At 68.0% G+C, this 110,727-nt stretch carries 109 protein-coding genes, 1 tRNA gene and 2 pseudogenes (1 of these 112 only partly in view); 61 read left to right on the top strand and 51 right to left on the bottom strand.

Annotated features, from left to right (window positions below; genetic code table 11):
• A protein-coding gene (cgtA, locus tag QTI17_RS24445) for an Obg family GTPase CgtA (RefSeq protein WP_286536255.1) crosses the window boundary here: on the top strand, positions 1-627 show its 3' portion. It extends 441 nt beyond the left edge of the window; the window shows 627 of its 1,068 coding nt (coding positions 442-1,068); its start codon lies beyond the left edge, outside the window; it ends in the stop codon at positions 625-627.
• The gene (proB, locus tag QTI17_RS24440) at positions 624-1,763 is read left to right on the top strand and encodes a glutamate 5-kinase (RefSeq protein WP_286536254.1); all 1,140 of its coding nucleotides are present in this window, start codon (positions 624-626) and stop codon (positions 1,761-1,763) included. Before cgtA ends, proB begins: the two co-directional genes overlap by 4 nt.
• Before the next feature lie 22 nt (positions 1,764-1,785).
• On the opposite strand, the gene QTI17_RS24435 is transcribed toward proB, so the two are convergent.
• Both QTI17_RS24435 and QTI17_RS24430 read right to left on the bottom strand, forming a co-directional pair.
• Positions 1,786-2,337 carry a CNP1-like family protein gene (locus tag QTI17_RS24435; protein ID WP_286536253.1) on the bottom strand — a complete coding sequence of 184 codons (552 nt, stop codon included), beginning with the start codon at positions 2,335-2,337 and terminating at the stop codon, positions 1,786-1,788.
• Entirely contained in the window at positions 2,279-2,935 is a 657-nt protein-coding gene (locus QTI17_RS24430; RefSeq protein ID WP_286523959.1) for an RNA pyrophosphohydrolase, read from the bottom strand. The genes QTI17_RS24435 and QTI17_RS24430 overlap by 59 nt, the downstream gene beginning before the upstream one ends.
• A gap of 125 nt (positions 2,936-3,060) precedes the next feature.
• Here QTI17_RS24430 and QTI17_RS24425 point away from each other — a divergent pair, with 125 nt between their 5' ends.
• On the top strand, positions 3,061-4,809 hold the full coding sequence (locus QTI17_RS24425) for a proline--tRNA ligase (protein WP_286536251.1): 1,749 nt from the start codon (positions 3,061-3,063) through the stop codon (positions 4,807-4,809).
• Positions 4,810-4,819: 10 nt separating this feature from the next.
• On the top strand, positions 4,820-5,461 hold the full coding sequence (locus QTI17_RS24420) for a lytic transglycosylase domain-containing protein (protein WP_286536249.1): 642 nt from the start codon (positions 4,820-4,822) through the stop codon (positions 5,459-5,461).
• On the opposite strand, the gene paeA is transcribed toward QTI17_RS24420, so the two are convergent.
• The 7 genes from paeA to hemA form a co-directional block, all read right to left on the bottom strand.
• Entirely contained in the window at positions 5,439-6,764 is a 1,326-nt protein-coding gene (paeA, locus tag QTI17_RS24415; protein WP_286536248.1) for a polyamine export protein PaeA, read from the bottom strand. The two genes, QTI17_RS24420 and paeA, sit on opposite strands and share 23 nt — an antisense overlap.
• A 49-nt stretch (positions 6,765-6,813) precedes the next feature.
• Positions 6,814-7,809, bottom strand: a complete 996-nt coding sequence (locus QTI17_RS24410) for an AAA family ATPase (RefSeq protein WP_286536246.1) — start codon at positions 7,807-7,809, stop codon at positions 6,814-6,816.
• Positions 7,810-7,918: 109 nt separating this feature from the next.
• On the bottom strand, positions 7,919-8,413 hold the full coding sequence (locus QTI17_RS24405) for a cupin domain-containing protein (RefSeq protein WP_286523412.1): 495 nt from the start codon (positions 8,411-8,413) through the stop codon (positions 7,919-7,921).
• A gap of 14 nt (positions 8,414-8,427) precedes the next feature.
• Positions 8,428-8,754, bottom strand: a complete 327-nt coding sequence (grxD, locus tag QTI17_RS24400) for a Grx4 family monothiol glutaredoxin (protein WP_286504878.1) — start codon at positions 8,752-8,754, stop codon at positions 8,428-8,430.
• A 30-nt stretch (positions 8,755-8,784) separates the two neighbouring features.
• Positions 8,785-9,597 carry a peptide chain release factor N(5)-glutamine methyltransferase gene (gene prmC, locus QTI17_RS24395; protein WP_286536380.1) on the bottom strand — a complete coding sequence of 271 codons (813 nt, stop codon included), beginning with the start codon at positions 9,595-9,597 and terminating at the stop codon, positions 8,785-8,787.
• A gap of 38 nt (positions 9,598-9,635) precedes the next feature.
• The gene (gene prfA, locus QTI17_RS24390; protein WP_286536245.1) at positions 9,636-10,724 is read right to left on the bottom strand and encodes a peptide chain release factor 1; all 1,089 of its coding nucleotides are present in this window, start codon (positions 10,722-10,724) and stop codon (positions 9,636-9,638) included.
• Positions 10,725-10,815: 91 nt separating this feature from the next.
• A complete protein-coding gene (gene hemA, locus QTI17_RS24385) occupies positions 10,816-12,099 on the bottom strand; it encodes a glutamyl-tRNA reductase (protein ID WP_286536244.1) in 1,284 nt (427 codons plus the stop codon).
• A gap of 81 nt (positions 12,100-12,180) precedes the next feature.
• On the opposite strand from hemA, the gene QTI17_RS24380 reads away from it, so the two are divergent.
• Complete coding sequence (locus QTI17_RS24380; protein ID WP_286536241.1) at positions 12,181-12,462, top strand: hypothetical protein; 282 nt, start codon at positions 12,181-12,183, stop codon at positions 12,460-12,462.
• Here QTI17_RS24380 and QTI17_RS24375 read toward each other — a convergent pair.
• The 6 genes from QTI17_RS24375 to ugpB all read right to left on the bottom strand — a co-directional run bounded on the left by QTI17_RS24375 (position 12,459) and on the right by ugpB (position 19,997).
• Positions 12,459-14,933, bottom strand: coding sequence for a DUF3772 domain-containing protein (locus tag QTI17_RS24375; protein WP_286536240.1), 2,475 nt, complete (start codon positions 14,931-14,933; stop codon positions 12,459-12,461). The two genes, QTI17_RS24380 and QTI17_RS24375, sit on opposite strands and share 4 nt — an antisense overlap.
• Positions 14,934-15,008: 75 nt before the next feature.
• Entirely contained in the window at positions 15,009-15,746 is a 738-nt protein-coding gene (gene ugpQ / locus QTI17_RS24370; protein ID WP_286536239.1) for a glycerophosphodiester phosphodiesterase, read from the bottom strand.
• Positions 15,743-16,750: a sn-glycerol-3-phosphate ABC transporter ATP-binding protein UgpC gene (gene ugpC, locus QTI17_RS24365; protein WP_286536238.1), complete on the bottom strand. Its 1,008-nt coding sequence runs from the start codon at positions 16,748-16,750 to the stop codon at positions 15,743-15,745. Before ugpC ends, ugpQ begins: the two co-directional genes overlap by 4 nt.
• Positions 16,751-16,796: 46 nt before the next feature.
• Positions 16,797-17,648: a sn-glycerol-3-phosphate ABC transporter permease UgpE gene (gene ugpE / locus QTI17_RS24360; RefSeq protein WP_286536237.1), complete on the bottom strand. Its 852-nt coding sequence runs from the start codon at positions 17,646-17,648 to the stop codon at positions 16,797-16,799.
• Positions 17,648-18,529: a sn-glycerol-3-phosphate ABC transporter permease UgpA gene (ugpA, locus tag QTI17_RS24355; protein WP_286523401.1), complete on the bottom strand. Its 882-nt coding sequence runs from the start codon at positions 18,527-18,529 to the stop codon at positions 17,648-17,650. Before ugpA ends, ugpE begins: the two co-directional genes overlap by 1 nt.
• Before the next feature lie 157 nt (positions 18,530-18,686).
• On the bottom strand, positions 18,687-19,997 hold the full coding sequence (ugpB, locus tag QTI17_RS24350) for a sn-glycerol-3-phosphate ABC transporter substrate-binding protein UgpB (RefSeq protein WP_286536236.1): 1,311 nt from the start codon (positions 19,995-19,997) through the stop codon (positions 18,687-18,689).
• A gap of 183 nt (positions 19,998-20,180) precedes the next feature.
• On the opposite strand from ugpB, the gene serA reads away from it, so the two are divergent.
• From serA to QTI17_RS24285, 13 genes and pseudogenes are all read left to right on the top strand, one after another.
• A complete protein-coding gene (serA, locus tag QTI17_RS24345; RefSeq protein WP_286536234.1) occupies positions 20,181-21,410 on the top strand; it encodes a phosphoglycerate dehydrogenase in 1,230 nt (409 codons plus the stop codon).
• A gap of 96 nt (positions 21,411-21,506) precedes the next feature.
• Entirely contained in the window at positions 21,507-25,394 is a 3,888-nt protein-coding gene (locus QTI17_RS24340; RefSeq protein ID WP_286536233.1) for a DUF3683 domain-containing protein, read from the top strand.
• Complete coding sequence (locus tag QTI17_RS24335; RefSeq protein WP_286536232.1) at positions 25,394-25,837, top strand: HIT family protein; 444 nt, start codon at positions 25,394-25,396, stop codon at positions 25,835-25,837. The genes QTI17_RS24340 and QTI17_RS24335 overlap by 1 nt, the downstream gene beginning before the upstream one ends.
• Complete coding sequence (locus QTI17_RS24330) at positions 25,837-26,268, top strand: gamma-butyrobetaine hydroxylase family protein (protein ID WP_286536230.1); 432 nt, start codon at positions 25,837-25,839, stop codon at positions 26,266-26,268. The genes QTI17_RS24335 and QTI17_RS24330 overlap by 1 nt, the downstream gene beginning before the upstream one ends.
• 70 nt (positions 26,269-26,338) lie before the next feature.
• On the top strand, positions 26,339-27,070 hold the full coding sequence (gene ubiE, locus QTI17_RS24325) for a bifunctional demethylmenaquinone methyltransferase/2-methoxy-6-polyprenyl-1,4-benzoquinol methylase UbiE (RefSeq protein WP_286523393.1): 732 nt from the start codon (positions 26,339-26,341) through the stop codon (positions 27,068-27,070).
• Between the two features lie 28 nt (positions 27,071-27,098).
• Positions 27,099-28,148 carry a Tim44 domain-containing protein gene (locus QTI17_RS24320; protein WP_286536229.1) on the top strand — a complete coding sequence of 350 codons (1,050 nt, stop codon included), beginning with the start codon at positions 27,099-27,101 and terminating at the stop codon, positions 28,146-28,148.
• Between the two features lie 59 nt (positions 28,149-28,207).
• Positions 28,208-28,759 (top strand): ubiquinone biosynthesis accessory factor UbiJ, encoded by a 552-nt coding sequence (locus QTI17_RS24315; protein ID WP_286536227.1) that lies wholly within the window; start codon positions 28,208-28,210, stop codon positions 28,757-28,759.
• Entirely contained in the window at positions 28,756-30,321 is a 1,566-nt protein-coding gene (gene ubiB / locus QTI17_RS24310) for a ubiquinone biosynthesis regulatory protein kinase UbiB (protein ID WP_286523389.1), read from the top strand. Before QTI17_RS24315 ends, ubiB begins: the two co-directional genes overlap by 4 nt.
• Positions 30,322-30,337: 16 nt before the next feature.
• Entirely contained in the window at positions 30,338-31,786 is a 1,449-nt protein-coding gene (locus tag QTI17_RS24305) for a high affinity choline transporter 1 (protein WP_286523388.1), read from the top strand.
• Positions 31,787-31,873: 87 nt separating this feature from the next.
• Positions 31,874-32,215 carry an FmdB family zinc ribbon protein gene (locus tag QTI17_RS24300; RefSeq protein ID WP_286536226.1) on the top strand — a complete coding sequence of 114 codons (342 nt, stop codon included), beginning with the start codon at positions 31,874-31,876 and terminating at the stop codon, positions 32,213-32,215.
• An 8-nt stretch (positions 32,216-32,223) separates the two neighbouring features.
• Positions 32,224-32,844, top strand: coding sequence for a DUF502 domain-containing protein (locus QTI17_RS24295; RefSeq protein ID WP_286536225.1), 621 nt, complete (start codon positions 32,224-32,226; stop codon positions 32,842-32,844).
• A gap of 33 nt (positions 32,845-32,877) precedes the next feature.
• Positions 32,878-34,683: an aspartate--tRNA ligase gene (aspS, locus tag QTI17_RS24290; protein ID WP_286536224.1), complete on the top strand. Its 1,806-nt coding sequence runs from the start codon at positions 32,878-32,880 to the stop codon at positions 34,681-34,683.
• Positions 34,684-34,798: 115 nt separating this feature from the next.
• A pseudogene (locus QTI17_RS24285) lies at positions 34,799-35,071 on the top strand (IS5/IS1182 family transposase); the annotation flags it as partial.
• Positions 35,072-35,149: 78 nt separating this feature from the next.
• On the opposite strand, the gene QTI17_RS24280 reads toward QTI17_RS24285, so the two are convergent.
• The 3 genes from QTI17_RS24280 to QTI17_RS35085 all read right to left on the bottom strand — a co-directional run bounded on the left by QTI17_RS24280 (position 35,150) and on the right by QTI17_RS35085 (position 37,555).
• On the bottom strand, positions 35,150-36,031 hold the full coding sequence (locus QTI17_RS24280; RefSeq protein ID WP_286536223.1) for a class I SAM-dependent methyltransferase: 882 nt from the start codon (positions 36,029-36,031) through the stop codon (positions 35,150-35,152).
• A gap of 79 nt (positions 36,032-36,110) precedes the next feature.
• Positions 36,111-37,226 carry a GDSL-type esterase/lipase family protein gene (locus tag QTI17_RS24275; RefSeq protein WP_286536221.1) on the bottom strand — a complete coding sequence of 372 codons (1,116 nt, stop codon included), beginning with the start codon at positions 37,224-37,226 and terminating at the stop codon, positions 36,111-36,113.
• A complete protein-coding gene (locus tag QTI17_RS35085) occupies positions 37,157-37,555 on the bottom strand; it encodes a discoidin domain-containing protein (RefSeq protein WP_353506726.1) in 399 nt (132 codons plus the stop codon). The genes QTI17_RS24275 and QTI17_RS35085 overlap by 70 nt, the downstream gene beginning before the upstream one ends.
• Before the next feature lie 443 nt (positions 37,556-37,998).
• On the opposite strand from QTI17_RS35085, the gene QTI17_RS24270 reads away from it, so the two are divergent.
• The 9 genes from QTI17_RS24270 (at position 37,999) to QTI17_RS24230 (ending at position 42,646) form a co-directional block, all read left to right on the top strand.
• Complete coding sequence (locus QTI17_RS24270) at positions 37,999-38,268, top strand: type II toxin-antitoxin system prevent-host-death family antitoxin (RefSeq protein WP_286523382.1); 270 nt, start codon at positions 37,999-38,001, stop codon at positions 38,266-38,268.
• A gap of 7 nt (positions 38,269-38,275) precedes the next feature.
• Complete coding sequence (locus QTI17_RS24265) at positions 38,276-38,593, top strand: CcdB family protein (protein ID WP_286536219.1); 318 nt, start codon at positions 38,276-38,278, stop codon at positions 38,591-38,593.
• The gene (gene nudB, locus QTI17_RS24260; protein ID WP_286536218.1) at positions 38,590-39,060 is read left to right on the top strand and encodes a dihydroneopterin triphosphate diphosphatase; all 471 of its coding nucleotides are present in this window, start codon (positions 38,590-38,592) and stop codon (positions 39,058-39,060) included. Before QTI17_RS24265 ends, nudB begins: the two co-directional genes overlap by 4 nt.
• Entirely contained in the window at positions 39,057-39,815 is a 759-nt protein-coding gene (locus tag QTI17_RS24255; protein ID WP_286536216.1) for an endonuclease/exonuclease/phosphatase family protein, read from the top strand. Before nudB ends, QTI17_RS24255 begins: the two co-directional genes overlap by 4 nt.
• A gap of 68 nt (positions 39,816-39,883) precedes the next feature.
• Entirely contained in the window at positions 39,884-40,615 is a 732-nt protein-coding gene (folE, locus tag QTI17_RS24250) for a GTP cyclohydrolase I (protein ID WP_286504902.1), read from the top strand.
• A gap of 19 nt (positions 40,616-40,634) precedes the next feature.
• Positions 40,635-41,057: a BLUF domain-containing protein gene (locus tag QTI17_RS24245; RefSeq protein WP_286504903.1), complete on the top strand. Its 423-nt coding sequence runs from the start codon at positions 40,635-40,637 to the stop codon at positions 41,055-41,057.
• 56 nt (positions 41,058-41,113) lie between these two features.
• On the top strand, positions 41,114-41,893 hold the full coding sequence (locus tag QTI17_RS24240; RefSeq protein ID WP_286536215.1) for a DUF429 domain-containing protein: 780 nt from the start codon (positions 41,114-41,116) through the stop codon (positions 41,891-41,893).
• Between the two features lie 121 nt (positions 41,894-42,014).
• A complete protein-coding gene (locus tag QTI17_RS24235) occupies positions 42,015-42,212 on the top strand; it encodes a CsbD family protein (RefSeq protein ID WP_286536212.1) in 198 nt (65 codons plus the stop codon).
• 20 nt (positions 42,213-42,232) lie between these two features.
• Positions 42,233-42,646 (top strand): BON domain-containing protein, encoded by a 414-nt coding sequence (locus QTI17_RS24230; RefSeq protein ID WP_286536211.1) that lies wholly within the window; start codon positions 42,233-42,235, stop codon positions 42,644-42,646.
• Positions 42,647-42,711: 65 nt separating this feature from the next.
• Here QTI17_RS24230 and QTI17_RS24225 read toward each other — a convergent pair whose 3' ends face one another.
• The 6 genes from QTI17_RS24225 to QTI17_RS24200 form a co-directional block, all read right to left on the bottom strand.
• Complete coding sequence (locus QTI17_RS24225; RefSeq protein ID WP_286536209.1) at positions 42,712-43,257, bottom strand: ferritin-like domain-containing protein; 546 nt, start codon at positions 43,255-43,257, stop codon at positions 42,712-42,714.
• Positions 43,254-43,700 (bottom strand): hypothetical protein, encoded by a 447-nt coding sequence (locus tag QTI17_RS24220; protein ID WP_286536207.1) that lies wholly within the window; start codon positions 43,698-43,700, stop codon positions 43,254-43,256. The genes QTI17_RS24225 and QTI17_RS24220 overlap by 4 nt, the downstream gene beginning before the upstream one ends.
• Positions 43,690-44,070, bottom strand: coding sequence for a hypothetical protein (locus QTI17_RS24215; RefSeq protein ID WP_286536205.1), 381 nt, complete (start codon positions 44,068-44,070; stop codon positions 43,690-43,692). The genes QTI17_RS24220 and QTI17_RS24215 overlap by 11 nt, the downstream gene beginning before the upstream one ends.
• 25 nt (positions 44,071-44,095) lie before the next feature.
• Positions 44,096-44,470, bottom strand: coding sequence for a hypothetical protein (locus QTI17_RS24210; protein ID WP_286523367.1), 375 nt, complete (start codon positions 44,468-44,470; stop codon positions 44,096-44,098).
• A 51-nt stretch (positions 44,471-44,521) separates the two neighbouring features.
• Positions 44,522-44,686, bottom strand: a complete 165-nt coding sequence (locus QTI17_RS24205; RefSeq protein ID WP_286369177.1) for a DUF1328 domain-containing protein — start codon at positions 44,684-44,686, stop codon at positions 44,522-44,524.
• 172 nt (positions 44,687-44,858) lie between these two features.
• Positions 44,859-46,199, bottom strand: coding sequence for a sensor histidine kinase (locus QTI17_RS24200; protein ID WP_286536204.1), 1,341 nt, complete (start codon positions 46,197-46,199; stop codon positions 44,859-44,861).
• A 107-nt stretch (positions 46,200-46,306) separates the two neighbouring features.
• On the opposite strand from QTI17_RS24200, the gene QTI17_RS24195 reads away from it, so the two are divergent.
• Positions 46,307-46,939 carry a response regulator gene (locus QTI17_RS24195; protein WP_028249172.1) on the top strand — a complete coding sequence of 211 codons (633 nt, stop codon included), beginning with the start codon at positions 46,307-46,309 and terminating at the stop codon, positions 46,937-46,939.
• Between the two features lie 20 nt (positions 46,940-46,959).
• Here the strand turns inward: QTI17_RS24195 and QTI17_RS24190 are convergent, their stop codons facing one another.
• Positions 46,960-47,364: a response regulator gene (locus QTI17_RS24190; protein WP_286536203.1), complete on the bottom strand. Its 405-nt coding sequence runs from the start codon at positions 47,362-47,364 to the stop codon at positions 46,960-46,962.
• A gap of 278 nt (positions 47,365-47,642) precedes the next feature.
• Between QTI17_RS24190 and QTI17_RS24185 the strand changes: the two genes are divergently transcribed.
• Both QTI17_RS24185 and QTI17_RS24180 read left to right on the top strand, forming a co-directional pair.
• Positions 47,643-47,846, top strand: a complete 204-nt coding sequence (locus QTI17_RS24185; protein WP_286536202.1) for a hypothetical protein — start codon at positions 47,643-47,645, stop codon at positions 47,844-47,846.
• Positions 47,847-47,851: 5 nt separating this feature from the next.
• Positions 47,852-49,897 (top strand): AsmA family protein, encoded by a 2,046-nt coding sequence (locus tag QTI17_RS24180; protein ID WP_286536201.1) that lies wholly within the window; start codon positions 47,852-47,854, stop codon positions 49,895-49,897.
• Between the two features lie 12 nt (positions 49,898-49,909).
• On the opposite strand, the gene QTI17_RS24175 is transcribed toward QTI17_RS24180, so the two are convergent.
• From QTI17_RS24175 to gpmA, 3 genes are all read right to left on the bottom strand, one after another.
• Complete coding sequence (locus tag QTI17_RS24175) at positions 49,910-50,671, bottom strand: HesA/MoeB/ThiF family protein (protein ID WP_286536199.1); 762 nt, start codon at positions 50,669-50,671, stop codon at positions 49,910-49,912.
• Positions 50,672-50,723: 52 nt separating this feature from the next.
• Positions 50,724-52,166: a S41 family peptidase gene (locus QTI17_RS24170; RefSeq protein ID WP_286536198.1), complete on the bottom strand. Its 1,443-nt coding sequence runs from the start codon at positions 52,164-52,166 to the stop codon at positions 50,724-50,726.
• A 99-nt stretch (positions 52,167-52,265) separates the two neighbouring features.
• Positions 52,266-53,009: a 2,3-diphosphoglycerate-dependent phosphoglycerate mutase gene (gene gpmA / locus QTI17_RS24165; RefSeq protein WP_286504917.1), complete on the bottom strand. Its 744-nt coding sequence runs from the start codon at positions 53,007-53,009 to the stop codon at positions 52,266-52,268.
• A gap of 72 nt (positions 53,010-53,081) precedes the next feature.
• On the opposite strand from gpmA, the gene QTI17_RS24160 reads away from it, so the two are divergent.
• The 4 genes from QTI17_RS24160 (at position 53,082) to QTI17_RS24145 (ending at position 55,375) form a co-directional block, all read left to right on the top strand.
• A complete protein-coding gene (locus QTI17_RS24160) occupies positions 53,082-53,489 on the top strand; it encodes a rhodanese-like domain-containing protein (RefSeq protein WP_286536197.1) in 408 nt (135 codons plus the stop codon).
• A gap of 21 nt (positions 53,490-53,510) precedes the next feature.
• A complete protein-coding gene (gene grxC, locus QTI17_RS24155; protein WP_286536195.1) occupies positions 53,511-53,771 on the top strand; it encodes a glutaredoxin 3 in 261 nt (86 codons plus the stop codon).
• Positions 53,772-53,886: 115 nt separating this feature from the next.
• A complete protein-coding gene (gene secB, locus QTI17_RS24150; RefSeq protein WP_286536194.1) occupies positions 53,887-54,351 on the top strand; it encodes a protein-export chaperone SecB in 465 nt (154 codons plus the stop codon).
• A 22-nt stretch (positions 54,352-54,373) separates the two neighbouring features.
• A complete protein-coding gene (locus QTI17_RS24145; protein WP_286536193.1) occupies positions 54,374-55,375 on the top strand; it encodes an NAD(P)H-dependent glycerol-3-phosphate dehydrogenase in 1,002 nt (333 codons plus the stop codon).
• A 31-nt stretch (positions 55,376-55,406) separates the two neighbouring features.
• On the opposite strand, the gene QTI17_RS24140 is transcribed toward QTI17_RS24145, so the two are convergent.
• The 4 genes from QTI17_RS24140 to QTI17_RS24125 form a co-directional block, all read right to left on the bottom strand.
• Positions 55,407-55,805, bottom strand: coding sequence for a 6-pyruvoyl trahydropterin synthase family protein (locus QTI17_RS24140; protein WP_286536192.1), 399 nt, complete (start codon positions 55,803-55,805; stop codon positions 55,407-55,409).
• 10 nt (positions 55,806-55,815) lie between these two features.
• On the bottom strand, positions 55,816-56,454 hold the full coding sequence (gene queE / locus QTI17_RS24135; RefSeq protein ID WP_286536191.1) for a 7-carboxy-7-deazaguanine synthase: 639 nt from the start codon (positions 56,452-56,454) through the stop codon (positions 55,816-55,818).
• A 107-nt stretch (positions 56,455-56,561) separates the two neighbouring features.
• Positions 56,562-57,359: a segregation and condensation protein A gene (locus tag QTI17_RS24130; protein ID WP_286505140.1), complete on the bottom strand. Its 798-nt coding sequence runs from the start codon at positions 57,357-57,359 to the stop codon at positions 56,562-56,564.
• A 123-nt stretch (positions 57,360-57,482) separates the two neighbouring features.
• Positions 57,483-57,689, bottom strand: a complete 207-nt coding sequence (locus QTI17_RS24125; protein ID WP_286504922.1) for a DUF3460 family protein — start codon at positions 57,687-57,689, stop codon at positions 57,483-57,485.
• A gap of 103 nt (positions 57,690-57,792) precedes the next feature.
• On the opposite strand from QTI17_RS24125, the gene QTI17_RS24120 reads away from it, so the two are divergent.
• Complete coding sequence (locus QTI17_RS24120; RefSeq protein ID WP_503011099.1) at positions 57,793-58,467, top strand: hypothetical protein; 675 nt, start codon at positions 57,793-57,795, stop codon at positions 58,465-58,467.
• Between the two features lie 99 nt (positions 58,468-58,566).
• Positions 58,567-59,016, top strand: a complete 450-nt coding sequence (locus QTI17_RS24115) for an outer membrane protein assembly factor BamE (RefSeq protein ID WP_503011102.1) — start codon at positions 58,567-58,569, stop codon at positions 59,014-59,016.
• On the opposite strand, the pseudogene prpR reads toward QTI17_RS24115, so the two are convergent.
• Positions 59,013-60,925 (bottom strand): annotated as a pseudogene (prpR, locus tag QTI17_RS24105) (propionate catabolism operon regulatory protein PrpR). The gene QTI17_RS24115 and the pseudogene prpR sit on opposite strands and share 4 nt — an antisense overlap.
• 163 nt (positions 60,926-61,088) lie before the next feature.
• On the opposite strand from prpR, the gene QTI17_RS24100 reads away from it, so the two are divergent.
• The 4 genes from QTI17_RS24100 to QTI17_RS24085 are packed head-to-tail and all read left to right on the top strand — an operon-like array spanning position 61,089 to position 65,284.
• A complete protein-coding gene (locus tag QTI17_RS24100) occupies positions 61,089-62,285 on the top strand; it encodes a CaiB/BaiF CoA transferase family protein (RefSeq protein ID WP_286536188.1) in 1,197 nt (398 codons plus the stop codon).
• Positions 62,286-62,293: 8 nt separating this feature from the next.
• Complete coding sequence (locus QTI17_RS24095; protein WP_286536186.1) at positions 62,294-63,217, top strand: hydroxymethylglutaryl-CoA lyase; 924 nt, start codon at positions 62,294-62,296, stop codon at positions 63,215-63,217.
• A gap of 52 nt (positions 63,218-63,269) precedes the next feature.
• Complete coding sequence (locus QTI17_RS24090; RefSeq protein WP_286536183.1) at positions 63,270-64,235, top strand: tripartite tricarboxylate transporter substrate binding protein; 966 nt, start codon at positions 63,270-63,272, stop codon at positions 64,233-64,235.
• A 50-nt stretch (positions 64,236-64,285) separates the two neighbouring features.
• Positions 64,286-65,284: a Bug family tripartite tricarboxylate transporter substrate binding protein gene (locus QTI17_RS24085; RefSeq protein ID WP_286536181.1), complete on the top strand. Its 999-nt coding sequence runs from the start codon at positions 64,286-64,288 to the stop codon at positions 65,282-65,284.
• Here QTI17_RS24085 and QTI17_RS24080 read toward each other — a convergent pair whose 3' ends face one another.
• From QTI17_RS24080 to metG, 3 genes are read right to left on the bottom strand one after another with little or no spacing between them, the layout of a single operon-like run.
• Positions 65,285-66,967 carry a SulP family inorganic anion transporter gene (locus QTI17_RS24080; RefSeq protein ID WP_286536178.1) on the bottom strand — a complete coding sequence of 561 codons (1,683 nt, stop codon included), beginning with the start codon at positions 66,965-66,967 and terminating at the stop codon, positions 65,285-65,287.
• Positions 66,968-66,996: 29 nt separating this feature from the next.
• Positions 66,997-67,203: a hypothetical protein gene (locus QTI17_RS24075; protein WP_286536177.1), complete on the bottom strand. Its 207-nt coding sequence runs from the start codon at positions 67,201-67,203 to the stop codon at positions 66,997-66,999.
• A gap of 10 nt (positions 67,204-67,213) precedes the next feature.
• A complete protein-coding gene (gene metG / locus QTI17_RS24070; protein ID WP_286536174.1) occupies positions 67,214-69,298 on the bottom strand; it encodes a methionine--tRNA ligase in 2,085 nt (694 codons plus the stop codon).
• Positions 69,299-69,353: 55 nt separating this feature from the next.
• Here metG and QTI17_RS24065 point away from each other — a divergent pair, with 55 nt between their 5' ends.
• Positions 69,354-69,821 (top strand): GNAT family N-acetyltransferase, encoded by a 468-nt coding sequence (locus tag QTI17_RS24065; RefSeq protein ID WP_286523342.1) that lies wholly within the window; start codon positions 69,354-69,356, stop codon positions 69,819-69,821.
• On the opposite strand, the gene QTI17_RS24060 is transcribed toward QTI17_RS24065, so the two are convergent.
• Positions 69,796-71,028: a patatin-like phospholipase family protein gene (locus QTI17_RS24060; protein WP_286536172.1), complete on the bottom strand. Its 1,233-nt coding sequence runs from the start codon at positions 71,026-71,028 to the stop codon at positions 69,796-69,798. The two genes, QTI17_RS24065 and QTI17_RS24060, sit on opposite strands and share 26 nt — an antisense overlap.
• Before the next feature lie 47 nt (positions 71,029-71,075).
• On the opposite strand from QTI17_RS24060, the gene apbC reads away from it, so the two are divergent.
• The 10 genes from apbC (at position 71,076) to QTI17_RS24010 (ending at position 85,882) form a co-directional block, all read left to right on the top strand.
• The gene (gene apbC, locus QTI17_RS24055; protein ID WP_286536171.1) at positions 71,076-72,167 is read left to right on the top strand and encodes an iron-sulfur cluster carrier protein ApbC; all 1,092 of its coding nucleotides are present in this window, start codon (positions 71,076-71,078) and stop codon (positions 72,165-72,167) included.
• Positions 72,168-72,297: 130 nt separating this feature from the next.
• On the top strand, positions 72,298-73,242 hold the full coding sequence (locus tag QTI17_RS24050) for a LysR substrate-binding domain-containing protein (RefSeq protein ID WP_286536170.1): 945 nt from the start codon (positions 72,298-72,300) through the stop codon (positions 73,240-73,242).
• A 108-nt stretch (positions 73,243-73,350) separates the two neighbouring features.
• A complete protein-coding gene (locus QTI17_RS24045; RefSeq protein WP_286536167.1) occupies positions 73,351-75,045 on the top strand; it encodes an OFA family MFS transporter in 1,695 nt (564 codons plus the stop codon).
• Positions 75,046-75,096: 51 nt separating this feature from the next.
• Entirely contained in the window at positions 75,097-76,932 is a 1,836-nt protein-coding gene (locus QTI17_RS24040; protein WP_286536165.1) for an NAD(P)H-dependent oxidoreductase subunit E, read from the top strand.
• Positions 76,929-79,820, top strand: a complete 2,892-nt coding sequence (fdhF, locus tag QTI17_RS24035) for a formate dehydrogenase subunit alpha (protein ID WP_286536163.1) — start codon at positions 76,929-76,931, stop codon at positions 79,818-79,820. Before QTI17_RS24040 ends, fdhF begins: the two co-directional genes overlap by 4 nt.
• Positions 79,802-80,704, top strand: coding sequence for a LysR family transcriptional regulator (locus tag QTI17_RS24030; protein ID WP_286536161.1), 903 nt, complete (start codon positions 79,802-79,804; stop codon positions 80,702-80,704). The genes fdhF and QTI17_RS24030 overlap by 19 nt, the downstream gene beginning before the upstream one ends.
• A 190-nt stretch (positions 80,705-80,894) precedes the next feature.
• Positions 80,895-82,088, top strand: a complete 1,194-nt coding sequence (locus tag QTI17_RS24025) for a YncE family protein (RefSeq protein WP_286536160.1) — start codon at positions 80,895-80,897, stop codon at positions 82,086-82,088.
• Positions 82,089-82,174: 86 nt separating this feature from the next.
• A complete protein-coding gene (locus QTI17_RS24020; protein ID WP_286536158.1) occupies positions 82,175-84,469 on the top strand; it encodes an FdhF/YdeP family oxidoreductase in 2,295 nt (764 codons plus the stop codon).
• Complete coding sequence (gene fdhD / locus QTI17_RS24015) at positions 84,466-85,365, top strand: formate dehydrogenase accessory sulfurtransferase FdhD (RefSeq protein WP_503011097.1); 900 nt, start codon at positions 84,466-84,468, stop codon at positions 85,363-85,365. Before QTI17_RS24020 ends, fdhD begins: the two co-directional genes overlap by 4 nt.
• 106 nt (positions 85,366-85,471) lie before the next feature.
• Positions 85,472-85,882 (top strand): FHA domain-containing protein, encoded by a 411-nt coding sequence (locus QTI17_RS24010; RefSeq protein WP_286536156.1) that lies wholly within the window; start codon positions 85,472-85,474, stop codon positions 85,880-85,882.
• 2 nt (positions 85,883-85,884) lie between these two features.
• Here QTI17_RS24010 and QTI17_RS24005 read toward each other — a convergent pair whose 3' ends face one another.
• Positions 85,885-86,406, bottom strand: a complete 522-nt coding sequence (locus QTI17_RS24005; RefSeq protein ID WP_286536154.1) for a hypothetical protein — start codon at positions 86,404-86,406, stop codon at positions 85,885-85,887.
• Positions 86,407-86,575: 169 nt separating this feature from the next.
• Between QTI17_RS24005 and QTI17_RS24000 the strand changes: the two genes are divergently transcribed.
• Positions 86,576-87,451 carry a formate dehydrogenase accessory sulfurtransferase FdhD gene (locus QTI17_RS24000; protein ID WP_286536152.1) on the top strand — a complete coding sequence of 292 codons (876 nt, stop codon included), beginning with the start codon at positions 86,576-86,578 and terminating at the stop codon, positions 87,449-87,451.
• A gap of 46 nt (positions 87,452-87,497) precedes the next feature.
• On the top strand, positions 87,498-90,014 hold the full coding sequence (locus QTI17_RS23995) for an ABC transporter permease (RefSeq protein WP_286536150.1): 2,517 nt from the start codon (positions 87,498-87,500) through the stop codon (positions 90,012-90,014).
• Positions 90,015-90,157: 143 nt separating this feature from the next.
• Here the strand turns inward: QTI17_RS23995 and QTI17_RS23990 are convergent, their stop codons facing one another.
• Complete coding sequence (locus QTI17_RS23990; RefSeq protein ID WP_286536148.1) at positions 90,158-91,177, bottom strand: isopenicillin N synthase family dioxygenase; 1,020 nt, start codon at positions 91,175-91,177, stop codon at positions 90,158-90,160.
• A 39-nt stretch (positions 91,178-91,216) separates the two neighbouring features.
• Between QTI17_RS23990 and QTI17_RS23985 the strand changes: the two genes are divergently transcribed.
• The gene (locus tag QTI17_RS23985) at positions 91,217-91,636 is read left to right on the top strand and encodes a group II truncated hemoglobin (protein ID WP_286536147.1); all 420 of its coding nucleotides are present in this window, start codon (positions 91,217-91,219) and stop codon (positions 91,634-91,636) included.
• A gap of 5 nt (positions 91,637-91,641) precedes the next feature.
• Here QTI17_RS23985 and QTI17_RS23980 read toward each other — a convergent pair whose 3' ends face one another.
• From QTI17_RS23980 to radC, 4 genes are all read right to left on the bottom strand, one after another.
• A complete protein-coding gene (locus QTI17_RS23980; RefSeq protein WP_286536146.1) occupies positions 91,642-92,298 on the bottom strand; it encodes a Smr/MutS family protein in 657 nt (218 codons plus the stop codon).
• A 12-nt stretch (positions 92,299-92,310) separates the two neighbouring features.
• Positions 92,311-94,152 (bottom strand): sensor histidine kinase, encoded by a 1,842-nt coding sequence (locus QTI17_RS23975; protein ID WP_286536144.1) that lies wholly within the window; start codon positions 94,150-94,152, stop codon positions 92,311-92,313.
• Between the two features lie 17 nt (positions 94,153-94,169).
• Positions 94,170-94,847: a response regulator transcription factor gene (locus tag QTI17_RS23970; protein ID WP_286536142.1), complete on the bottom strand. Its 678-nt coding sequence runs from the start codon at positions 94,845-94,847 to the stop codon at positions 94,170-94,172.
• A gap of 85 nt (positions 94,848-94,932) precedes the next feature.
• The gene (radC, locus tag QTI17_RS23965) at positions 94,933-95,610 is read right to left on the bottom strand and encodes a RadC family protein (RefSeq protein WP_286536141.1); all 678 of its coding nucleotides are present in this window, start codon (positions 95,608-95,610) and stop codon (positions 94,933-94,935) included.
• Positions 95,611-95,674: 64 nt separating this feature from the next.
• Here radC and QTI17_RS23960 point away from each other — a divergent pair, with 64 nt between their 5' ends.
• Genes QTI17_RS23960 through QTI17_RS23950 form a run of 3 tightly spaced genes read left to right on the top strand, consistent with a single transcriptional unit; the run spans position 95,675 to position 98,057 of the window.
• Positions 95,675-96,133, top strand: a complete 459-nt coding sequence (locus QTI17_RS23960) for an FKBP-type peptidyl-prolyl cis-trans isomerase (protein WP_286523309.1) — start codon at positions 95,675-95,677, stop codon at positions 96,131-96,133.
• Entirely contained in the window at positions 96,130-97,095 is a 966-nt protein-coding gene (gene ispH / locus QTI17_RS23955) for a 4-hydroxy-3-methylbut-2-enyl diphosphate reductase (RefSeq protein ID WP_286536140.1), read from the top strand. Before QTI17_RS23960 ends, ispH begins: the two co-directional genes overlap by 4 nt.
• On the top strand, positions 97,092-98,057 hold the full coding sequence (locus tag QTI17_RS23950; RefSeq protein ID WP_286536137.1) for a threonine/serine dehydratase: 966 nt from the start codon (positions 97,092-97,094) through the stop codon (positions 98,055-98,057). Before ispH ends, QTI17_RS23950 begins: the two co-directional genes overlap by 4 nt.
• A gap of 161 nt (positions 98,058-98,218) precedes the next feature.
• Here the strand turns inward: QTI17_RS23950 and QTI17_RS23945 are convergent, their stop codons facing one another.
• Positions 98,219-98,635, bottom strand: a complete 417-nt coding sequence (locus QTI17_RS23945) for a VOC family protein (protein ID WP_286536136.1) — start codon at positions 98,633-98,635, stop codon at positions 98,219-98,221.
• Between the two features lie 52 nt (positions 98,636-98,687).
• On the opposite strand from QTI17_RS23945, the gene serS reads away from it, so the two are divergent.
• Together serS and QTI17_RS23935 are read left to right on the top strand one after the other, a co-directional pair.
• Positions 98,688-100,019 (top strand): serine--tRNA ligase, encoded by a 1,332-nt coding sequence (serS, locus tag QTI17_RS23940; protein ID WP_286536134.1) that lies wholly within the window; start codon positions 98,688-98,690, stop codon positions 100,017-100,019.
• Between the two features lie 47 nt (positions 100,020-100,066).
• Positions 100,067-100,156 (top strand) — tRNA-Ser (locus tag QTI17_RS23935).
• Positions 100,157-100,266: 110 nt separating this feature from the next.
• On the opposite strand, the gene QTI17_RS23930 is transcribed toward QTI17_RS23935, so the two are convergent.
• The 7 genes from QTI17_RS23930 to QTI17_RS23900 form a co-directional block, all read right to left on the bottom strand.
• Positions 100,267-100,614, bottom strand: coding sequence for a BrnA antitoxin family protein (locus QTI17_RS23930; protein WP_286536133.1), 348 nt, complete (start codon positions 100,612-100,614; stop codon positions 100,267-100,269).
• Entirely contained in the window at positions 100,598-100,885 is a 288-nt protein-coding gene (locus QTI17_RS23925; protein WP_286536131.1) for a BrnT family toxin, read from the bottom strand. Before QTI17_RS23925 ends, QTI17_RS23930 begins: the two co-directional genes overlap by 17 nt.
• 142 nt (positions 100,886-101,027) lie before the next feature.
• A complete protein-coding gene (gene pip, locus QTI17_RS23920; RefSeq protein WP_286536130.1) occupies positions 101,028-101,981 on the bottom strand; it encodes a prolyl aminopeptidase in 954 nt (317 codons plus the stop codon).
• Between the two features lie 14 nt (positions 101,982-101,995).
• Positions 101,996-102,415: a hypothetical protein gene (locus tag QTI17_RS23915; protein WP_286536129.1), complete on the bottom strand. Its 420-nt coding sequence runs from the start codon at positions 102,413-102,415 to the stop codon at positions 101,996-101,998.
• 2 nt (positions 102,416-102,417) lie between these two features.
• Positions 102,418-103,788, bottom strand: coding sequence for a metal-dependent hydrolase family protein (locus tag QTI17_RS23910; RefSeq protein ID WP_286536128.1), 1,371 nt, complete (start codon positions 103,786-103,788; stop codon positions 102,418-102,420).
• A 109-nt stretch (positions 103,789-103,897) separates the two neighbouring features.
• Positions 103,898-104,575 (bottom strand): redoxin domain-containing protein, encoded by a 678-nt coding sequence (locus QTI17_RS23905; protein WP_286536126.1) that lies wholly within the window; start codon positions 104,573-104,575, stop codon positions 103,898-103,900.
• Between the two features lie 79 nt (positions 104,576-104,654).
• Positions 104,655-105,173, bottom strand: coding sequence for an Lrp/AsnC family transcriptional regulator (locus QTI17_RS23900; protein WP_286536125.1), 519 nt, complete (start codon positions 105,171-105,173; stop codon positions 104,655-104,657).
• A 94-nt stretch (positions 105,174-105,267) separates the two neighbouring features.
• Between QTI17_RS23900 and QTI17_RS23895 the strand changes: the two genes are divergently transcribed.
• Both QTI17_RS23895 and shkS read left to right on the top strand, forming a co-directional pair.
• A complete protein-coding gene (locus tag QTI17_RS23895; protein WP_286536124.1) occupies positions 105,268-108,858 on the top strand; it encodes an indolepyruvate ferredoxin oxidoreductase family protein in 3,591 nt (1,196 codons plus the stop codon).
• 208 nt (positions 108,859-109,066) lie between these two features.
• Positions 109,067-110,503: a surface-behavior sensor histidine kinase ShkS gene (shkS, locus tag QTI17_RS23890; RefSeq protein ID WP_286536122.1), complete on the top strand. Its 1,437-nt coding sequence runs from the start codon at positions 109,067-109,069 to the stop codon at positions 110,501-110,503.
• Positions 110,504-110,727: the final 224 nt, after the last annotated feature.

Below are 110,727 nucleotides of genomic sequence, written 5' to 3'. Positions count from 1 at the left end.
GAAAAGAAGAACCTCAAGCTCGAACTCAAGGTGCTGGCCGACGTCGGCCTGCTGGGCATGCCGAACGCCGGCAAGTCGACCTTGATCAGCGCCATCTCCAACGCGCGTCCGCGGATCGCCGACTACCCGTTCACGACCCTGCACCCGAACCTGGGCGTGGTGCGCGTCGGGCCGGAGCAGAGCTTCGTGGTCGCCGACCTGCCGGGCCTGATCGAAGGCGCCTCCGAAGGTGCGGGCCTGGGCCATCTGTTCCTGCGCCACCTGCAGCGCACCCGCCTGCTGCTGCACGTGATCGACCTGGCCCCCTTCGACGAGGGCGTGGACCCGGTCGCCCAGGCCAAGGCGATCGTGGGCGAGCTCAAGAAATACGACAAGGCCCTGTACGAGAAGCCGCGCTGGCTGGTGCTGAACAAGCTCGACATGGTGGCCGACGACGAGCGGGCCGCGAAGGTCAAGGATTTCGTCAAACGGCTGCGCTTCAAGGGGCCGGTGTTCGAGATCTCCGCGCTCACGCGCGAAGGCTGCGAACCGCTGGTGCAGGCGATCTACCAGCACGTCAAGGCGCAGCAGGTGGCCGAGCAGCCGCCGGTCGAAGTCGATCCACGCTTCCCCGATCTCCAGCCATGAGTTCGACTTCCGGCTCCACCGTCTTGCGCGACGCGCGCCGCATCGTCGTCAAGGTGGGCTCCAGCCTCGTGACCAACGAGGGGCGCGGGCTCGACGAAGCTGCCATCGGCGAATGGTGCCGGCAACTGGCGGCGCTGGTGCGTGACGGCCGAGAGGTCGTGATGGTGTCGAGCGGCGCGATCGCCGAAGGCATGAAGCGCCTCGGCTGGCGCACCCGCCCGCACGAGATCCACGAACTGCAGGCCGCCGCCGCCGTCGGCCAGATGGGCCTGGCGCAGGTCTACGAGACCAAGCTGCGCGAGAACGGCATGGGCAGCGCCCAGGTGCTGCTGACCCACGCCGACCTGGCCGATCGCGAGCGCTACCTCAATGCGCGCTCGACCCTGGTGACCCTGCTGGCGCTGGGCGTGGTGCCGGTCATCAACGAGAACGACACGGTGGTCACGGACGAGATCAAGTTCGGCGACAACGACACGCTGGGCGCGCTGGTCGCCAACCTGGTCGAGGCCGATGCGCTGGTGATCCTGACCGACCAGAAGGGCCTGTTCACGGCCGACCCGCGCAAGGATCCGGCTGCCCGTTTTGTCGACGAGGCGGCCGCCGGCGACCCTGAGCTCGAAGCCATGGCCGGCGGCGCCGGCAGCAGCATCGGGCGCGGCGGCATGATCACCAAGATCCTGGCGGCCAAGCGCGCGGCGGGTTCCGGCGCCTCGACCGTGATCGCCTGGGGCCGCGAGCCCGACGCTCTGCTGCGCCTGGCGCGCGGCGAGGCGATCGGCACCCTGCTGGTCGCCCAGACTGCCAAGCACCAGGCGCGCAAGCGCTGGATGGCCGACCATCTGCAGCTGCGCGGCGCGGTCCTGGTCGATGCCGGCGCGGCGGCCAAGGTCCGCGGCGAGGGCAAGAGCCTGTTGCCGATCGGCATGACGGGGGTGGAAGGCGAGTTCTCGCGCGGCGACGTGATCGCCATCCGTGATGCCCAGGGCGTCGAACTCGGGCGCGGACTGGCGAATTATTCGAGCGCCGAGGCGCGGATGCTGTGCCGCAAGCCCTCGTCGGAGTTCGAGCGCCTGCTGGGCTATGCGGCCGAGCCGGAGATGGTGCACCGCGACAACATGGTGCTGCTGCAGGGCTGAGCGCCCGCGGGGCGCTGGCCAGTCACTCGACTTCGCGCACCGGCGCCTTCAGGACCCGGATCATCTCGCCGACCGAGCCCCGCGGGGCATCGCCGCGGCACAGGGCCTGCGCCGCCAGTGCCTTGGTGTAGATCGAGTTGCGTTCGCTCAGGCGCTTCCATTCGGGCGCCGGCGTCGGGTCCCAGGCGCCGTTGGTGAAGCGCGCGTAGCTCTTGTATTCGGCCGTGGCGCAGCGCAGCCCCTCGTAGTAGGCGTTGAGCGCGCCGCCCTCCTTGTGGGTGGCCACCACCACGTAGCGGACCACGCCGTCGCCGGTGATCTTGATGGTGGCCGGATCGACGCCGAACTTCAGCGTCATGTAGGGCGGCATGGTGATCGGGACCAGCTTGTTCAGGTCGAAGGCCGGCGGCGGCGGCGCCTCGGTTTCCTTCCAGTCGACATCGCCGAACACCTGGGCCTGGGCCAGGCCGGCGGCGCCCAGCGCGCAGGCCAGCAGCAGCGCGCGGCCGGCGCGGCTAGCGGGGGAAGTGGGACGGGTCGTTCGTCGAGGCAGGATCGTTGGCAAGATTGGCATTCGGGTTGGGATCGAAGCTGGCGCCGGGCGGCAGCTCGAAGGTCGGTTCGTGGCCCGCGCCGGGCGGATGGCGCTCGAATTCACGGGCCCGCACATTGCTGCGCAGGAAGCGGTTGCGGAAATCCTGCCGAGGCAGGTAGCGGGCGAGTTCGGTCAGCGCCATCTCGTAGACGCCGCGCTTGAACTCGACCACGACGTCGAGCGGCACCCAGTAGTCGTGCCAGCGCCAGGCGTCGAACTCCGGGTGATCGGTGGCGCGCAGGTTCAGATCCCAATCGTGACCGGTCAACTGCAGCAAATACCAGATCTGCTTCTGGCCCTTGTAATGGCCTCGTGCGTCTCGGCGGATGAACCGATCCGGCACCTCGTAGCGCAACCAGTCGCGGGTACGGGCGACGATCCGCACATGCTCCGGATGGAGACCTACTTCCTCGTGCAGTTCCCGGAACATGGCCTGCTCGGGACTTTCGCCGCGATCGATGCCGCCTTGCGGAAACTGCCAGGAATGGGTGCGGATGCGTTTGCCCCAGAAAACCTGGTTTCTCTGGTTGAGCAGGATGATGCCGACGTTGGGCCTGAAGCCGTCCCGGTCGAGCATAATCAAACCCCAATTTTTTGAACTGAGTCGATTATGCATGCCGGGTTGCGCACGGCAAGCGACCGGTTCCAGGACCCCCCAGGACCTGCCCTCCCGACCACCCGTTCCAGCCCCCTGCGAGACCGATGAAAGCTTCCCGATTCTTTATCTCCACCCTCAAGGAAGCGCCCGCCGATGCCGAGGTCGCCAGCCACCGCCTCATGATGCGCGCCGGCATGATCAAGAAGCTGGGCACCGGCATCTACACCTACATGCCCATGGGCCTGCGCGTGATCAGCAAGGTCGAGGCCATCGTGCGCGAGGAAATGAACCGGGCCGGCGCTGTCGAGCTGGCGATGCCGGTGGTGCAGCCGGCCGAGATCTGGCAGGAAGCCGGGCGCTTCCAGGGTTACGGCCCTGAGCTGCTGCGCATCAAGGACCGGCATGACCGCGATTTCGTGATCCAGCCGACCAGCGAGGAGGTCGTGACCGACATCGCGCGCCAGGAGATCCGCAGCTACAAGCAGCTGCCGAAGAACTTCTACCAGATCCAGACCAAGTTCCGGGACGAGCGCCGGCCCCGTTTCGGCCTGATGCGCGGACGCGAGTTCATCATGAAGGACGCCTACAGCTTCGACCGCGACCTCGACGGCGCCAAGGCCAGCTACAAGATCATGTCGGACGCCTACCGCCGGGCCTTCGACCGCTTCGGCCTGCGCTACCGGGCGGTGGCGGCGGACAGCGGCGCCATCGGCGGCGACGTCAGCCAGGAGTTCCAGGTGATCGCCGCGACCGGCGAGGATGCGATCGTCTACTGCCCCGACAGCGACTACGCCGCCAACATGGAAAAGGCCGAGGCGCTGGCGCCCGCCGGCCCGCGTCCTGCGGCCGTAGGTGCGCTCACCAAGACGCCGACGCCCGGCAAGGCGACCTGCGAGGACGTAGCCCTGCTGCTCGGCGTGCCGCTGGCGACCACCGTGAAATCGCTGGTGCTGGCCACCGAAGAGCTGGACGACGCCGGCAATGTCAAGAAGGTCCAGGTCTGGCTGCTGCTGCTGCGCGGCGACCACGACATGAACGAGATCAAGGTGAGCAAGGTGCCGGGGCTCGACCAAGGCTTCCGCTTCGCCACCGTGACCGAGATCGAAGACCATTTCGGCTGCAAGCCGGGCTACCTGGGCCCGCTGAACCTCAAGCAGCCGGTCAAGATCGTCGCCGACCGCGAAGTCGCGGTGTTGGCCGACTGGATCTGCGGGGCCAATGAAGTCGACTTCCACCTGACCGGCGTCAACTGGGGGCGCGACCTGCCCGAGCCCGATGCGGTGGCCGACCTGCGCAACGTGGTGGCGGGCGATGCCTCGCCCGACGGCCGCGGCCTGCTCGCGATCGAGCGCGGCATCGAGGTCGGCCATGTGTTCGTGCTCGGCACCAAGTACAGCAAGCCGATGAACGCCACCTTCCTCGACGAGGCCGGCAAGCCGCAGTTCCTCGAGATGGGCTGCTACGGCATCGGCATCACGCGGCTGCCGGCGGCGGCGATCGAGCAGAACAACGACGAGCGCGGGATCATCTGGCCGGACGCGATCGCACCGTTCACGGTGGTGGTCTGCCCGATCGGCATGGACCGCAGCGCCGAGGTCAAGACGGCGGCCGAGGCCCTCTACGAGCAGCTGCTGGCGGCCGGCGTCGACGTGCTGCTCGACGACCGCGGCGAGCGTCCGGGCGCGATGTTCGCCGACTGGGAGCTGATCGGCGTGCCGCACCGGGTCGTGATCTCCGACCGCGGCCTCAAGGAAGGCCAGCTGGAATACCAGCATCGCCGCGACACGGCGGCGACCAAGGTGCCGGCGGCCGGCATCGCCGACTTCATCGCGGGCCGCTTGGCGGCGGCCTGAGCCGACGGCCTTGAAAGCGCCCGGCCTTTCCCGGCGTCTGTGCCTCGGCGGCGCGGCCGCGGGTGCGCTCTCGCTGGCGCTGCCGCAGCGTGCCCTGGCCGGGGCGCAGATCGAGGAGCCGCTGATCGACTCGGTGCGCACCGCGCTGAGCTCGGCGATCCAGAACAAGGCGCCGCCGATCCCGGAATTCGGCGACACCGAAGCCCGCATGGCCTACCTGCGCTGGCTCGGCGCCATGAGCGAGCGGCTCAAGAAGAAACTGACCGACTGGCCGACGCGCAAGGAATTCCTGCAGACCGTCTGGTACGAGGCGCGGCGCTCCGGCCTCGATGTCAGCCTGGTCATGGGGCTGATCCAGGTCGAGAGCAACTTCCGCAAGTTCGCGGTGTCCAGCGCCGGTGCCCGCGGCTACATGCAGGTGATGCCTTTCTGGACCCGCGTGATCGGCGACAGCGACCCGTCCAAGCTGTTCCACATGCAGACCAACCTGCGCTTCGGCTGCGTGATCCTGCGCCACTACCTGGACCGCGAGCAGGGCGACCTGTTCATGACATTGGGCCGCTACAACGGCAGCCGCGGGCGTTCGCCGTATCCGGACGCCGTCTTTGCGAATCAGCGCCTTTGGGTCTTCAAGGACCGGCCGCTGGATTGACGGCCGGGCTCGGGCGCGTGCCCCGGGTGACCATCACCTGGTCGATCCGGTAGCTGTCGACGTCCATCACCTCGAAGGTGTAGCCGGCCCAGCTGACGCTGTCGGTGCGCTTGGGCACCCGGCGCAGCATGACCATCAGGAAGCCGGCCAGGGTCTCGTACTCGTCGTCGTGCGGCAGGCTCTCGATGTCGAGTGCGCGCTGCACGTCCTGGATCGGCGTCACGCCGTCGATCAGCCAGGAGTTCTCGTCGCGCCTGACGATCTGCTGCTCCTCGTCCTGGGCGCCGACCAGGTCGCCCATGACGGTGCTCATGACATCGTTGAGCGTGATGACGCCGACCACCAGGCTGTATTCGTTGACGATGATCGCGAAGTCCTCGTGGGCCTGCTGGAACTGCTCGAGCACTTCGGTCAGCGAGAGCCGGTCGGGAATCACCAGCGCCTTGTGCAGCGGCAGGCCATGGTCGAAGGACAGCGGCTGGCCGCTCAGCACGCGCTGGAACATGTCCTTGGCGTCGACGTAGCCGAGCACGTGGTCGATGTCGCCCTCGCACACCGGGTAGGCGGAGAAGGGCTCGGCCACGATGCGCGCGCGCAGCACCGACTCGGGGTCGTCGCGCAGGAACCAGGCGATGCGGTCGCGCGACGTCATCACGCTGCTGACCAGCCGGGTGTCGAGCTCGAACACGTTGGCGATCACCTGCTGCTCGCGCACCGCGAGCACGCCGGCCCGGGCGCCGGCCTCGGTCATCGCGAGGATGTCGGCCGAGGTGATCTTCTCGTCGCGCGCAAGCGGCATGCCCAGCAACTTGAAGAGCAGGTCGGTCGTGACCGTGAACAGCCAGACCAGCGGCTTGAAAGCGGTGATCAGCACCTGCATCGGCCCGACCATGCGCACCGCCAGCAGTTCCGGGCTGCTCATGCCCAGGCGCTTCGGGAACAGGTCGGCGAACACCAGAAAGACCGAGATGATGGTGATGAAGGAAGCCAGGAAGGCGGCCGTCTGGGCCGCGTCGGCGCCGAGCCAGAGTCCGAACAGGCGGGCGAAATAGGGGCTCAGCGCGCCCTCGCCGACGACGCCGCCGAGGATCGCGACCGCATTCAGGCCGATCTGCACCACGGTGAAGTAGTGGCCCGGGTGTTCCTGGACGCGCATCACCCGTTCGGCGCGCGCATCGCCTTCATCGGCCATCTGGCGCAGCCGCAGTCGGCGCGAGGCCGCCAGCGAGATCTCGGCCAGCGAGAAGAAGGCGCTGGTCGCGATCAGCGCGACGATGGTCAGGAGGCTCTGAGTCAGGGTCATGGTGCGGTCGATGAAGACCGCCATGGTGCCATGACCGGCAGCGGCCCCGTTATTGGACGAAGCCGATCCGGCTTCTCGCCGCGTTGATCCGGGGCAGGTCGTCGACCCGGACCTCGTCGCGCCCGGCCAGGCGGGCATTGCCGAAGCCGGTCATGAGGGCGCGCCGCATCTCGCGCGGCGCCAGCGTGGCGAGCTGGTCGAGCACGTCCGGTGCGGGCTCCACGGCCAGCAGCCGGCCCCAGTCGTGGTCGCCGCGGATCGCGTCGTAGAGCTGGCGCGCGATCTGGCGAGCCGCCTCGGGCGAGGGCGATTCGATCTCGAACACGTTCATGCGATTGAGGATGGGTTCCGGGATGCCGCGCGCGTCGTTCGCGGTCGTGATCCAGATCACCTGGCTGGCGTCGATGGCCACCTCGGCGAATTCGTCGACGAAAGCGTGGGCGGTGTCGTGTTCGAGCAGGTTGTAGAGCGCGCCCAGGGGGTCGTACTGGCTGTCGCTGCCGGCCTTGTCGATCTCGTCGACCACCATCACCGGATTGGCGTACTGGCCCTCGACCAGCGCCTCGAACACCTTTCCGGGCTTGGAACCCTTCCACTGCGAGGAGGCGCCCGAGAGCAGCCAGCCCGCGGTCATGGAGTTCATCGGCACCAGTGACATCCCGGTGCCCAGCAGATCGGCCAGCTTCTTCGCGAAATGGGTCTTGCCGATGCCGGGCGCGCCGAGCAGCAGCATCGGCGTGACCTCGAGGCCGTCGCGGCTGTCCTGCGCCAGGGCGACATGGCGCCGCACGTCGTCGAGGACTTCGGTGAAATTGGGCAATTGGGCGTAGAGCGATGCCATCTCGGGTACGCCGCTCGGCTTGACCTGGAACCGGGCGGGACCGCGCTCGAGCATGCGCTCGTAAGTGGTGCGAAGGTGTTCGTGCTCGCGCTCGGGGAGCTTGGCGAGCTTGCGTTCGACATCGTGCGTCTGGAACACGCTGCGCAGGTTGGCGACCGGCAGCTGGAACGACGGCGATGCGGGGACGAGACTGCGGGAATCCATGGACACCTCCGGTTTCGAACACTCTTTGGACAGCATAAGCCGTGCCCGGGTTCGCCGGATGTCTACGTTTTCTCGCTTTGCCCTGTTTTGGGGATCTGTCGCGCGGCGGTCACACGCCGCCGTGCGGATGGGTCGGGTCGACCCACAACACCGATTCGGGCTTTTCGGCCGGCTCGATGTCGAGGTTGACCGCCACCGCCTGGCCGTCGCTGCGGCACAGCACGCATTCGAGCGCCTCGGTCTCGCTGGCGTTGATTTCCTGGTGCGGCACATAGGGCGGCACGTAGATGAAGTCGCCCGGGCCGGCCTCGGCCGTGAATTCGAGCTGCTCGCCCCAGCGCATGCGGGCCCGGCCGCGCACCACGTAGATCACGGATTCGAGATGGCCGTGATGGTGGGCGCCGGTCTTGGCGTTGGCGTGGATGGTGACGGTGCCGGCCCAGAGCTTCTGGGCCCCGACGCGCGCGAAGTTGATCGCTGCGGCCCGGTTCATGCCCGGCGTCTGGGCGGTGTTGGTGTCGAGCTGGTTGCCGGGAATCACGCGCACGCCGTCGTGCTTCCACGCCGGCTCGGCGTGTCCGTGATCGGCGTGGTCGTGGCTCATCGCCCGGGGCAGGCTCAGGCCGGGCTGCCGTTGAGCATCTGCTGCAGCTCGCCCGACTCGTACATTTCCATCAGGATGTCCGAACCGCCGACGAATTCGCCCTTGACGTAGAGCTGGGGGATGGTCGGCCAGTTGCTGTATTCCTTGATGCCCTGGCGCACTTCGGCGTCGTCCAGCACGTTGACGGTCTTGAGCGTGCGGGTGTCGACACCCACGGCCTTGAGGATCTGGATCGCGCGGCCCGAGAAACCGCACATCGGAAAACTGGCATTGCCCTTCATGAAGAGCACGAGGTCGTTGCTCTTGACGAGATCGTCGATGCGTTGCTGGGTGTCGGACATGGGGGACTCCTGAAAATTGGATTGGGCGGATTATTTCACTGTGCGCCGGATTCCGCCCGAGCAGCGCGCGATGCCGGCGAGGTCGTCGCGGCTTTGGACATCGGCGAAGCCGCCTGCGGCCAGCAGCTGCCGCACCGCGTCGGCCTGGTCCCAGCCGTGTTCGAGCAGCAGCCAGCCGCCCTCGGCCAGGTGCTCCGGCGCCGCCCGGACGATGCGGCGGATGTCGTCCAGCCCGTCGGCCCCGGAGACCAGCGCCCGCAGCGGCTCGTGGCGCAGGGCGGCCAGGTGCGGGTCGCCGGCCACGATGTAGGGGGGGTTCGAGACGATCAGGTCCAGCCCGCGGTCGGCGCCGTCCAGCCAGTCGGCCTGGGCGAAGCGCACCGGCAAGCCGAGCCTTGCCGCGTTGGCGCGGGCCACGGCCAGGGCGTCGGCGCTGGCATCGACCGCCGCCACCCGGGCGTCGGGCCGGGCATGCTGGATCGCCAGGGCGATCGCGCCGCTGCCGGTGCCGAGGTCGAGCACGGCCGGGGCCGGCCGGCCGTCCAGGCATTGCAGCGCCCATTCGACCAGGGTCTCGGTGTCGGGACGCGGCACCAGCACGCGGGCGTCGACCCGCAGGCCCAGGCCGTGGAACTCTCTCTCGCCGACCAGGTAGGCCACCGGCTCGTCGGCGAGGCGGCGCTCGCACAGCCGCTCGAAGGCCCGCCGGGCGGCGTCCGGCAGCGGGTCGGTGTCGTGCGCCAGCAGCCAGGCGCGCTCGCCGGCGGCGCGGCCCAGCGCATGCAGCAGCAGCAACTGGGCGTCGAGCCGCTCGATGCCCAGCGCGGCCGCCGCGGCCAGCATCTGCGCCGGGGTCGAGGGCGGGTGTTCGGGCGGAGGGGTCACGCGGGGAGGCTGGCTTCGAGCTCTGCCAACTGCTCGGCCTCGCGCGCCGCCTGCAGCGCCGCCAGCACGTCGCCGAGGTCGCCTTCCATGATCGCCAGCAGCTTGTAGAGCGTGAGGTTGATGCGGTGGTCGGTGAGCCGGCCTTGCGGGAAGTTGTAGGTGCGGATGCGGTCGGAGCGGTCGCCGGTGCCGATCAGGCCCTTGCGCATGGCGGCGTCCTTGGCCGCGCGCTCGCTGCGGTCTTTTTCCTGGATCCGCGCCGACAGCACCTGCAGCGCCTTGGCCTTGTTGCGGTGCTGGCTGCGGTCGTCCTGGCATTCGGCCACGATGCCGGTCGGGATGTGGGTGATGCGCACCGCCGAGTCGGTCTTGTTGATGTGCTGGCCGCCGGCGCCGCTGGCGCGGTAGGTGTCGATGCGAAGGTCGGCCGGGTTGATCTGCACCGCCTGGGCCTCGTCGGGCTCGGCCAGCACGGCCACCGTGCAGGCGCTGGTGTGGATGCGGCCCTGCGTTTCCGTCGCCGGCACGCGCTGCACCCGGTGGCCGCCGGATTCGAAGCGCAGCTTGCCGAACACTTCGTCGCCGACGATCCGGATCACGACTTCCTTGTAGCCGCCGAGTTCGCTCTCGCTCTCGCTGACGATCTCGCAGCGCCAGCCGGCGCGCTCGGCGTAGCGCGTGTACATGCGCAGCAGGTCGCCGGCGAACAGCGCCGATTCGTCGCCGCCGGTGCCGGCACGGATCTCCAGGAAGGCGTTGCGGGCGTCGTCCGGGTCCTTGGGCAGCAGCAGGCGCTGCAGTTCGTCGTCGAGCTGCAGCAGCTCGGCCTCGGCGGCGGCGATCTCCTCCTGCGCCATCTCGGCCATCTCGGGCTCGTCGAGCATCTCGCGGGCGCTGGCCAGGTCCGCCTCGCGCTGCAGGTAGCGGCTGTAGCGGCCGGCCACCTGCGTCACCTCGGCATGCTCGCGCGAGATGGTGCGGTACTGCGCCATGTCGGACATGATGTCCTCGCGCGAAAGCAGGAAGTCGAGTTCGCCGAGGCGTTGCGCGTAGCGCTCGAGTTGGTGACGCAGGAAGGGTTTCACGGAGAAGAGGGCGTTGCGAATGAGAGGGGGCGCAGCCGGTGCGCGGCGGCGGGCGTGGCGGCAGGCGGCGCCGCCGGGACGGCCAGCGTCGCTAACGCTCTTTGCGCGGTTCGTTGCGCAGGAACAGGCGCGAGATCATCTGCGCCGTCTGCTCGCGGGCCGCGGCATCGCCGGCGTGCAGCTCGGCCATCGCCCCGTGCAGCATCTTTTGCGTCAGGCCGCGCGACAGGGCTTCGAGCACCGCGTCGACGTCTTCGCCCCGGGCCAGCAGCTTGCGGGCGCGGGCCAGTTCGGTGGCGCGCCATTCGTCGGTCTGGGCGTTGAGCTGGCGGATCAGCGGCACCGTGCCGCGCTGGTCGAGCCAGTGCATGAAGCTCTGCACGCCGGCATCGATGATGACCTCGGCCTGCGCCACGGCGGCCTGCCGGTTGGCGTGGCCCTGCTGCACCACCTGCGCCAGGTCGTCCACCGTGTAGAGATAGACGTCCTCGAGTGCCTTCACTTCGGGTTCGATGTCGCGCGGCACCGCCAGGTCGACCATGAACATCGGGCGGTGCCGGCGCACCTTGAGCGCGCGCTCGACCGCGCCCAGGCCGATCAGCGGCAGCGTGCTGGCGGTGCAGCTCACGACGATGTCGAACTCGGCCAGCCGGGCCGGCAGGTCGGCCAGCCGCATCGCCTCGCCGCCGAAGCGCGAGGCCAGCTTTTCGCCGCGTTCCAGAGTGCGGTTGGCGATGACGATGGCTTTGGGCTGGCGGGCCGCGAAGTGGGTCGCCGCCAGGTCGATCATCTCGCCGGCGCCGATGAACAGCACGCGCGTGTGCCGCAGGTCTTCGAACAGCTGGCCGGCCAGGCGCACGGCGGCGGCGGCCATGCTGATCGAATGGGCGCCGATCTCGGTTGCGGTGCGCACCTCCTTGGCGACCGCGAAGGAGCGCTGGAACAGCTGGTTCAGGGTGCTGCCGAGGGCGCCGGCGGTCTCGGCGGCACGCACGGCGTCTTTCATCTGGCCGAGGATCTGGGGCTCGCCGAGCACCATCGAATCGAGCCCGCTCGCGACCCGGAAGGCGTGGCGCGCGGCGTGGTCGTCGTGCAGGGTGTAGGCGTGCGAGCGAAGCAGGGCCGGGGAGACGCCGCCGCTGTGGGCCAGCCAGTCGACCGTGTGCTCCAGCGCGACCTGGTCGGCGGCGCAGTAGATCTCGGTGCGGTTGCAGGTCGAGATGATCGCCGCCTCGACGTCGGGATGGCGGTTCGAGCCGAAAGAGTGGCGCAGGCTGTGCAGTGTCGGGGCGATCTGGTCGATGGCGAACGCGAAACGACCGCGCAGGTCGAGCGGCGCGGTCGTGTGGTTCAAGCCGAGGGCCCAGACTGACATAGCCGCTGATTATAAAATGAGCAAGGCCCAGACCACCCGCGGCCGGAAAAAAGGCCGCAATCCGATCGGCGACCCCCTGACATGGCACCGCTGGACCTTTTCAATCACCTGATCAATTTCGTCGCGCCGGCCTTCGCGGTCGGTTTCTTCTCGGCGCTGCTGGGCCGGTTGACGATGAGAAAAGCCGCCGGAACGCCGTCCTGGTGGCTCCAGGGCGCTATCAATTTCATAGTTGGCGTGGCTGTGCTGGCCGGCGGTCTGGTCTACTTCGGCCGCGACGGAAAGATGGCGACCTATGCGGCCCTGGTGCTGGCCTGCGCCACCAGCCAGTGGCTGGTGGCCGGCGGCTGGCGCCGTTCCTAGGTCGCCAAACCGGGCAGAACGGGCGGCGGCGGTGGTGGCGCCACAGTCGCCGGCGCGGGCGGTCCTCCCGGATAAGGGGGCGCCCCCGGATAGGCCGCCATCGGAAGTTCGGCCGCGCGCAAGCCGTCGAGCATGGCGAACAGCACGTCGCTGCGCACGCCGCCGGCCAGCCGGGGGCTTTGCACGTAGGCGACCGCCTGGAAGATCAGAAAACCGACCTCCACGCCTTCGAGCGTGACCGAGGGGGCCGGGCTGGCCAGCACGCCAGGGTGGTCGGCGAACGCCGCGAGAATGACTTCCCGGGCCCGTGTGGCGTGGGTCGTGAGCGGCATCGGCAGGCGAATCAGCACCCGTCCCTCGGCATTGGCGAGGGTCATGTTGCGCACGGTCTTGGTGATGAACTCGGAGTTCGGCACGATCATGGTGGAGCGATCGCCGAGCTGGATTTCGGTGGCGCGCACGTTGATGCGGCGGACGTCGCCTTCGGCATTGCCCAGCACCACCCAGTCGCCGACCTTGACCGGCCGTTCGGCCAGCAGGATCAGGCCCGAGATGAAGTTCTGCACGATGGCCTGCAGCCCGAAGCCGATGCCGACCGACAGCGCGCTCGCCACCCAGGCGATGCGCTCGATGCCGATGCCCAGCGCCGAGAGTCCGAAGGCGACCACCAGGATGCCGCCGACGTAGCCGAGCAGGGTGGTGATCGAACTCTGCATCCCCGGCTCGAGGCCGGTATGCGGCAGGTACCGCTGTTCCAGCCAGCGCTTGACCACCCGCAGCGCGATGAAGCCGAGCACCAGCACCGTGACGGCGCTGATGATCGCGCTGGGCACCAGTTGGATCTCGCCGATCTTGATCCCGCTGCCGAACTTGCCGCTGCGCTGGTAGACCTCGCCGGGGCTGGTTCCCAGGGGCGTGGCGAGCGCGATCACCATGTAGAAGAACAGGATCACGCGGCTCAGGCCGGAGAGCACCACCGCCGCCTGGTCGAGCGTGCGCGGTTCCAGGCCGAAGCTCAACTGGAGGCGTTGGCCGAAATTGCTGCGCGATGACACCACCGACACGAACAGGTCGTCGGCGAACTTGAACAGCACGTAGAAGGCCGCGGCCACGATGCCGGCCCAGGTGAGCTGGCTGGCGAGGAAGCTCGCCATCGCGACGTAGCCGATCGCCACCAGCACCCAGATGCCGATCAGGTTCAACGTGACCGCGGCGAGCAGCACGCCGACCCACATCGGCCGCTCGTCGAGGCTGCCCTTGGGGGGTTCGGGCGCGACCACGGCCGGCGCCGGGCCCGGCGGAGTTTCCTTCGGCGGTGGCGCCGCCGCGGGCGGCTCGGCCACCGGCGCGCCGTGCAGGCGCAGCAGCATCGCGCCGATCATGGCGGTCAGGATCAGGGCCGTCATCACGTGGGTGGCGACGACCGCGGCGAAGCTGGCCTCGACGACGGCGTTGATCTGGGTCGGCGCCCAGACCACGATCGCCACCAGCGCCATGACCCAGGGGAAGGGCGCGAGCCGTTCCGCCATCGGGTCGGAGATCGGCGGCAATCGCCACGAGGGACGCCCGTTGGACAGCAGCGCGCGCCCGAGCCCGACCACGAAAGCGATGAAGATGCTGGACTGGACCACGCTCTGCGCCAGCTGGCGGGTCTGCGGGCCCCAGACGCCGTGGTTGTCGAACACCGAGAACGCGCCTTGCGCGGCCACTCCGACCAGCACCATGTTGGTGGTCACTATCGCGATCACCAACAGCGAGCGCCGCAGGCGCCCGGGCGGCAGGTAGCTCGCGGCGAACCGGGCCAGCGCCCGCTCGGCCAGCCAGTTGCCCAGCAGTGCCAGCAGCAAGGCGGCGGCCAGCGTGCCCAGCACCGGGGCGGCGTTGTCCGGGCTGCGCGCGGCCTCGAAGCCGCTCTCGAACTCGGCGCCGAGCTTCTCGAGCCGCGCGACGTCGCCGGACCAGGCGTCGGCGATGTCCTCCCAGAATTCCCTTCCGAGCGGCGAGGGCGCGCGTTCGGTCAGCTGGGCCTCGAACAGGGCGCGGCGCTTGCTCAGCAGGTCGTTGGCGCGTTGCTGCGCATCCACCGACACCAGCCGTGCCAGCCGGATATTGGCGTCCAGCGCATTGCGGTCCCGGGTCAGCGCCGTCCGGCGGCGGGTGATGTCGGGGTTTTCGGTGGTGCCCGCGGCGGGCGCGTTGCCGAGTTCGCCGAGCCGGGCGTTCATGTCGTTGAGTTCGCCGGTGCGCGCGGCGATGAACTTGTCGGTCGCGGTGCTGATGGCGTTGAGCTGCTCGACCACGCCGCGCACGTCGGCGCTGGTCTCCACCGAAGACGGGATCGCTTCGAGCTGGCTGCGCAGGGCAGCCACCGTGGGGGCGGCATCGGGCGCGGCGGGGGCTTGTGCCCAGGCGCCGCCGCCGCACAGCGCGACAGCCAGCAGGAGGGCCGGGAGACGGAGGAGCCAGCGCATGGGCTTCATCATAAAAGCCGGCGGACCGGATCGATGTCGGCCAAGGGCGCGCTCAGGCCGGCGCCGGGCCGGCATTCAGGCCGGACTGAAGCGATCGACGCGGTCGGTGATGATGCCATCGGTGCCGAGCGCGAGCAGCCGTTCGGCCGCCCATTCGTCGTTGACGGTGTAGCTCAACGCACGAAGTCCGGCGGCATGCACCTGCGCGACGGTCGCGGCGTCCCAGAGCGCGTAGTTGCAGACGACCGCGACGCAGCCGAGCGCGAGCGCGGTGGCTAGCCAGCCCGCGGGCAGCGTGTCCAGCAGCAGGCCGCGCGGCAGTCCCGGCTGGGCGGCGAGGGCGCCGCGCAGGGCGTCCGGGGCGAAGGAGGTCAGGAAGGGCGGAGGCTGGGTAGCATCGGTCCAGAGCCGCGCCGCGTGGTTGGCGACGACCTCGCCGGTGCGGCGCTCGGTGCCCGGTGTCGGCTTGATCTCGATGTTGAGCGCGTGGCGGTTGGCCTGGCAGAAGCGGATCAGGCCCTCGAGGCTGGCCAGTGGCTCGCCGGCGTAGCGCCGCGAGTGCCAGCCACCGGCATCGAGCTGCGACAGCGCCGCCCACGGCAGCTCGCCGGCGACCCCGCGCCCGTTGCTGGTGCGCTCGAGCGTCGCGTCGTGCAGCAGGAAGGGCACGCCGTCGGCGCTCAGCTTGGCGTCGCATTCGAACATCCGGAAGCCATGCTCGGCGCCGAGACGGAACGCCGCCAGCGTGTTTTCCGGCGCCAGCTTGCCGGCACCGCGATGGGCGATCCAGCGCGGGTAGGGCCAGTCGGTCATGGGCTTCGCTTTCCGGAGCCGGCGTCGAACCAGTGCAGCTTGTCCTGGCGGGCCGCGATCTTGACGGTGTCGCCGGCGACCGGCGGCGCCTGGCCTTCGTCGACCCGCATGATCAGCGGTTCCTCGCCGATGCGGCCGTAGATCAGGCGCTCGGCGCCCAGCAGCTCGACATGCTCGACCTGCACCGACCAGCCGTTGGCGTCGAGGCTCAGGTGCTCGGGCCGGATGCCGAGGATCATGCCGGGACGCACGCCCGGCGCGTGCCGCAGCAGGTTCATCGGCGGCGAGCCGATGAAGCTGGCGACGAAGGTGGTCGCAGGACGCGAATAGACCTCCTCGGGGGTGGCGAACTGGTCCATCACGCCGCCGTTCATCACGATGATCCGCTCGGCCAAGGTCATGGCCTCGACCTGGTCGTGGGTGACGAACAGCGAGGTGATGCCGAGCTCGCGGTGCAGTTTCTGGATCTCGAGGCGGGTCTGGGCGCGCAGCTTGGCGTCCAGGTTCGACAGCGGCTCGTCGAACAGGAAGACCTTCGGCTGGCGCACGATCGCGCGGCCCATGGCGACGCGCTGGCGCTGGCCGCCCGAGAGCTCGCGCGGCTTGCGCGTGAGCAGGTGGCCGAGCTCGAGGATGCCGGCCGCCTTGTCGACCCGGGTCTTGATCTCAGGCACCGGCACCTTGGCGATCTTCAGGCCATAGGCCATGTTGTCGAACACCGTCATGTGCGGGTAGAGCGCGTAGTTCTGGAACACCATCGCGATGTCCCGCTCGGAGGGCTCGAGGTTGTTGACCACGCGGTCGCCGATGCGGATCTCGCCGGCGCTGATTTCTTCCAGCCCCGCGACCATGCGCAGCAGGGTCGACTTGCCGCAGCCCGAGGGGCCGACGATGACGACGAACTCGTGGTCGGGGATCTCGGCGCTCACGCCGTGGATGACCTGGTTGGCTTTCGGGCCGTGGCCGTAGCGCTTGATGACGTTGCGAAGTGAGAGGGCAGCCATATCTAGTCGGTTGAAGGCAAGGGGTGGACCGGGGAGGGTGGGCGGGTCACTTCTCGGTGTCCACCAGTCCCTTGACGAACCATTTCTGCATCAGGATCACCACCAGTGCGGGCGGCAGCATGGCCAGCAGCGCGGTCGCCATCACGATGTTCCATTCGTTCTGTCCGTCGCCGCCGGCGATCATCCGCTTGATGCCGATCACCACCGGGTACATGTCTTCGCTGGTGGTGGCGAGCAGCGGCCACAGGTACTGGTTCCAGCCGTAGATGAACTGGATCACGAACAGCGCCGCGATCGAGGTCTTCGACAGCGGCAGCAGCACGTCCCAGAAGAAGCGCATCGGGCCGGCGCCGTCCATGCGGGCGGCCTCGATCAGCTCGTCGGGCACGGTCAGGAAGAACTGCCGGAACAGGAAGGTCGCGGTCGCCGAGGCGATCAGCGGCACCGTCAGGCCGGCGTAGCTGTTGAGCATGCCGAGGTCCGACACCACCTGGTAGGTCGGACCGATGCGGACCTCGACCGGCAGCATCAGGGTGATGAAGATGGCCCAGAAGCAAAGCGACTTGAACGGAAAGCGGAAGTACACGACCGCGAACGCCGAGAGCAGCGAGATCGCGATCTTGCCGAAGGTGATGACCAGCGCCGTCACCAGGCTGACCCACATCATGCGGGCCACCGGCGCGGTCGAGCCGGCGCCGGCCGTGCGGCCGAACAGGGCCGACTTGTAGGTCTCCCAGAGGTGGCCGCCGGGCAGGAGCGGCATCGGTGCCTGGACGATCTCCTGCGCCGTGTGGCTCGACGCCACGAACGCCAGATAGAGCGGGAAGGCGACGATCAGCACGCCGAAGATCATCACGGCGTGGGCCAGGATGCCCAGGGACGGGTTTCGCTCGACCATCAGTAGTTCACCTTTTTCTCGACATAGCGGAACTGGACGACCGTGAGAACGACGACGATCGCCATCAGCACGACCGACTGCGCGGCCGAGCCGCCGAGGTCCATCGCCTTGAAGCCGTCGTAGTAGACCTTGTAGACCAGGATCGTGGTGGCGCGGCCCGGCCCGCCCTGGGTCGCGGCATCGACGATCGCGAAGGTGTCGAAGAAGGCGTACACCACGTTGATCACCAGCAGGAAAAAGGTGGTCGGCGACAGCAGCGGGAACTGCACGGTCCAGAAGCGGCGCCAGGGTCCGGCGCCGTCGATGGCCGCCGCCTCGATCAGCGACTTGGGGATCGACTGCAGGCCGGCCAGGAAGAACAGGAAGTTGTAGGAGATCTGCTTCCAGACCGCCGCCATGACGATCAGGGTCATGGCGTGGGTCCCGTTGAGCAGGTGGTTCCAGTCGATGCCGACCTTGGCCAATGCGTACGCCACCACGCCCAGCGAGGGCGAGAACATGAAGACCCAGAGCACCGCGGCCACCGCGGGCGCCACCGCGTACGGCAGGATCAGCAGCGTCTTGTAGATCATCGCCCCGCGCACGATGCGGTCCGCGAAGACCGCCAGCACCAGCGAGATCGTGAGGCCGAAGAAGGCCACCAGGATCGAGAACAGCGCCGTGGTCTCGAACGAGGCGATGTACTTCGGGTCCGCGAACAGCTGCTTGAAGTTGTCGAGGCCGACCCATTCGGTCGAGGTGCCGAACGCGTCCTGCATCTGCATCGACTGCAGCAGCGCCTGGCTCGCCGGCCAGAAGAAGAACACGATGATGACGATCATCTGCGGCGCGAGCAGCGCCCACGGCAGCCAGCCCGAGCGAAAGACGACGCGTTTTTCCATGGATCCCTCAAAAAGAAACCCCGCCGATTCTTGAGCCCGGCGGGGCTGCGAGTCTAACTGTGTCTCAACTGTGTCAGCCCCGCCAGCAGGAGCCCTCCCCGCCCGGCGGGGAGGGTTGGGAGGGGTGCGGCAATGCAGCGCAAGCCAACAAGGGCTTTCAGCCCTTGTTAGCTTTCTGGAACTTTTCCAGTTGCTCGTTGCCGCGGGTCACGATGGCGTCGAGGGCTTCCTTGGCGGTCTTCTTGCCGCTCCAGACCTGTTCGAGCTCTTCGTCCTCGATGGCGCGGATCTGGACGTAGTTGCCCAGGCGGATGCCGCGGCTCTTGTCGGTCACCTTGCGGATCATCTGGGTCACGGCGACGTCGGTCCCCGGGTGTTCCTTGTAGAAGCCGGACTTGTCGGTGAGCTGGTAGGCGGCTGTGGTGATCGGCAGGTAGCCGGTGCGCTTGTGGCTGGCCGACTGCACTTCAGGCGTCGAGATGAAGCTGAAGAACTTGGCGATGCCCTTGTACTCCTCGGGCTTCTTGCCCGCCATCACCCACAGGCTGGCGCCGCCGATGACCGTGTTCTGGGGCGCGCCCGGGACATCGGGGTAGTAGGGCAGCGCGGTCAGGCCGTAGGCGAACTTGGCGTTCTTCGCCACGTTGCCGTAGAAGCCCGACGAGGTGGCGATCATGGCGCACTCGCCCGACACGAACGAAGCCTCGGGCACGTTGCCGCGGCCCTTGTAGATGAACAGGCCCTGCTTGGCCATGCTCGCGAGGTTCTCGACGTGGCGTTGGTGCAGCGGCGAATTGACTTTCAGGCGGGTGTCCAGGCCGGACAGGCCGTTGTTCTTGCTCGCGAACTCGACGTTGTGCCAGGCCGAGAAGCTCTCGATCTGGGTCCAGTTCTGCCAGGCGGTCGTGAACGGGCACTTGTGGCCGCTGGCCTTGAGCTTGGCGGCGGCGGCGACCACCTCGGGCCAGGTGGCGGGCGCCTTGTCGGTGGGCAGGCCGGCCGCCTTGAAGGCGTCCTTGTTGAAATAGAAGATGGTGGTCGAGCTGTTGAACGGGAAGCTCAGCATCTGGCCGCTGGGCGCCGTGTAGTAGCCGGCAACCGCGGGGATGTAGGCGCTCGGGTCGAACTTCTCGCCGGCATCCTTCATGACCTGGCCGACCGGGACGATGGCGCCCTTGCTGGCCATCATGGTCGCGGTGCCGACTTCGAACACCTGCAGGATGTGCGGCGCGTTGCCGGCCCGGAAGGCGGCGACGGCGGCGGTCATCGATTCGTCGTACTGGCCCTTGTAGGTCGGCACGATCTTGAATTCTTTCTGGCTCTCGTTGAACTGCCGGGCCAGGTCGTTGACCCATTCGCCGTTGACGGCGGTCATGGAATGCCACCACTGGATCTCGGTCTGTGCCAACGCGGAAGTGGAAAGCGTCACAGCCAGCGCCGATGCCATGGCGAGCGTTTTGAATCGCATGAAGACTCCTGAGGGGGAAATGAAAGCGCGGATGCTAGGTCGTGCGTATGACACGACAGCGTCACATTTTTTGACAATCCCGGAGTGTGCACCAACGGGGGAAACCCTTTTGGTGCGCCGCGGCGTGCGCTGCATGCTGCGGCGCACCATGCTAGCATCGTCCCTCGACTTCCTGGCCCCGGAATGAGCAAGACTTCACTCGACAAAAGCAAGATCAAGTTTCTCCTGCTCGAGGGCATCCACCCCTCGGCCGTCGAGGTGCTGCGGGCCGCCGGCTACAGCAACATCGAATCGCTCCCGGGCGCCTTGCCGGACGCCGAACTCAAGGCCCGCGTCGCCGACGTCCATTTCCTCGGGATCCGCTCACGCACGCAACTGACCGCCGAGGTGTTCGCCGAGGCCCAGAAGCTGGTGGCAGTCGGCTGCTTCTGCATCGGCACCAACCAGGTCGACCTGGAAGCCGCGCGCGAACACGGCGTGGCGGTCTTCAATGCGCCCTATTCGAACACCCGCTCGGTCGCCGAACTGGTGCTGGCCGAAGCCATCCTGCTGCTGCGCGGCGTGCCCGAGAAAAGCGCGGTGGCCCACCGCGGCGGTTGGCTCAAGTCGGCCGACAACGCCTTCGAGATCCGCGGCAAGACGCTCGGCATCGTCGGCTACGGCTCGATCGGCGCCCAGCTGTCGGTGCTGGCCGAGGCGCTCGGCATGCAGGTCGCCTTCTTCGACGTCGTCACCAAGCTGCCGCTCGGCAACGCCCGCCAGGTGCGGCTGTTGCCCGACCTGCTCGCGCAGAGCGACATCGTGAGCCTGCACGTGCCCGAGACCCAGGCCACGCAATGGATGATCGGCGCCGCCGAGATCGCCGCCATGAAGCCCGGCGCGATCCTGATCAACGCCTCGCGCGGCACCGTGGTCGAGATCGAGCCGCTGGCCGAGGCGCTGAAGGCCAAGAAGCTGCTGGGCGCCGCGGTCGACGTCTTCCCGGTCGAGCCGCGCAGCAACAAGGACGAGTTCCAGTCGCCGCTGCGCGGACTCGACAACGTGATCCTGACGCCGCACATCGGCGGCTCCACCATGGAAGCCCAGGCCAACATCGGCCTCGAGGTGGCCGAGAAGCTGGTGAAGTACAGCGACAACGGCACCTCGACCTCGTCCGTGAACTTCCCCGAGGTGGCGCTGCCGGCGCACCCGGGCAAGCACCGGCTGCTGCACGTGCACCGCAACGTCCCGGGCGTGCTGTCGGAGATCAACCGGATCTTTTCCGACAACCACATCAACATCGCCTCGCAGTTCCTGCAGACCAACGAGAAGGTCGGCTACGTGGTGACCGACATCGACGCCGCCTCGTCCGACCTCGCGCTCGAGAAGCTGGCCAAGGTGCCGGGCACGATCCGCAGCCGGGTCCTCTTCTAGGGGCGATGCCCCTGCCGCCGCACGCCGGCCGGTGCTGCCTTAAAATCCCCACCCCTGGTTGATGGGCGCGCAGCGCCCGACCGAGGCCACTCCCCGATGAATGCTCCGACCGCGTTGACGGCGTTGTTGTCGCAGGCCGCAGAGCCCGCGCGACTGCGTGAGATCCCCTACAACTACACCAGCTTCTCCGATCGCGAGATCGTCATTCGCCTGCTGGGCGAGCGCGGCTGGGAACTGCTGCAGAGCCTGCGCTCCGAGCGCCGCACCGGCCGTTCGGCCCGGATGCTTTACGAGGTGCTGGGCGACATCTGGGTGGTCCAGCGCAACCCCTACCTGGTCGACGACCTGCTGGACAACCCGCGCCGGCGCGGCCAGCTGGTCGAGGCGCTCAACCACCGGCTGGGCGAGGTGCAGAAGCGCCGCACGCCCGCCAGCGACGCCCAGCGCGACGTCTCGGTCGGCGAACTGACCGACCTGGTGGCGCAGGCGGTGACCGCCTTCGACGCCATGTTCCGCGACGTGGCGGCGCTGCGGCGCAAGGCCACGCGGGCGCTGCGGCGGGTCACGGCCAAGGACAACATCAAGTTCGACGGCCTGTCGCGCGTATCGCACGTGACCGACGCCACCGACTGGCGGGTGGAATACCCGTTCGTGGTGCTGACGCCCGACACCGAGGCCGAGATGGCGGGCCTGGTCAAGAGCTGCATCGAGCTCGGCCTGACCATCGTGCCGCGCGGCGGCGGCACCGGCTACACGGGCGGTGCGATCCCGCTCACCTGGAACAGCGCGGTCATCAACACCGAGAAACTCGAGGCCATGACCGAGGTCGAGATGCGCGCGCTGCCGGGTCTCAATGTACCGGTGGCGACCATCTGGACCGAGGCCGGCGTGGTCACGCAGCGGGTGGCCGATGCGGCCGAGCGCGGCGGCTTCGTCTTCGCGGTCGACCCGACTTCGGCCGAGGCCTCGTGCGTGGGCGGCAACGTGGCGATGAACGCCGGTGGCAAGAAGGCGGTGCTGTGGGGCACCGCGCTCGACAACCTGGCTTCCTGGCGCATGGTGACGCCGGACGCCGAATGGCTCGAGGTCACGCGCATCGGCCACAACCTCGGCAAGATCCACGACGCCGAGAGCGCCGTGTTCGAACTGCAGTATTTCGCCGCCGACGGCAAGACGCCCTTGCGCACCGAGCGGCTCGAGATCCCCGGCAAGACCTTCCGCAAGGAAGGCCTGGGCAAGGACGTGACCGACAAGTTCCTCTCGGGACTGCCCGGCATCCAGAAGGAAGGCTGCGACGGCCTGATCACCAGCTGCCGCTGGATCGTGCACCGCATGCCGGCCCACACCCGCACCGTGTGCCTCGAGTTCTTCGGCAATGCCAAGGACGCGGTGCCCAGCATCGTCGAGATCAAGGACTTCATGTTCGCCGAGCAGAAGCGCTCGGGCGTCCTGCTGGCGGGGCTGGAGCACCTGGACGACCGCTATCTCAAGGCGGTCGGCTACGCGACCAAGTCCAAGCGCCACGGCGGCCTGCCGAAGATGGTGCTGTTCGGCGACATCGCCGGCGACGACGCCGACACGGTGGCGCGCGTCACCTCCGAGGTGGTGCGCATCGCCAACTCGCGCAGCGGCGAGGGCTTCATCGCGATCAGCCCCGAGGCGCGCAAGAAGTTCTGGCTCGACCGCAAGCGCACCGCCGCCATCAGCCGGCACACCAACGCCTTCAAGATCAATGAGGACGTGGTGATCCCGCTGCCGCGGATGGCCGAGTACACCGACGGCATCGAGCGCATCAACATCGAGCTGTCGCTGCAGAACAAGATCGCGCTGGCCGATGCGCTGGAAGATTTCCTGGCGCGCGGCAACCTGCCGCTGGGCAAGCGCGAGGACGCCAACGACCTGCCGGCCGCCGAGCTGCTGGAAGGCCGCGTGGGCGAAGGGCTGGCGCTGGTGCGCGAGGTCCGTGCCCTGTGGCAGGGATGGCTCGACCAGGTCCAGGCCCTGTTCCCGCAGCTGCAGGACCACGCGCTGCGCGCCAGCTGGAAGACCCAGCTGCGCGAGCCGCTGGCGGCGATCTTCACCGGCGCCGAGTTCGCGCCGATCCTGGCTGCATGCAACGACATCCACCAGCAGGTGCTCAAGGGCCGGGTCTGGATCGCGCTGCACATGCACGCCGGCGACGGCAACGTCCACACCAACATCCCGGTCAACAGCGACAACTACGAGATGCTGCAGACCGCGCATGCGGCGGTGGTCCGCATCATGGCGCTGGCGCGCAGCCTCGACGGCGTGATCTCGGGCGAGCATGGCATCGGCATCACCAAGCTCGAGTTCCTGAGCGACGCCGAACTGCAGCCCTTCACCGACTACAAGAAGAAGGTCGACCCCGAAGGCCGCTTCAACAAGGGCAAGCTGCTGCGCGGCAGCGCGCATGCCGGCCCCGACGGGCGGGCGCTGCATGCCGACCTGACCAACGCCTATACGCCGAGCTTCGGCCTCATGGGGCACGAGTCGATCATCATGCAGCAGAGCGACATCGGCGCCATCGCCGACAGCGTCAAGGACTGCCTGCGCTGCGGCAAGTGCAAGCCGGTGTGCGCCACCCACGTGCCGCGCGCCAACCTGCTCTATTCGCCGCGCAACAAGATCCTCGCCACCTCGCTGCTGGTCGAGGCCTTCCTGTACGAGGAGCAGACCCGGCGCGGCGTCAGCATCAAGCACTGGGAAGAGTTCGAGGACGTCGCCGACCACTGCACCGTGTGCCACAAGTGCCTGACGCCGTGCCCGGTCAACATCGACTTCGGCGACGTCTCGATGAACATGCGCAACCTGCTGCGCAAGATGGGGCAGAAGTCGTTCCGGCCCGGCAATGCGGCGGCGATGTTCTTCCTCAATGCGACCAGTCCGCAGACCATCAAGCTGATGCGCACCGGCATGGTCGACATCGGCTTCAAGGCCCAGCGCATGGCCAACGACCTGCTGCGCGGCCTGGCGAAGAAGCAGACCGCCGCCCCGCCGGCGACGCTGGGCCCGGCACCGCTCAAGGAGCAGGTGATCCACTTCATCAACAAGAAGATGCCGGGCGGCTTGCCCAAGAAGACGGCGCGGGCGCTGCTGGACATCGAGGATGCCGACTACGTCCCGATCATCCGCAACCCGCAGGCGACCACGCCCGAGACCGAGGCGGTGTTCTATTTCCCGGGCTGCGGCTCGGAGCGCCTGTTCTCGCAGGTCGGCCTCGCCACCCAGGCGATGCTGTGGCATGCGGGCGTGCAGACCGTGCTGCCGCCGGGCTACCTGTGCTGCGGCTATCCGCAGCGCGGCAGCGGCCAGTTCGACAAGGCCGAGAAGATGATCACCGACAACCGGGTGCTCTTCCACCGCGTCGCCAACACGCTCAACTACCTCGACATCAAGACCGTGGTGGTGAGCTGCGGCACCTGCTACGACCAGCTTCAGGGCTACCAGTTCGACAAGATCTTCCCGGGCTGCCGGATCATCGACATCCACGAATACCTGCTCGAGAAAGGCATCACGCTCGGCGATGCGGGCGGTGGCGGCTACCTCTACCACGACCCCTGCCACACGCCGATGAAGCTGCAGGACCCGATGAAGACCGTGAAGGCGCTGGTGGGCGGCAACGTGCTCAAGAACGACCGCTGCTGCGGCGAATCCGGCACGCTGGGCGTGACCCGGCCGGACATCTCGACGCAGATCCGCTTCCGCAAGGAAGAGGAACTGAAGAAGGGCGAGACCGCGCTGCGCGAAGCCGGCCAAGTGGCCCCCGGCGCCAACGTCAAGATCCTCACCAGCTGCCCGAGCTGCCTGCAGGGCCTGAGCCGCTACGGCAACGACCTGAACAACGGCCTGCTCGAAGCCGACTACATCGTGGTCGAGATGGCCAACAAGATTCTCGGCGCCGACTGGATGCCGGCCTATGTCGCGGCCGCCAACCAGGGCGGCATCGAACGCGTGCTGGTGTGATGACGCTGCGTGTCGCGGGGTGCCCGCTGTGCGACGAACCGGGCGGCCGCCTGGTCTTCCAGGGCGCGAAGCTGCGTGTCATCCATGCGGCCGAGGCGGACTTCCCGGCCTTCTACCGGGTGGTCTGGGCCGACCATGTGGCCGAATGGTCCGACCTGGCGCCCGACGACCGCGCCCTCTGCATGGAGGCCGTGGCCGTGGTGGAGCAATGTTTGCGGGCGCATCTGTCGCCCGCCAAGATCAACCTGGCGGCCCTCGGCAACATGGTGCCGCACCTGCATTGGCACGTGATCGCGCGCTTCGACTGGGACAGCCGCTTTCCTTCGCCCGTGTGGGCCGCGGCGCAGCGTCCGGCCGACCCGCAGCGCGAGCAGGCGATCGCGCAACAATTGCAGCTGCTGGAACGCGACATGATCCAGCAGCTGGCGACAAGGAGTTTCTGATGGCAGGTTTGCAGGCGGGCGCACCGACCCCCCAGTCGATCACGGTGCACGGCCAGTCGCGCGTGCTGGAGGTCGGCTTTTCCGACGGCGCGACCTTCCGCATCCCATTCGAGCTGATGCGGATCTATTCGCCCTCGGCCGAGGTTCAGGGCCACGGGCCCGGGCAGGAGGTGCTGCAGACGGGCAAGCGCAATGTCGAGCTGGTCGACCTGCAGCCGGTCGGCAACTATGCGGTGCAGCCGACCTTCAGCGATGGCCACGACACCGGCATCTTCTCGTGGGACCTGCTCTACGACCTCGGCGCCCGGGAGGCCGAGCTCTGGGCCGCGTACGAACAGCGCCTGGCTGCGGCCGGCGTCGATCGCGACGCGCCGATGGCCGAAAAAGCCGCGGCTTCAGGCCACGGCGGACACGCCTGCGGCAACCACTGAGCGACGAAATTCCGGATTCCTTGCGGGGTATCCGGCTTGAGGTGAACGCTTCCGGCCTAACATCGGAGGTATGAGCACCACCCATTTCGGATTCGAATCGGTCGACGAAAGCGACAAGGCCACGCGCGTGCGCGGCGTCTTCGATTCGGTCGCCTCGCGCTACGACCTCATGAACGACCTGATGTCGATGGGCCTTCACCGCGCCTGGAAGGCCTACACGGTGATGGTCGCGAACGTCGGCGAAGGATCGAAGGTGCTGGACATCGCCGGCGGCACCGGCGACCTCGCGCTGGCCTTTGCCAAGAAGGTGGGCGCCAGCGGCGAGGTGGTCCACACCGACATCAACGAGGCCATGCTGCGCACCGGCCGCGACCGCCTGCTCGACGCCGGCGTCGTCCTGCCCACGCTGGTCTGCGATGCCGAGAAGCTGCCGTTCCCCGACAACCACTTCGATGTCGTGACCGTCGCCTTCGGCCTGCGCAACATGACGCACAAGGATGCGGCGCTGAAAGAAATGAACCGCGTTCTGAAGCCGCGCGGCAAGTTGCTGGTGCTCGAATTCTCCAAAGTCGCCAAGCCGCTGCGAAAGGCCTACGACTGGTATTCGTTCAGCGTGCTGCCGCGCCTGGGCAAGGTGGTGGCGGGCGACGACGCCAGCTACCGCTACCTGGCAGAGTCGATCCGCATGCATCCGGACCAGGAAGACCTCAAGACCCTCATGAAGGAGGGCGGTTTCGGTCATGTGGACTATCACAACATGACGGGCGGCGTGGTCGCCCTGCATGTTGGAATCAAGTGTTGAAGCTGTTTTTGGCCGAAGAGGAGACGTCATGAAGAAGTTTGGGTCCTTGTTGCTGGTGTGCGCATTGGCTGTCGTGAGCATCGATGCCAGTGCCGCCCGCATGGGTGGCGGCAAGTCGTTCGGCCGGCAATCCAGCAACGTGACGCAGCGTCAGGCGACGCCGCCCGCCGCACCCGCGACGCCCGGCGCGCCGGCGCAGACCGCGAACAGCGCCACGGCCGCCAAGCCGGCACCGGCGGCGCCCGCGGCCGCGGCGCCCAAGCGTCCTTGGGCCGGCATGCTCGGCGGCCTCGCGGCCGGCCTGGGCCTGGCCTGGCTCGCCCATTCGCTCGGCCTCGGTGCCGCCTTCGGCAACATCCTCCTGATCGGCCTGCTGGTGCTGGCCGCCGTGGTGGTCTGGCGGATCTTCTCGGCCCGCTCGCGTGCCGCGGCCGCGCCGCGCGCCGGCGGCTTCGCCTTCCAGGGCGCGGGCAGCCCGGCCGATGCCACCGCACCGCCCCAGTACAGCCCGCGCAACGTCGGCAACGACGCCTCCGCCAGGCCCTGGGAGAACCATGCCGCCGCTTTCGATGCCAGCGCGGCCCCTGCTGACCATCCGGCCGACCGCACGGGCGGCTCGTCGATGGCCGGTGCCGCCGCCGCGGGCGGCAGCATGATCGGCTCGGCCCTGGCTGGCTCGCAATCCTGGGGCATCCCCGCGGGCTTCGACGCCGACGGCTTCCTGACGGCGGCCAAGCGCAACTTCGTCACCTTGCAGGACGCCTGGGACCGCGCCGACATCGGCACCCTGCGCTCGATGATGACCGACGGCATGGTGGGCGAAATCCGCCAGCAGCTCGCCGAGCGCGAGACCCACACCGGCGGCCAGCCGAACAAGACCGAAGTCGTGATGCTCGACGCCAAGCTGCTCGGCATCGAGGAACTGCCCGATGCCTACCTGGCCAGCGTCGAGTTCTCCGGCATGATCCGCGAGGACGTGTCCTCGGGCCCGAGCCCCTTCCGTGAAGTCTGGAACATGACCAAGGACACCAAGGGCGGCAGCGGCTGGCTGGTGGCCGGCGTCCAGGCATTGCAATAGACGCGAACTTCCCTTGGGCCTGGTCGCAAGACCGGGTCAAGAGCGGGAATAATGGGGACATGGTTACACCATCGTCCCCTTTTTCGTTTCTGGAAGACCTCGCGAACCGCGTCGGCAGCCGCCTCCAACCCCCCGAGTGGGCGGTCCACGAGGTCCAGCACCGCGCCGTCCTGTTCCTCAACCACGTGCTCCAGCAGGAGCCTGAAGCCCAGCAGCGCCTGCTGCGGCTGCAGGGCCGGGTGGTGAAGTTCGAGTGGCGCTTCGTGACGATGCAGTTCGTCCCCACGCCGGCCGGCCTGCTCGACCTGGCGCCCGAAGGCGCCGTCGCCGAACTCACGCTGACCGTCACCGAGACTTCGCCGTTCGGCCTGGCCCGCGCGGCCTTCAACGGCGAGAAGCCGGCGGTGCGCATCGAGGGCGACGTGCAGCTGGCGGCCGAGATCAACTGGCTGGTCGACCACGTGCGCTGGGACGTCGAGGATGACCTGGCGCGCGCCATCGGCGACGTGCCCGCGCACACCGTCGCGACCGGGGCCCGCCGCGTGGTGGATGCGCTGCGGCAGTTCGTCGGCCAACGTCCGGGCAAGGCCGGCGGGTCTGCAGCCGAATGAGGCGGATCTACCGCGGCGTATTCATCGTCTGGGTCGCACTGCGCTACGGCCTCGACGAACTCGTCCTCACGAGTTTCCAGAAGCCCTGGCTGCGCGTGGTCGCACGCATCGTTTCGGTCGGGCGCAATCTCGACGCGCCGCGGGGCCAGCGGCTGCGCGAGGCGCTCGAACGCCTGGGCCCGATCTTCGTCAAGTTCGGCCAGGTGCTGTCGACCCGGCGCGACCTGCTGCCGCCGGACATCGCCGACGAACTGGCCTGGCTGCAGGACCGTGTGCCGCCATTCCCCTCCAAGGTGGCGATCGCGACCATCGAGCGCGCCTTCCGACGCCCGGTGAGCGACATCTTCGTGCAGTTCGACGAGACGCCGGTGGCCAGCGCGTCGATCGCCCAGGTGCACTTCGCCACCGTCCGCCTGGCCGATGGCTCGGTGCGCGACGCGGCGGTCAAGGTGCTGCGCCCGGGCATGCGCGACGTGATCGAGAAGGACCTGGCCCTGATGGCCATGATGGCCGGCTGGGTCGAGGGCCTGTCGGCCGACGGCAAGCGCCTGAAGCCGCGCGAGGTGGTCGCCGAGTTCGACAAGTACCTGCACGACGAGCTCGACCTGGTGCGCGAGGCGGCCAATGCGGCCCAGCTTCGGCGCAACATGGAAAAGCTCAACCTCGTGCTGATCCCCGAGATGTACTGGGACTTCTGCCACCCCGAAGTGATGGTGATGGAGCGCATGAAGGGCGTGCCGATCGCCCAGCTCGACCGCCTGCGCGCGGCCGGCGTCGACATCCCGAAGCTGGCCCGCGACGGCGTCACGATCTTCTTCACCCAGGTGTTCCGCGACGGCTTCTTCCACGCCGACATGCACCCGGGCAACATCCAGGTCAGCCTCGAGCCGGAGAGCTTCGGGCGCTATGTGTCGCTCGACTTCGGCATCATCGGCACGCTGACGGAGTCGGACAAGGAATACCTGGCGCAGAACTTCGTCGCTTTCTTCCGCCGCGACTACAAGCGCGTGGCCGAGCTGCACCTCGAGAGCGGCTGGGTGCCGCACGGCACCCGCATCGACGAACTCGAGGCGGCGATCCGCACCGTCTGCGAACCCTACTTCGACCGGCCGCTGAAGGAGATTTCGCTCGGCATGGTGCTGATGCGGCTGTTCCAGACCTCGCGCCGTTTCCAGGTCGAGATCCAGCCGCAGCTGGTGCTGCTGCAGAAGACCTTGCTCAACATCGAGGGGCTGGGTCGCCAGCTCGATCCCGAGCTCGACCTCTGGCACACCGCCAAGCCCTTCCTCGAGAAGTGGATGACCGACCAGATCGGCCCCCGCAAGCTGTTCGAGCAGCTGCGCGCCGAGGCGCCGCGCTACGCAAAATTGCTGCCGCAGCTGCCTCGACTGATGCACGATTTCCTGGAGAATCGCCCCCCGGACCACCGCCGCGAGCTGCTCGAACTGCTGGCTGCACAGAAGCGGACCAACCGGCTGCTGCAGGCGATCATCTACGGTGGCATGGGATTTGTATTGGGCTTGATCGCGATGCAGGTGCTGGTGCGCGTGCGTCTTTTCTGAGGAAGGAATTGCTGCCGTGCTGCTGACACTGGTCTTCGTCTACCTGCTGGTCACCATCGCCATCGGCCTGTATGCGGCCCGGCGGGTGAAGAACACCACCGACTTCGCGATCGCCGGCCGGCACCTGCCGCTCTACATGATCGTGACGACCACCTTCGCCACCTGGTTCGGCTCCGAAACCGTGCTCGGCATTCCGGCCAAGTTCATCGAGGGCGGGCTCAACGGCGTGATCGAAGACCCGTTCGGCGCCGGCACCTGCCTGATCCTGGTCGGCCTCTTCTTCGCCGGCAAGCTCTATCGCATGACGCTGCTGACCATCAGCGACTACTACCGCGAGCGCTTCGGCCGTTCCATCGAGATCGCCTGCTCGCTGATCATCATGCTGAGCTACCTGGGCTGGGTGTCGGCCCAGGTCACGGCGCTGGGCCTGGTGTTCAACGTGCTCTCGGGCGGCGCGATCGGGGTTTCCCTGGGCATGGTGATCGGCGTCGTCTCGATCCTGGCCTACACCCTGTTCGGCGGCATGTGGTCGGTCGCGGTCACCGATTTCATCCAGATGATCATCCTGGTGCTCGGGCTGGCCGTGATCGCGGTTTTCGCCGGCAACATGGCCGGCGGCGCCGACAAGGTGGTGGCCTTCGCGGTCAGCAAGGACCTGTTCAGGTTCTGGCCGGAGCCGAGCTACAAGGACATGGTCTTCTTCTTCGCCGCCGCGATCACCATGATGCTGGGCTCGATCCCGCAGCAAGACGTGTTCCAGCGCGTCATGTCGGCCAACAGCGTCAAGTCGGCCACGCGCGGCCCGGTCATCGGCGGCATCGCCTACATCCTGTTCGCCTTCGTGCCGATGTTCCTGGTGGCGAGCGCGCTGCTGATCATGCCGGCCGAGACCGCCGACCTGCTGAAGGACGATCCGCAGAAGGTGCTGCCGACGCTGGTGCTGCAGAAGATGCCCTTCGTGATGCAGGTGCTGTTCTTCGGCGCGCTGCTGTCGGCCATCAAGTCGACCGCCTCGGCGACCTTGCTGGCGCCGAGCGTGACCTTCACCGAGAACATCTGGCGCCAGTTCCGGCCCGCGGGCAGCGACAAGTCCAACCTGATGACGATGCGCATCACGGTGCTGGTGTTCAGCGCGGCCGTGCTGGCCTATGCGATCCGCATGCAGGGCACCCCTATCTACGAACTGGTGTCCGGGGCCTACCAGGTCCCGCTGGTGGGCGCCTTCGTGCCCCTGGTGTGCGGCCTCTACTGGCAGCGCGCGACCACCCAGGGCGCCGTGGCGGCCGTCGTGCTGGGCATCGGGACCTGGCTGCTGTTCCTCGGAATGCCGTGGGGCAAGGAGTTCCCGGCCCAGCTGGCCGGCCTGCTGGCTTCGTTCGGCGGCATGGTGGCCGGCTCGCTGGCGCCGCAGTGGGTGTCCAACACCCGCACGCCGCATCGGCCCCTGGCGGTCGATCCGGCCTGAACGCCCGCCCGCCCAAAGCGGGGGCGCCCTTATAATCGAGGGCTTTGCGAGCGGCCGCCGGCCGCTCCTTTTCCGCTTTCCAATCCCATGCCTATCTACGCCTACAAGTGCGGCGCCTGCGGCTTTGCCAAGGACGTGCTGCAGAAAATGTCCGACGCTCCGCTCTCGGAGTGCCCGGCTTGCGGCGCGAGCGCGTTCAGCAAGCAGCTCACCGCCGCCGGCTTCCAGCTCAAGGGCTCGGGCTGGTACGTGACCGATTTCCGCGACGGTGGCGGCAAGAAGGGCGACGGCGCCGACAAGACCGCCGCCCCCCCGGCCGCCGCGCCGGCTGACGGCACGGCCGCGGCACCCGCCGCCGCGCCCGCCAGCGCCCCGGCGCCCGCCGCGGCGGCCCCGGCCCCTGCCGCTTCTTCTTCAGGCAGCGACTGAGACCCCCCATGCTCGCGCTGCGCAAATGGCTGCTCTCCGGCTTGCTGGTCATCGTGCCGCTGGTCATCACGCTGGGCGTGCTGAACTGGATCATCGGCACGCTCGACCAGACGCTGTGGCTGCTGCCCGAGACGTGGCAGCAGTACCTGAACGAGCACAAGGTACGCGGGCTCGGCGTGCTGCTGACTCTGGGCATCCTGCTGTCGGTCGGCGCCATCGCGAGCAATTTCGTCGGCAAGCGCCTGCTCGGCTGGGGCGATGCCGTGGTGCGGCGCATCCCTGTCGTCCGCTCCATCTATTCCAGCGTCAAGCAGGTGTCCGACACGCTGTTCTCCGAGAACGGCAACGCCTTCCGCACCGCGGTGCTGATCGAGTGGCCGCGCGCGGGCGCCTGGACCATCGCCTTCGTGACCGGCACGCCCGGCCATGAGGTGGTCGGCCACCTGGGCGGCGGCGACTATCTCGGCGTCTACGTGCCGACCACGCCCAACCCGACGGGCGGCTATTTCGTGATGCTCAAGCGCAGCGACTGCATCGAACTCAAGATGAGCGTGGACGACGCGCTCAAGTACATCGTGTCGATGGGGGTGGTCGTTCCTGGCGGCCCCGCGACGATCGCGATCAAATAAAGACGCGCCCATGCGGCGCCGGGGAATCCATCTATGGCCATGCGTTCAATCTATTGCGGTCTCGTGACCGAAGCCCTGCTCGGACAGACCGTCACCCTGTGCGGCTGGGTCAACCGCCGGCGTGACCACGGCGGCGTGATCTTCATCGACCTGCGCGACCGCGAAGGCTACGTGCAGGTGGTCTGCGATCCCGATCGCGCCGCCACCTTCGCCGCCGCCGAAGGCCTGCGCAACGAATTCTGCGTGCAGGTCACGGGCCTGGTGCGCGCGCGCCCCGAAGGCACGGTCAACGACAACCTCAAAAGCGGCAAGATCGAGGTGCTGTGCCACGAGATGAAGGTGCTGAACCCGTCGGTGACGCCGCCGTTCCTGCTTGACGACGACAACCTCTCGGAGACCACCCGCCTCACGCATCGCGTTCTCGACCTGCGCCGTCCGGCGATGCAGCGCAACATGATGCTGCGCTACAAGGTGACGATGGAGGCGCGCAAGTTCCTCGACGCCAACGGGTTCATCGACATCGAGACGCCGATGCTCGGCAAGTCGACGCCCGAGGGCGCGCGCGACTACCTGGTGCCGAGCCGCGTGCACGACGGCAGCTTCTTCGCGCTGCCGCAGTCGCCGCAGCTCTTCAAGCAGCTGCTGATGGTGGCCGGCTACGACCGCTACTACCAGATCGTCAAGTGCTTCCGCGACGAGGACCTGCGCGCCGACCGCCAGCCCGAGTTCACGCAGATCGACATCGAGACCTCTTTCCTGTCCGAGGAGGAGATCCGCGAGATGTTCGAGGGCATGATCCGCAACGTGTTCCGCAATGCGGCCGGCATCGAGCTGCCGGTGTTCCCGACCATGAGCTACGCCGACGCGATGTTCAAGTACGGCTCCGACAAGCCCGACCTGCGCGTGAAGCTCGAATTCACCGAGCTCACCGAGCTCATGAAGCGGGTCGAATTCAAGGTGTTCGCCAATGCCGCCACCATGGCCGGCGGCCGCGTGGTGGCGCTGCGCGTGCCGGGCGGCGGCGGTGAGGGCGGCCTGTCGCGCGGCGAGATCGACGGCTACCAGGAATTCGTCAAGATCTACGGCGCCAAGGGCCTGGCCTACATCAAGGTCAACGACGCGGCGCTGGGCCGCGAAGGCCTGCAGAGCCCGATCGTCAAGAACCTCGACGACGGCACGCTGGCCGAGATCATCGCCCGCACCGGTGCCCGCAACGGCGACATCATCTTCTTCGGCGCCGACAAGGAAAAGGTCGTCAACGACGCCATCGGCGCGCTCCGCGTGAAGATCGGCCACAGCCCCTTCGGCAAGAAGAACGGCCTGTTCGACGACCGCTGGGCGCCGCTCTGGGTGGTCGACTTCCCGATGTTCGAGTTCGATGAGGAAGGCCAGCGCTGGTCGGCGGTGCACCATCCGTTCACCGCGCCCAAGGACGGCCACGAGGACCTCATGGACACGGCGCCCGAGAAGTGCATCGCCAAGGCCTACGACATGGTGCTCAACGGCATCGAGATGGGCGGCGGCTCGGTCCGTATCCATCGCGAGGAAGTGCAGAGCAAGGTGTTCCGCGCGCTCAAGATCAGCGCCGAGGATGCGCAGAACAAGTTCGGCTTCCTGCTGGACGCGCTGCAGTACGGCGCGCCCCCGCACGGCGGCATCGCGATCGGGCTCGACCGCCTGGTGATGCTCATGACCGGCGCCGAGTCGATCCGCGACGTGATCGCCTTCCCGAAGACCCAGCGCGCCCAGGACCTGCTGACGCAGGCGCCGAGCCCGGTCGACGAGAAGCAGCTGCGCGAGCTGCACATCAAGCTGCGCAACGCGCCGCAGGCCGCCTGAGGCGGCCAAGGCGGCAGCAGACCAGGGGCGCCTTCGGGCGCCCTTTTTTTTTGGTGCGGCCAGCCTGGGCGCACTCTTGGAGTTGGAGTCCTCCCGCAAGCTGATCACAGCGAACGAGCGCGTGATCGTGGATACCGCCGTCCGAGAAGGCCATTGCCGATCCGGTGGACAGCCGCCTGCTCGAGATCGCACGACACAAGGTCGTGGCCTCCGCCCGGCGCGCTGGCATCTCTCAAGCAGACCTTCGCCCGCGAGGGCAAGAACCTGCGCCGGCTCGCCCGGGAGCTACGCCCATGGCAAACAGGTCAAGCGCTTGAAGAAGGTCCTCAAGCGTCAGCGCACGGTCTTGGGCGTCGTGCAGCGCGAGGTCCAGCGCAAGGTGGCGCAGGCCGGGCCCTGTGCGGACCCGCATGCCGAGTGGTGGGAGGGGCGCAGTCCACGACTGCTGCTCATCCCGATCATGCCTTTAGCGCTTCAGCCAGCCTGAGATGCGTCGAGGCAAGGCGGTCGCGCGCCATGAGGTGCTGGCCCGCAATGCGGCGATCTCGTCGCGCAGGCGGAGATTGGCGGCCGTCAGTTCTGGATTTTGCGCATCGCTGGCCTTGCGCCGGTCTTCTGCCTGGGTCAAAAGCGCAAGATCGGCACGGCTCGGAGCGTCTGGAGAGGCGGCAGGGCGGACAACGCCTTTCCCGTACAGGCCTTCTCTGCCTTCGCCCGTCCATGGCGCGTCCTTCCACCACACGTCGCCCTTTTCAAACGCGACGATGCTGTCATAGAAACTCACGCACAACGTTTGCTTGCCGATGTAATCGGGGGCAACTGTTCCGCGACTGTGGCTCCAATTCAGCCTGTCGGCACAGTCTTTGGCGAAGTTCATGAACGACTCGGGGTTGTCCACGCCTCCGCCGAACTCGCTCCAGTAAGCTGTGTGCATGTCTTCCACCATGTAGACGGCATTCTTGTGCATCCTTGGGTAGAAGAAATCGAACGTACTGCGCATGTGCGCCATCATGTGACTGCCGTCGTCCAAGATCACATCGGGGATGCCGAACTCGTCGATCAGTTCCTGTAGGAACTGCGGGTCGGACTGGTCGCCGATCCGGACGAAGATGCCCGGCGATTCATGTTCTGCGCACTGGGGATCAATGTCGATGCCGACGACTCTGGCAAAGGGGCCGAAGTACCGCTGCCACATCTGGAGTGAGCCTCCGCTGTGAACGCCGACCTCCAGAAAAGTAATTGACTTGTTTCTAAATGACGCGAAATGCCGCTCATAGATTGGGAAGTAGTGAACCCACTTCCGCATTGATTTGTTGTCGTTGATGAGAAAGTCTTGCCAGAGGTTCAAGGTGGCCTTTATGTGAGTGTTTTGGTTGAGTTGCAAAGGGCCTTGGCGTTGCATCAAGACCCAGTTTGCTGAACATATTTTAGTGATGGCAATCGATGTCGCGTGTGATTCCTAGGGGGAGAGAATTGAGAACAATCACACCTTGGTCACCCGTCTTGCCGGTCAGGCTCGCAAAAGACGCCGCGTTTGAATACATGCAATGCACCTTCGATTTGTCGAGGTAATAATAAAAATCCCCGACCCGGAAATCTTGATTTACCGGGAATGGGTCGCCTAGCCGATAAGTGGCGAGTTGCTGATTGATGTAGTCCGCAATCCGATCGCTATAACTTTGAGTGGCGTGGACATCATCCACGATGTCAGATGCTCCGTAGAATGGAACAGCGCCGACGTCAACAAAGAACGTTGATGTTTCCGTGGCGACTTCTCGCGCTGCCGCATCGAACTCATCGCGCTGGCTGATACGTCGGGCGTCGGTGAAATAAAACGTAGACGGGATCGAGGGAGTAACCGCAATCCTGTTCAGTCCGGCAATGATGGGGCGCTTCCCTGCGGTGCGGACGTTTTGCACCATCGTGGTCAGGCGACTCTTGAATGCGGCGCGGGCCACCGCTCTTGCCGCTGTATCCGTTGGATCGGGCACCCATGCATCGTTCAAGCCAAGGCGGAGGATGATGTTGAAAGATAGGTCCTGCCAGATGCGGTCGGCAAATGCCAGCGCCTTCGGAGGGGTGCCGTCAGCTTTGGCGTCGGCGTCGAGCGCATTTGTGGCACCTCCGACTTGAACTTGAGCCAGCGTGATCCCTGCCACGGAGTAATCCACCGCTTTGATTTTTGGCCCTATCGGCGCATCGAGTCGGCCGGCCACCTTTTCGCTAGCGGATTTGAATTTCCATTTCCAGCCGAAGGTCGTGCTGTCCCCGTAAATTGAAGTCGACTGGTTGTAATCCGTTGAATTCACATATCCAGCCCTTGCATCCGCGAGCTGGAAATAGTATTTGTTTTCAAAAAAATCTTGACGCCACCTCCATGCCGCGACGCGGATGGAACTGGTCGTCACTGTCTTTGGCAGAAAGAAATATGCGTAGCCGCTCGGATGCGGCGACGGTATATACGCATAGTTCTTCAGTGTGACATACTGGTTTCCGTCGAAATACTGAATGCAAAATTCCTGAGGGAATGCACTCGCGGCCACATGGGCTTACTGGGACTCTCAATTCCGCTGTCCACCTTTCGTGGATAAAGTTCTACATAGTTGACTGTTCGGAAGGGGCCAAAATCCAGTTGCACCCACTCCAAACCACCATCCTGCACTGACGGACGGCCGACACTGCTCCAACTCGTGGATGGTAATCCGTCGATTGCACTACTCGCCACAAAACTCGCTGGCGGAGAGACGATTGTCGACGAGGCGGTGGCAAAAGTGAAATTATAGATTGACTGGCCCAAGCCAGGCCGGAAATTGTTACGAAGGAAGAAAAGACGGCAATTGTTCGTGCAACTGATTTCACGGAGCTGATCCATTTATTCCAAGGGAGTCAACTTTATTTTAGAAGGCAAATACTGAAAGAGTTGCTATTTCAATCTAAAAATTCGTTGAGCTTTTTCCTCAATCAAATCGGAAACTTCCGATGTAAAATTCGATCGTCGTCGCTGACGGCGCATGGCGGTCTTGCAACAAAAACACCAACTACTGCACGATGTGGGAGGGCTGGATAGGGATGAAGCCATGGCGGCGGGCCCCGACCGTTGGGTTGACGCGCAGCAGTGGAAGCGCGGCGCTGCGATGTTCCGGGAGCGGCGGGCCATGGGCGCGAGTGCAGGGGTGACGCACGAAGCTTTCGAACCGCCCTGTGCGGACCCCGATGCCGATTGGTGTGGGAGGGGCGCAGTCTAGGACTGCCCCTATCCCGGTCACACCCGAGAAGATGGCTAAAATGGCTATTGGCTCGTGAACGGGATTCCTCATGCAGATCAGCGCGACTGAAGCCAAAAACCGCTTCGGCTACTACCTCGGACAGGCCGAACGCGAACCCGTCCATGTGATGAAGAACGATCGCATCGCCGGCGTCATCGTTTCGGCCGCACGCTACGCGGAACTCGAGGCGCTGGAGCAGGCGAAGACGATGGATGCTCGCAAGCGCGAGTTCAACGAAACCTACCGGGAATGGATCGCCGCCCAGAACGCGTTGGTCGAACGGATCGGGGTCTTCGGCGAAGAGCTCCGACCCTGGTAGGTGCGGCATGGCCCAGTTCGATGTCCACGCCAATCCCGTGAAGACGCAGCGTGACGACATTCCCTGGTGTGTCGACATCCAGAGCGACTTGCTGGAAAGCCTGCCGACCCGTCTGGTCGTGCCCTTGGTGGCGCTCGCACAGATGCCCACGGCGCTGCCTCGGCGCCTGTGCCCGGTGCTCCAATGGAGCGGCGAGTCCTTCGTCGCCTTGCCGCAGATGACGGCGCCGTTTCGCGTCAAGGATCTGGGCCCACCGCGCGGCAGCCTGCGGGCCCAGGCCAATGAACTCGTCGCTGCCATCGATGCAGTGATCAGCGGCGTGTGACGGACGGTCCCCGGTTCAAGATCCCCGAGTCGGTGCTGGTCGTGGTCCACACGTCGGCGCTCGAGGTCTTGCTGATCCGCCGCACCGGCGACGACGACCTCTGGCAGTCGGTCACCGGCAGCAAGGATTTCGACGACGAGCCGCTCGCCCGCACCGCCGCGCGCGAGGTCGAGGAAGAGACCGGCATCCAGTGCGACGAGGGCAGCGCGCTGGCGCCGCGGCTGCTCGATTGGCAGCGCAGGAACGTCTACGAGATCCTGCCGCGCTGGCGCGCACGCTATGCGCCGGGCGTGAGCTCCAACACCGAACACCTGTTCAGCCTCTGCGTGCCGGCGCCGCTGGCGCCGCGGCTCGATCCTTGCGAGCACACGGCCTGGCGCTGGCTGCCCTACCGGGAGGCGGCAGCAGCCACTTTTTCCTCCACCAACGCCGCAGCCATCCTGCTCCTGCCACAATTTGCACGATGAATCCTCCGGCGACCAGCTTCCGCGTAGCCACCTACAACATCCACAAGGGCGTGCAGGGCATCGGCCCCGCCAGGCGGCTGGAGATCCACAACCTCGGCCATGCGATCGAGCAACTGGACGCCGACATCATCTGCCTCCAGGAAGTCCGCAAGGTGAACCGCCAGGCGGCCGCGCGCTTCCATCGCTGGCCCGAGCTGCCGCAGGCGGATTTCCTCGCCCCGGAGGGCTACACGGCGGTGTACGAGACCAATGCGATCACCAAGCACGGGGAGCACGGCAACGCACTGCTCACGCGCTGGCCGGTGCTGCGCAAGACCCACCAGGACATCTCGGACCACCGCTTCGAGCAGCGCGGGCTGCTGCACGTGGCGATCGACCTCGACGGCCGCACGGTGCACACCATCGTGGTGCACCTGGGCCTGATCAAGGGCAGCCGGATCCGCCAGATCGCGCAGCTGCGCGAATTCGTCGAGCGCGAGATCCCGCCCGGCGAGGCGCTGGTGGTGGCCGGCGACTTCAACGACTGGGGTGCGCGGATGCGCTATGCGATGAACGCGATGGGCATGCGCGACTCCAGCGACCTGCGCGGGCCGCGGACGCTGACCTATCCCTCGCGCCTGCCGGTCGCGCAACTCGACTTCATCTACGGGCGCCAGGTCGAACCCGTCGCCTCTTCGGTGCCGCGCGGCCCGATCTGGGCCCGCATGTCCGACCACCTGCCGCTGGTGACCGACTTTTCGCTATCAAAACAATAGCGTCCTGGGCAGGCGGGGAGGGCGCCTTAGGGAGCTTGTGGAAATCCATTCGCTGATACGATGGGCGGATGCTCAGGACCATCGACGCCGTACCGCGCCCCGCCGCAGGGGATGAAGACGAGGGCACGCCCGTGTCCGTGAAGATTCGCGAGCGTCTGCTCGCTGCCCGCAAGCGCTTCAACGCCAACGACAACATCGCCGAGTTCATCGAGCCCGGCGAACTCGAAGGGCTGCTCGACGAGGTCGAGGGCAAGATGAAGGACGTGCTCGAGAGCCTGGTGATCGATCTCGACAACGACCACAACACCGGCAACACGGCCCGCCGCGTCGCCAAGATGTACGTCAACGAAGTCTTCAAGGGTCGCTATGTGCCGCCGCCCTCGCTGACCGAGTTCCCCAATGCGGAGCACCTCAACGAGCTGATGATCGTCGGCCCGATCACGGTGCGCAGCGCCTGCTCGCACCATTTCTGCCCGATCATCGGCAAGCTCTGGATAGGCGTCATGCCGAACGAGAAGACCAACGTGATCGGCCTCTCGAAGTACGCACGGCTGGCTGAATGGGTCATGGGCCGGCCGCAGATCCAGGAAGAAGCCGTGGTGCAACTGGCCGACCTGATCCAGGAAAAGACCCAGCCCGACGGGCTGGCGCTGGTGGTCGAGGCCGAGCACTTCTGCATGCAGTGGCGCGGCGTCAAGGAGATGGACAGCAAGATGATCAACTCGGTCATGCGCGGCGTCTTCCTGAAGGACCCCAACCTGCGGCGCGAATTCCTTTCCCTCCTGCCGCGCAAGCGCTAAGCCGGATACACCACACACCATGCTCGTACGCCTTCTCTACGCCAGCCGCGCCGTGGACACCAGCCAGGGCGCCATCGAGGCCATCCTCGCGCAATCGCGCTCGCACAACACCGCCTGCGGCGTCACCGGCATCCTCTGCTACGGGGCCGGCGTGTTCCTGCAGGCGATCGAGGGCGGCCGGGTGGCAATCAGCGAGCTCTACGGCCACATCCAGCGCGATCCGCGCCACAAGGACGTGGTGCTCCTGCACTACGAAGAAATCTCCGAACGCCGCTTCGGCGGCTGGACCATGGGGCAGGTCAACCTGTCGAAGCTCAACGCCTCGACCCTGCTCAAGTACTCCGAGCGCCCCGAACTCGACCCGTACGCGGTGTCTGGCAAGGTTTCGCTGGCGCTGCTCGAGGAACTGATGGCCACCGCCGCCATCGTCGGGCGCCACTGAACTCCCGGCTGCTCGGCTGCGATTTCTCGAGCGCGCCGACCGCGCGCAAGCCGATCGTGGTCGCGCTCGGCGCGGTGCGCGGCGGCCGGGTGGAACTGGCCGGCTTCGAATTCTTTGCCGATCTCGACGACTGGGGGCGCTGGCTGGGCACGCTCCCGGCCTGGGTGGGCGGCTTCGATCTCCCGTTCGGACTGCCGCGCGAACTGGTGGTGCAACTCGGCTGGCCGCTGGCCTGGGAGCCGCTGATCGCGCACTACGCGGGCCTCGGGCGCGACGAGATCCGGCGCACTTTCGCGGCCTTCTGCGCCGCCCGGCCCAAGGGCGGGAAGTTCGCGCACCGGCAGACGGATGGCCCTGCGGGCTCCAGCCCCTCGATGAAATGGGTCAACCCCCCAGTCGCGTTCATGCTGCATGCCGGCGTGCCGCGGCTGCTGGCCGCCGACGCCGCGCTGCCGGGCCTGCACCCGCCGTTGCGGGTGGCGGGTGCGTCGCGCATCGCGCTGGAGGCCTACCCGGGCCTGCTGGCGCGCGAGCTGATCGGCCGGCGCAGCTACAAGAGCGATCTGGTGGCTGGCCAGACCGTCGAACGCCGCGAGGCGCGGGCCGACCTCCTGGCCGCGCTGGAGCGGGGCGCCGGCAGGCTCGGCCTGCGCCTCGCGCTGGACCCGGGCGCGCGCGACGCGTTGCTCGCCGACGCCAAGGGCGACCGTCTCGATGCGGTCTTGTGCCTCGTGCAGGCGGCCTGGGCCGAGGCGCGCCGCGATAGCCGCCCGGGCCCCGGCTACGGGCTTCCGGAGGTCATCGATCCGGTCGAAGGGTGGATCGTGACGGCCTGACTTCCCCGTGTCCTACAACAGGATGCGCCGCTGCCCGCCGTGGCGCCCGTGCCGGCGCACTAGATTGATTGCAGTGGTTCGGTCGAACCACCGATTCATCCATTTTTGCGAAGGAAACGCCATGAACAAGGACCAGGTTGCAGGCCGCGTCGAAGAGGCCAAGGGCAAGATCAAGGAAGTCGCGGGCAAGGTGACCGGCAGCGACAAGCTTCAGACCGAGGGCGTGGTCGACCAGGCCGCCGGCAAGGTGCAGAAGACCTACGGCGACGTGAAGGAAAAGGCGAAGGACGCCTTGAAAAGCGACCCCCAAAATCCGTGAGCGCGCGTACGGAGCCATCCATGACCCCATCGAACAAACCCAGCGGGCGCGGCGCCGTGGCGCTGCTTTTGGCCGCCGGCGTCCTGGGTTTGGGCGCCTGCAGCAAGACAGACAACGAGACCATGGGCAAGAAGGCCGACTCGGCCGTTGCCAAGACCGAACAGGCCGGCACCACCGCCAAGGCCAAGACGGAGTCGGCCGCCGCATCGGTGGCCGGCGCCATGGACGATGCATCGATCACCGCGGCCGTGTCGACCGGACTGGCCAAGGATCCCGACCTGAGCGCGATCAAGATCGATGTCGACACCAAGGGCGGCCAGGTAACGTTGAGCGGGCCCGCCCCCACTGCCGCCGCCAAGGCGCGCGCCGAGGAGATCGCGAAGTCCGTCAAGGGCGTGAGCGCGGTCGACAACAAGCTCGAAGTGAAGATGTAGCCGCCGCTGCGGCGCGGTCAGCAAAAAAGCCCGGTTGCCCGGGCTTTTTGCTGGGGAAGGCGGGATCAGTGGCCGAGCCAGTCCTTCAGTTCGTCGGCGTGCTCTTCCTCATCGCTCAGGATCTCTTCCAGCATGCGCCGGGTCGTCGGATCCTTGTCGCCGATCAGCGCGATCATCTGGCGATAGGTCTCGATCGCGATGCGCTCGGCCACCAGGTTGGCGCGCACCATCGCCTGCAGTTCGAGCGATGCGTCGTAGCTCGCGTGGCTGCGGCCCTGCAGGCTCTGGGGGTTGAAGTCGGGCTCTCCGCCGAGCTGCACGATGCGCTCGGCGATCTTGTCGGCATGCGCCGACTCCTCGTTGGCATGCACCAGGAATTCATCGGCGATGGCCGGCGAGGCTTCGCCGCTGGCGGTGAAATAGTGGCGCTTGTAGCGCAGGACGCAGACCAGCTCGGTGGCCAGGGCGTCGTTGAGCAGCTTGACGATGTCGTCGCGCCAGGGGCCGTAGCTGGGGGTGACGGCGCCTTCGTCGAGGCTCTTCGAGGCCTTGTCGATCGCTGCCTGGTCGAGCTTCAGGGGTTCGTGGCGTTCTTTGACGGCGGTGTTCATGGAGGGTCCTTTCGTGGGTTTGCGGTTTTCTGCATCAGCGTCGTCACCATGTCGGCGACGTCGGATGTCTTCACGACCGCGGCAAGCACCGCGGTGATCGAGAGCAATCGCCACGGCTTGACCAGCACCACCAGGGCACCGGCCGCGGCGGCCGCGCCGACCAGCTTGGCCGGCTCCTCGCGCGCATAGCGCTCGAGCAGCGGCCGCGCCAGCTGGCCGGCCGCATTCGCCGGATGACGGCGCCACCAGCGGCGCACCACGCCGCGGGCCACCGAGGACCAGGCGAAGTGGTCGTATGCCGCAGGACGGACTGCAGGCGCAGGCAACGCGTACAGCTCGTCGGCGCCCGCGTCGGGGCGGTCTCCCTGCAACTGCGCGACCAGCGCCCGGCGCGACAACGCGAGCCGTTGCTGGGGCGTGAGCGGCTGGCGGTCAGCGGCCATGGCGTTCTCCCGCCACTCGCAGCGCCCGCACGTCCGCGTCGAGCTGGCTTCGGAGGTCGTCGAATGCATGGAAAGGCCGGGGCCGCGCCGCGGCCAGCGCCGCGAGCAGGGCGATGATGATCGCCACCCCGGGGACCGCCGCCAACACCCAATGGAAGCTGCCGTGCAGCACGCCGAGCATCACGGCCACGCCGACCAGGCCCAGGGCCAGCATGCCACTGACCGCCGCGATCACGCCCGCCATGAGCTTCGAGATGAGGCCCTGGCTCGCCGTCTGGGATTCCTCCCGGATCAGTGCGCCGTAATTGGCGAGATGTTCGGCGACGAGTTCCGGGTGACCGAGCACCGTGGAGACAATGGGATGGAACATGGTGCTGCGGCGGCCGTGGCGGGGATCAGTAGTCGTCGCGACGGCGGCTGGCCAGGACGATCAGCGCCGTGATGGCAGCCCCGGCTGCGGCGGCCACCAGCACCGAGCGAACGGGCTGGTCGGCGATGTACTTTCCGGTCACATCGGCAGCGGCCTCGAGGCGCCGCTGGGCCCGGGCGCTGGTGGTCGACGCGGCATCGAGCCCGCGCTGCACCGCCTGCTGGACCCGCGCCGCCAGTTGCTCCACCGCCGGCTCGGCATCGCGACGCAGGTCGCGCACCTTCTCGCCGGCCGCATTGACTGCGTTCTGCGCATAGGCCCGCGTCGTGTCGATCGCGTCGTTGGCCGTCTGGCGCGCGTCCTCGGCGAGCTGTGCGGGCGTCTTGGTCGTTGTGTTCATGAAATGATTCCTTCCGAAAATTGATTGGGTGACCTGTCCATCGTAACGACGCTAGCGGCGTCGCATCAAGCCCGCGATGAAGCTGGCAAGGGCCAGGACAAGGAAGATGACGAAGAGAATCTTCGCGATGCCCACGGCACTGGCAGCGATGCCGCCGAAACCGAACAGCGCGGCGATCAAGGCAATGACCAGGAAGACGACGGCGTAGTGCAACATGCTGACTCCTTTTCGAGGGATGGCCCCGTGGATGCAAAAACAGCGCGTTCGGGTTCCGAACGGCCTGGCATCCACGTTAAGGGCATGGTCCCCCGGACCCTGTCAGCAGCAGCGGCCTGGGGGCGTAGGAGAGAACCGAAAGGGCGCGGCGGGGCGTCGCGGACCCGCCGCGTCAGGCCTGCCTGGCCGGCAGGATGGCGCTGAGGTGGGTGCCCTTGCCGGGCGTCGACGCCACGCTGAGCTTGCCCTTGGCGGCTTCGACCCGGTGCCGCATGCCGGCCAGGCCATGCGTCGATGGACGGGCATGCTGGGTGTCGAAGCCCTTGCCGTTGTCGATCACTTCGACCACCACGTGGTTGCCGTAGTTCTTCATGACGATGCTGGCTTCGGTGGCCTGCGCGTACTTGCCGATGTTGGTCAAGCTCTCCTGCACCATCCGGTAGGCCGTGAGCTGGTTGTCCTCGTCGAGATCGACCGGCTCCAGCACCATCTCGATCTCCATGCCCGACTGCTCGGCGAACTCGCGGCCCAGGATTTCCAGCGATGCGATCAGCCCGAGGTTGGACAGCGATGACGGGCGCAGGTCCTCGATGATCCGGCGCTTGAGCGCGATGCCGCTGTTGAGCAGTTCGTTCAGGTGCTGCAGCCGCTGGATGGCGTCCGGCGAATCGCCGAGCCTGGATTTCAGGCGCGCGACGTCGAGCTTGGCGGCCGTCAGGAGCGAGCCCAGTTCGTCGTGCAGCTCGCGCGCCAGGAAGCCGCGCTCGGATTCGCGCACCTGCTGCAGATGGGTGGCGAGTTCGCCAAGCGTCGCCGTGCGCTCGCGCACCTCGCCTTCGAGCGCGTTGCGTTCGCGCTGCAGCGCCTCCTGCTGGCGCTCGCCGACCAGTTGCAGTGCGTGGGTCTGGCGCAGGTAGAGGTAGAAGGCCAGCAGCCCCGCCAGCGTGACCAGGGTGATGCCGATGCGCCCCAGGCGCAGTGAGCTGGCGATCTGGCGCTGGCTGCGCGTCAGCTCGTCGTTGCTGATCGCGATCAGCTGGCCGACCTGCTGGCGGATGGCCTCCATCTCCTCGCGGCCGACATCGGTGGTGATCACGAACTTCCAGGCGTCCTCGTTGCCGCTCTGGCGCAGGCGCACGCTCATTTCCATTTCGGCGAGCTTGCGCGACACGTGCTTGGAGAGTTCGCCCACCTGCGTCAGTTCGCCCGGGCGCCGCGCATAAAGACCCTGCAGCGTGGCCAGGTTGCCCTCCACCTGTTTGACGGCGAGGTCATAAGGCTCACGATAGCGGGCTTCCCCTGTCAACAGGAAGCCCCGTTGCCCCGTTTCGGCATCGAGGACGTTCTGCAGCACGAGGTTGAGCAGGCCGCGCGCCTTCTGCGCGTCGCCGACATCCTGCAGGGCGCGGTGCGACTGCTGGTAGCCTGCTTCGTTGATGCCCACCAGCGCCAGCGCTGCCAAGGCGGCAAGCGCCAGCCCGAGGGTCATCTTGGGAAAAGCTAACCAGCGCATGAGGTCTCCGAGCAATGCCTGCAGATCAATTTCGGGAATAATCGGAGCCGACCAGGGACCGGCATGTTGCGACGCAAGAGGCCGCGATACAACGACGAAGGTAACAGATGATCAAGATCGGAATTGTGGACGACCACGCCATCGTGCGCTCCGGCTTGCGGCAGTTCTTTTCGGAGCATGTCGACCTGCGGGTGGTGGGTGAGGCGGCCAGCGGCCGCGAGGCGATCGAGCTCGTTCGGACCACCGAACTCGATGTGCTGGTGATGGATCTGTCGATGCCGGGCCAAAGCGGCATCGACGCCCTGGCGATGATCCGCGCCAAGGCGCCGGACGTCGGCATCCTGATCCTCAGCGGCTATCCGGAAGAGCACTATGCGATGAACCTGATTCGCCAGGGCGCCAGCGGCTACCTCAACAAGGAGTGCGATCCGATCGAGATCGTCAATGCGATTCGCACCATCTCGCTCGGTCGTCGCTACATCACCCCTGCGGTGGCCGAACTGCTGGCGCGCCAACTCGACCGCAAGGACGACGCGGCGCCGCATGAACAGCTGTCGGAGCGGGAGTTTCAGGTGTTCCTCAAGCTGGCCAAGGGCGAGACCGCCGGCGATATCGCCAAGACGCTGTCGCTGTCGGTGAAGACGGTGAGCACTTACCGGACGCGGCTGATGGAAAAAATGAATCTTTCATCGAACAGCGACCTGACCTACTACGCGCTGAAGAACAAGCTGATCGACTGAGCCCGAGGCGTCCAGCGCCGTCAGTTGCTGCTCTGCGAGACCCTCGACGCGGACGCCTGCTCGATGCAGAAGTCGATCAGTCCGTCGATTTCGTTGGATTTGTCGAACACCGCATCGACCCCGAACTGGGCGCAGCGTTTGCGGATGTCGGGGGTGGCGTAGTTGCTCAGCACCACCACCTTCTGGTTCGGCCGGCGCGAGCGGCAGGTCTGCAGCACGCCCAGACCGCTGCCCTGCTTCAGGAACAGATCGACGATGGCCAGTTCCCACTCGTCGCCATGGTCGGTCAGCCATTGGCTTGCCTCGGCCTCGGTCTCGGCAAAACCGATCGCCGAAATGCACGTAAGCTCCTCCAAAGTGCCGACGAGGTTCTCTCGGATCGTGACGTTGTCTTCGACGATGTAGGTTTTTAATCTTGGGTCCATGAGAACCGCTGTCCCCCGGGGGCGTTTTCTTGGTGGACTGGATTGTCTCCAAGGAAGGCCCGCGGTGGCAATGCTACGGATTTGTTCGTTCGCATGATGAAGGTTTGCGCGGCCTGCGGCTGTAGGCTGGTTCTTACGCGCCCATGAGAACGCACCCGTAGGCGACGCCGCACACCGTTTGCACCCGGCCGCCGACCCGCCGGACGTGCAAGGGGAGCCATGCTTGCACCCACTGGCGGCGGCCCGCCGTCCATTTCACAATCCTGCAAGGTGCGGCCATGAACATCATCTGGAGTTCCATCGCGATCGTTGTGCTGGCGCTCGCCGGCGGCGTCGCAGTGGCCGGCGGCGAGCCGGCGATGGCCGAATTGCGGCTGGCCGAGGCGGCCACCATGGCGGCTGCCGCCGGGATCGCCGCCGTCTGCGTCCGCGAGGCGGCCCAGGGCGTCAGCGCGGTGCATACGGGCGCGCCGATCGATTGAAGAACATGCAGACCGCTCCCGCCGCCTCCCCGCCGCGTCGCCGGCGCTGGGTGGCGCTCGGCGCGTTGGTCCTCGGACTGTTCCTCGCACTGCTGCTGCTGGCGGCTTTTTTCCCGTGGGACACGCTGCGTGCGCCGGTCAATCGCTATGTCAGCGAGAAGACAGGACGCAAGTTCGAGATCACGCGGCACCTCGATGTCGCCCTTGGCTGGCGCCAGGCGACGGTCAAGTTCGACGGCATCGAGTTCGCCAACCCTGCGTGGGCCCGGGACCCCTATCTCGTTCAGGCCGAAAAGGCCGAGTTCGACATCCGCTTCTGGGAATTGCTGCGCCGCCGCATCGTCTTGCCGCGCCTGGTGCTGAGCCGGCCTTCGCTCGGCCTCCAGATGGAGGAGGACGGCCGCAAGACCTGGGCGCTCGGCAAGGACAGTGCCGACCCGGGAACAGTCCCGGTCATCGGCCTGATCCAGGTCGACGGCGGCAGCATCGACTTCCTCGCCAAGGCGCAGGCGCTCGACCTGCACGCGGATTTCAGCTTCGACAGCAGCCGCGGCGACTTGCCCCTCGACTACGAGATCAAGGGCCGCTACCGCGGGCAGCCGATGTCCGCGGTAGGGCGCACCGGCAACGTGCTGCAGCTGACGTCCGTCGGGCAGCCGCCGTTTCCGATCGAGATCGACTTGAAGGTCGCGCAGACCCGCCTGACGGGCAAGGGCACGGTGGCCGAACTGGCCGACCTGGATGGCCTCGACGCCCAGGTCGAGATGAGGGGCCCGAACCTGGGGCGCCTCTATCCGGCGTTGGGCATCGCGCTGCCGCAGACGCCGCCCTACGCGCTGAGCGGCAACCTGCGCAAGAATGGCGCGCTCTGGGAAGTGCGCGGCCTGAAGGGACGCCTGGGCCTGTCCGACATCAGCGGCGACATGCAGTTCGACAAGTCGCAGCAGGTGCCGCACCTGGGCGGCAAGCTGCGTTCGCGCGTGATGGACATGGACGATCTCGGCCCGCTGATCGGGCTGCCGCCGACCGCGCGCTCGGCCAACGCGGTCGAGGGCGTGGCGGCACCGCCCAGCATCGCGCAGGTCGACAAGCAAAAGCGCAACGACCCCTCGCGCAAGGTGCTACCGGACGCGACCCTGGATTTCGAGCGGCTGCGTGCCATGAACGCCGATGTCAGCTACACCGCGGAGCGGATCCAGAACGTGCGCGAGCTTCCGCTGGACAAGGGCAGTGTGCAGGTGAAGCTGAAGGACGGCGTGCTGACCCTGGACCCGCTCGATCTCGGCGTGGCGAGCGGCAGGATTGCCGGTGCGATCCGAATCGATGCAACGCAGAATCCGGCCGACATCCGTGCGGCGCTCGATATCCGCGGGATGCAGCTCAATCGATTGATTCCGAAGGTCGAGACCCTGAAGACCAGTTTTGGCCGACTGGACGGCCGGATCAACCTGTCGGGCCGCGGCAACTCGGTGGCGGCCTGGCTGGCCAATTCGTCCGGCGACGTCGCGGCGCTCACCGGGCGCGGGCAGTTCAGCAACCTGCTGCTCGAGTTCCTCGGCCTCGACGGCGGCGAGATCATCAAGTTCCTGCTCGAAGGCGACCACAACGTGGAACTGCGCTGCGCCGCCGTGGCCTTCGACGTCGAGAAGGGCGTGATGAATGGCCGAACCCTGCTGTTCGACACCAGCGACACGGTGTTCAATGGCGCGGGCAGCATCAACCTGGCCGACGAGCGCATGGACCTCATCGTCAAACAGGCGCCAAAGGACAAGAGCATCCTGGCGCTGCGCACGCCGCTGCGGGTGCGCGGCACCTTCGCGGCGCCGAAGGCCGGTGTGGAGGTCGCGCCGCTCGCGGCCCGCGGCGCTGCGGCGCTGGCCTTGGCGGCGATCAATCCGCTGCTGGCGCTGGCGGCGACGGTCGAAACCGGTCCGGGCAAGGATGCGGACTGCACCGAAGTGCTGACCGAGGCCAAGACCCCGTCGTCGCGCGCCGCCAAGGCGGGCGCCGCCAAGGCGAAGCAGCAGCCGACGCCGGCAAGCGGCGGCTGAGCCGAGCCGGCCTCAGGGCGGCGGCGGGCGGTGGCCGCACACCCCGCAGCCCGGGTCGCGGGCCACGCCCAGTGAATCGAAGGCCGTGCGCCGGCCATCGAACATCAGCAGCCGGCCCGCCAGCGATGGCCCGATGCCGGCCAGCAGCTTCAGGGCTTCGCTGGCCTGCAGCGTGCCGATGGTGCCGACCACGGGCGCGAAGACGCCCAGCACGGCGCAGCGGGTCTCCTCGAACTCGGCCTCCGGCGGGAACAGGCAGGCGTAGCAGGGCGAGGCCGGATCGCGCGTGTCGTAGACGCTGAGCTGGCCGTCGAAGCGGATCGCCGCCCCCGCCACCAGCGGCTTGCCATGGGCGACGCAGGCGCGGTTGACTGCCTGGCGGGTCGCGAAGTTGTCGCAGCAGTCGAGCACCACGTCGGCGCCCGCCACCAGCCGGTCGAGAAGCTCGGCGTCGGCGTGCAGGCGGTGGGTCTCGATCCGGATATCGGGGTTGATGGCGCGCATCGCCTCGGCCGCGGACTCGACCTTCGGCATGCCGACGCGGGCCGTGGCGTGCGCAATCTGGCGCTGCAGATTGGTGAGGTCGAGGTCGTCGTCGTCGACCAGCGAGATGCGCCCGACGCCGGCCGCGGCCAGGTAGAGAAGGGCGGGCGAACCGAGCCCGCCGGCGCCGATCACCAGAGCATGGCCGGCGCTCACCCGCGCCTGGCCGTCGATGCCGAATTCCTCCAGCAGGATGTGGCGCGAATAGCGCAGCAGGTCCTGGTCTTCCATGCGCCGCGCGGAACCGACCGCCGGGGCGGGCCCCCTCCGGAGCCGCCCGGGATCAGTTGTCCTTCTTCTCTTCCTTGTTGTCGACGATGATCTGGGTCTTGCTGACCAGCACCGGCTGGCCCTTCAGGCTCTTGAGGGCCTGCGCCAGCGCGAAGTCGTCGGTGGCGCCGAACTCGGGCACCTTGCGGTCCTGCGGCGGCTTCTTGGCTTCTTCCTCGAGGCGCTTGCGAGCCTCGTCACGGGCCTTTTCGCGCTCCGGGTCCTTGCTCTCGGGGCCCTGGCCGCTGGCCAGGTGCTTCTCGAGGTCGGCCTCGCGCATGCGCAGGGCTGCGAAGGGGCTGCCCTCGGCGCTCTCGTCGACCAGCACGTTGGGCACGATGCCCTTGGCCTGGATCGAGGTGCCGCTCGGCGTGTAGTAGCGCGCGGTCGTGATCTTGAGGCCGGTGTCGGGGCCCAGGGGGCGGACGGTCTGCACCGAGCCCTTGCCGAAGGTCTGGCTGCCCATGATCGTGGCGCGCTTGTGGTCCTGCAGGGCGCCGGCGACGATCTCGCTGGCCGAGGCCGAGCCTTCGTTCACGAGCACCACCAGCGGCACGGTCTTGAGTCCGGCCGGCAGGTTGCGCAACGGGTCGCTGCCGGCGCGGCGCTGGTAGAACTCGGGCGCCGCCTTGTAGATCGACTTGCTCTCGGCCAGCTGGCCGTCGGTCGACACCACCGTGACGTTCTCGGGCAGGAAGGCGGCCGAGATCGCGACCGCAGCGTCGAGCAGGCCGCCCGGGTCGTTGCGCAGGTCGAGCACCAGGCCCTTGAGATTCGGGTCCTGCTTGTAGATTTCTTCGACCTTCTTGACGAAGTCGTCGACCGTGCGTTCCTGGAACTGCGACAGGCGGATCCAGGCGTAGCCCGGTTCCATGACCTTGCCGCGGACCGACTGGGTGCGGATTTCCTCGCGCGTGATCGTGACCGGGAAAGTGCGGTTCTCGTCCTTGCGGAAGATCGTCAGCAGCACCTTGGTGTTGGCCTCGCCGCGCATCCGCTTGACCGCCTCGTTGAGCGACAGGCCGCGCACCGCGGTGTCGTCGATCTTGGTGATCAGGTCGTTCGGCTTGAGGCCGGCGCGGAACGCTGGCGAACCCTCGATCGGCGACACCACCTTGATCAAACCGTCTTCCTGGGAGATCTCGATGCCGACGCCGACGAAACGGCCGGTCGTGCCTTCGCGGAATTCCTTGAAGGACTTCTTGTCGAAATACTGCGAATGCGGGTCGAGCCCGGCGACCATGCCCGAGATCGCATCCGAAATCAGTTTCTTCTCGTCGACCGGCTCGACATAGTCGCTCTTGACCATGCCGAAAACCGCAGCCAGCTGCTGCAGTTCTTCGAGCGGCAAGGGAGCCAGCGAGCCTCGTGCAACGGTTTGTAACGAGACGGTTGTCAGCACGCCGGCGAAGGCGCCTGCGGCGACCCACCCGGTGATCTTCATTTTCTGGCCCATGTGAAAGTGTCCTTGTCGCCTGTCAAACCAATATACACAGCTTGGAAGCAAGTTGTCTGCCGGGGTTCCGCGACCCTTTGAACAAATTAAGAATATTTGTTACGCCTTGGCTTGCGACGCCACCGCGGCCACGGCCTTTTCGGCGGCGTCGGCGTCACCCAGATAGTAGTGCCGCAGCGGCTTGAGTTCGTCGTCGAGTTCGTAGACCAGCGGAATGCCGTTGGGGATGTTCAGGCCCACGATGGCGTCGTCGGAGATGCCGTCGAGGTACTTCACCAGCGCGCGGATCGAGTTGCCGTGCGCCGCCACCACCAGCCGGCGGCCGGCGCGGATCGCCGGCGCCATCGATTCGTTCCAGAACGGCAGCACCCGGGCCACCGTGTCCTTGAGGCATTCGGTCAAGGGCACCTGCTCGGGGGCCAGCTTGGCGTAGCGGACGTCGCCGCGCTCGCTGCGCGGATCGTTGGGCTCGAGCGGCGGCGGCGGCGTGCCGTAGCTGCGGCGCCAGACCAGCACCTGCTCGTCGCCGTACTTCTTGGCCGTTTCGGCCTTGTTCAGGCCCTGCAGGCCGCCGTAGTGGCGTTCGTTGAGGCGCCAGGAATGGATCACGGGCAGCCAGGTGCGGTCGAGCTCGTCGAGCGTGTGCCAGAGCGTGCGGGTGGCGCGCTTGAGCACGCTGGTGTAGGCGACGTCGAAGTCGTAGCCCTCGGCCTTGAGCAGCCGGCCGGCCTGCTTGGCCTGCTCGACGCCGGTCGGCGTGAGGTCGACATCGGTCCAGCCGGTGAAGCGGTTTTCGAGATTCCAGGTCGATTCGCCGTGGCGGATCAGTACCAGTTTGTGCATGGGAGAGGCCTTTGGGAACGCGTTCGGAAAGCCGACATTCTAAAATCCGGGGTTTGCCACTCAAGGAACACCGTGAAATTCATTGTCGACAACTGGATGCTGATCCTGATTGCGCTCAGCTCGGGCGGCATGCTGGCGTGGCCTTTGGTGCGCGGCGCCAACGCCGGCTCGCTCACGGCGCAGGGCGCGGTGCAGCTGATCAATCGCGAGCGAGCGGTGGTGGTCGACGTCCGCGAGCCCGAGGAATTCGCGGCCGGCCACGTGACCGGTGCCAAGAACGTGCCGCTGAACCAGCTCGAGCAGAAGCTGCCGGCCACGGTCAAGAACAAGTCGTTGCCTTTGTTGCTTGTCTGCGCAACGGGCGCACGGGCCCAGCGCGCCGTGGCGACCGCCAAGAAGCTCGGCTACGAACAGGCCCAAGCGGTCGCCGGCGGACTCAAATCCTGGAAAGACGCTAATCTGCCGCTTGAAAAGGCCTGAACCCTCCACGAAATAGCCCAGATGCAAGCCGTCAAGATGTACACCACCGCCGTTTGCCCGTACTGCATTCGCGCGAAGCAAATCCTCAAGTCCAAGGGTGTCGATCAGATCGAGGAGATCCGCATCGACAGCGACCCGCAGGCGCGTGCCACGATGATGGACCTCACGCGCCGGCGCACGGTGCCGCAGATCTTCATCGGCGACACCCACGTCGGCGGCTGCGACGACCTGATCGCGCTCGACGGGCGCGGCGGCCTGGCGCCGTTGCTGCAAGGCGCCTGAGCCGGTCGCCGGCCTGCCATCCGGCCGGGCGATAATCGCCGGCTGACCCCTCAGAAGCCCGCTCTCGGGAGCATTTCCCGGGCGGGCCTTGTTTTGATCCTCGAAAGTTAGAGCCATGGCCGACCAGCAATCACAAGACCCCGTTTTCCAGATCCAGCGCGTCTACCTGAAGGATCTGTCGCTCGAACAGCCCAATTCGCCGGCCATCCTGCTGGAGCAGGAGCAGCCGACCGTCGACATCCAGCTCGGCGTCGACGCCCAGCCGGTGACCGACGGCATCTTCGAGATCACCGTGTCGGCCACCGTGCAGACCAAGATCGGCGACCGGACCGTGTTCCTGGTCGAGGCCAAGCAGGCCGGCATCTTCGAGATCCGCAACCTGCCGGAAGACCAGATGGGCCCGATCCTCGGGATCGCCTGCCCGCAGATCGTCTACCCGTACCTGCGCGGCAACGTGGCCGACGTGATCCAGCGCGGCGGCTTCCCGCCGGTGCACCTGGCCGAGATCAATTTCCAGGCGATGTTCGAACAGCAGCAGGCCCAGGCCGCGGGCCAGGCTTCGCCGATCGTCACGCAGTAAATCCGGCTTGGCGCCAACGCCGATGAAGATCTGCGTGCTCGGCGCCGGTGCCTGGGGCACGGCGCTGGCCATCAATGCCGCCGGCCGCCACGCGGTCACGCTGTGGGCGCGCGATGCCGCCCAGGCCCAGGCCATGGCGGCGGCGCGCGACAACGCCCGCTATCTGCCGGGCATTGCCTTCCCCGCGGCATTGAAGGTCGTCGGCGGATCCGCCACGGCCGCCTTCGAAGGGGCCGAACTGGTCATCGTGGCGACGCCGATGGCGGCGTTGCGCGAACAACTCGGCATCCTGCGTGACGTGGCCTGTCCGGTGGCATGGCTCTCGAAGGGGGTCGAGCCGTCACGCCCGGGCTCCGCGGACCCGGGGCTGCTGGCCCATGAGATCCAGGCCCGCGTGGCACCGGGGCTGAAGGCCGGCGTGCTGAGCGGACCGAGTTTCGCCCAGGAAGTGGCGCAGGGCCGGCCGACGGCACTGGTCGCGGCCAGTCCGCTGGCGGCGGTGCGCGATGCGCTGGTCGAGGCCTTTCACGGTCCGACGCTGCGCGTCTACGCCAACGACGACATCGTCGGCGTCGAGGTCGGCGGGGCGGTCAAGAACGTGCTGGCGATCGCCACCGGCCTGGCCGACGGACTGCACCTGGGCCTCAATGCCCGGGCGGCCCTGATCACTCGCGGACTGGCCGAGATGACGCGTTTCGGCCTCGCGATCGGTGCCCGCAGCGACACCTTCATGGGCCTTTCGGGACTGGGCGACCTGGTGCTGACGGCGACCGGCGACCTGTCGCGCAACCGCCGGGTCGGGCTGCTGATGGCGCAAGGCCGCACGCTGGCGCAGGCGGTCGATTCGCTGGGCCACGTGGCCGAGGGGGTCTATTGCGCGCGCACGGTGGTCCAGCGGGCGCGCCACCTCGGGATCGAGATGCCCATCTCGGACAGTGTGGTGGCAGTGCTGGATGGCCGGATGGCCCCGGCGGAAGCGGTGGCCGGCCTGATGGGCCGCGAGCCGGGCGTCGAATCGGCCTGAGCCGCCGGCTTCGTCGAGCCAGTCTTGGCGCTCAAGCGCGCGGCGCCAGCTCCAGCACGCATTCGTCGCCCAATGCCTCGCGCCAGACCCGCACGCGCGAGGGCGCCGGCTGCATGTCGGCGAGGGCATCGGCGATGAATACGCAGAGGTTTTCCAGCGTCGGCGCGCCCAGTCCGGGCACTTCGTCGAGCAGGTGGTGGTCGAGCCGTTCGCGCAGTGCGTCCAGCCGGCGGCGCAGCAGGCCGAGGTCGACCACCATGCCGGTCCGGACATCGCGCGGGCCGCTCACCGCGACTTCCGCGCGATAGGTGTGGCCGTGGATACGGCGGCTGGCTTCGGTCTCGATGGCGCGCTCGAGCGTGTGGGCGGCGTCGAAGAAAAAGCGCTGGCTGACGGTGAATCGGCGAGGGTTCATCGTGAGGGTCGTCATGCTTGAGGGATCAGCGGATGCCGGTCAGCTTGTGAGTCTGCAGGCTCAGGCGCCAGCCGGGGCGGCGCATGCAGGTGTCGATACACAGCGCGATGTGGTCCGCCTGCGCCGGGCCATCCATCGGCTGCAGGAAGCGGTGTGCGAAGTGACCGCCGGCTTGCAGGGCGTCGAGGTCCAGGCCGGGCTGCGGCCATACCACCTTGAGTTCCTGGCCGGAGCGCTGCAGCCAGGGCGCGCCCGCCTTCGGGCTGATGCAAAGCCAGTCGATGCCCTCGGGTGCCGCCACGGTGCCGTTGCTTTCCACAGCGATGCGGAAGCTGCGCGCATGCAATGCGGCGATCAGTGCGGCATCGACCTGCAGCAGCGGCTCGCCGCCGGTCAGGACGACCAGTCGATGCGCGGCGTCATCGGCCGGCCATTGCGCGGCGATGGTGTCTGCCAGCGACTCGGCGTTCGCGAACCTGCCGCCCAGCGTGCCGTCGGTGCCGACGAAATCGGTGTCGCAGAAGCGGCAGACGGCGTCGGCACGATCGCTCTCGCGGCCGTTCCACAAATTGCAGCCGGCAAAGCGGCAGAACACGGCGGGCATGCCGGCCTGGCCGCCTTCGCCCTGCAGGGTGTAGAAGATTTCTTTGACGCTGTAGCTCATCGTGTTCAGGTGTCGATTTCGAGGTTGTCGATCAGCCGTGCTACCGAGCCAGGAACCTCATTGGAGCCCGGTCGCTCCACGAGACGGAGGGACGTGCGGGGGTCAGGTCAGGCCGGCGAGTACGCAAGCCGCACGTAGATCGGCGCGAAGGCTTCGGCCTGCGTGATGTCGATCAGGGTTTCCTTGGCCAGTTCGAGCATCGCGATGAAGGTCACGATCAGGACCGGCGTGCCGCGCGTGACGTCGAACAGCTTCTCGAACTCGACGAACTGACGTCCCTGCAGATGCCGCAGCACGATGCTCATGTGCTCGCGCACGCTGAGCTCTTCGCGCGAGATCTTGTGGTGCTGGACCAGCTTGGCGCGCTTGAGGATGTCGGCCCAGGCATCGCGCAGGTCGACCACGTTCATGTCCGGGAAGCGCGGCTTGAGCGACTGCTCGATGTAGACCTGGGCCTTCCAGAAGTCGCGCCCGGCCTGCGGCATGGCACTGAGCGATGCCGCCTGCAGCTTGGTCTGCTCGTACTCGAGCAGGCGGCGCACGAGTTCGGCGCGCGGGTCTTCGGCTTCCTCGCCCTCGGCCGACTTCTTGGGCGGCAGCAGCATGCGCGACTTGATCTCGATCAGCATCGCCGCCATCAGCAGGTATTCGGCGGCGAGTTCGAGGTTGGTCTGGCGGATTTCGTCGACGTAGCTCAGGTATTGCCGCGTCAGCCCCGCCATCGGGATGTCGAGGATGTTGAAGTTCTGCTTGCGGATCAGGTAGAGCAGCAGGTCGAGCGGGCCTTCGAAGGCCTCGAGGAAGACCTGCAGCGCTTCAGGGGGGATGTAGAGGTCGTTCGGCAGGGCGAACAGGGGTTCGCCGTAGAGGCGGGCGAGGGCGACCTGGTCGATGACCTCCGGCATGGCGGCGACCACCGCCGCGCCGTCGTCCGCGATCACCTCGATCGGCCCCGAGCCTGCGCTGTCGGCCAATGCGCCATCGCCCTGGCGGCGGGCACCGGAACCCGGAACGGCCCGGATGACCACTTACTTCACGCGGGTCTGGTAGACGTAGGGCTGCTGCGGCACCTTCGCCTCGCTGTACTCCTCGAGCAGGCTGCGGTCGAGGTGCTTGTCCCACAGCAGGGCGCGCCCGGCGCGCTGCTCGGCCTCCAGCGTCGGCTTCTGTTCCTTCATCTGCTCGATGAAGTTGGTGATTTCGGACTGGTAGTGGGGACGGGCGAAGATGGACATGGCAATTGGACCTTTGGCGGGATTTTACCGGGTGGAATCCGCCTTGAAGCCTTCTTGCCCATGCGCTAGCGTGGCGGCTCCCATCCATCCAAGGAGATTGCCGATGAAGCGCCGCTACTCGATCTTCCTCGCCGCGACCGGAGCCGCTGCCCTGGCGCTGGTCGCCTGCAGCACCAGCGGACCCGCCAAGCCCCAGAGCAAGATGAGCTTCTTCATCACCAGCGCGAACCCGGGCAAGGGCGGGGACTTCGGCGGACTCGCGGGCGCCGACCGCTACTGCCAGAGCCTGGCCGACAGCGTCGGCGCAGGCGGGCGCAGCTGGCGCGCGTACCTGAGCACGACCGCGACGGCCGGCGGTGCGCCCGTGAACGCCCGCGATCGCATCGGCAAGGGGCCGTGGGTCAACGTGAAAGGCGTGACGATCGCCAACAACATCGACGAACTGCACGGCACCAACAACCTCGACAAGCAGACCGGCCTGACGGAAAAGGGCGAGATCGTCAGTGCCAGCGGCGACCCCGTCAACAACCACGACATCCTCACCGGCTCGATGCCGGATGGGCGCGCCTCCACCGACACCAGCAAGGACACCACCTGCGGCAACTGGACCAAGAGCGGCGAAGGGTCGGCCATTGTCGGCCATCACAACCGCATGGGCACGAACGCGCCTCCGGCGTCGATGTCCTGGAACTCTTCGCATGCAACCCAGGGCTGCAGCCTGGAAGCCTTCAGGAGGACGGGCGGCGCAGGGCTGATGTATTGCTTCGCGGCGAACTGAGGGCGGCGGCTAGACTGACCGCCCCGTGCAATTTCCTGGGACGGTATGGCGCCAACCACAATCCGCCGCGGCCTCGCGGCCCTTCTGCTGCTGACCAACATGCTCTGGCTTTTCGGCTGCGACCCGAGGCGCATCAGCGAACTGGAGGAGGGCGTCTCCACCGAGGCCGATGTTCGCGCGCGTTTCGGCGAGCCCGAGAACGTCTGGGACACGCCTGCGGGGCGCGTCTTCGAATACAACCGCCAGCCGCAGGGCCAGAAGAACTACATGATCACCATCGGCGCCGACGGCAAGATGAGTGCGCTGCGGCAGGTGCTCACGCCGGAAAACTTCGCCAAGGTCGCACCCGGCATGCCGGTGGAAGAGGTGCGCAGGATGCTCGGCAAGCCGGCGAAGCGCACGCCCTATCCGCTCAAGCAGCAGACCGAATGGGACTGGCGCTGGGTCCAGCCGCCGAATTCGCCGATGGTGTTCAGCGTGACCGTCGACGAAGCCCAGCGCGTGGTGAGCGCCGGCTCTTCGCCCGACCGCAGCGTCGAGGCGAACTAGGAAGCTTCGCCGCGTTCTCCCGCGAGCTCCAGGTCGCGCAGCCACCGCCACAGCGTCGACCGGCTGACCCCGAGCTGCCGTGCTGCGCGCTGGCGGTTGCCGCCCGCGAGCCGCATCGCTTCGAGCACGCGCTCCCGCACCGGCGGCGTGCCCGCAGGATGGCGTTCGAACAACTCGGGGCAGTCATGCCGCAGGTCCTCGTAGCGGATGTCCTCGACGCGGTCGAACTGCAGCAGGAACACCGCGACGCGCTCGCAGATGTTCTCCAGCTCGCGCACGTTGCCGGGCCATTCGCCGGCCAGAAAGTGCGGCAGCAGCGGCGCGAGTGCTCGCGCCGCGTCGAGCCGGGACCCGAGCCGCTGGAGGCAGCGCGTGGCGTGCGCCCGCGCAAGCAGCGCGATGTCTTCCCCGCGTTCGCGCAGCGGCGGCACCGTGAGGCGCAGCGTGTTCACCCGGTAGTACAGATCCTGGCGAAAGCGGCGGGCGGCGATCATCTCTTCCAGCGGCTGATGGGTGGCCGCTATGACGCGTACGTCGACCGGCACGGGCGCGGTCGCGCCCAGCCGCGTGATTTCGCGCTCCTGCAGCACCCGCAGCAAGCGCGTCTGCAGTGACAGCGGCATGTCGCCGATCTCGTCGAGGAACAGCGTGCCCGTGTGCGCGGCTTCGAAGAGACCCCGTTTGCCGCCGCGCCGTGAGCCGGTGAACGCGCCTTCCTCGCTCTCCAGCAGCGTCTCGGAAAGGACGCGCAATTGACCGCGACGAACGGGCGGTCCGCCCGCGCGCTGTCGTTGTGGATGGCTTGCGCGAAGAGTTCCTTGCCGACGCCGCTCTCGCCGGCGATCAGCACGCCGAGATCGGTCCTTGCGTAGCGGCGCGCCGTAGCCATCGCGCGCACGAAGGCAGGGCTCTCGCCGATGAGGCTTGCGAACCCGTGCTTCGCGCTGTTCTGCTGGCGGCGCTGCTGCATGCGAAGGCTGGTGTCGGCTTCCTGGATGCGGCGTGCGTCGTAGAGCGTGAGCGCGGCGCCCACCAGCTCGCCGTGCTCGCGGATCGGCGTGCGGTTGGCGATCCAGTCGCGCCGGGCGTATCGCAACACCACCGATCGCTCCTCGGCGCCGCTGTCGAGCGTGCCTTGCAGCGACAGCTCGGGCTCCACCCGTTCGAGGCGCTGGTCCAGCAGTCGCTGCGGCTTGTCGAGCACCCGCTGCATCGCCGGGTTGACCGCGATGATGCGGTGGTCGCGGTTCACCGCCAGCACGGCTTCCTGCAGGTTGTGCAGCACGCCGTTGAGCTGCTCGTAGCGGCCGGCTTCCAGCCGGGCCACGCGCGCAAGCTCGATCGCGTCCTCGAAGCCCTTGCGGACGCTGGCGAGCGAATAGGCCAGCAGGGCGTGCAGGCCGGCTTCCTCGGCCAGCTCGACCACCAGGCTGGAGCCGACGATCACCTCGAAGCCGTCGCGCCGCAATTGTTCGAATTGCTGCCGCGCATCGTCCGGCGTCTGGTAGGCGTACTGCGTGATCTCGATGTTGAGCAGGTCCTTGACCGCGTCGAGTTCGGGGATGGTCTGCCCGTACATCACCACGCCCACGCGGCTGGAGATGCGCCGCGCCTTGATGAGCGCCTGCAGCAGGTCGAAGCCGCCGAGCTGGATGGTCGCAACCGGCGCCTCCAGTCCCGCGCGCAGGATGCTTGCGTTCGACCCGGCGCTCACGAAGGCATCGACCATGCCGCGCTCCAGTCGGTCGCGCGCGATGGCGAGCGCGCCGCCGAAGGTGCCGTCGACCACCTCGATCTCCGCGCGGCCGGTGTATTCGGCCACCACGGGCATCGCGAATTCGCGGATCTGCCGGTAGCTGAGGAAGCACAGGCGCGGCAGGCGGGCGCGGCTGTTCTGGGGAATGGGCATGTCTTGATGAAACAGATATATGTTTCATAAGTGTCTCATGAGACGTTAGTCGGCCCTGGCAGAAATAGAAAAGTCCTTGTAAATCAAGGCCTTGCGAACATCCCGGCGGGCTGGCACGACCGCTGCAATGCAGGAGTCAAACCGTTCTATGGAGATTCCGAACTTGGCACTCGAACACATTACCGTGCTGGACCTGACCCACATGCTCTCGGGTCCCTACGGCACCATGCTGCTGGCCGACCTCGGCGCGCGAACCATCAAGGTCGAGCCGCCCGGTACCGGCGAGGGCACGCGCAGGCTGCTCGAAAACGACCCGGACTACGCGCGGGACGGCATGGGCGCCTACTACCTCACGCTCAACCGCAACAAGCAAAGTGTCTGCGTCGACCTCAAGAGCGACGCGGGCAAGGCGGTGTTCCTCGATCTCGTGCGCCATGCCGACGTGGTGTTCGACAACTTCAGCGTCGGCGTCACCGAGCGGCTGGGCATCGACCATGCATCGCTCGCGCAGGTGAATCCGCGCATCGTCACCTGCTCCGTCACCGGCTTCGGCCAGACCGGCCCGGAAACCCAGCGTCCCGCCTTCGACCAGGTGGTGCAGGCGATGGGCGGCGGCATGTCGATCACCGGCACGCCCGAGACCGGCCCCACGCGCAGCGGCATCCCGATCGGCGACCTCGGCGGCGGCATGTTCGGCGCGATGGGCGTGCTGGCGGCGCTTGCCGAGCGTGAACGCACCGGCCGCGGCCAGCACGTCGACGTCTCGATGCTGGACGCGCAGATCTCGCTGCTCAACTACATGGCGACCATGCACCTGATGTCCGGCCATGTGCCGGCGGGCATCGGCAACGGGCACTTCGTGCATGTGCCCTACAACAGCTATCCGACGGAGGACGGGCACATCATCATCGCCTGCATCGGCGATGCCTTCTTCGAGCGCTTCGTCGACTTCATCGACCTGCCGGCGCTGCGCAAGCCCGAGTACCGGCAGCAGCCGGTGCGCTTCGCGGCGAAGGCCGAGATCGACGAGATCGTCGGTGCCGAGTTGCGCAAGCATTCCACCGCCCACTGGCTGGAACGCCTGCGAGCCGCGCGAATCCCCTGCGGGCCGGTGAACAACTTCGCACAGGCGCTCGACGACGTACAGGTGCGCGCGCGCGACATGGTGGTCGAAGTGCCGCTCAGGTCGGGCGAAAAGCTGCGCATGCCGGGCAACCCGATCAAGCTGTCCGCGGCGCAACCTGCGGCCTTCACCACGCCGCCCGCGCTGGGCGAGCACACGCGCAGCGTGCTGGCGGAGGTGGCCGGCTATTCGGCCGAACAGATCGATGCGCTCGGTCGCGATCGCGTGATCGCCTGAGGCCCGCCATGGAGCGAATCCACATCACCGACGTCGCGCCGCGCGACGGCTTGCAGAACCAGCGCGTGCAGGTGCCGACAGAGGCCAAGCTGGCGCTCATCCGACTGCTCGCCGAAGCCGGCGTGCAGAGCGTGGAGGCGACCAGCTTCGTCTCGGCCAGGGCGGTGCCGCAGATGGCCGATGCCGCGGATCTGGTGCCACGCCTGACGGCGGCATTGCCCGATCTGCGCTGCTCCGTGCTGGTGCCCAACCTCAAGGGATTGGAGCGCGCGCACGCGGCCGGCGCGCAGGAGATTGCGGTCGTGCTCTCGGCCACCGAGACCATGAACCGCAGGAACATCAACATGGGCCTGGCGGAAGCCACCGAGGTCAGCGAGCGGACGCTGGCCGCAGCGCATCGCCTCGGCCTGCGCACCCGCGCCTACGTGGCGGTCGCGTTCGACTGCCCCTTCGAAGGCGCGACGCCGGTCGCCGAGGTGGTGCGCCTTGCCGCGCGCATGCATCAGGCCGGCGCGGGCGAGATCGTGATCGCCGACACCATCGGCTCGGCATCGCCGGCTCAGGTCAAGGAACGTCTCGCCGCGCTGCGCGACGCGGTGCCTGTGGCGCAACTGGCGGTGCATCTCCACGACACGCGTGGCATGGCGGTCGCCAACGCCTGGGCGGCGCTGGAAGCCGGCGTGCGCCGCTTCGATGCGAGCGTGGGCGGCATCGGCGGCTGTCCCTTCGCGCCGGGCGCGGCGGGCAACGTCGCCACCGAAGACCTCGTGCTGATGGCCGCGCAGAGCGGCTTCGAGACCGGCATCTCGACCGACCGCCTGATCGACGCGGTGGACTTCGCCGAGGCGCAGCTGCAGCGACCGCTCGGCGGGCACGCCATCACCTGGCTGCGGCGGCAGCGCGAGAAGGCGCGCCAGCCGCAGGAAGCCTGAACGCGCAGCTCATCCCATGAACAGAAAGAGACAAGCCAAGATGCAAAACCCCATGACCTTGACCCGCCGCGCCACGATCGCGGCGCTTGCCGCCTTCATCGCCACCGCCGGATGGGCACAGGGCGGCGAAGCGAAGTTCCCGCACAAACCCGTCACGCTGGTCGTGCCCTATGCAGCGGGCGGCGGCACCGACATCGTCGGCCGGCTCATGGCGCAGAAGCTGACCGAGCTCTGGGGCCAGTCGGTGATGGTCGAGAACCGCACCGGCGCCAACGGCGTCATCGGATCGAGCTACGTCGCCAAGGCCGCGCCCGACGGCCACACCCTGCTGCTGGTGGTGGGCTCGCATGCGATCAACCCGGTGCTTATGAAGAGCATGCCCTACGACACCGCACATGCCTTCACGCCCGTGACCAACATCGCTAGCTCGCCGATGGTGCTGGTCGCGGCGATGAACGGACCGTACAAGACGCTGAACGACGTCGTGAAGGCGGCCCGCTCGGAGGAACTGGCGGTCGGCTATTCCGAGGGGCAGACGCGGCTGACCGGCGAGCTCATCCGGCAGTCCGGCCATCTGAAGCTGAGCGGCGTTCCGTACAAGGGCGGCGCGCCGATCATGGTCGACATCATCGGCGGCCATCTGCCGCTCGGCGTCACCAGCGTGCTGACCGCGCTGCCGCATGTGCGCTCGGGCGCGCTGCGCGTGGTCGGCGTGGCGGCGGACCAGCGCATGGCGATCTTTCCCGACGCGATGACGTTCAAGGAAGCCGGCCTGAAGGAGGTCGAGTCGCTCAACTGGTACGGCATGTTCGGCCCCGCGAACATGCCCGCGGCCATCGTCACCCGCATCAACGACGACCTGCGCAAGGTCGCGGCCGACCCGGCCGTGGTCAAGCAGATGGATGCGCAGGGCGCGCAACTGGTGCTCACGCCGCCGGCCGAGTTCCGCAGGTTCCTCGCGGGCGAAACAGAGAAGTGGTCACTGGTGGCGCAGCGCGGGGGCATCCAGCCCGAATAAGCGCGGCGTCCGCGCACGAATTTCACAACGACAACGGAGACAGGAAAACCATGGCAACGAACTTCCAACGGACGCCTTTGCGATTCGTCGCGCAGGCGCTCTTCGCCCTCGCGGCGGCCGCGGGCGCCGTCTTGCCCGCATCGGCGGACGAGTATCCGAACAAGCCGATCCGCCTGATCGTCCCCTTCGCGCCGGGCGGCGTGACCGACACCGGCGCGCGCGTGGTCGCAGACCGCCTCGGCCAGCGGCTGGGGCAGCAGGTGGTGGTCGACAACCGCCCCGGTGCGTCCGGCAACATCGGCACGCAGATGGCCGCTGCCGCGCCACCTGACGGCTACACGCTGGTGGTGGGCTTCGATGGCACGCTGGTCATCAATCCGCACGTCTACGGCAAGGTGCCCTTCGATCCGGTGAAGGACTTCGCGCCCGTCAGCAAGATCGGCGACGCGGCGCTCATCATCGTCACGCATCCCTCGGTGCCCGCGAAGACCTTCGAGGAACTGGTGGCCTATTCGAAGGCGAACCCCGCCGGACTGTCGTATGGCAGCGCCGGCACCGGCAGCACGCCGCATCTCGCGGGTGAACTCCTCAAGGTGCGCACCGGCGCCAATTTCGTTCACGTGCCCTACAAGGGCGGCGGCCAGGCGATGGCGGATGTGGTGGGCGGGTCGCTCCCGATGCTCTATACCGCGGTGGCTGGCGCCTATCCCTTCGTGCAGAAGGGGCAGGTCAATGCCATCGCGGTGTCGAGCACACAGCGGCTGGCGTCGCTGCCCAAGGTGCCGACCGTCGCGGAATCGGGCGTTCCCGGTTTCGAGTCCAGTTCGTGGATCGGCATCCTCGCGCCGGCGAAGACGCCGCAGCCGATCGTCGACAGGCTGCAGCGCGAGATCCATGCGGTCGTCCACACGCCTGAAGTCAAGGAACGGCTGGCGGCACTTGGAATCACCGCGTCGGGCAACACCTCCGCCGAGTTCGGGCAGCAGATCCAGTCCGACCTGAAGCGCTATGCCGAGATCGTGAAGGCGGCGAACATCAAGGTGGACTGATCAAGCGCCCGGCGCCTCGTCGCGCTGCATGCCGGACGCGAGTTCGTCCGCGAACCCCGAGCGCTCGAACGCCTCGCTCGGCTGCCCGTGCAGCGATTCCACCCGCAGCACGCCGCCGCGCTCACGCACCGCCTTGTGCAACTGGCGCAAGGCGTCCAGGCCGGTGGCGTCGATCAGGATCAGCTGCATGGCGTCGAGCACCACGGTCATGCCGCGCGGCGCACGCTCGACCGCCGCCACCATCGGGTCGAGCCTGGCGGCGGCGCCGAAGAACAGCGCCCCGTAGAGCCGGTAGGTCAGCACCGGCGGTTCCAGCGAAATTAGTTCGACGCTGAACAAGGTGCTCATGCGCCGCACGAACAGCGCGCAGGCCAGCACGATCCCCGCCTGCACCGCCACCGTGAGATCGAACACCACGGTGAGGAAGAAGGTGCCCAGCATCAGCAGCCGGTAGTGGCGGCTGAAGCGCCGCAGCATGGACGGTGCGAACTCGCGCCATTCGCCCATGTTCCAGCCCACGGAGACGAGGATGCCGGCCAGCACCGCGAGCGGCACATGCTGCGCGAGCGGCGCCGCGACCAGCACCACCACCATCAAGGTGATCGCATGCACGATGCCCGCGATCGGCGAAGTGGCGCCGGCGCGCACGTTGGTCACGGTGCGCGCGATGGTGCCCGTGGCCGGCATGCCGCCGAAGAACGGCGCGACCGCGTTGGCGATCCCCTGCGCCATCAGCTCCTGGTTGGGGTCGTGCCGCGGCAGGCCGCTGACCTGGTCGGCGACGCGCGCGCAGAGCAGCGATTCGATGGCGCCCAGTGCCGCGATGGTGAGGGTCGGCGTGACCAGCTGCTTGACCGTCTCCCAGGAGAAGTCGGGCAGCGCGAAGGCCGGCAGGCCCTGGGGGATGCCGCCGAAGCGGGTGCCGATGGTCTCGACATGCAGGTTGAACCCCCAGGACACCAGCGTCAGGGTCACCAGCGCCACGATCGGGCCCGGCACGCGGGAGCCGGCCTGCGCCGCGCCGGTGTTGGCGAAGCGGCCGAGCACGATGCGCACCGTCTGGCCGACGCGGGTCTTCTCGCGCAGCAGGTGCGGCCATGCGAACAGGCCGGCCAGGCAGGCCAGCCCGAGCCCGAACGCGGAGGGGTTGAAGGTGTGGAGGTGGGTCGCCAGCGTGTGCAGCTGCGAGAACATGTCGGCCGGCATCTTCTCTATCGACAAACCGAGCCAGTCCTTGATCTGCGAGATCAGGATCAGCGCCGCGATGCCGTTGGTGAAGCCGACCACGATCGACACCGGCACGTAGCGCACCAGCGTGCCGAGCCGGAACAGCCCCAGCAGGAACAGCAGCAGGCCGGCGCAGCCCGTTGCGATCAGCAGGTTGGCCACGCCGTAGCGCTCGACGATGCCGTAGACGATCACGATGAAGGCGCCCGCCGGGCCGCCGATCTGCACCGCCGAGCCACCGAGCGAGGCGATCAGGAAGCCGGCGATGATCGCGGTCCAGATGCCGGCCTCGGGCTTCAGGCCGGACGCGATCGCGAAGGCCATCGCCAATGGCAGCGCGACGATGCCGACGGTGGCGCCGGCACCGACGTCTTTCAGGAAGCGGCCCCTGTCGTAGCCCGCCAGCGCGTCGATCAGTCGAGGGCGGAAGGCGGCGAGCTTCAGGGGCGAGGTCATGGCGCCATTGTGGACGCCGGGCGGATGTCTCAGTCGGAGCTGCCGGGCAGCACCGCATCGGCGGCGGCGCCGACCGCCTTGCCCGTGATGCGCACGGTGCCGATGGCGGCATCGGCCGCCAGGCCCACGGCGCCGGCACCGACGCTGACGGCGGTGCTGGCGACGCTGACCACCGCGCAGCCCGGGAGTGACGCGCAGGCGGCCAGGATCAGGATCAGGACGAGGCGATGCTTCATGGCTTGGGGCTCAGCGCACGCGCATGCCTGGCGTCGCGCCCGGCCACGGCTCCAGCACGTGGATGCCCGGATTCGCCTTCTCGTCGGCGTGGCTGGCGGCCAGCACCATACCCTCGGAGATGCCGAACTTCATCTTGCGCGGCGCCAGGTTGGCGACCAGCACCGTGAGCTTGCCGACCAGCTGCTCGGGCTGGTAGACCGAGGCGATGCCCGAGAACACGTTGCGCGTCCGGCCCTCGCCGGCGTCCAGCGTCAGGTGCAGCAGCTTGGTCGAGCCCTCGACCTTCTGGCAGGCGACGATCTTCGCGATGCGCAGGTCGATCTTGGCGAACTCGTCGATGGTGATGGTCGGCGCGATGCCCTCGCCGCCGGGCAGCACGACGGCCTTCTCGGCGGGCGCGGGCGCCTCGCCGGCCGGTGGTTCGAACAGCTGGTCGAGCTGCTTCGCGTCGACTCGCTGCATCAGGTGTTTGTAGTCGTTGATCGCATGGCCGGCGCCCAGCAGCCGGCCGGCGTCGGCCGACAGCAGTGGGGCGCAGCCCAGGAAGGCCTCGACCTGCGCGGCCAGCGCGGGCAGCACCGGCTTGAGGTAGATCGTCAACAGGCGGAAGGCCTCGATGCAGGTCGTGCAGACGTCCTGCAGGCGGGCCTCCATGCCTTCTTTCTTGGCGAGTTCCCAGGGCTTGTTCTGGTCGACGTACTCGTTGACCTTGTCTGCCAGCAACATGATCTCGCGCAGTGCACGGGCGAAGTCGCGGCTGTCGTAGAGCGCCTGCATCGGCGCCGCGGCGGCCTGCAAGGTAGCCAGCAGCGCCGCGCCGTCGGCCGACGGCGTGCCGAGCTTGCCGCCGAAGCGCTTGGCGATGAAGCCCGCGGCGCGGCTCGCGATGTTGATGTACTTGCCGATCAGGTCGGCGTTGACGCGGGCGATGAAGTCGTCGGGGTTGAAGTCGACGTCTTCCACCTTGGCATTGAGCTTGGCCGCGATGTAGTAGCGCATCCATTCGGGGTTCATGCCGATGGACAGGTACTTGAGCGGGTCGATGCCGGTGCCGCGGCTCTTGCTCATCTTCTCGCCCGAGACCGTGATGAAGCCGTGCACGTTGACCTGGCTCGGCGTCTTGCGGCCGCTGAACTGCAGCATCGCAGGCCAGAACAGGGTGTGGAAGTAGACGATGTCCTTGCCGATGAAGTGCACCTGCTCCACCGCCGGATCGGCGACGAAGTCGTCGAAGCTCTGCGCGGTGCGCGAGGGCTCGTGCCAGTGGCTGGCCGCCTGCCCCTTGTCGAAGTGGTTCTTCAGGCTCGCGAGGTAGCCGACCGGCGCATCGAGCCAGACGTAGAAGTATTTGCCGGGGGCATCGGGGATCTCGATGCCGAAGTAGGGCGCCTCGCGCGAGATGTCCCAGTCGGCCATGCCGGCCTCGAACCACTCGCTGGCCTTGCGCGCCATCTCTGGCTGCAGCTTGCCGTCCTGGGTCCAGGTCTTCAGGAAGTCGACCACCTTCGGGTCGGACAGCTTGAAGAAGAAGTGCTCGGAACTGCGCAGCTCGGGCGTCGCGCCGGTCAGGGTCGAATAGGGGTTGATCAGCTCGGTGGGCGAATAGACGCTGCTGCAGACCTCGCAGGCGTCGCCGTACTGGTCCTTGGCGTGGCACACCGGGCATTCGCCCTTGATGTAGCGGTCGGGCAGGAACATGCCCTTGACCGGGTCGTAGAACTGCTCGATGGTGCGGGTGGCGATCATCCCGCCGTCGCGGAGCTTCTTGTAGATGCCTTGCGCGAGCTCGGTGTTCTCGGCGCTGTCGGTCGAGTGCCAGTTGTCGAAGCGGATGTGGAAGCCGTCGAGGTATTCCTTGCGGCCCGCGGCGATCTCGCCGACGAAGGCCTGCGGCGTCTTGCCGGCCTTCTCGGCCGCGATCATGATCGGCGCGCCGTGCGCGTCGTCGGCCCCCACGAAATGCACCATATGGCCCTGCATGCGCTGGAAGCGAACCCAGATGTCGGCCTGGATGTATTCCATGATGTGGCCGACATGGAACTTGCCGTTGGCGTAGGGCAGGGCGGTGGTGACGAAAAGTTTGCGCTGGGACATAGGGGGTGCATTTTAGGTCGCGGGGCTATAGTCGTTGCCGCAACCGGAGGAAGCCGTGATCACCGCCTACGAAATCACCCTTGCCCAGGCGGCCGATGCCCGGGAGATCGCGGAGCTTTCCCGGGACACGATCGAGCAGGGCCTGTCGTGGCGCTGGACCGAGCGGCGGGTGCTGCGCGCCAGCCGCGACGAGGCGACCAACGTGGTGGTGGCGCGGCGCGACGGCGTGCTGCTCGGCTTCGCCATCATGCAGTACGGAGACGACGAGGCCCACATCTCGCTGCTCGCGGTGCGGGCGTCGCAGCGCCGCTCGGGGCTGGGCAGCGCCCTGCTGGCCTGGCTCGAAACGACCGCCGGCGTCGCCGGCATCCGCGCGATCCGGCTCGAGGCGAGGGCCGGCAACGCGGCGGCCAAGTCGTTCTACGGCAGGCACGGCTTCACCGAGTGCGGATCGAGCCCGGGCTACTACGAAGACGTGGAGGATGCGGTCCGGATGGTCAAGCGACTGGGCCCGGCCGTCTGAGGCCGCCCCAGCCGAAGAATTCGCACACCGCGTCGCGCTGGTTCAGCGTATCGGCCCGGCCCAGCGCCATCAATTCCCGCGTGAAGCCCGCATCGAACAGCAGGTAGCTCGCGAGCGCCGAACCCTTGAGCTCGGCTGTCGCCGCGGACACCGCCGGTTCGCCCAGCAGGCTGCGCACCGCGGGCGGCAGGGCATGGACGTGGCGCGCGGCGATCGCGTCGATGCGCTGCGACGGTGCGATCAGCAGCAGCTCGACCGGCTCCAGCGTGGTGGCGGCGCGTGCCTCGGCCGGGATCAGGGCCAAGGTCGAGTTGATGCGGCGCAGGCGCTCCACGTCGGCGGTCAGCGCGTCGAGGAAGATGCTCGACAGCGCATGGCCGGCGATCTGCGCCAGCGACGGGTAGCCGCTCAGGGCATTGGGCGCCAGCGCTTCGGCCGGCTCCTGCATGCGGCCGGCCCCGACCGCCAGGATGCGGCGCGCGCCCAGGTGGATGGCGGCGGCCAGGGGTGCCGACTGGCGCATCGATCCGTCGCCGAAGTATTCGGCATGGCCGCCGATGTCCAGCGCGGTCGCCGGGAAGACGAACGGGATCGCCGACGAGGCCAGCAGATGCTCGTGCGCGATGCGCACCGGCGCCGCCAGTCGCCTGGAGCGGACCCAGGGCTGCTGCGTGTCGCTGGCCTGGTAGAAGGTCACGTGCTCACCCGAGCCATAGCTGGACGCGGTGACGGCCAGGGCGTCGAGGTGGCCCTGGGCCATCAGTTCGTCGAGCCGGCCGAGCGGCACCAGTTCTTCCAGCAGCCGGCGCAGGGGACTGTTGTCGAGCAGCGAGCGCGAGCCGCTGCGCCGCCAGCGCGCGATCAGCCAGCCGGCCGAGAGCAGGCGCGCCCAGGGTGCATCGCTGCTGAGCACGCGCAAGGCGTCGACACTGTAGATCTGGTCGGGCCCGAGCCCGGCCCAGACCTGGCCGATCCGGCGCACCGTGGCCTCGAAATCGTCGGCGCCGCACGCCAGCGCGGCCGCATTGATCGCGCCCGCCGAGGTGCCGGTGATGATCGGGAAGAGCGGGCCCCGGGAGGCCGCGCCGGCCCCGCGCCGCAGCTTGGCCAATGCCTGCAGCACGCCCACCTGGTAGGCGGCGCGGGCGCCGCCGCCGGTCAGGACCAGGCCGGTGGCGGCGGGAGGGGCATCCGGGGCAGGCAGCATGGCCCGAGCGTACCTGCCCTAGACTACCCGCCATTCAGGAGTGATCAATGGCAGTTACGCAAGAGGCGCTCGCGGAGGCCCTCAAGGCCGTCCTCGACCCCAACACAGGCAAGGATTTCATAGGCACCAAGGCGCTGAAGAACCTGCAGATCCACGAGGGCGAGGTCTCGTTCGACATCGAGCTGGGCTATCCGGCCAAGAGCCAGGCGCCGGCGCTGCGCAAGGCGCTGGTGGCGGCCGCCAGGACGGTGCCGGGGGTGGACAACGTCTCGGTGAACATCGTGACCAAGGTCACCAGCCACGCGGTGCAGCGCGGCGTCCAGCTGATGCCGAACGTCAAGAACATCATTGCCGTGGCTTCGGGCAAGGGCGGCGTCGGCAAGAGCACCACGGCCGCCAACCTGGCGCTGGCGCTGGCCGCCGAAGGCGCCAGCGTCGGCCTGCTCGATGCCGACATCTACGGCCCCAGCCAGCCCATGATGCTCGGTATCCAGGGCCGTCCCGAGAGCGAGGACGGCAAGACCATGGAGCCGATGTCCAACCACGGCGTGCAGGTCATGTCGATCGGCTTCCTGGTCGACTCCGACGAAGCCATGATCTGGCGCGGCCCGATGGCCACGCAGGCGCTCGAGCAACTGCTGCGCCAGACCAACTGGAAAGACCTCGACTACCTGATCGTCGACATGCCGCCCGGCACCGGCGACATCCAGCTCACCCTGTCGCAGCGGGTGCCGATGACCGGCGCGGTGATCGTCACCACGCCGCAGGACATCGCGCTGCTGGATGCCCGCAAGGGGATCAAGATGTTCGAGAAGGTCGGCGTGCCGATCCTCGGCATCGTCGAGAACATGGCGGTGCACGTCTGCTCGAACTGCGGCCATGTCGAGCACATCTTCGGTGCCGACGGCGGCCGGAAGATGGCCGAGCAGTACCAGATGGACTACCTCGGCGCGCTGCCGCTCGACATCGACATCCGCCTGCAGGCCGACAGCGGCAAGCCGACGGTGGTGGCCGACCCCGACGGCGCGGTGGCCGGCATCTACAAGGCGATCGCCCGGCGGGTGGCCGTGGGCATCGCCGAAAAGGCCAAGGATTTCTCGGCCAAGTTCCCGACCATCACCGTCAGCAAGAACACTTGAGAATGCCGGCGGTAGTCAGGCCGGCGCCGGGCCGCCAGCGCGGCGAAGTCCGCGCTTCGCGCAGACGGGCGGCCTGCTGTCTCCCCCTCGGGGGGCAGCGAGGACACGCAGTGCCGAGCGTGGGGGCTCCATGAACCTGCTCGCCTCGATGCGCTATCTCGTCGCGCTCGACGAGCATCGTCATTTCGGCCGTGCGGCGCAGGCCTGCCACATCACGCAGCCGGCGTTGTCGAATGCCCTGCGGGCGCTGGAGGCCGAGTACGGCGTGGTCATCGCGCGCCGCGGGCGCACTTACGCCGGCCTGACGCACGAAGGCGAACTCGTTCTCGCGACCGCCCAGCGCATGCTGCGCGAAAGCGAAGTGCTGCAGCAGGCGCTGCGCAGCGAGGAGGGCAGGCCCTGCGGCCATCTGCGCATGGCCGCCGTCCCCACCGCCATTCCGATGCTCTCGCGCTTCGCGGCGCTGCTGCAGCAGCGCCACCCCGGCATCGTGCCGGCGGTGCTGACGATGAGCTCCCAGGAGCTCGAGACCGGCCTCGAGACCTTGTCGCTTGACCTGGCGCTGGGCTACATCGAGCGGATGCACCTGCGCGACGTCAAGCTGGAGGCCTGGCCGCAAAGCATCGAGCACTACTTCCTGTTGCGGCGCGCCGCGCGCCCGGCGGCCGATACGCTGCGGATCGGCCAGCCGATCGGCTGGGCCGAAGCGGCGTTGCAGCCGCTGTGCCTGCTGACGCCGGACATGCACAACCGCTCCATCGTCGACCAGGCCTTCCGGAGCGCGGGCGCGACCGTGACCCCGGCGATCGAGACCAACTCGGTGCTCACGCTGGTGCTCGGCGTCGTCGCCGGCGAGGTCTGCAGCGTGTTGCCGGGCGCCATGGTCGCCGCCGTGCGCAGCCAGCGCGAGCTCGAGGCGCTGCCGCTCGTGGCCCCGGAGGTGACGACGCCGATCGGCTTCATGACCCAGCAGGGCGTGCGGCCTTCGCGCGCCCTCGAGGCGGCGCTGGCGCTGCTGCGCGCGCCGCAGTGGCAGGTCCAGGTCGAAATGCACAGCGGTGCCCTGGCCGCCTGAGCTGGATACAAGCGTCATACCTACTTGACGTTTTGTAACAAGCGCACCGACACTCCACGGGCCCCAGAGAGGGTCGTTCGGGTTCACACCACAACTGGAGAAAAACAGATGGCAGCTTCATCCGCAGGCGTCCTCGACGGGGACGGCATCGGCGCAACCGGGCCGCAGCCCGGCTTTCTCGACAAGGAACGGATCATCGCCGGGCCGGGCTTCAACCGCTGGCTGGTGCCGCCGGCCGCCCTGGCCATCCACCTCTGCATCGGCATGGCCTATGGCTTCTCGGTGTTCTGGCTGCCGCTGTCGAAGGCGCTGGCCACCGCCGGCACCGGCGCCCAGGCCTGCGCCAAGGACATGAGCTTCTTCGCCGAACTGTTCGCCAGCGGCTGCGACTGGCGCATCGCGACGCTGGGCTGGATGTACACGCTGTTCTTCGTCTTCCTCGGCTGCTCGGCGGCGCTGTGGGGCGGCTGGCTCGAACGCGCCGGCCCGCGCAAGGCCGGCGTCGTGTCGGCCGTGTGCTGGTGCGGCGGCATGATGCTGTCGGCAGTCGGCATCCATCTGCATCAGTTCTGGCTGATGATCATCGGCTCGGGCGTGATCGGCGGCATCGGGCTGGGCCTGGGCTACATCTCGCCGGTGAGCACCCTCATCAAGTGGTTCCCCGACCGCCGCGGCATGGCGACCGGGATGGCCATCATGGGCTTCGGCGGCGGCGCGATGATCGGCTCGCCGCTCGCCGTCGACCTCATGAAGAGCTTCGCGACCCCGACCGACGTCGGGGTGATGCAGACCTTCGTCGTGATGGCGATGGTCTATTTCCTCTTCATGATGGGGGGTGCCCTCGGCTACCGGGTGCCCGCCACCGGCTGGAAGCCCAAGGGCTGGACACCGCCGCCCGCGCAGGCCGGCAACACCATGATCACGCAGCGCCACGTGCACGTGAAGAAGGTCTGGGGCATTCCGCAGTTCTGGCTGGTGTGGATGGTGCTGACGATGAACGTGAGCGCGGGCATCGGCGTGATCGGCATGGCCAGCCCGATGCTGCAGGAAGTGTTCGGCGGCAACCTGATCGGTGTCGCCAAGAAGTTCGGCGAACTCGACAAGACCCAGCTCGCGGCCATCGCCACGGTGGCGGGCGGCTTCGCGGCGCTGCTGTCGCTGTTCAACATCGGCGGGCGCTTCTTCTGGGCCAGCCTGTCGGACAAGCTGGGCCGGAAGTTGACCTACACCGTCTTCTTCGTGCTCGGCGGCCTGCTGTACTGGAGCATTCCGTCGTCGGCGGGTGCCGGCAGCAAGCTGCTGTTCGTCGGTGCCTTCTGCATCATCCTGTCGATGTACGGCGGCGGCTTCGCCACCGTGCCGGCCTACCTCGCCGACCTGTTCGGCACGCAGATGGTGGGCGCCATCCATGGCCGCCTGCTGACCGCCTGGGCGACGGCCGGCATCCTCGGGCCGGTGGTGGTGAACTACATGCGCGAATACCAGCTCGGGCTTGGCATTCCGCGCGAGCAGGTCTACAACCAGACCATGTACATCCTGGTCGGCATGCTCGTGATCGGGCTGGTCTGCAACCTGCTGGTGCGGCCCGTGGCGGACAAGCACTTCATGAGCGACGAAGAACTCGCGCATGAGAAGAAGCTCGCGCACGAAAAGGCCATTGCCGCCGAGATGGGTTCAGCCTCGGCGCGCAACAATGATGCAGTCAGCCCGCTCGTGGTCGCACTGGCCTGGCTGGCGGTCGGCATTCCGCTGGCCTGGGGCGTCTACCGCACACTGGTGGCCGCCGCGAAATTTTTCAACTGACCGTGAGACACGGGCGCCCGTCCCAGCGGCGGGCGCCCAAGGCCGAGGCAAATGCAATACCCAGGCACCGAAGAGACAATCAGGGAAGTCGTCGTCGCAACCCCCGACCAGTTGCGCGAGCGCATTCGCAAGAAGAGCCGGCTGAAGGGGCGGCAACCCGAAGAAGATTCGCTGCGGCAGGTCGGCGAACTGCTGGGCCCGCGGCCCGGCGACGGCTACCCGCGTGACCTGCTGATCGAATACCTGCACAAGGTCAACGACACGCACGGTTGCCTGCGCGACCACCACCTGGTCGCCCTCGCGAAGCTCATGAACATCCCGATGGCCGAGGTGTTCGAGGTCGCGACCTTCTATCACCACTTCGAAGTCGTTCGCGGCGGCGACGCGGCGCCTGGCCTCACGGTGCGCGTGTGCGACAGCCTGTCGTGCGAGATGGCGGGCGCCAAGGACCTGATCGCACGGCTGCCCGCGCTGCTCGGGCAGGCCGGGCGCAACGACGTGCGGGTGGTCGCGGCGCCATGCCTGGGCCGCTGCGAGCAGGCGCCCGCCGCGGCCGTGCACCAGCGCGCGGTGCCGCAGGCGACGGCCGACAAGGTGCTCGCCGCGCTGCGCTCCGGCGACACGCTGCGGGCGCAGCCGCCCGGGCCTGCGCAGCCGGTGGCACGCTTCGAGCCCTCGGCGTTGGCCGAGCGCAGCGTGTCGCCGGGGCTCGGCGCGATCGAGGTCCATCCGGCCTACACCGACTACGCGACCTACCGCGCGCACGGCGGCTACCAGCTGGTCGCCGCTCTGGTCGACAACGACAAGCAGGCCGAGACGGTGATCCGCGCCATGGAGAACTCGGGCCTGCGCGGCCTGGGCGGCGCGGGATTCCCGACCGGACGCAAGTGGCGCATCGTGCGCGACCAGCCGGCGCCCAAGCTGATGGCGGTCAACATCGACGAGGGCGAGCCCGGCACCTTCAAGGACCGCGTCTACCTCGAACGCGATCCGCATCGCTTTCTCGAAGGGGTGCTGATCGCCGCGCGCATCGTTGGCATCGATGCCTGCTACCTGTACCTGCGCGACGAATACCACGACTGCCGCGAACTGCTCGCCGCCGAGTTGGCCAAGCTGCAGGCCGACCCGCCATGTCCGCTGCCGCACATCGAACTGCGTCGCGGCGCGGGTGCGTACATCTGCGGCGAAGAGTCCGCGATGATCGAAAGCATCGAAGGCAAGCGCGGCGAGCCGCGCATGCGGCCGCCCTACATCGCGGAGGTGGGCCTGTTCGGCCGGCCGACGCTGGAGCACAACTTCGAGACGCTCTACTGGGTGCGCGACATCGTGCAGAAGGGACCCCAATGGTTCGGCGGCTTCGGCCGCCACGGCCGCAAGGGGCTGCGCAGCTTCAGCGTGAGCGGGCGCGTGAAGTCGCCGGGCGTGAAGCTGGCGCCGGCCGGCATCACGGTGCAGGAACTGATCGACGAATACTGCGGCGGCATGCAGGACGGCCACGCGCTGTATGCCTACCTGCCGGGCGGCGCATCGGGCGGCATCCTGCCGGCGCGCATGAACGACATCCCGCTGGACTTCGACACGCTGCAGCCGCACGGCTGCTTCATCGGCTCGGCGGCGGTGATGGTGCTGAGCCAGCATGACCGCGCCCGCGATGCCGCGCTCAACGTGATGCGCTTCTTCGAGCACGAGAGCTGCGGCCAGTGCACGCCGTGCCGGGTCGGCACCGCGAAGGCGGCGGCGCTGATGGAAGCGCCGGTGTGGGACAACGCCACGCTCGAAGACCTCGCGCAGGTCATGGGCGATGCATCCATCTGCGGATTGGGGCAGGCTGCACCCAACCCGATACGCTGCATCCAGAAATATTTTCCGCAGGAGATTGCCGAATGAACGCGCCCGCCAAGCTGGCCGAACTGCTGCCGCAGACGGTCGAGTTCCAGCTCGACGGCAAGACCGTGGAAGCCTTCGAGGGCGAGACCATCCTGAAGGCGGCGCAACGCCACGGGGTCGACATTCCGCACCTTTGCTACAAGGACGGCCTGCGCCCCGACGGCAATTGCCGCGCCTGCGTGGTCGAGCTAAAGGGCGAGCGCACCCTGGCGCCGAGCTGCTGCCGCACCGTCGCCGCCGGCATGGAAGTACAGGCGACCAGCGAACGGGCCCTGAAGAGCCAGAAGATGGTGGTCGAGATGCTGCTGTCGGACATGCCGGACGCAGGCTACAAGTGGATCGGCGACGACGCGACGCGCCAGCACGGCGAGCTCAGCGACTGGGCGGCGCGGCTCGATGTCGCAGTGCGGCCCGAACTGAAGGCGCTGCGCCGCGAGCAGCCTGCGGCCGACGTGTCGCACCCGGCGATGGCGGTGAACCTCGATGCCTGCATCCAGTGCAACCGCTGCGTGCGCGCCTGCCGCGAAGAGCAGGTCAACGACGTCATCGGCTACGCCCTGCGCGGCGAGCATTCGAAGATCGTCTTCGACCTCGACGACCCGATGGGCGACAGCACCTGCGTGGCCTGCGGCGAATGCGTGCAGGCCTGCCCGACCGGTGCGCTCATGCCCAAGAGCTTCATCGGCTCGCAGGCGGTCGATCGCAAGGTCGATTCGGTGTGCCCGTTCTGCGGTGTGGGCTGTCTCATCACGTACAACGTCAAGGACGAGAAGATCGTCAGCGTCGATGGCCGCGACGGCCCTGCCAACCACAGCCGGCTGTGCGTCAAGGGCCGCTTCGGCTTCGACTACGCGCACCATCCGCAGCGTCTCACCAAGCCGCTGATCCGCAAGCCCGGCGTTCCCAAGGGCTTCGACGATGCTCCGCGTCCCGGCGACTGGAGCGAAGCCTTCCGCGAAGCAAGCTGGGAAGAAGCGCTGGCGCTCGCCGCCGGCCAGCTCAAGGGCCTGCGCGACACGCACGGCCCGAAGGCGCTGGCCGGGTTCGGCTCCGCCAAGGGCAGCAACGAGGAGGCCTACCTGTTCCAGAAGCTGGTTCGCACCGGCTTCGGCAGCAACAACGTCGACCACTGCACCCGGCTGTGCCATGCGTCCAGCGTCGCGGCGCTGCTCGAAGGCGTGGGCTCGGGCGCCGTGAGCAACCAGGTCAACGACGTCGATCACGCGGAACTGATCTTCATCATCGGTTCCAATCCGACCGCCAACCATCCGGTGGCCGCCACCTGGATGAAGAACGCGGCCAGGCGCGGGGCGAAGATCGTGCTGGCGGACCCGCGCCGCACCGACATCAGCAAGCATGCCTGGCGCACCTTGCAGTTCAAGGCCGACACCGATGTCGCGATGCTCAACGCGCTGATCCACGCGGTGATCGACGAGGGCCTGGTCGACGAGGCCTTCGTCCGCGACCGCGCCAGCAACTTCGAGGCGCTGCGCGACAACGTGAAGGGCTACAGCCCCGAGGCGATGGCGCCGATCTGCGGCGTGCCGGCCGAGACGCTGCGCGAAGTCGCCCGCGCCTTCGCCACCGCGAAGGGCGCGATGGTGCTGTGGGGCATGGGCATCAGCCAGCACGTGCATGGCACCGACAACGCGCGCTGCCTGATCGCGCTGGTCACGGTCACCGGCCAGATCGGCAAGCCCGGCTCCGGCCTGCACCCGCTGCGCGGCCAGAACAACGTGCAGGGGGCGAGCGATGCGGGGCTGATCCCGATGATGTTCCCCAACTACCAGCGGGTCGACAACGCTGCCGCCCATGCGTGGTTCGAAGAGTTCTGGGGCATGCCGCTCGACGAGAAACCCGGCTACACGGTGGTCGAGATCATGCACAAGGCGCTGGCGCCCGACGACGATCCGCACAAGGTGCGCGGCATGTACATCATGGGCGAGAACCCGGCCATGAGCGACCCCGACCTGAACCATGCGCGCCATGCGCTCGCCAGCCTGGAGCACCTGGTGGTGCAGGACATCTTCATGACCGAGACCGCCTGGCTGGCCGACGTGGTGCTGCCGGCCAGCGCCTGGCCCGAGAAGACCGGCACGGTGAGCAACACCGACCGCATGGTGCAGCTCGGCAAGCGGGCGCTCGATCCGCCGGGCGATGCCAGGCCCGATCTCTGGATCATCCAGCAGATCGCCCGACGCATGGGACTGGCCTGGAACTACGAGGGCGAAGAAAGCGGCGTGGCCGCGGTCTACGACGAAATGCGCCAGGCCATGCATGCCGCCATCAGCGGCATCACATGGGAGCGCCTGCAGCGCGAGTCGAGCGTGACCTACCCGTGCCTGAGCGCGGAGGATCCCGGCCAGCCGACCGTGTTCATCGACCGCTTCCCGACCGCCGACGGCCGCGTGAAGCTGGTGCCGGCCGACATCATCCCGGCCGACGAGCGGCCCGACGCCGACTACCCCTTCGTGCTCATCACCGGCCGCCAGCTCGAGCACTGGCACACCGGCAGCATGACGCGCCGTGCGAGCGTGCTCGACGCGCTGGAGCCGATGGCGACCGCCTCGATGCACCAGGCCGATCTCGACGCGATGGGGCTGGCGCCGGGCGACGTGATCACCATCCGGTCGCGCCGCGGCGAGGTGGCGATCCACGTGCGGCGCGACGACGGCACGCCGCACGGGGCGGTGTTCGTGCCCTTCGCCTACTACGAGGCGGCGGCCAACCTGATGACCAACGCCGCACTCGACCCCTTCGGCAAGATCCCGGAGTTCAAGTATTGCGCGGTGCGGATCGAGCGCGGCGGCCAGCCCATGGCGGCTGCAGGTTACGGAACCGGCGCGACGGGGGACAATCCACCCCACCCATGGACAGCCTCGACCTGATCAGGACCTTTCGCGAGGTCGCTTCGCACGGCAGCTTTTCCCGGGCCGCGACCAAGCTCGACGTTTCGAAGGCCACGGTGAGCAAGTACATCGCCGAGCTCGAGACGCGCCTGGGCGTGCGGCTGCTCAACCGCTCCACCCGTGCCGTCAGCCTGACCGACGCCGGGTCGCTGCTGCTGGAGCGCAGCAAGCCGATGATGGAGATGTTCGAGCTGACCCAGGCCGAGGTCCAGGAGCACGCCAGCCACCCCACCGGGCGGCTGCGCATCTCGGCGCCGCTGGGGGCGGGCCAGGGCGACCTGCCGAAGATGATCGGCGAGTTCATGGGCCACTATCCCGACGTCAGCATCAGCCTGCAGCTTCTGAACCGGGCCCCCGACATGGCGGAGGAGGGCATCGACCTGGCGCTGCACTTCGGCCCGATCGAGGACGAGAACCTGATCGTGCGCAAGCTGGCGCGGCGCGCCCTGGTGGTGTGCGCCTCGCCGCTCTACTGGCGCAAGCACGGCAAGCCCACGCACCCGCGGGAACTGGCGGGCCACGATGCCTTGACCCAGACCCGGTTGGGCGCCCACCCCGAGTGGCGCTTCGAAGTCGACGGCAAGCCCTTCGACGTGGCGATGAAGAGCCGCATGGATGCGACCGAGGCGGCGCCCCTGATCCAGGTCGCGATGCAGGGCTTCGGGGTGATCTACATGCCCGAGATGCTGGTGCAGCCGCACATCGACCATGGCGAGCTGGTGCCGGTGCTGCAGGACTACGTGCGCAGCGACATGTGGCTGTCGGCCGCCTACCTGCAGCGGCGCCACAACAGCGCAGCGCTGCGGGCCTTGCTCGACTTCCTCGAGTCGCGCTTCAGCGGGCGGACCAAGGCCAGGGGCTGAGGCCGGCCGGGCGGCTCGACTGCCCCTTGGTGCAGCGCCTCATGGCCCAAAGGGCACTGTACGCGCGGCCCGCCGGGGCCTACATTGCCGCCCAGGGGAGCGAGCCTGGAGGAGGAAGCCGCGGCTCGGGGCAAGCCTGATGAAGCGCCTTGCCCAAGCTGCCGACGAACCACCCCATGGAGACAACCCCATGCGAACCCACCTCTCTTTTCTCTTCATGTCCGCCGCCCTCGCGATCTCCCTGTCGGGCTGCGCCGGCACCGCCGCCGCGCCCTCGCAGCGCCAGCTGATGCTGGTCGCCAACGACGAGAAGCAGTCCTGGAACGATGCCGGCGTGGTGCAGCTCGCGCCGCAGGGCCGCGACAGCGTGCAGCTGATCGACATCGGCACCGATCCGCTGGCACCGCGATCGGTCGGAACCCTGGCGCTCGACAACACGATCGCGGGCCCGCCCACCAACCTGGCTATCACAGCCGACGAGCGGCTCGCGCTGGTCGCCAATTCGCTCCTCGTGGTCGAGGAGAACGGGGTGCGCAAGCAGGTGCCCGACAACCGCCTGTTCGTGATCGACCTGGCCGCCTCGCCGCCGAAGCTGATCGATACGATCGTCGTCGGCAAGCAGCCCTCGGGGCTCACGATCAACCGCGCCGGCACCCTGGCGCTGGTCGCCAACCGAGCCGACAACTCGGTCAGCGTGCTGCGCATCGCCGGCCAGAAGGTCAACCTGATCGACACCGTCGCGATGGGCGAATCGGTGTCGCACGTGCGCTTCACGCCCGACGGCCGGCGCGCGCTCGCGGCCAAGTTTCCGAACCACAAGATCGCGCTGCTCGATGTCGACGGCGAGAAGGTCAGCTACGGCAAGGTCGATCTCGCGGTCGGCCTCTGGCCTTACAACGTCGATGTCACGCCCGACGGCAGGCTCGCCCTGACGGCCGACAACGGCAACGCCGGCGCCTCCGACGGCCAGGTCGACACGGTCAGCGTCATCGACCTCGAGGCGGTGCCGCCGCGCGTCATCGACAAGGTGGTGGTCGGCGACGGACCCGAGGGCCTGGTGGTGAGCCCGACCGGCAAGATGGCGGTGGCGCTGATCCTGCGCGGCAGCAACGCGGCCAAGAACGCCTACTTCTACAACCGCAACGGGTCGGTGGTGGCTCTCAGGATCGACGGCAAGAAGGTCACGCGCGGCAACGAAGTGGTGGTGCGGGGGCTGCCCGAGGGTGCGGTGTTCAGCGCCGACGGCAAGTACCTCTATGTCGGCAACTTCATCGACCAGGACATCTCGATCCTGCGGGTCGATGGCGACACCCTGGTCGACACCGGCAAGTCGTTCGGACTGGCGGGCCATCCGGCGGCGATGCGCGGCCGCCTGACGCACTGAGCGAACACCGCGTCATTTGCATTTTGAATCGCGGCATGTCCCGATTCAATTTGACGCTGCGGCGGGGTCCGCCAACACTGCCCGCCATGCAGGAACAGAAGATCGAGTTTTATCAGGGGCCGGCCGGCGGCTGGGGTGCGCTGCGCAGCGTGACACGGGCGCTGCGGGCGCAGAGCATCGCGCTGAAGGGGGCCAGGACCCTGCTGTCCGCCAACCAGCCCGATGGCTTCGACTGCCCCGGCTGCGCCTGGCCCGACCGCAACCATGCCTCGACCTTCGAGTTCTGCGAGAACGGTGCCAAGGCCGTGGCGGCCGAGGCGACCGCCCGGCGGGCCGGGCCCGAGCTGTTCGCGCAGCACACCGTCAGGCAGTTGGCCGAGCAAAGCGATTTCTGGCTCGAGGACCAGGGCCGCCTGACGCATCCGATGGCCTACGACGCCGCCAGCGACAAATACGTTCCGATCGGCTGGGACGACGCCTTTGCGCTGATCGCCCGCCATCTCCAGGCGCTGCCCGATCCGAACCAGGCCATCTTCTATACCTCGGGCCGGGCCAGCAACGAGGCCGCCTTCCTCTACCAGCTGTTCGTGCGCGAGTACGGCACGAACAACTTCCCCGACTGCTCCAACATGTGCCACGAGCCCAGCGGCAGCGGCATGCGGCCGCAGATCGGCGTCGGCAAGGGCACGGTCACGCTGGAGGATTTCGAGCACGCCGATGCGATCTTCATCTTCGGCCAGAACCCGGGCACCAACCATCCGCGGATGCTCGGCGAGTTGCGCGCGGCGCACCGGCGTGGCGCGAAGATCGTGAGCTTCAATCCGCTGCGCGAGCGCGGCCTGGAGCGCTTCGCCGACCCGCAGGACAAGCTCGAGATGGCGACGCTCGGTTCGACGCCGATCAGCACTCTCTACTTCCAGCTGCGCGTCGGCGGCGATTTCGCGCTGGTCAAGGGGATGATGAAGCACCTGGTCGAGTGCGAGGACGCCGGCCAGGCCACGCTCGACCACGCCTTCATCGCCGAGCATTCGGTCGGCTTCGAGGCCCTGGCAGCCGACCTGCGGGCCGAGTCCTGGGCGCTGCTGGTGCGCGAGTCGGGGCTGTCCGAGGCGCAGATCCGGGCCGCCGCCGAGGTCTACCGCCAGGCCGAGAGGGCGATCGTCTGCTGGGGCATGGGCATCACGCAGCACGTCGATTCGGTCGCCACGATCCAGATGCTCGTCAACCTGCTGATGCTGCGCGGCAACATCGGGCGGCCCGGCGCCGGCGCCTGCCCGGTGCGTGGCCACAGCAATGTCCAGGGCGACCGCACCATGGGCATCTGGGAAAAGCCGCCGGCCGAATTGCTGGACCGGCTGCGCGATGTATTCGGCTTCGAGCCGCCGCGCCAGCCCGGCTGGGACACGGTGGAGTCGATCCGCGCGATGCGCGATGGCCGCGGCAAGGTCTTCTTCGCGCTCGGCGGCAACTTCGCCGCCGCCACGCCCGACACCCACGAGACCTGGAAGGCGCTGCGCCGCTGCGATCTCACGGTGCACGTCACGACCAAGCTCAATCGCAGCCACGTGGTGCACGGGCGCGAGGCGCTGATCCTGCCTTGCCTGGGCCGCACCGAGGTCGACCGCCAGGCCGGCGGCCTGCAGGGGGTGACGGTGGAAGACTCGATGAGCATGGTCCACATGTCGGTGGGCATCAACGCGCCGGCCTCGGAGCACCTGCTGTCCGAGCCGGCGATCGTGGCGCGGCTGGCCGCCGCCACGCTGGGGGCGCGCAGCCGCACGCCTTGGCTGGCGCTGATCGAGGACTACGGGCGCATCCGCGACCGGATCGAGGCGGTGTTCGACGACTTCAAGGATTTCAACCGCCGGGTCGCTGTCCCGGGCGGCTTCCGCCTGCCCAATCCGGCGGCGCGGCGCGACTGGGCCACGCCTTCCGGCAAGGCCGTCTTCTTCACGCATGCGGTGCCGCAGGACACGCCCTCGCACCGGGCCCGCGCCCGGCGGGGTGACACGGTGGTGTTCACGCTGCTGAGCACCCGCTCGCACGACCAGTACAACACCACCATCTACGGCCACGACGACCGCTACCGAGGGGTCTTCGGCCAGCGCCGCGTGGTCTTCATCCATGCCGAGGACATCCGGGCGCTGGGCCTCCAGGACGGCGACTGGGTCGACATCCACACCGTCTGGCACGATGGCCAGGAACGCCGGGCCGACCGCTTCAAGCTGGTGGCCTACGACATTCCGCGCGGCAACCTCGCGGCCTACTACCCCGAGACCAATCCGCTGGTGCCGCTGGAATCGGTGGCGCGCGATGCCGGCACGCCGGCGTCCAAGTCGATCCCGGTGGTGTTGCTGCCGCACGCGGCGGGGCCGCTGTGACGAGTGCCCTGGTCGACGCCGGTGTCGGGTTCGACGTCGAGGCCCCGGCGCCGCTGTCGCACCGAAGCGTGCGCGTGTTCGGCGAGGCCGGTGCGCCGGCGGCGGGACTGGCGCGCGGCGACGTGCTGGCGACCGAGCTGCCGGTGGCCGTGGTCTTCAACGGCATTTCGCATGCGGTGATGATGGCCACCCCGCAGGACCTCGAGGCCTTCGCCCTCGGCTTCGCGCTCAGCGAAGGGATCCTCGACCACGTGCGCGACTGCCGCGGCATCGCGCAGCGGCGGATCGGCGCGCGCCAGGCCGGCCTGCCCGAGGGCATCGACGGCATCGAGGTGCAACTCGAGATCTCGGCGCGCAGCTTCGAGCGGCTCAAGGGTCGCCGGCGCAGCATGGCCGGGCGCACCGGATGCGGCGTCTGCGGTGTCGAGAGCTTCGCGGCCCTCGACCTGCAAAGCAGCCCGGTCGCGCGCCGCGCCTGGATCGAACGGGTCGACCTGCCGACGGTGCTGCGCGCCTTCGCGGCGCTGCCGGCGCGCCAGACGCTCAATGCCGAAGCGGGCGCGCTTCACGCGGCCGGCTGGGCGACCCTGGGCGGCGAGTTGACCGACGTGCTGGAAGACGTGGGCCGCCACAATGCGCTCGACAAGCTGCTCGGCACGCTGGCGCGCGCCGGCCGGCTCAGCGAGCCCGGTTTCGTCGTCCTGTCCAGCCGCGGCAGCCACGAACTGGTCCGCAAGTGCGCGCGCCTCGGCATTGCCGCGATCGCCACCATCTCGGCTCCGACGGCCATGGGCGTGCAGGTCGCCCAACTGGCCGGGCTGCGGCTGTGGGGGCTGTGCCGGGCCCCGCGCGGCGTGCTGTATGCGGCGGGCCGCGGGCCGGATGCCAAAACTTGACGCCCCCAAAACGAACAGGAATGGATTAAGCCTTCTGTTTCGTTCTTTCGAAGGCGCACTTAAGTCCTAAGCTCGATCCCAGTTCAATGAACCACAGGAACGGGGTATGGCAAGACTGATCATCCTGGCTCGAAACAGCAGCGTGCGCCAGGTCAACATCGCAAGTCCGATCACCACCATCGGGCGGTCCGGCAGCAACAGCGTCTGCATCGACAGCCAGCGTGTGAGCCGGCATCACGCGGCGATCGAGTGGACCGGCGAGCATTTCCTGCTCACCGACATGGGCAGCCGCAACGGCACCTATGTCAACAACGAGAAGGTCAGGTCGCACACCCTGGTCAACGGCGATGCGATCGTGGTCGGCGATTGCCAGCTGCGCTTTCTCTACAGCCGGGCCTTGCCGCCGGTCGATGCGCTTCGGCTCATGACCCAGCCGGGCGAACTGGTGGGGATCGATGCGCACATGGCGCGCAGCGCGAACCGGCGCCTGCCCGAGCGCCGCGTGTTCGCGCGCTGACTTCAGGCGTACTGCGCTGCCAACGGGCGGCCTTGCGGCGCGATCGCCTGGGCCGGCATGGCCGTCGCCTGGCGTCGCTCGGCGATCAGACGGGCCACCAGCTGCGCGGCCAACTCGAGCTTCTTGAGGTCGCGCGCCTCCAGCGCCGGATCGGGATTGAAGCTGAACGAATAGAAGGTGCCGTAGATCGCACCGTCGGCGAGCACCACCGGTGCGCTCAGATAGCAGCCCGCGGGCACCTGGGCGCGCAGCACCTGCTTGCAGAAAGCCAGCTCGAGCGGCTCGGCCTGCTCGTCGATGAACTGGGCGCGCTGCGCGTCCTCCCGGCGATGCGAGACCTGGCGGCCTTCGACGAACTCGCAGGCGAATGCGGCCTCCATCGCGTGCTGGTCGCGCAGCAGCTTGAGCACCTGATGGACCGAGGGGTCGAGCAGCGGATCGCTCATGTCCGGGGTCGCCATCAGGAGCTCGGACACGGTCACCTCGAGCGATTCGAGTGCGTGAAGGTGTTCGTAGTAGCTCATGTAGGGGTCTCCGGTGGAATGTGTCCATTGGAGCGCAGAAATCCGCCAAGCTCAGAAAATGAGAACTAAGGTTTCGTTTTTGTGCGGACCTTTGTCACGAAATCCGCGCCGGGCTTGCTTCAGGATGTGACTGGGCCACAGGCGCCCGGCTTCGGCTATCGTCCTCTGCATGGCGAATCCTGAAACCCCGTCGGCCGTGGCAGCGGCCCTTCCGCGGCTGACGCAGGCGCGGGCACCGCTCACGCGCGAAGTCGAGGTGGTCGACGAGCATGGCGCGTCGAGCCGGGTGTCGATTCCTGCCGAACGCGACCTGACGATCTACGTCGACCGCCGCGAACTGGTCACGCTCATGACCCTCGGCGCGCAGCCCGAACTGCTGGTGCTGGGCTACCTGCTGAACCAGCGCCTGATCGAATCCGCGGCCGACGTCGAGTCGATCACGGTCGACTGGGAGGTCGGCGCCGCGGCCGTCAAGACCCACGCCGGCATCGACCGGATCGAGGAGCGGACCGCGAAGAAGGTGGTCACCACCGGCTGCGGGCAGGGCAGCGTGTTCGGCGAACTCATGGCTGGCATCGACAGCCTGCAATTGCCCGACACCCGCATGACCCAGGCCCAGCTCTATGCCCTGGTCGACGCGATCCGGCTCCAGGAAAGCACCTACAAGTCGGCCGGCTCGGTGCACGGCTGCGCCCTTTTCACGCTCGAAGAGGGCGACCAGGCCCGCATGCAGTGCTTCGTCGAGGACGTGGGCCGCCACAATGCGATCGACACGATCGCCGGCTGGATCGCGATGCAGGCGCAGCTGGCCGGCGCGCGGGTCTTCTACACCACCGGCCGCCTGACCAGCGAGATGGTCATCAAGTCGGCGCAGATGGGCGTGGCGATCGTCGTCTCGCGCAGCGGCATCACGCAGATGGGCCACGAGGTGGCGCAGCGGGTCGGCCTGTGCGCGATCGGGCGGGCGACCAACCGGCGCTTCCTTTGCTTCGCGGGGGCGCAGAGGCTGGTGCTGCAGCCGGGGCTGGCCGGCGCCAGGCCCTAAATCCTTCGATTTCGCGGGCGCCGCCGGCTCGGCTATCGTCGGGCCCATGAATGCCTTTCTTCGCCTCGGCTGGCGCACGCTCTGGCGCGACCTGCGCGCCGGTGAACTCCGACTCCTGATCGTCGCCGTGCTGCTGGCGGTGGCGGCGCTGACCGCGGTCGGCTTCTTCGCCGACCGGCTCAAGGGCGGGCTGCAGCGCGATGCCCGCCAGCTGCTCGGCGGCGACGCGGTGCTGGCGAGCGACAACCCGACGCCGCCGGCCTTCGTCGAGCGGGCCCGCTCGCTCGGGCTGGCGGGTGCCGGCACCTACGGCTTCCCGACCATGGCGCGCGCCAGCGATGCGCAGGGCGGTGCAAGCAAGCTGGTGGCGCTGAAGGCGGTCTCGGCCGGCTATCCGCTGCGCGGCGCGGTGCAGGTCGCGGTCGACGCCGAAGGTCCCGGACAGGCCACGCGCGAGGTGCCCGCGCCCGGCGAGGCCTGGGTCGACGGACCGCTGCTCGACGCGCTGGCGCTGAAGGTCGGGGACACGCTGCTGCTCGGCGATGCCGGCCTGCGCATCGCTCGCGTGATCACGCTGGAGCCCGACCGCGGCGCCGGCTTCATGAGCTTCGCGCCGCGCGTGATGCTGAACCAGGCCGACATTGCCCGCACCGGGCTCGTGCAGCCGGCCAGCCGGGTGAGCTACCGCTTCGCGGTGGCGGGCGATACGGCGGCGGTGAAGCGCTTCAGCGACGAGGTCGATGCCTCGATCAAGAAGGGCGAACTGCGTGGGGCCCGCCTCGAATCCTTCGAGAGCGGCCGCCCCGAGATGCGGCAGACGCTCGACCGCGCCGAGAAATTCCTCAACCTGGTGGCGCTGCTGGCGGCGCTGCTGTCGGCCGTGGCGGTGGCGTTGGCGGCACGCGGCTTCGCGGCCAGCCACCTCGACGACTGCGCGATGCTGCGCGTGCTGGGCCAGAGCCAGCGCACCATCGCCGGCGCCTATGCCTTCGAGTTCGCCGTCATCGGACTGATCGCCAGCGCGCTGGGCGTGGCGATCGGCTACGGCGTGCACTACGTCTTCGTGCTGCTCCTCGCGGGGCTGGTCGAGAGCGCGCTGCCGGCGCCGACCCTGTGGCCGGTCGCCTTCGGTCTCGGCGTCGGACTCACGCTGCTGTTCGCCTTCGGCTTGCCGCCGGTCCTGCAACTCGCCCGGGTCCCGCCGCTGCGCGTGATCCGGCGCGATGTCGGCGGCCTGAAGCCGGCCTCCATCACCGTGCTGGCCATCGGGGTGGCCGGGTTCGCGGCGCTGCTGGTCGCGGCCAGCAGCGACCTCAAGCTGGGGCTGATCGCGGTCGGCGGGTTTGCGGTGGCGGTGGCGGTGTTCGCGCTCCTGAGCTGGCTCGCCGTCAAGGTGCTGCGGCGCAGCGTCAACGAGACCACGGCGCCGCGCTGGCTGGTGCTGGCGACGCGCCAGATCTCGGCCCGGCCCGCCTATGCGGTGGTGCAGGTGAGCGCGCTGGCGGTCGGCCTGCTGGCGCTGATCCTGCTCGTGCTGCTGCGCACCGACCTGGTGTCGAGCTGGCGCGCGGCCACGCCGCCGGATGCGCCGAACCGCTTCGTGATCAACGTCATGCCCGACCAGAGCGACGCCTTCCAGCAGAGCCTGCGCGACGGTGGCGTACGCAAGTTCGACTGGTACCCGATGATCCGCGGCCGATTGGTGGCGATCAACGACCGGCCGGTGTCGCCGGACGACTACACCGAAGACCGCGCCAAGCGGCTGGTCGACCGCGAATTCAACCTCAGCAACAGCGCCGAGGCGCCGCCGCACAACCAGATCACCGCGGGGGCCTGGACGCCCGATGCCGCGGGCGAACTGAGCGTCGAGGAAGGGCTGGCCCAGACGCTGGGCCTGAAGCTCGGCGACACCCTGCGCTTCGACATCGGCGGCCAGCAGAACGAGGCCCGGATCACCTCGCTGCGCAAGGTCGACTGGGGCTCGATGCACGCCAATTTCTTCGTCATGTACACGGTCGCGGCGCTGGCCGACGTGCCCGTGACTTACATGGGCGCCTTCCGCGCGCCGGAGGTCAAGGGCTTCGACAACGCGCTGGTGCGCAGCTATCCGAACGTCACCAACGTCGACATGAGCGCCACCATCGGCCAGGTGCAGCGGGTGCTCGACCAGGTGATCCGGGCGGTCGAGTTCCTGTTCGGCTTCACGCTCGCGGCCGGGCTGGTGGTGCTTTTCGCGGCGGTCACCGCGACCCGCGAGGAGCGTGCGCGCGAGTTCGCCGTGATGCGGGCAGTGGGTGCGCGGGCCAGCCTGCTGCGGCAGGTGCAGCGCGCGGAACTGGCGGGTGTCGGCCTGCTGGCCGGCTTCCTGGCCAGCATCGTGGCCTCGGTCATCGGCTGGGCGCTGGCGCGCTTCGTGTTCGATTTCACCTGGACCGCGTCGCCGCTGGTGCCGATCGCCGGCGCCCTGGCGGGCGCGGCGCTGGCCCTCGCGGCCGGCTGGTGGGGACTGCGCGAAGTGCTGCGGCGGCCGGTGGTGGCGACGCTGCGGCAGGCTGCGGAGTAGCTGCGGGGTGGATGCGGGGTCATGGCGCGTGCCGAGGGCACCGGGTGGCGCCGTGCGGTGTGGCCGAGGATGAGCCACCGACTTGACGGCTCGCGCCGATGGTGTGCTCTGCGCAGCGAACGTTCACCCCGGCTTCTGACCGTTTACAGCACCTCGTCGCGCAACTGCGGGAACACCTTCGACACCTTGGCCAGCAGGTAGTCGCCGTAGCGGCCGCTGAAGGCATGGACGTTGGCGCGGTCCCAGCGCTCGGCGCTGTCGTCCGTGGCGGCGCTGTCCAGCCCTTCGATGCGCCGGACCCGGGCCTCGAAATTCGGATCGAAGAACAGCGGGAAGGACAGCCGGTCGCGGCCCGAGGTGTTGCGCGTCACGCGGTGGGGGGTCGACTTGTAGAGCCCGCCGGTCATGCGGTCGAGCATGTCGCCGATGTTGCAGACGAAGGACTGCGCGACAGGCGGCGCCTCGATCCAGCCGCCGGGCGTGCGCACCTGCAGGCCGCCCACGTCGTCCTGGCGCAGGATCGTGAGCAGGCCGTAGTCGGTGTGCTCGCCGACGCCCCAGTGCACGTCCATGCCGTCGGGCACCGGCTGCGTCGGATAGTTGAAGATCCGGAACAGGATCAGCGGGTCGGCCGTGTAGCGCTCGGCGAAATAGTCGGCCGGCAGGCCCAGGCTCAGCGCGATGCCTTCCATCAGGCGGTGGCCGAGCCGCGTGACGGCGTCGATGTAGGCCAGCACAGTGGCGCGGAAGCCATCGATGTCGGGGAACAGGTTGGGCCCGTGCACCGGCGTGCCGGCGCGCACCAGCGGATTGTCGGCAGGCAGTTCGGTGCCGAGGTAGAGGCCTTCCTTCCAGTCGGGCCGGCCGGAGGTGAGTTCGCCGCCGAGCGGGAAGTAGCCGCGCCAGGCCCGGCCGCCGAGGGCCATTCGCCAGCGCATCTTGGTCGGCTCGTCGAGTGCGAAGAAGCGGCGGCTCAGGTCATCGAGGCGCTGCACCAGCGCAGGGTCGACGCCGTGGCCGGTGACGTAGAAGAAGCCGTGAGCCCGGCAGGCGACGCCGATCTGCGCCGCCGCCTGTTCGCGCCCGGGGCCGCCGGCGACCAGGGCCGAGATGTTGATCACGGGCAAGCTTTCGCCGCGGGAGGAGGGGGTTGAATCGACCATGGCTGCGATGGTGCCTCAAGTCTTGGGACAATGGCGTCCATGCAAATCCAGGACAAACCGCCCTTCGACACCCCATTCGAATGGATCGGCGGCGAAGCCGCGGTCCACGCGCTGGTCGAGCGCTTCTACGACCTCATGGACCTCGAGCCGGCCTATGCGCAACTGCGCGCGGTGCACGGCAGCTCGCTCGACAACGCGCGCCAGCGCCTGTTCTGGTTCCTCTGCGGCTGGCTCGGCGGGCCGCAGCACTACACCGACCGCTTCGGCCATCCGATGCTGCGCGCGCGGCATCTGCCGCAAAGCATCGGCGGCCACAGCATCGGGATCCGCGAGCGCGACGAGTGGCTGGCCTGCATGGACCAGGCGATGGGCGAGACCGGCGTGCCGGAGGACTTGCGCGAGCGCCTGCGCGGGTCGTTCTTCCAGACGGCGGACTGGATGCGGAACAAGGGCGGTTAGCGCCCTCAGCGCCGCGACGGCGCCAGCAGCACCACCAGCGCGCCGCCGCCGCCCTCGGCCGGCTTGGCCTGCACGAAGGCCAGGGTCTCGTTCTTCTGGATCAGCCAGCGCTGCACCTTGGCCTTGAGCACCGGCTGCTTGCCCGGCGAGCCGTGGCCCTTGCCGTGCACCACGCGCACGCAGCGCACGCCCTGCTTCCAGGCCTCCCGGATGAAGGCGCCGAGCGCCTCGCGGGCCTCGTCGCTGCGCATCCCGTGGAGATCGAGCTGGCGCTGGATCGACCATTCGCCGGCCCGCAGCTTGCGCGTGACGTCGGTGTGGATGCCGGGCCGCCGGAAGCTCATCGCATCGTCGGCGTCGAGCAGGGTGCTGACGTCGAATTCGTCGGACAGGGATTCGCGCAGCACGCGCTGGTCGTCGAGCTGCTGCTGGACCGGGATCGGCGCCGGCGGCTCGGGCGCGAGGGGTACCGAGGCCTTCCTGCGCAGCGGTTGGGTGGCGCCGATCGCGCGCGAGAACAGGTCCTGGTCGGCCAGGCGCTTCTTCTTGGCCGCGGCGTCCGCGGCCGCCTCGGCGGCCTCTTGCGCGCGCCGCTCGGCGAGCGAGCGCTGCACCTGCTTGAGGTCGGAAAGGCTCTTGAGGTGGTTCGATTTGGCGGGCATGGCGAAAGTGGTTCAGGTGGCCGGGACGCTCGCCTCGATCGGGCAATGCAGCGCGAGCAGGGTGCCCGAGGCGCCCGAACAGATGTCGAGTGTGCCGCCGAGCCGCGCGGCCCGCAGCCGCATGTTCTGCAAACCCATGCCGCCCGACGGCTGCGATGCGGCGTCGCCGGCAAAGCCGTTGCCATTGTCGTGGATCGACAGCCGCAGCTGCGACCCGACGGCCTCGATGGCCACCTCCACCTGGGTGGCGCCGCTGTGCTTGAGCACGTTGGCCAGTGCCTCCTGCAGCACGCGCAGGAAGTCCAGGTCGCGCTTGCTCCCGAGGCGGCATCCCTGCAGGCCCAGCAGCTGCCAGCGGCATTCGATGCCGGCCGCCTCCAGCAGGCGGGTGCAGCGATGCCGCAGCGGCACCAGCCGGTCGGCCAGCGCGTCGGTGTCGTCGAAGGCCGAGCTTTCGATGATCAGGCGCAGGTCGTCGTTGACTTCCTTGAGCGCCCACAGCGCGACGCCGTCATCGTCGCCGGCGCCCCGGTTGCCCAGCGTGTGGATGTGGCTGCTCAATGTCATGCCGAGGCCGTCGTGCAGGTCGCGCACCAGGCTCAGGCGCTCGGTCAGCCGGGTCTGGACCAGCTCGGCCTCGTGCTGCCGGCCCAGGCCTTCCGCCAGGCGCTGGGTGGCGGCGTCGATCCGCTGCTGCAGCTCGGCGTTGAAATGCTCCACCAGCCGCATGCCCTTGACCATCCGCCAGGTCAGCGCGAACGAAATGCCGAGCAGCGTCGCGCTCGAAGACAGGCTGACGTAGTAGCGCGTGCCGGGTAGCCACTCGAGGAAGATCAGCGTGTCGTGGGCACCGGCCGCCACCGGAAGCATCAGACAGGCCGCCAGCACGCCGACTTCGAGCCGGCGCGAGACCCAGGCGTGCCTGACGATGATCGCGCAGCTGGCGAAGTAGCACAGCAGGGCGGCCAGCACGGTGATGTCGCGCACCGGCTCGAGCAGGCGCGACGGTAGCGCGATCAATGCCGCCAGTGCGGCGGCGCCGACCAGCAGCGTCGCCCGCAGGACCCGTGGCCGCGCCATCTCGCAGAAATGCAGCGCGAACATGAAGAAGCAGACGATGCTGGCGACCAGCGCCACGTGGTTGGCGCGCTGGAAGGCCTCGGTGCTCGAGAAGGGCCAGGTCCCGAGCGCGACGTAGTTCAGCGAGTAGAGCACCCACATCAGCGAGAACAGGCTGAACCACCCATAGGAGCGCTCGCTGCCGCGCAGCAGCCACAGCATGCCGTACAGCACGCCCATGACCAGGGTCAGCCCGATGCCCAGCAGCGGCAGGGTGCGGCGCATCAGCAGCGATTCGCGGTAGGCCGGCCGCAGCACCTCGGGCGCGCCGAGGCTCACCGGGCCCAGGCCGGCCTGGTAGATCGCGAGTCCCGAGACGCGGATCAGCAGCTCGTTGGCGCCCGGACGCAGCAGCGGTGCGTCGAGCACCCAGTAGCGCGGCAGGTTCCAGCCGCGCGAGAGCGGCTCGACCAGGCCGTGGTCGCCGCCGATCAAGCTGCCGTTCAGGATGAAGGTCGCCGCCATGTTGGCGTACTCGACCAGCAGGCCGCGCGGCGGCGACGCGGCGGCGCCGGTCCAGCGGAACCGATACCAGACGACACCGTCGTACCCCGGCCAGCGCGTGGCCCAGGCGTCCGGCAGGCTGACGGGCGTCCAGCCATCGGCGGGCGGGCTGGAGGCCTGCCAGTCGGATCGGGCGGCCTCGATGCTGTCGAAGCCCTGGCCGACCGTTGGGGGGACGGCGCACTGGGCGGTCGTGGCGAAAAGCAGGCCGGCGAGCAGCCAGCCGAACATCCATCCAGCCGCCCGGATCAGGGCAGCAAGCCCTGCACCCGCGCGCTGTACACCGCGCCCGCGCGCGAGTGCACCGCGAGCTTGCGGTAGATGTTCTTGGCGTGGCATTCGACGGTGTTGATGGACAGTGAGAGGCTCTGGGCGATCTCGCGGTTGCTGTGGCCTTGCGCCACCAGCTGCAGCACCTGCGTCTCTCGGGCGCTCAGCTCGGCGGGCGACGTGGTCGCCGGGGCCGCGCCGATGTTAGCAAGCGCGACCGGAGCGGGTTGCGGCGCGGCCATCAGCTGGAGGATGCGCCGTGCGATCACCGGATCGATCGGCGCGCCGCCGCGCCGCATGCTGCCCAGCGACAGCTCGAGTTCGGCGTCGCTGCCGTTCTTCAGCAGGTAGCCGACGGCGCCGCCGCGGATCGCCTGCAGCACCGTCGCATCGTCGCCGAGGCTGGAGACCACCACCGCGTCGACCGTGGGTGCATGGGCCTGCATCCAGGGCAGGAGTTCGAGACCGTTGCCGTCCGGCAGGCCGATGTCGAGCAGCGCCAAGTCGAAGCGACCGGCCGACAGCTGTTCGCGCGCTTCGGCCAGCGAACCGGCCATCGCGCAGCGGGCCTGCGGTGCCGCTTGAGCGGTCACCCGTTCAAGGCGCTTGCGCACCGACGGGTCGTCATCGACGATCAATATGTCTTCCACGGCCACCTTTGCATCCTTGGGGTCCGGCATTGTCGGTCGAACCCAGATCAGTTACGTTTAGTTTCTATTGTTGGCTACAACGGAAGTGTTCTCAGAGCATGCCGCCCTCGGCCATGGACAGCGCGCCGCCGCGAGCGACGATCACGTGGTCGAGCACGCGCACGTCGATCAGCGCCAGCGCGGCCTTCAGCGTCTGGGTGAGCGATTGATCGGCGCGCGAGGCTTCCACCGAGCCGCTCGGGTGGTTGTGCGCCAGCACCACGGCGGCGGCGTGGTGGTGCAGCGCGCGCGTGACCACCTCGCGCGGATAGACGCTGGTCTGGGTCAGGGTGCCGCGGAACAGCTCTTCCATGGCGATCAGCCGGTGTTGGGCGTCGAGGAACAGGGCGGCGAAGACTTCATGCGGCCGGGCGGCCAGGTGCAGCTGCAGGTACTGCTTGACGGCGCCGGGAGAGTCGAAGACCGCGCGCTCCTTCAGCCGCTCGGCCATCGCGCGGCGCGCGAGCTCGAGCACCGCCGCCAGTTCGGCACGCTTGGCGGTGCCGCCCAGGCCCTTGACCTGCTTCAGGTCGTCGAGCCCGGCGTGGAGCAGGCCGGAAAGGCCGTCGAAGCGATCCAGCAATTCCTGCGAGAGCTGGAGCACGTTCTTGCCGCGCAGGCCGGTGCGCAGCAGCAGCGCCAGCAGTTCGGCATCGGCCAGCGCACCGGCGCCGAGCGAGATGAGTCGCTCGCGCGGCCGCGCGCCATCCGGCAAGTCCTTGAAAGACATGGTGCCTACGGGGTTCTGACCCCACTCCCTAAAATAGGGGCCCAGTCTATAGGGACCCCTCACCTTGTCTTCGATTTCCACCGCCGCCGTCGTCACGCCCGGTTCCTTCCTCACGCTGCACTATCGGCTGTCCGGTCCTGCGGGCGACATCATCAACACCTTCGACGACAAGCCGGCCACGCTGTCGCTCGGCACCGGCGAGCTGTCGCCGGCGGTCGAGCAGCGCCTGATCGGCCTGGCGGAAGGGGCGCACGCCACCTTCGAGCTGCCGGCGGGCGAGGCCTTCGGCGAGCGCAATGTCGAGATGCAGCAGTGGGTCGCGCGCAAGCTGCTGACCCAGATCGGCGACCCCGACGAGCCATACGCCATCGGCGACGTGATCCAGTTCCCCACGCCCGACGGCACCGGCAGCTATGCCGGCGCGGTGATCGAGTCGAACGCGACCGCGGTGCGCTTCGATTTCAACCATCCACTCGCAGGGCAGCCCGTGACCTTCGAAGTGAAGCTGATCGGCGTGCTGTGAACGGAATCGAAGAAGTCATCCTGGCCGAGCCGCGCGGTTTCTGCGCCGGCGTCGACCGCGCGATCGAGATCGTCGAGCGCGCCATTGCCAAGTTCGGCGCGCCGATCTACGTGCGCCACGAGATCGTGCACAACACCTACGTGGTCAACGAGCTCAAGGCCAAGGGCGCGGTCTTCATCGAGGACCTGGCCGACGTGCCGCCCGGCGCCACGCTGGTGTTCAGCGCCCACGGCGTCAGCAAGGCGGTGCAGGCCGAGGCGCGCGCGCGCGGCTTCGAGATCTTCGACGCCACCTGCCCGCTGGTGACCAAGGTCCACGTCGAAGTGGCCAAGCTGGCCAAGGAAGGCTACGAGTTCATCATGATCGGCCACAAGGGACACCCCGAGGTCGAGGGCACGATGGGGCAGCTGTCGAGCGGCATCCACCTGGTCGAGGACGTGGCGGACGTGGCGCAGGTGGCGCCGGCCCAGACCGCGAAGCTCGCGGTCGTGACGCAGACCACGCTGTCGGTCGACGACGCGGCCGAGATTTCGGCCGCGGTGCGGGCGCGCTTTCCGAGCGTGCGCGAGCCCAAGCAGCAGGACATCTGCTATGCCACGCAGAACCGGCAGGACGCGGTCAAGATGCTGAGCCCGCAGGTCGACCTGGTGATCGTGGTCGGCAGTCCGACCAGTTCCAACAGCAACCGGCTGCGCGAACTCTCGCAGCGCCTCGGCACCGAAAGCTACATGGTCGACTCCGCCGCAGAATTGCAGCCCGAATGGTTCGAGGGCAAGTCCCGCATCGGCCTCACGGCGGGCGCCTCGGCGCCCGAGGTGCTGGTGCGCGAGGTGATCGACCGCATCAAGGCCCTGGGCGCGGTGTCCGTGCGCAAGATGGACGGCATCCAGGAGACCCTCAAGTTTCCGCTGCCCAAGGGACTCAAGCTCGAAGACATCCCGCCGCCGGGGCACATCTCGTGAGCGGCGACTTGCAGCAAGACTGGCGCGGCGACGTCGAGGCCGCCGCGCGCCGGATTCGCGAGCGCGCGCCGCACTTCCTGCGCGAGACGCCGCTGTGGAAGCTCCCGGGGCGGGCGCTGGGCGTGGACACGCCGGGTGTCGAAGTCTGGCTCAAGCTCGAGCACCTGCAGGTGAGCGGCAGCTTCAAGGCGCGCGGCATGATGAACCGGCTGCTGGCCAACGAGATTCCGCCGAGCGGCGCCATCGTGGCCTCGGGCGGCAATGCCGGCATCGCCACTGCGGCGGCCGCGCAGGCGCTCGGCGTGCCTTGCGAAGTCTTCCTGCCCGAGATGTCGCCGGAGGCCAAGCGTGCCCGGCTGCGTTCGCTCGGTGCCAGGGTGGTGGTCGGCGGTGCCGCATACGCCGATGCGCTCGCGGCCTGTCTGCAGCGGCAGCGCGAGACCGGCGCCTTGCTCACGCATGCCTACGACCAGCCGGAGGTGGTGGCCGGTGCGGGCACGCTGGGCCGCGAGATCGAGCAGCAGGGCGGCCTGCCCGACGCGGTGCTGGTGAGCGTCGGCGGCGGCGGCCTGATCGGCGGGCTGGCGGCCTGGTTCGAACGGCGCAGCCGCGTGGTGGCGCTCGAACCCGAGCGCGCACCGACGCTGGTGCGGGCCCGCGAGGCGGGCGAGCCGGTCGACGTCGAGGTCGGTGGCATCGCGGCCGACTCGCTCGGCGCGAAGCGCATCGGCGGGATCGCCTGGGCGCTCACGCAGCACCATGTCGGCGATGCGCTGCTGCTGCCCGACGATGCCATCCGCGCCGCCCAGTCGTGGCTGTGGAAAGAGCTCAAGCTGGGGGTCGAGGCCGCTGCGGCGCTGCCGCTGGCCGCGCTGCAGACCGGCGCCTATGCGCCGCGCGAAGGCGAGAAGGTCTGCCTGATCGTTTGCGGGGCCAACGTCGATCCGGGGACGCTGGCGTAAAGCTCGCCCCCAGGTTGGCTCACTTCGTGTAGCCGCCCACCCCCTACCGGGGGCAACACCAGCGGCCCGGCGGAGCCGGTTCCGCGGTGTTTCACGAAGGGGCGAGGCTTCGCCGGCCGGTGTTTCCGTGCACCGTGGATCGCACGCGACGCGGGGGACTCTCAGGCCTTCGCGGGCTCCTGCTCGGTGTTGACCATCCAGGGCACGCCGAACTTGTCTTCGAGCATGCCGAAGCCGGTCGACCAGAAGGTGGGCGCGTAGGGCATCGTCACCTTGCCGCCGGCGCCGAGGGCGTTGAAGAGCTTTTCGCCTTCCTTCACGTCCTTGGCCTGCACTGACAGCGAGAAGCCGTGGTAGCCCTTGAACGGATAGCCGGGCGGGGCGTCGGACGCCATCAGCTGGTGGCCGCGCGCCTCGAGCGTGGCGTGCATGATCTTGCCCTTGTAGTCGGCCGGCGTCTCGGCGCCCATCGGGCTTTCGCCGAAGGTCATGCTGAAGAGGATCTTTCCGCTCAGGGCCTGGGCGTAGAACGCGAGCGCCTCGGCCGCGTTGCCGTTGAAGGTCAGGTAGGCTTGCATCGCAACTCCTTGGGGAATGGGTGGGATGCTACGCGCACCTAAAATCACGTCCATGCTCGATATCACACTGTTACGCAAGGACCTCCCCTCGGTCGTTGCCCGCCTCGAAACTCGCAAGAAGAACCAGACCTTCCTCGACGTCGCGAAGTTCAGCGCGCTCGAGGCCGAGCGCAAGACGCTGCAGACCCGCACCGAGGAGTTGCAGGCCCGGCGCAACAGCCTCAACAAGCAGATCGGGCCCCTGAAGGCCAAGGGCGAGCCGGTCGACGCGCTGATGGCCGAGGTCAACGCGCTGAAGGCCGAGCAGGAGTCCTCGCTGGTGCGCCTCGATGCGATCCAGCCTGAATTGCAGGCGCTGCTGCTGGCGGTGCCGAACCTGCCGCACGCCAGCGTGCCGGTCGGCGAGGACGAGCATGCCAATGTCGAGGTGCGGCGCTGGAGCCCGCAGGGCGGCGACGGCGGCTCGGCGACGCCGCTCGGATTCGCCGCCAGGGACCACGTCGATCTCGGCGCCCCGCTGGGCCTCGATTTCGAGATGGGCGCCAAGCTCTCGGGCTCGCGCTTCACGGTGATGAAAGGCCCGATCGCGCGGCTGCATCGGGCACTCGCGCAGTTCATGATCGACCTGCAGACCGAGCAGCACGGCTACACCGAGTGCTACGTGCCCTACGTCGTCAATGCCGATTCGATGCGCGGCACCGGCCAGCTGCCCAAGTTCGAAGGTGACCTGTTCGCCGCCAAGAAGGGCGGGCAAGACGGCGAGCCCGCACCCGACCATTCGGCGCTCTACCTGATCCCGACCAGCGAAGTGCCGCTGACCAACTTCGTGCGCGACGAAGTCGTGGCCGAGGCGCAGCTGCCGATCCGGCTCACCGCCCACACGCCCTGCTTTCGCTCGGAAGCGGGCAGCGCCGGGCGCGACACGCGCGGCATGATCCGCCAGCACCAGTTCGACAAGGTCGAGATGGTGCAGGTCACGCATCCCGAGAAGAGCTACGAGGCGCTCGAGGCCATGACCGGCCACGCCGAGGCGGTGCTGAAGGCGTTGGAGCTGCCGTACCGGGTGGTGCTGCTGTGCAGCGGCGACATGGGCTTCGGTTCCAGCAAGACCTACGACCTCGAGGTCTGGCTGCCGGCGCAGGACACGTACCGCGAGATCAGCTCGGTGTCGAACTGCGAGGCCTTCCAGGCGCGCCGGCTGCAGGCCCGCTTCAAGAATGCGCAGGGCAAGAACGAACTGGTGCACACGCTCAACGGTTCGGGCCTGGCGGTGGGCCGGGCACTGGTCGCGGTGCTCGAGAACCACCAGAACGAGGATGGCTCGATCAGGGTGCCGGCGGCGCTGCGGCCGTACCTGGGCGGCCTCGAAGTGCTGCGAGGCTGAAAAATCGGCCAGAAAGTGCTGCTATAATCGTTGGCTCGACAGACACCGGAGAGGTGGCAGAGTGGTCGAATGTACCTGACTCGAAATCAGGCGTACTAGCGATAGTACCGAGGGTTCGAATCCCTCCCTCTCCTCCAGGACTGGCTTCCTGACGCGCCTCGCGGTGCATCGAAAAAGCCCATAAAAGCCCCGCCAGCCGGGGCTTTTTTGCGTCATGACGGTTTGGATCGCGTTTGACAGCAGTGACCTACCTGCGCCGAATGAACTCGCGCCGCAGCACGTCGTTGACGCGCGTCTGCCAGCCCGTGCCGGTCTCCCGCATCGCTTCGAGAACGTCTGGATCAACGCGCATGGTGACCGGCACCTTCGCGTTCTCTTTGATGCTGCCGGCCGGCCGTCCTCGCGGGCGCTTCATCGCTGCCAACTTGCCAGCGACTTCGGTGCCCAGCACCTCGACCGCGGACTTCGCCTTCGCGAAATCTTCCTTGGTCCATTCGGGGTTCTCGTCGTCCGCCGCGATGCCGGCATTGATCGCTGCATCATCTGCATCGGTCGGTACGCGGATCTTTCGATCCGCCTTAGCTTTGGTCTTCATACATCCGCACCTCTCGCTTGTTCGCCCTGCGCAGGCTGATGATCCGAACGCTGGTGTTGCGCAGGCTGAACACCATGGCATGTACGCGCTCGCCGATCAGGCCGAGCGCCCGAAGACGGGGCTCGCCGTAGCTCTTGCGCGAGTCCACCACCACCAGCGCCGATTCCCATTCGAACTCGTCAGCCGCCGAGAACCAGACGCCGTGCTTTGCCACGTTGGCAGCGAGCTTGGTGGGGTCGAAGGCGTAGCAAGTGAAAGGATTATTTTGCACGTACGAAAAAAAGAGTGCGCCCGGGCCTGTTCTCCACCGCCCCCGTGGACAGCCTTGTGGACAACGTCAGGGGTAACTCCGGGGAAGGGCTCCAGGCTTGGCTTCCGACACGATGCCTCCAAAACAGGCAGCCTCGGCCGGTTCAGTCTTTGGCGAAGCGATCGGTCGCCCGTATCAGCTGGTCCAGGATGCCCGGCTCCGACCAGGCATGGCCGGCGCCTTCGATCAGGTGGAACTCGGATTCCGGCCATGCCTTGTGCAGCGCATGCGCGTAGCGGGCCGGGCAGGGCATGTCGTAGCGCCCATGCACGATCACGCCGGGGATGCCGTGCAGCCGATCGGCGTCGCGCAGCAGCTGGCCGTCGTCGAGCCAGGCGCCGTGCGAGAAATAGTGGTTCTCGATGCGGGCGAAGGCGAGCGCGAAATGGCCGTCGCTGTGGGCCGCCGCGATCGAGGGATCGGGCAGCAGCGTGATGGTCTGGCCTTCCCAGAGGCTCCACGCCCTGGCCGCCTCGAGCTGGCGCGCCGGGTCGTCGCCGGTAAGGAGCCGGCGGTAGGCACCGATCATGTCGCCGCGCTCGGCCTCGGCCACCGGCGCCTGGAAGCACTCCCACTGCGCCGGGAACATCTCCGACACGCCGAACTGGTAGTACCAGGCGAGTTCCGCCCGGGTCACGGTGTAGATGCCGCGCAGCACCAGCGCGTTGACGCGCTCGGGATGCTTCTGCGCATAGGCCAGGGCCAGGGTCGACCCCCACGAGCCGCCGAACACCAGCCACTGCGAAACGCCCACGCGTTGGCGCAGGCGCTCGATGTCGGCGACCAGGTGCCAGGTGGTGTTGGCCTCGAGCCCGGCATGGGGCGTCGAACGGCCGCAGCCGCGCTGGTCGAACAGCAGCAGGTCGTAGCGCGATGGGTCGAACAGCCGGCGATGGTCGGCCGAGATGCCTCCGCCCGGGCCGCCATGCAGGAAGACGGCCGGCTTGCCGCCCGGCGTGCCGACCCGTTCGTAGTGGATGCGGTGGCCATCGCCGACATCGAGCATGCCGGTCTCGTAGGGCTCGATCGGCGGATAGAGCGAAAGCAGGTCGGTCATGGTTCAGGGGTGGGTCAAAGCCCCAGCCGCGTCAGGGCCCAGGCCACGGTGGCCAGCTCCGCCACGTTGAGCATCATGCCGACGATGTGAAGCTGGCGGAAACGGGAGATCGCGGTGTCGGAGGCCGGGATCGAGTCGCGCAGCAGGTCCATGCGCGGGATGACGAGCCAGCGGCGCAGCGCGAAGGCCAGGGTGGCGATGCAGGCCATGCCCAGGGCGAAGGCAGGCTTCGCGGTCCAGGCGTAGCCCAGGGCCGCCGCGCCGGCCGTCAGCATCACGGCGAGGTAGTAGACGTTGAAGAGGCCGCGGATGAAGCGCGAGTCGAGCGGCGTGTCGTGCTTGAGCACCAGCAGCGGCAGCGAGCCCATCATGAAAAAACCCATCCAGACCAGCAGCAGCACCGTCGGGATGAGCGCCATGACGATGGGCGGCATCGTCACCCCTTGATGAGGTTCTTGTGGATCTTGCCGTCCTTCATGATGACCACCAGGCTGGCATCGGGATCGGCGAGCAGCGACACGTCGTCCAGCGGATTGCCGTCGACCAGCAGCAGGTCGGCGTAGGCGCCCTGCTCGAGCACGCCCAGCTTGGCCGGATAGGGATTGCGCGGGCCCGACAGGGCGAGCAGCTGCGCGTTGTCGGCCGTCGCCATCGAGAGGATCTGCGGGTTCGAATACCAGCGCGTCAGGTGCGTGAGCATGGTGCCCTGCCGCTTCGCGAGCGCCGGCGCGAACAGCATGTCGGAGCCGAACGCGGTCTTGAGCTTGTACTTTTTCGCCAGCTTGTAGAGGTTGTCGGTGCCCGCGAACACCTGGAGCGCCGCGACCCTGTTGGGGCCCGTGAGCGCGCCCGTGTCTTCCTCGGAGAGAAAGGGCTGGGTGCTCAGCCAGACCCCCTTGTCGGCCATCATCCGCGCGGTGGTGTCGTCCATCAGGTGCGCATGCTCGATGCACTGCGCGCCGGCCATGACCGCTCGCTGCACGGTGGCGGGTGCATAGGCGTGCACCGCGACGTAGGTGTTCCAGTCTTTCGCGACCTCGACGGCGGCGCGCAACTCGGCCTCGGAGAGGGTGGTCAGGTCGAGCGGGCTGCGCGGCGACGAGACGCCGCCGCCGCCCACCAGCTTGATCTGCGAAGCGCCCTGGGTCAGCTGCTCGCGCACCCGCAGGCGGATCTCGTCGGGGCTGTCGACGATGGCCGCCGCGCCCGTGCGCTCGACGGCGCTCGGGACGCCGGGCGAGCGTGGGAGGTCGGACAAGCCGCGCAAGTCGCCGTGGCCGCCGCTGCCGGTGATCATGGCGCCGCAGGGATAGATGCGCGGCCCTGGCGTCAGCCCTTCGTCGATCGCCTGCTTGAAGGCGAAGGCCGGGCCGCCGAGATCGCGCACGGTCGTGAAGCCCCGCATCAGCGTGCGCTGGGCTTCGGCGGCGGCGGCCATGTGGATGTAGCCGATATTGCCCTGCAGGAGCACCGGCAGTGGCAGGGCGGCGAAGAGGGAATGCCAGTGGGCGTCGATCAGCCCCGGCATCAGGACGCGGCCGCGTGCATCGATGGTCTGGGCCCCGTCGGGCGCAGCGGGCGTGCCGGCGCCGATCGACTGGATCCGGTTGCCGTCGACCAGCAGGTGCAGGCCGTCGCGCAGCGTCGGCGACTTGCCGTCGAACAGGCGCACGTTGGTGAACAGGACCTTCGATGGCGCCGGCGTCTGGGCCTGGACGCGGAACGGAAGGCCGAGCGCGGCCACGGAAGCCGCCATGCCTGCCACGAAGCCGCGGCGCGACAGATCGGCGTCGATGCGGCGGGTCAAGGCCTGGAGTTCAGGGCGATGGCAGAGGCAGACGGCGCGTCGTACCTCGGAGTCTTGGGTCAGTGAGGTGCAGCTGTACAAGATCGGGCTTCCAGGAACACCGCGCCACTCAGTGTCGGAGGCCGCCGGTGGCGGCGATGATATCCGCCGCAGTCGGGAAGAGGGAGATGCTGTTCGGCCCGTCCATGGCCTCGATCTGCACCCAGCTGACGATGCCCTCTGCATCGATGAGGAAGTGGCCGGCGAGCTGGGTCGGGTGGCTGGCCAGGATCGCCTCGTCGGCTTCGGTCATGGCAAAGCCGTCCTTGGCATTCAGTACCGGGTTGGCCGCCATCGGGTTCATCGGTTCCGGCAGCTCGCCGGTCGGGTTGATGCGCGCCGCCTCGAACTCGGCCATGCTCGCGAGGTAGGGCCACCGGGGGCTGTCGGTGCTGCCCTCCGGGAGGAACTCGGCCCGCGGCACGCCGAAGGCCTGGTGGGTCAGGCAGTCCGGGTCGCTCAGGAGCATGACCGGCGTCGGCCGATAGCGGAAGTAGAGGCTGGCGCGCTCGACCGGCGTGTTGATCACGGCCACGGTGTCGATGCCGGCCGCGTGCAGCGCCGGCTGGACCTCGCCGAGCCGCAGCACCTGGCGCCGGCAGAACGGGCAGTGCAAGCCGCGAAAGAAGCCGATCAGGAACGGACGGCCGCGCAGGTCGGCGAGCGACACCCGGCCTTCGTGATTGGCCGCGGGAAGCGAGAACGCGGGCGCCGCTTCTCCCGGTTGCAGGGGGTGTTTCTGGTCCACGGGAATTCCTTTGCCTGAGCGTCAGCAGCAGACGGGAATCGGACCGTATCACTTGTCGCGGGCCGGCACAACGCGCCCCTCAGCGCCGCCGCCCGCGCGCCGGCGCGGCCGGCTGCACCGCCTGCTCGATCGGCAAGGCCATCTCCGACTTCACCTGCCGCAGCACGATGCTCGAGCGCACATGCGTCACGCCCGGCAGGCTGAACAGGGTCTCGTGCAGGAAGCGCTCGTAGTGCTTCATGTCCTGCACCAGCACCGTCAGGATGTAGTCCGCCGGACCGGTGGCCGACACGCAGCTGGTGATCTGCGGGCTGGCGGCGACCGCGTCCTCGAAGCTCTGCACCTGCGATTCGCTGTGGCGGTCGAGGTTGACTTCGGCCACCGCCGCCACGTGCAGGCCGACCTTCTCGCGGTCGATCAAGGCGGTGTAGCCGCGGATCACGCCGGCCGCCTCCATGTCCTTGATGCGCTTCCAGCACGGTGTCGGCGAGAGCCCGACGGCCTCCGAGATCTGCTGCACGGTCTGCCGCGCATCGCGCTGCAGCTCGAAAAGGATCTTCAGGCTGTGGGCGTCAAGAAGAATGGAATCGACATTCATGGCGTATTTGGAGTATTTCATCCTCCAATCAGGGGGATTCCATAGTGTATTGAAGAAGCACTTACTCGCCGCGCGATGGAACAATTTCGGCCATATGAAAAGCCTTCCCCACGATCCGAACGTCCTGCGCGCCGACTACAAGCTGAGCGACAGCCTGTGGGCGACATCGGGCGCCGTCTTCCTGACCGGCACCCAGGCGCTGATCCGCATCCTGCTGATGCAGCGCCAGCGCGACGCGGCCCGCGGCCTCGGCACCCAGGGCTTCATCAGCGGCTACCGCGGCTCGCCGCTGGGCATGGTCGACCAGGCGATCTGGAAGGCCGGCAAGGGCTTCGAGGAAGCCGGCATCCGCTTCGTGCCGGCGATCAACGAGGAACTGGCCGCCACCCAGGTGCTGGGCACCCAGCGGGTCGAATCCGACCCCGAGCGCACGGTCGAGGGCGTGTTCGCGATGTGGTACGGCAAGGGCCCGGGCGTCGACCGCGCCGGCGATGCGCTCAAGCACGGCAACGCCTACGGCTCGTCGCCGCACGGCGGGGTCCTGGTGGTGGCGGGCGACGACCACGGCTGCGTCTCGTCGTCGATGCCGCACCAGAGCGACCATGCCTTCGTGGCCTGGAGCATGCCGGTGCTGCAGCCGGCCTCGGTGGCCGAGTACCTCGAGTTCGGGCTCTACGGCTATGCGCTGTCTCGCTATTCGGGCGCCTGGGTCGGGATGGCGGCGCTGTCGGAGGTGGTCGAGAGCGGCAGCACGGTCGATCTCGACCTCGTCAACGCCCGCGCCGCCGCCTGGGCCGATGCCGACACGGTGCATGCCGCCACCGGCCACCGCGCGCCGGACGACGGCCTGCACTATCGCTGGCCCGACCTGCCGTCGCTGCGCATCGAATCGCGCCTGGCCGACAAGCTCGAGGCGGTGGCGGCCTTCGCGCGCGTCAACAGCATCGACCGCCACGTGATCGAGAGCCCGCAGGCCAAGGTCGGCATCGTGACCTGCGGCAAGGCGCACTACGACCTGATGGAGGTGCTGCGCCGCCTCGAGATCTCGCCGGATGTCCTGGCGCGCGCCGGCGTGCGGCTCTACAAGGTGGGGCTGAGCTTCCCGATCGAGCAGACGCGCATCAAGGACTTCGCGCAGGGCCTGGACGAGATCCTGATCGTCGAGGAGAAGGGCGCGATCGTCGAGACCCAGCTGCGCGACCTGTTCTATAACGCGCCGCCCGAGGCCCGCCCGGCCCTGATCGGCAAGCTGGACCGCGACGGCCGGCCGCTGGTGTCGGCGCTCGGCGAGCTGCGGCCTTCGCGGCTGATCGAGCTGGTGGCCCACTGGCTGGCGGTCCATTTCCCGGGCCACGCCGAATTCGGCGACCACCTGCAGCACGTGCGCGACTTCACGCCGCCCGAGCTGCTCAGCAACGACGGCGACTCGGTCAAGCGGGTGCCTTACTTCTGCGCCGGCTGCCCGCACAACACCAGCACCAAGGTGCCCGAGGGCTCGACCGCGCGCGCCGGCATCGGCTGCCACTTCATGGCCAACTGGATGGACCGCAGCACGGCCGGCCTGATCCAGATGGGCGGCGAGGGCGTCGACTGGGTTTCGCACTCGATGTTCACGCGCACGCCGCACGTGTTCCAGAACCTCGGCGACGGCACCTACTACCACTCGGGCTACCTGGCGATCCGCCAGGCGGTGGCGGCCAAGGCCACGCTGACCTACAAGATCCTCTTCAACGACGCGGTCGCGATGACCGGCGGCCAGCCGGTCGACGGCATCATCAGCGTCGACGCGATCGCGCGCCAGGTCGAGTCCGAAGGCGTCAAGCAGGTGGTCGTCGTGAGCGACGCGATCGAGAAGTACGACGCCATCAAGGGCAAGTTCCCGGCCGGCACCGAGTTCCACGACCGCGCCGAGCTCGACGCGGTGCAGCGCCGCCTGCGCGAAGTGCCGGGTGTCACGGTGCTGATCTACGAGCAGACCTGCGCCGCCGAGAAACGCCGCCGCCGCAAGAAGGGCGAGATGGCCGACCCGGACAAGCGCCTCTTCATCAACGAGGCGGTGTGCGAGGGCTGCGGCGACTGCACGGTGCAGAGCAACTGCGTGGCGGTGCTGCCGCACGAGACCGAACTCGGCCGCAAGCGCAAGATCGACCAGACCAGCTGCAACAAGGACTACTCCTGCGCCAAGGGCTTCTGCCCGAGCTTCGTCGGCGTCAGCGGCGGCAAGCTGCGCAAGAAGAGCGGCGCCCTGGCGGCCGGCAAGGACGCCTTCCTGCAGCACGTGGCGGCGCTGCCGCGGCCCGCGGCCCACGGCTGGAGCGCGCCCTACGACCTGCTGGTGACCGGCGTCGGCGGTACCGGCGTGGTCACGGTGGGCGCGGTGATCGCGATGGCCGCGCACCTCGAAGGCAAGTCGGCCAGCGTGCTGGACTTCATGGGTTTCGCCCAGAAGGGCGGCGCGGTGCTGAGCTTCGTGCGCCTGGCCGACACGCCCGAGCGGCTCAACCAGGTGCGCATCGACACCCAGCAGGCCGATGCGATCCTGGCCTGCGACGTGGTGGTCGGCGCCTCGGCCGATGCGCTGCAGACCGTGCGGCACGGCCGCACCCGCATCCTTGCGAACATGCACGAGATCCCGGTGGCCGAGTCGCTGCGCAACCCCGACGCCGACCTCAAGACCGCGCTGCTGCTCGAGAAGATGCGCTTCGTCGCCGGTCGCGCCCAGATCCAGACTTTCGACGCCCAGACCCTGGCCGAGGAGTTTCTCGGCGACACGCTGGCCTCGAACATCCTGGCCGCCGGCTATGCCTGGCAATGCGGGCTGATCCCGCTGAGCCTGGAGGCGCTGACCCGCGCGATCGAACTCAACGGTGTCGCCGTGGCGTCGAATCTGATGGCCTTCTCGCTCGGCCGGCTGGCGGCCGGCGATCCGCGGGCGATCGATGCGCTCCGCGGCGCGCCCGCGGCGGTGCCCGAGAACGAATCGCTCGACACACTGGTGGCGCGCGGCATGCGGCATCTGGCGGGCTACCAGAACGAGGCCTGGGCCCGGCGCTTCGAGGCCCGGGTGCTGTCGCTGCGCGAGCGCGAAGCCGTCCTGGCCGGCGGCGACGCCTCGCTGCCGGTCACCCGCAATGCGGCGCAGAGCCTGCTCAAGCTGATGAGCTACAAGGACGAGTACGAGGTGGCCCGCCTGTACAGCGACGGCAACTTCCGCGAGAAGCTCGCCGAACAGTTCGAGGGCGACCTGAAGCTCGAATTCCACATGGCACCGCCCTTCCTCGCGAAGCCCCGGAACGGCCAGCCGCCGGTCAAGATCCGGCTCGGCGGCTGGATGCTGCCGGCGATGAAGTGGCTGGCGCGCGGCAAGGCCCTGCGGGGCACGGCCTTCGACCTGTTCGGCCACACCGAGGAGCGCCGCCTGGAGCGCGAGCTGATCGCGCGCTTCGAGTCCCGGCTCGACGAGTTGGCGGCCGGGCTGTCGACCGCCAACCAGCGGCTGGCGGCGCAGATCGCGGCCGTGCCGCTGGCGATCCGCGGCTACGGCCACGTGAAGCTGGCCAACCTCGCCCTGGCGCGCGGCCGCGAGGCCGAGCTGCTGCACCGCTTCGCGCCCGAACGCTATCCGCGTCCCGCGGTCGAGGCGAAGGCGGGGCAGATCCGGGGCATCGCGGTGGTCGCCCAGTGAGCAATTTCATGGCGGGTGCGTTGTGCGAACGCGACGAACAAGGCCATGTTTTGGCCGGTGACACGCTGCCGGCCAATTAAGATCAAGCGCTAGCGCCTGGCGCACCCCGGGGTGTGTGGCACGAGGCGGCACGCTCCCATGTGCCGCATGCAGGGCCCCCTCGCGAGGGGCCTTTTTTTTTGGCCTGGATGACAAGGGCGTGATAGCCATGATCGGTAATTCGTCGTTCGCGGGGCTTGGCAACTCCTCGTTCGCCAGCCTCACACCGGCACCGGCTTCCGCCGACGAGGCGGAACCGTGGGTGCGCGGCGAATTGATCCGCAGCCTGATGCGGGCCTCGCGCGGCTCCTACCTGCTGGCGGCGGCGCTGATGCCGGCGATGGTGGGCCTGAGCTGGGGCCATGTGCCGGCCTGGCAACTGATCGTCTGGCTGGTCATCGGCATCGTCGCCACCGGCTGCCGGATCTGGGGCGAGCAGCTCTATGCCCGCCACTACGCCGATCGCGACTCGGCGGCGCAGCAGTATTTCGTCGAGCGCTACCGCTATCTCTGGAGCGCCAGCGGCTTCGCCTGGGGCCTGTCGATCCTGATCTTCTTCGAGCGCACGCCTCTGGTGAACCAGTTCATGAGCTGGCTGATCGTCGCCGGCGTCGCCACCTTCCCGCTCAACGGGCTGGCGCTGCACCCGCCGCTGCTCAGGCGCTACGTCAACACCCTGTTCTTCACGATGCTGGCGGCGATCATCCTGCGCATGATCGAGCTCAAGTTCGAGCGGCCGCATTTCCACTACGGCTTCCTGATGCTGCCGGTGCTGCACTGGTGGCTGCTGCTGCGGGCCGGCCGGCGCATCCACGAGACCGCGCGCAACAGCTTCGAGCTGCTGTTCCACAACCACATCCTGATCAATTCGCTGACTCAGCAGCGGCAGGCGGCGGTCTCGGCGGTGGCCATGAAGAATCGCTTCCTCGCCAGCGCCGCCCACGACATGCGGCAGCCCGTGCTGGCGCTGTCGCTGTACGCCGACTGGCTGCGCAACGAGCCCGAGCTGGTGGCCGACATCGCGCCCAAGATCGTGCGAGCGACGCACGCAGTGAATGCGCTGTTCGATTCGCTGTTCGACCTGGCGCGCATCGACTCGGGCCAGGTGCGGCTGCACATCGAGCGGGTCGACGTGGCCCAGCTGCTGCACGACCTGGAACTGCAGTACCGGCCGGTGGCCGAGGCCAAGGGCCTGACCTTCCGGATGCACGTGACGCCCGGCACAGTTCTGACCGATCCGATCCGCGTGCGCCGGATGATCGGCAACCTGCTGGCCAATGCCACCAAGTACACCGCCGAGGGCGGCATCCTGCTGGCGTCGAGGCAGACCCGCGACGGCCTGCGGGTGGAGGTGTGGGACACCGGCATCGGCATCGCGCGCGAGCACCTGCGCGATGTCTTCCTGGAGTTCTACAAGGTGGCCGACCATGCCGGCACCTCGGACGGCTTCGGCCTCGGGCTGGCGATCGTGGCGCGGCTGTCGCACGCGCTCGGCCATCCGGTCAGTGTGCGTTCGCGGCTGGGGCGCGGCAGCGTGTTCCGCGTCGCCCTGCATGACGCCGACGAGACCCAGGCCCAGACCCGGATCTCGGGCGCGGTGGGTTAGGCCGACGCCGGGCCGCCCCAAGGCGGCCCGCGCCCCCTCGGGGGGCAGCGACACACGCAGTGAGGAGCGTGGGGGCTGGGTTAGGCCGACGCCGGGCCGCCCCAAGGCGGCCTGCGCCCCCTCGGGGGGCAGCGACACACGCAGTGAGGAGCGTGGGGGCTGGGTTAGGCCGACGCCGGGCCGCCCCAAGGCGGCCTGCGCCCCCTCGGGGGGCAGCGACACAC

Source organism: Variovorax sp. J31P179, assembly GCF_030316985.1.
Taxonomy (GTDB): domain Bacteria; phylum Pseudomonadota; class Gammaproteobacteria; order Burkholderiales; family Burkholderiaceae_C; genus Variovorax; species Variovorax ginsengisoli_B.
Note: the sequence above shows the minus strand (reverse complement) of the source record. Positions and strands in the feature narration are given on the sequence as shown.

What these genes read in the sequence shown, in the direction of transcription:
- apbC (WP_286536171.1), top strand. Translation starts at nt 71,076, where the DNA reads ATGGCAGTTACGCAAGAGGCGCTCGCGGAGGCCCTCAAGGCCGTCCTC.
- QTI17_RS24060 (WP_286536172.1), bottom strand. Translation starts at nt 71,028, where the DNA reads ATGCTGCCTGCCCCGGATGCCCCTCCCGCCGCCACCGGCCTGGTCCTG.
- QTI17_RS24145 (WP_286536193.1), top strand. Translation starts at nt 54,374, where the DNA reads ATGAAGATCTGCGTGCTCGGCGCCGGTGCCTGGGGCACGGCGCTGGCC.
- QTI17_RS24195 (WP_028249172.1), top strand. Translation starts at nt 46,307, where the DNA reads ATGATCAAGATCGGAATTGTGGACGACCACGCCATCGTGCGCTCCGGC.
- QTI17_RS24050 (WP_286536170.1), top strand. Translation starts at nt 72,298, where the DNA reads ATGAACCTGCTCGCCTCGATGCGCTATCTCGTCGCGCTCGACGAGCAT.
- QTI17_RS23945 (WP_286536136.1), bottom strand. Translation starts at nt 98,635, where the DNA reads ATGCAAGCCTACCTGACCTTCAACGGCAACGCGGCCGAGGCGCTCGCG.
- QTI17_RS24000 (WP_286536152.1), top strand. Translation starts at nt 86,576, where the DNA reads ATGGCGAATCCTGAAACCCCGTCGGCCGTGGCAGCGGCCCTTCCGCGG.
- QTI17_RS24080 (WP_286536178.1), bottom strand. Translation starts at nt 66,967, where the DNA reads ATGACCTCGCCCCTGAAGCTCGCCGCCTTCCGCCCTCGACTGATCGAC.
- QTI17_RS24125 (WP_286504922.1), bottom strand. Translation starts at nt 57,689, where the DNA reads ATGTCCATCTTCGCCCGTCCCCACTACCAGTCCGAAATCACCAACTTC.
- QTI17_RS24170 (WP_286536198.1), bottom strand. Translation starts at nt 52,166, where the DNA reads ATGGGCCAGAAAATGAAGATCACCGGGTGGGTCGCCGCAGGCGCCTTC.
- QTI17_RS24340 (WP_286536233.1), top strand. Translation starts at nt 21,507, where the DNA reads ATGAATGCTCCGACCGCGTTGACGGCGTTGTTGTCGCAGGCCGCAGAG.
- grxD (WP_286504878.1), bottom strand. Translation starts at nt 8,754, where the DNA reads ATGTCCGACACCCAGCAACGCATCGACGATCTCGTCAAGAGCAACGAC.
- QTI17_RS24190 (WP_286536203.1), bottom strand. Translation starts at nt 47,364, where the DNA reads ATGGACCCAAGATTAAAAACCTACATCGTCGAAGACAACGTCACGATC.
- QTI17_RS24320 (WP_286536229.1), top strand. Translation starts at nt 27,099, where the DNA reads ATGAAGAAGTTTGGGTCCTTGTTGCTGGTGTGCGCATTGGCTGTCGTG.
- QTI17_RS24375 (WP_286536240.1), bottom strand. Translation starts at nt 14,933, where the DNA reads ATGCGCTGGCTCCTCCGTCTCCCGGCCCTCCTGCTGGCTGTCGCGCTG.
- QTI17_RS24030 (WP_286536161.1), top strand. Translation starts at nt 79,802, where the DNA reads ATGGACAGCCTCGACCTGATCAGGACCTTTCGCGAGGTCGCTTCGCAC.
- folE (WP_286504902.1), top strand. Translation starts at nt 39,884, where the DNA reads ATGCTCAGGACCATCGACGCCGTACCGCGCCCCGCCGCAGGGGATGAA.
- QTI17_RS24270 (WP_286523382.1), top strand. Translation starts at nt 37,999, where the DNA reads ATGCAGATCAGCGCGACTGAAGCCAAAAACCGCTTCGGCTACTACCTC.
- QTI17_RS24095 (WP_286536186.1), top strand. Translation starts at nt 62,294, where the DNA reads ATGGAGCGAATCCACATCACCGACGTCGCGCCGCGCGACGGCTTGCAG.
- queE (WP_286536191.1), bottom strand. Translation starts at nt 56,454, where the DNA reads ATGAGCTACAGCGTCAAAGAAATCTTCTACACCCTGCAGGGCGAAGGC.
- shkS (WP_286536122.1), top strand. Translation starts at nt 109,067, where the DNA reads ATGATCGGTAATTCGTCGTTCGCGGGGCTTGGCAACTCCTCGTTCGCC.
- ugpB (WP_286536236.1), bottom strand. Translation starts at nt 19,997, where the DNA reads ATGCGATTCAAAACGCTCGCCATGGCATCGGCGCTGGCTGTGACGCTT.
- QTI17_RS24220 (WP_286536207.1), bottom strand. Translation starts at nt 43,700, where the DNA reads ATGGCCGCTGACCGCCAGCCGCTCACGCCCCAGCAACGGCTCGCGTTG.
- radC (WP_286536141.1), bottom strand. Translation starts at nt 95,610, where the DNA reads ATGTCTTTCAAGGACTTGCCGGATGGCGCGCGGCCGCGCGAGCGACTC.
- prmC (WP_286536380.1), bottom strand. Translation starts at nt 9,597, where the DNA reads ATGCTGGCCGCGGCGGCCGCGCTGGGCATCGAGCGGCTCGACGCCCAG.
- ubiE (WP_286523393.1), top strand. Translation starts at nt 26,339, where the DNA reads ATGAGCACCACCCATTTCGGATTCGAATCGGTCGACGAAAGCGACAAG.
- serS (WP_286536134.1), top strand. Translation starts at nt 98,688, where the DNA reads ATGCTCGATATCACACTGTTACGCAAGGACCTCCCCTCGGTCGTTGCC.
- ugpE (WP_286536237.1), bottom strand. Translation starts at nt 17,648, where the DNA reads ATGGTCGAGCGAAACCCGTCCCTGGGCATCCTGGCCCACGCCGTGATG.
- QTI17_RS23915 (WP_286536129.1), bottom strand. Translation starts at nt 102,415, where the DNA reads ATGCCGCCCATCGTCATGGCGCTCATCCCGACGGTGCTGCTGCTGGTC.
- QTI17_RS24045 (WP_286536167.1), top strand. Translation starts at nt 73,351, where the DNA reads ATGGCAGCTTCATCCGCAGGCGTCCTCGACGGGGACGGCATCGGCGCA.
- QTI17_RS24295 (WP_286536225.1), top strand. Translation starts at nt 32,224, where the DNA reads ATGCTCGCGCTGCGCAAATGGCTGCTCTCCGGCTTGCTGGTCATCGTG.
- QTI17_RS24230 (WP_286536211.1), top strand. Translation starts at nt 42,233, where the DNA reads ATGACCCCATCGAACAAACCCAGCGGGCGCGGCGCCGTGGCGCTGCTT.
- QTI17_RS24410 (WP_286536246.1), bottom strand. Translation starts at nt 7,809, where the DNA reads ATGGATTCCCGCAGTCTCGTCCCCGCATCGCCGTCGTTCCAGCTGCCG.
- ugpA (WP_286523401.1), bottom strand. Translation starts at nt 18,529, where the DNA reads ATGGAAAAACGCGTCGTCTTTCGCTCGGGCTGGCTGCCGTGGGCGCTG.
- QTI17_RS24175 (WP_286536199.1), bottom strand. Translation starts at nt 50,671, where the DNA reads ATGGAAGACCAGGACCTGCTGCGCTATTCGCGCCACATCCTGCTGGAG.
- QTI17_RS24335 (WP_286536232.1), top strand. Translation starts at nt 25,394, where the DNA reads ATGACGCTGCGTGTCGCGGGGTGCCCGCTGTGCGACGAACCGGGCGGC.
- hemA (WP_286536244.1), bottom strand. Translation starts at nt 12,099, where the DNA reads ATGTCAGTCTGGGCCCTCGGCTTGAACCACACGACCGCGCCGCTCGAC.
- fdhF (WP_286536163.1), top strand. Translation starts at nt 76,929, where the DNA reads ATGAACGCGCCCGCCAAGCTGGCCGAACTGCTGCCGCAGACGGTCGAG.
- QTI17_RS24120 (WP_503011099.1), top strand. Translation starts at nt 57,793, where the DNA reads ATGAAGCGCCGCTACTCGATCTTCCTCGCCGCGACCGGAGCCGCTGCC.
- gpmA (WP_286504917.1), bottom strand. Translation starts at nt 53,009, where the DNA reads ATGCACAAACTGGTACTGATCCGCCACGGCGAATCGACCTGGAATCTC.
- QTI17_RS23980 (WP_286536146.1), bottom strand. Translation starts at nt 92,298, where the DNA reads ATGCCCGCCAAATCGAACCACCTCAAGAGCCTTTCCGACCTCAAGCAG.
- QTI17_RS24435 (WP_286536253.1), bottom strand. Translation starts at nt 2,337, where the DNA reads ATGCCAATCTTGCCAACGATCCTGCCTCGACGAACGACCCGTCCCACT.
- QTI17_RS24300 (WP_286536226.1), top strand. Translation starts at nt 31,874, where the DNA reads ATGCCTATCTACGCCTACAAGTGCGGCGCCTGCGGCTTTGCCAAGGAC.
- pip (WP_286536130.1), bottom strand. Translation starts at nt 101,981, where the DNA reads ATGACCGACCTGCTTTCGCTCTATCCGCCGATCGAGCCCTACGAGACC.
- grxC (WP_286536195.1), top strand. Translation starts at nt 53,511, where the DNA reads ATGCAAGCCGTCAAGATGTACACCACCGCCGTTTGCCCGTACTGCATT.
- QTI17_RS24205 (WP_286369177.1), bottom strand. Translation starts at nt 44,686, where the DNA reads ATGTTGCACTACGCCGTCGTCTTCCTGGTCATTGCCTTGATCGCCGCG.
- QTI17_RS24425 (WP_286536251.1), top strand. Translation starts at nt 3,061, where the DNA reads ATGAAAGCTTCCCGATTCTTTATCTCCACCCTCAAGGAAGCGCCCGCC.
- QTI17_RS23930 (WP_286536133.1), bottom strand. Translation starts at nt 100,614, where the DNA reads ATGAAGACCAAAGCTAAGGCGGATCGAAAGATCCGCGTACCGACCGAT.
- QTI17_RS23895 (WP_286536124.1), top strand. Translation starts at nt 105,268, where the DNA reads ATGAAAAGCCTTCCCCACGATCCGAACGTCCTGCGCGCCGACTACAAG.
- QTI17_RS24210 (WP_286523367.1), bottom strand. Translation starts at nt 44,470, where the DNA reads ATGAACACAACGACCAAGACGCCCGCACAGCTCGCCGAGGACGCGCGC.
- QTI17_RS24130 (WP_286505140.1), bottom strand. Translation starts at nt 57,359, where the DNA reads ATGCCGGAGGTCATCGACCAGGTCGCCCTCGCCCGCCTCTACGGCGAA.
- QTI17_RS23985 (WP_286536147.1), top strand. Translation starts at nt 91,217, where the DNA reads ATGCAAATCCAGGACAAACCGCCCTTCGACACCCCATTCGAATGGATC.
- QTI17_RS24315 (WP_286536227.1), top strand. Translation starts at nt 28,208, where the DNA reads ATGGTTACACCATCGTCCCCTTTTTCGTTTCTGGAAGACCTCGCGAAC.
- ugpC (WP_286536238.1), bottom strand. Translation starts at nt 16,750, where the DNA reads ATGGCTGCCCTCTCACTTCGCAACGTCATCAAGCGCTACGGCCACGGC.
- QTI17_RS24025 (WP_286536160.1), top strand. Translation starts at nt 80,895, where the DNA reads ATGCGAACCCACCTCTCTTTTCTCTTCATGTCCGCCGCCCTCGCGATC.
- paeA (WP_286536248.1), bottom strand. Translation starts at nt 6,764, where the DNA reads ATGACCCTGACTCAGAGCCTCCTGACCATCGTCGCGCTGATCGCGACC.
- QTI17_RS24200 (WP_286536204.1), bottom strand. Translation starts at nt 46,199, where the DNA reads ATGCGCTGGTTAGCTTTTCCCAAGATGACCCTCGGGCTGGCGCTTGCC.
- QTI17_RS24380 (WP_286536241.1), top strand. Translation starts at nt 12,181, where the DNA reads ATGGCACCGCTGGACCTTTTCAATCACCTGATCAATTTCGTCGCGCCG.
- QTI17_RS24005 (WP_286536154.1), bottom strand. Translation starts at nt 86,406, where the DNA reads ATGAGCTACTACGAACACCTTCACGCACTCGAATCGCTCGAGGTGACC.
- metG (WP_286536174.1), bottom strand. Translation starts at nt 69,298, where the DNA reads ATGTCCCAGCGCAAACTTTTCGTCACCACCGCCCTGCCCTACGCCAAC.
- QTI17_RS24140 (WP_286536192.1), bottom strand. Translation starts at nt 55,805, where the DNA reads ATGACGACCCTCACGATGAACCCTCGCCGATTCACCGTCAGCCAGCGC.
- ugpQ (WP_286536239.1), bottom strand. Translation starts at nt 15,746, where the DNA reads ATGACCGACTGGCCCTACCCGCGCTGGATCGCCCATCGCGGTGCCGGC.
- ubiB (WP_286523389.1), top strand. Translation starts at nt 28,756, where the DNA reads ATGAGGCGGATCTACCGCGGCGTATTCATCGTCTGGGTCGCACTGCGC.
- serA (WP_286536234.1), top strand. Translation starts at nt 20,181, where the DNA reads ATGAGCAAGACTTCACTCGACAAAAGCAAGATCAAGTTTCTCCTGCTC.
- QTI17_RS24235 (WP_286536212.1), top strand. Translation starts at nt 42,015, where the DNA reads ATGAACAAGGACCAGGTTGCAGGCCGCGTCGAAGAGGCCAAGGGCAAG.
- QTI17_RS24040 (WP_286536165.1), top strand. Translation starts at nt 75,097, where the DNA reads ATGCAATACCCAGGCACCGAAGAGACAATCAGGGAAGTCGTCGTCGCA.
- QTI17_RS24215 (WP_286536205.1), bottom strand. Translation starts at nt 44,070, where the DNA reads ATGTTCCATCCCATTGTCTCCACGGTGCTCGGTCACCCGGAACTCGTC.
- QTI17_RS24225 (WP_286536209.1), bottom strand. Translation starts at nt 43,257, where the DNA reads ATGAACACCGCCGTCAAAGAACGCCACGAACCCCTGAAGCTCGACCAG.
- aspS (WP_286536224.1), top strand. Translation starts at nt 32,878, where the DNA reads ATGGCCATGCGTTCAATCTATTGCGGTCTCGTGACCGAAGCCCTGCTC.
- QTI17_RS23995 (WP_286536150.1), top strand. Translation starts at nt 87,498, where the DNA reads ATGAATGCCTTTCTTCGCCTCGGCTGGCGCACGCTCTGGCGCGACCTG.
- QTI17_RS24330 (WP_286536230.1), top strand. Translation starts at nt 25,837, where the DNA reads ATGGCAGGTTTGCAGGCGGGCGCACCGACCCCCCAGTCGATCACGGTG.
- QTI17_RS23990 (WP_286536148.1), bottom strand. Translation starts at nt 91,177, where the DNA reads ATGGTCGATTCAACCCCCTCCTCCCGCGGCGAAAGCTTGCCCGTGATC.
- QTI17_RS24265 (WP_286536219.1), top strand. Translation starts at nt 38,276, where the DNA reads ATGGCCCAGTTCGATGTCCACGCCAATCCCGTGAAGACGCAGCGTGAC.
- QTI17_RS24090 (WP_286536183.1), top strand. Translation starts at nt 63,270, where the DNA reads ATGACCTTGACCCGCCGCGCCACGATCGCGGCGCTTGCCGCCTTCATC.
- QTI17_RS24180 (WP_286536201.1), top strand. Translation starts at nt 47,852, where the DNA reads ATGCAGACCGCTCCCGCCGCCTCCCCGCCGCGTCGCCGGCGCTGGGTG.
- QTI17_RS24010 (WP_286536156.1), top strand. Translation starts at nt 85,472, where the DNA reads ATGGCAAGACTGATCATCCTGGCTCGAAACAGCAGCGTGCGCCAGGTC.
- QTI17_RS23975 (WP_286536144.1), bottom strand. Translation starts at nt 94,152, where the DNA reads ATGTTCGGCTGGCTGCTCGCCGGCCTGCTTTTCGCCACGACCGCCCAG.
- QTI17_RS24020 (WP_286536158.1), top strand. Translation starts at nt 82,175, where the DNA reads ATGCAGGAACAGAAGATCGAGTTTTATCAGGGGCCGGCCGGCGGCTGG.
- QTI17_RS24075 (WP_286536177.1), bottom strand. Translation starts at nt 67,203, where the DNA reads ATGAAGCATCGCCTCGTCCTGATCCTGATCCTGGCCGCCTGCGCGTCA.
- QTI17_RS24115 (WP_503011102.1), top strand. Translation starts at nt 58,567, where the DNA reads ATGCTCTGGCTTTTCGGCTGCGACCCGAGGCGCATCAGCGAACTGGAG.
- QTI17_RS23900 (WP_286536125.1), bottom strand. Translation starts at nt 105,173, where the DNA reads ATGAATGTCGATTCCATTCTTCTTGACGCCCACAGCCTGAAGATCCTT.
- QTI17_RS24405 (WP_286523412.1), bottom strand. Translation starts at nt 8,413, where the DNA reads ATGAGCCACGACCACGCCGATCACGGACACGCCGAGCCGGCGTGGAAG.
- QTI17_RS35085 (WP_353506726.1), bottom strand. Translation starts at nt 37,555, where the DNA reads ATGGATCAGCTCCGTGAAATCAGTTGCACGAACAATTGCCGTCTTTTC.
- QTI17_RS24245 (WP_286504903.1), top strand. Translation starts at nt 40,635, where the DNA reads ATGCTCGTACGCCTTCTCTACGCCAGCCGCGCCGTGGACACCAGCCAG.
- QTI17_RS24085 (WP_286536181.1), top strand. Translation starts at nt 64,286, where the DNA reads ATGGCAACGAACTTCCAACGGACGCCTTTGCGATTCGTCGCGCAGGCG.
- QTI17_RS24255 (WP_286536216.1), top strand. Translation starts at nt 39,057, where the DNA reads ATGAATCCTCCGGCGACCAGCTTCCGCGTAGCCACCTACAACATCCAC.
- QTI17_RS24185 (WP_286536202.1), top strand. Translation starts at nt 47,643, where the DNA reads ATGAACATCATCTGGAGTTCCATCGCGATCGTTGTGCTGGCGCTCGCC.
- proB (WP_286536254.1), top strand. Translation starts at nt 624, where the DNA reads ATGAGTTCGACTTCCGGCTCCACCGTCTTGCGCGACGCGCGCCGCATC.
- secB (WP_286536194.1), top strand. Translation starts at nt 53,887, where the DNA reads ATGGCCGACCAGCAATCACAAGACCCCGTTTTCCAGATCCAGCGCGTC.
- QTI17_RS24430 (WP_286523959.1), bottom strand. Translation starts at nt 2,935, where the DNA reads ATGCTCGACCGGGACGGCTTCAGGCCCAACGTCGGCATCATCCTGCTC.